This window comes from Bacillus sp. FSL K6-2971, assembly GCF_038006405.1.
Classification (GTDB): domain Bacteria; phylum Bacillota; class Bacilli; order Bacillales; family Bacillaceae; genus Bacillus; species Bacillus pumilus.
Genome location: NZ_JBBOVD010000001.1, coordinates 3903562 through 4018904, shown reverse-complemented (window position 1 = coordinate 4018904; position 115343 = coordinate 3903562). Strand labels below are relative to the sequence as shown.

General features: G+C 41.3%; 101 protein-coding genes, 5 pseudogenes and 3 riboswitches (1 of these 109 running past the window's edge). Of the genes and pseudogenes, 67 read left to right on the top strand and 39 right to left on the bottom strand.

Annotated features, from left to right (window positions below):
* Positions 1 to 201: 201 nt before the first annotated feature.
* Positions 202 to 429: pseudogene (locus MHI33_RS21300) on the top strand (LysR family transcriptional regulator); the annotation flags it as partial.
* A 49-nt stretch (positions 430 to 478) separates the two neighbouring features.
* On the opposite strand, the gene MHI33_RS21295 reads toward MHI33_RS21300, so the two are convergent.
* On the bottom strand, positions 479 to 1189 hold the full coding sequence (locus MHI33_RS21295; RefSeq protein WP_106038565.1) for a GntR family transcriptional regulator: 711 nt from the start codon (positions 1187 to 1189) through the stop codon (positions 479 to 481).
* A gap of 154 nt (positions 1190 to 1343) precedes the next feature.
* On the opposite strand from MHI33_RS21295, the pseudogene MHI33_RS21290 reads away from it, so the two are divergent.
* The 3 genes and pseudogenes from MHI33_RS21290 (at position 1344) to MHI33_RS21280 (ending at position 5824) form a co-directional block, all read left to right on the top strand.
* Positions 1344 to 3241 (top strand): annotated as a pseudogene (locus tag MHI33_RS21290) (beta-glucoside-specific PTS transporter subunit IIABC).
* Between the two features lie 12 nt (positions 3242 to 3253).
* The gene (bglA, locus tag MHI33_RS21285; RefSeq protein WP_445661784.1) at positions 3254 to 4690 is read left to right on the top strand and encodes a 6-phospho-beta-glucosidase BglA; all 1437 of its coding nucleotides are present in this window, start codon (positions 3254 to 3256) and stop codon (positions 4688 to 4690) included.
* Between the two features lie 153 nt (positions 4691 to 4843).
* Positions 4844 to 5824, top strand: a complete 981-nt coding sequence (locus MHI33_RS21280) for a restriction endonuclease (protein WP_066031490.1) — start codon at positions 4844 to 4846, stop codon at positions 5822 to 5824.
* Positions 5825 to 5828: 4 nt separating this feature from the next.
* On the opposite strand, the gene MHI33_RS21275 is transcribed toward MHI33_RS21280, so the two are convergent.
* The gene (locus MHI33_RS21275; RefSeq protein WP_223251416.1) at positions 5829 to 5990 is read right to left on the bottom strand and encodes a hypothetical protein; all 162 of its coding nucleotides are present in this window, start codon (positions 5988 to 5990) and stop codon (positions 5829 to 5831) included.
* A 160-nt stretch (positions 5991 to 6150) separates the two neighbouring features.
* Here MHI33_RS21275 and MHI33_RS21270 point away from each other — a divergent pair, with 160 nt between their 5' ends.
* The 6 genes and pseudogenes from MHI33_RS21270 (at position 6151) to MHI33_RS21245 (ending at position 12125) form a co-directional block, all read left to right on the top strand.
* Positions 6151 to 7386, top strand: a complete 1236-nt coding sequence (locus MHI33_RS21270; protein ID WP_340913656.1) for a TerD family protein — start codon at positions 6151 to 6153, stop codon at positions 7384 to 7386.
* A gap of 204 nt (positions 7387 to 7590) precedes the next feature.
* Complete coding sequence (locus MHI33_RS21265) at positions 7591 to 9273, top strand: T7SS effector LXG polymorphic toxin (RefSeq protein ID WP_445661783.1); 1683 nt, start codon at positions 7591 to 7593, stop codon at positions 9271 to 9273.
* Between the two features lie 19 nt (positions 9274 to 9292).
* Positions 9293 to 9619 (top strand): hypothetical protein, encoded by a 327-nt coding sequence (locus MHI33_RS21260; RefSeq protein ID WP_003215251.1) that lies wholly within the window; start codon positions 9293 to 9295, stop codon positions 9617 to 9619.
* 51 nt (positions 9620 to 9670) lie between these two features.
* A pseudogene (locus MHI33_RS21255) lies at positions 9671 to 10007 on the top strand (tRNA-Val4).
* Positions 10008 to 10139: 132 nt separating this feature from the next.
* Positions 10140 to 10616, top strand: coding sequence for a YxiF family protein (locus MHI33_RS21250; protein ID WP_340913653.1), 477 nt, complete (start codon positions 10140 to 10142; stop codon positions 10614 to 10616).
* Between the two features lie 315 nt (positions 10617 to 10931).
* A complete protein-coding gene (locus MHI33_RS21245; protein WP_113767946.1) occupies positions 10932 to 12125 on the top strand; it encodes an MFS transporter in 1194 nt (397 codons plus the stop codon).
* 41 nt (positions 12126 to 12166) lie between these two features.
* Here MHI33_RS21245 and MHI33_RS21240 read toward each other — a convergent pair whose 3' ends face one another.
* From MHI33_RS21240 to MHI33_RS21230, 3 genes are all read right to left on the bottom strand, one after another.
* Positions 12167 to 13069, bottom strand: coding sequence for a hypothetical protein (locus MHI33_RS21240; RefSeq protein ID WP_044139102.1), 903 nt, complete (start codon positions 13067 to 13069; stop codon positions 12167 to 12169).
* 18 nt (positions 13070 to 13087) lie between these two features.
* A complete protein-coding gene (locus MHI33_RS21235) occupies positions 13088 to 14269 on the bottom strand; it encodes an MFS transporter (RefSeq protein WP_044139103.1) in 1182 nt (393 codons plus the stop codon).
* A 435-nt stretch (positions 14270 to 14704) separates the two neighbouring features.
* Positions 14705 to 15727, bottom strand: coding sequence for a LacI family DNA-binding transcriptional regulator (locus tag MHI33_RS21230; protein WP_268507137.1), 1023 nt, complete (start codon positions 15725 to 15727; stop codon positions 14705 to 14707).
* Between the two features lie 263 nt (positions 15728 to 15990).
* Positions 15991 to 16070, top strand: a riboswitch (glycine riboswitch).
* A gap of 162 nt (positions 16071 to 16232) precedes the next feature.
* Here MHI33_RS21230 and MHI33_RS21225 point away from each other — a divergent pair.
* Positions 16233 to 17579 (top strand): amino acid permease, encoded by a 1347-nt coding sequence (locus MHI33_RS21225; RefSeq protein ID WP_217012593.1) that lies wholly within the window; start codon positions 16233 to 16235, stop codon positions 17577 to 17579.
* A gap of 46 nt (positions 17580 to 17625) precedes the next feature.
* Here the strand turns inward: MHI33_RS21225 and MHI33_RS21220 are convergent, their stop codons facing one another.
* Both MHI33_RS21220 and MHI33_RS21215 read right to left on the bottom strand, forming a co-directional pair.
* A complete protein-coding gene (locus tag MHI33_RS21220) occupies positions 17626 to 18306 on the bottom strand; it encodes a DUF3169 family protein (protein ID WP_065099186.1) in 681 nt (226 codons plus the stop codon).
* Positions 18303 to 18509 (bottom strand): helix-turn-helix transcriptional regulator, encoded by a 207-nt coding sequence (locus MHI33_RS21215; RefSeq protein ID WP_012011842.1) that lies wholly within the window; start codon positions 18507 to 18509, stop codon positions 18303 to 18305. Before MHI33_RS21215 ends, MHI33_RS21220 begins: the two co-directional genes overlap by 4 nt.
* 170 nt (positions 18510 to 18679) lie before the next feature.
* Here MHI33_RS21215 and MHI33_RS21210 point away from each other — a divergent pair, with 170 nt between their 5' ends.
* Complete coding sequence (locus tag MHI33_RS21210) at positions 18680 to 19303, top strand: NUDIX hydrolase (RefSeq protein ID WP_217012592.1); 624 nt, start codon at positions 18680 to 18682, stop codon at positions 19301 to 19303.
* A gap of 11 nt (positions 19304 to 19314) precedes the next feature.
* On the opposite strand, the gene MHI33_RS21205 is transcribed toward MHI33_RS21210, so the two are convergent.
* Together MHI33_RS21205 and MHI33_RS21200 are read right to left on the bottom strand one after the other, a co-directional pair.
* Positions 19315 to 19797, bottom strand: coding sequence for a DUF4188 domain-containing protein (locus MHI33_RS21205; RefSeq protein WP_106029400.1), 483 nt, complete (start codon positions 19795 to 19797; stop codon positions 19315 to 19317).
* 4 nt (positions 19798 to 19801) lie between these two features.
* Positions 19802 to 20353, bottom strand: coding sequence for a PadR family transcriptional regulator (locus MHI33_RS21200; protein WP_217012591.1), 552 nt, complete (start codon positions 20351 to 20353; stop codon positions 19802 to 19804).
* A 189-nt stretch (positions 20354 to 20542) separates the two neighbouring features.
* Here MHI33_RS21200 and MHI33_RS21195 point away from each other — a divergent pair, with 189 nt between their 5' ends.
* The 4 genes from MHI33_RS21195 (at position 20543) to MHI33_RS21180 (ending at position 25957) form a co-directional block, all read left to right on the top strand.
* Positions 20543 to 21439, top strand: a complete 897-nt coding sequence (locus MHI33_RS21195) for a hypothetical protein (protein ID WP_065099189.1) — start codon at positions 20543 to 20545, stop codon at positions 21437 to 21439.
* Positions 21440 to 21747: 308 nt separating this feature from the next.
* On the top strand, positions 21748 to 23607 hold the full coding sequence (locus tag MHI33_RS21190; RefSeq protein WP_065099190.1) for a beta-glucoside-specific PTS transporter subunit IIABC: 1860 nt from the start codon (positions 21748 to 21750) through the stop codon (positions 23605 to 23607).
* A gap of 4 nt (positions 23608 to 23611) precedes the next feature.
* A complete protein-coding gene (locus MHI33_RS21185; protein WP_065099191.1) occupies positions 23612 to 25078 on the top strand; it encodes a glycoside hydrolase family 1 protein in 1467 nt (488 codons plus the stop codon).
* A 30-nt stretch (positions 25079 to 25108) separates the two neighbouring features.
* Complete coding sequence (locus tag MHI33_RS21180; protein WP_044139114.1) at positions 25109 to 25957, top strand: PRD domain-containing protein; 849 nt, start codon at positions 25109 to 25111, stop codon at positions 25955 to 25957.
* A 100-nt stretch (positions 25958 to 26057) separates the two neighbouring features.
* Here the strand turns inward: MHI33_RS21180 and MHI33_RS21175 are convergent, their stop codons facing one another.
* The 5 genes from MHI33_RS21175 to MHI33_RS21155 form a co-directional block, all read right to left on the bottom strand.
* Complete coding sequence (locus MHI33_RS21175) at positions 26058 to 27236, bottom strand: Rap family tetratricopeptide repeat protein (protein ID WP_340913633.1); 1179 nt, start codon at positions 27234 to 27236, stop codon at positions 26058 to 26060.
* Positions 27237 to 27877: 641 nt separating this feature from the next.
* Positions 27878 to 28642 (bottom strand): ABC transporter ATP-binding protein, encoded by a 765-nt coding sequence (locus MHI33_RS21170; protein ID WP_065099194.1) that lies wholly within the window; start codon positions 28640 to 28642, stop codon positions 27878 to 27880.
* 13 nt (positions 28643 to 28655) lie between these two features.
* Entirely contained in the window at positions 28656 to 30983 is a 2328-nt protein-coding gene (locus MHI33_RS21165) for an ABC transporter permease (protein ID WP_268453317.1), read from the bottom strand.
* Positions 30980 to 32233: an MFS transporter gene (locus MHI33_RS21160; protein WP_003214677.1), complete on the bottom strand. Its 1254-nt coding sequence runs from the start codon at positions 32231 to 32233 to the stop codon at positions 30980 to 30982. The genes MHI33_RS21165 and MHI33_RS21160 overlap by 4 nt, the downstream gene beginning before the upstream one ends.
* Before the next feature lie 68 nt (positions 32234 to 32301).
* Positions 32302 to 32952, bottom strand: a complete 651-nt coding sequence (locus tag MHI33_RS21155; RefSeq protein WP_003215358.1) for a TetR/AcrR family transcriptional regulator — start codon at positions 32950 to 32952, stop codon at positions 32302 to 32304.
* Positions 32953 to 33113: 161 nt separating this feature from the next.
* On the opposite strand from MHI33_RS21155, the gene MHI33_RS21150 reads away from it, so the two are divergent.
* The 7 genes from MHI33_RS21150 (at position 33114) to MHI33_RS21120 (ending at position 39877) form a co-directional block, all read left to right on the top strand.
* Positions 33114 to 34226 carry a CdaR family transcriptional regulator gene (locus MHI33_RS21150; protein ID WP_065099196.1) on the top strand — a complete coding sequence of 371 codons (1113 nt, stop codon included), beginning with the start codon at positions 33114 to 33116 and terminating at the stop codon, positions 34224 to 34226.
* 117 nt (positions 34227 to 34343) lie between these two features.
* Positions 34344 to 35615, top strand: coding sequence for a GntP family permease (locus tag MHI33_RS21145; RefSeq protein ID WP_065099197.1), 1272 nt, complete (start codon positions 34344 to 34346; stop codon positions 35613 to 35615).
* Between the two features lie 31 nt (positions 35616 to 35646).
* Positions 35647 to 36786, top strand: a complete 1140-nt coding sequence (locus tag MHI33_RS21140; RefSeq protein ID WP_340913625.1) for a glycerate kinase — start codon at positions 35647 to 35649, stop codon at positions 36784 to 36786.
* A gap of 92 nt (positions 36787 to 36878) precedes the next feature.
* Positions 36879 to 37217, top strand: coding sequence for a zinc ribbon domain-containing protein YjdM (locus MHI33_RS21135; protein ID WP_106065925.1), 339 nt, complete (start codon positions 36879 to 36881; stop codon positions 37215 to 37217).
* A 327-nt stretch (positions 37218 to 37544) separates the two neighbouring features.
* On the top strand, positions 37545 to 38474 hold the full coding sequence (locus MHI33_RS21130) for an ABC transporter ATP-binding protein (protein ID WP_080772921.1): 930 nt from the start codon (positions 37545 to 37547) through the stop codon (positions 38472 to 38474).
* The gene (locus tag MHI33_RS21125) at positions 38471 to 39421 is read left to right on the top strand and encodes an ABC transporter permease (protein WP_268507126.1); all 951 of its coding nucleotides are present in this window, start codon (positions 38471 to 38473) and stop codon (positions 39419 to 39421) included. The genes MHI33_RS21130 and MHI33_RS21125 overlap by 4 nt, the downstream gene beginning before the upstream one ends.
* A 24-nt stretch (positions 39422 to 39445) precedes the next feature.
* Positions 39446 to 39877, top strand: a complete 432-nt coding sequence (locus tag MHI33_RS21120; RefSeq protein ID WP_126741018.1) for a DUF4064 domain-containing protein — start codon at positions 39446 to 39448, stop codon at positions 39875 to 39877.
* 45 nt (positions 39878 to 39922) lie between these two features.
* On the opposite strand, the gene MHI33_RS21115 is transcribed toward MHI33_RS21120, so the two are convergent.
* The 7 genes and pseudogenes from MHI33_RS21115 to MHI33_RS21085 form a co-directional block, all read right to left on the bottom strand.
* The gene (locus tag MHI33_RS21115; protein WP_044139130.1) at positions 39923 to 41251 is read right to left on the bottom strand and encodes a CitMHS family transporter; all 1329 of its coding nucleotides are present in this window, start codon (positions 41249 to 41251) and stop codon (positions 39923 to 39925) included.
* A gap of 294 nt (positions 41252 to 41545) precedes the next feature.
* A complete protein-coding gene (locus tag MHI33_RS21110; RefSeq protein WP_126741016.1) occupies positions 41546 to 43612 on the bottom strand; it encodes a beta-galactosidase in 2067 nt (688 codons plus the stop codon).
* Between the two features lie 23 nt (positions 43613 to 43635).
* Positions 43636 to 44831 (bottom strand): annotated as a pseudogene (locus MHI33_RS21105) (glycoside hydrolase family 53 protein).
* A gap of 11 nt (positions 44832 to 44842) precedes the next feature.
* Positions 44843 to 45685 (bottom strand): sugar ABC transporter permease, encoded by an 843-nt coding sequence (locus tag MHI33_RS21100; RefSeq protein WP_012011808.1) that lies wholly within the window; start codon positions 45683 to 45685, stop codon positions 44843 to 44845.
* A 1-nt stretch (position 45686) separates the two neighbouring features.
* Complete coding sequence (locus tag MHI33_RS21095; RefSeq protein WP_065099210.1) at positions 45687 to 46925, bottom strand: carbohydrate ABC transporter permease; 1239 nt, start codon at positions 46923 to 46925, stop codon at positions 45687 to 45689.
* Positions 46926 to 47063: 138 nt separating this feature from the next.
* Complete coding sequence (locus MHI33_RS21090) at positions 47064 to 48329, bottom strand: extracellular solute-binding protein (protein WP_126741013.1); 1266 nt, start codon at positions 48327 to 48329, stop codon at positions 47064 to 47066.
* 172 nt (positions 48330 to 48501) lie between these two features.
* A complete protein-coding gene (locus MHI33_RS21085) occupies positions 48502 to 49497 on the bottom strand; it encodes a LacI family DNA-binding transcriptional regulator (protein WP_340913608.1) in 996 nt (331 codons plus the stop codon).
* A gap of 172 nt (positions 49498 to 49669) precedes the next feature.
* Between MHI33_RS21085 and MHI33_RS21080 the strand changes: the two genes are divergently transcribed.
* The gene (locus MHI33_RS21080; RefSeq protein WP_113767925.1) at positions 49670 to 50569 is read left to right on the top strand and encodes a LysR family transcriptional regulator; all 900 of its coding nucleotides are present in this window, start codon (positions 49670 to 49672) and stop codon (positions 50567 to 50569) included.
* Positions 50570 to 50583: 14 nt separating this feature from the next.
* Here the strand turns inward: MHI33_RS21080 and MHI33_RS21075 are convergent, their stop codons facing one another.
* The 3 genes and pseudogenes from MHI33_RS21075 to MHI33_RS21065 form a co-directional block, all read right to left on the bottom strand.
* Positions 50584 to 52260 (bottom strand): hypothetical protein, encoded by a 1677-nt coding sequence (locus MHI33_RS21075; RefSeq protein ID WP_113767924.1) that lies wholly within the window; start codon positions 52258 to 52260, stop codon positions 50584 to 50586.
* An 82-nt stretch (positions 52261 to 52342) separates the two neighbouring features.
* A complete protein-coding gene (locus MHI33_RS21070; protein ID WP_340913603.1) occupies positions 52343 to 52753 on the bottom strand; it encodes a hypothetical protein in 411 nt (136 codons plus the stop codon).
* A 12-nt stretch (positions 52754 to 52765) separates the two neighbouring features.
* A pseudogene (locus MHI33_RS21065) lies at positions 52766 to 54249 on the bottom strand (lipase family protein).
* Positions 54250 to 54375: 126 nt separating this feature from the next.
* Between MHI33_RS21065 and MHI33_RS21060 the strand changes: the two are divergent.
* From MHI33_RS21060 to MHI33_RS21035, 6 genes are all read left to right on the top strand, one after another.
* Positions 54376 to 54876: a DUF1433 domain-containing protein gene (locus tag MHI33_RS21060; RefSeq protein WP_282059771.1), complete on the top strand. Its 501-nt coding sequence runs from the start codon at positions 54376 to 54378 to the stop codon at positions 54874 to 54876.
* 94 nt (positions 54877 to 54970) lie between these two features.
* On the top strand, positions 54971 to 55906 hold the full coding sequence (locus MHI33_RS21055; RefSeq protein WP_126741010.1) for a nucleoside hydrolase: 936 nt from the start codon (positions 54971 to 54973) through the stop codon (positions 55904 to 55906).
* A 92-nt stretch (positions 55907 to 55998) separates the two neighbouring features.
* Positions 55999 to 56856 carry a MurR/RpiR family transcriptional regulator gene (locus tag MHI33_RS21050; protein WP_106065941.1) on the top strand — a complete coding sequence of 286 codons (858 nt, stop codon included), beginning with the start codon at positions 55999 to 56001 and terminating at the stop codon, positions 56854 to 56856.
* A gap of 185 nt (positions 56857 to 57041) precedes the next feature.
* Positions 57042 to 58586, top strand: coding sequence for a gluconokinase (gntK, locus tag MHI33_RS21045; protein WP_340913594.1), 1545 nt, complete (start codon positions 57042 to 57044; stop codon positions 58584 to 58586).
* A gap of 24 nt (positions 58587 to 58610) precedes the next feature.
* A complete protein-coding gene (locus MHI33_RS21040; RefSeq protein WP_113767919.1) occupies positions 58611 to 59939 on the top strand; it encodes a GntP family permease in 1329 nt (442 codons plus the stop codon).
* Positions 59940 to 60020: 81 nt separating this feature from the next.
* The gene (locus MHI33_RS21035; protein WP_126741007.1) at positions 60021 to 61127 is read left to right on the top strand and encodes a DNA alkylation repair protein; all 1107 of its coding nucleotides are present in this window, start codon (positions 60021 to 60023) and stop codon (positions 61125 to 61127) included.
* 189 nt (positions 61128 to 61316) lie between these two features.
* Here MHI33_RS21035 and MHI33_RS21030 read toward each other — a convergent pair whose 3' ends face one another.
* On the bottom strand, positions 61317 to 62654 hold the full coding sequence (locus tag MHI33_RS21030; RefSeq protein ID WP_012011793.1) for an amino acid permease: 1338 nt from the start codon (positions 62652 to 62654) through the stop codon (positions 61317 to 61319).
* A gap of 319 nt (positions 62655 to 62973) precedes the next feature.
* Between MHI33_RS21030 and MHI33_RS21025 the strand changes: the two genes are divergently transcribed.
* A complete protein-coding gene (locus tag MHI33_RS21025) occupies positions 62974 to 64488 on the top strand; it encodes a methyl-accepting chemotaxis protein (protein ID WP_044140354.1) in 1515 nt (504 codons plus the stop codon).
* A 40-nt stretch (positions 64489 to 64528) separates the two neighbouring features.
* On the opposite strand, the gene MHI33_RS21020 is transcribed toward MHI33_RS21025, so the two are convergent.
* A complete protein-coding gene (locus MHI33_RS21020; protein WP_340913589.1) occupies positions 64529 to 65512 on the bottom strand; it encodes a Gfo/Idh/MocA family protein in 984 nt (327 codons plus the stop codon).
* A gap of 144 nt (positions 65513 to 65656) precedes the next feature.
* A complete protein-coding gene (locus MHI33_RS21015) occupies positions 65657 to 66016 on the bottom strand; it encodes a MerR family transcriptional regulator (RefSeq protein ID WP_044140352.1) in 360 nt (119 codons plus the stop codon).
* 308 nt (positions 66017 to 66324) lie between these two features.
* Between MHI33_RS21015 and yidA the strand changes: the two genes are divergently transcribed.
* Complete coding sequence (gene yidA / locus MHI33_RS21010) at positions 66325 to 67137, top strand: sugar-phosphatase (RefSeq protein ID WP_003215147.1); 813 nt, start codon at positions 66325 to 66327, stop codon at positions 67135 to 67137.
* Positions 67138 to 67173: 36 nt separating this feature from the next.
* Here the strand turns inward: yidA and MHI33_RS21005 are convergent, their stop codons facing one another.
* Positions 67174 to 68181, bottom strand: a complete 1008-nt coding sequence (locus MHI33_RS21005) for a helix-turn-helix transcriptional regulator (RefSeq protein ID WP_340913586.1) — start codon at positions 68179 to 68181, stop codon at positions 67174 to 67176.
* A 129-nt stretch (positions 68182 to 68310) separates the two neighbouring features.
* Here MHI33_RS21005 and MHI33_RS21000 point away from each other — a divergent pair, with 129 nt between their 5' ends.
* Positions 68311 to 69018 (top strand): class I SAM-dependent methyltransferase, encoded by a 708-nt coding sequence (locus MHI33_RS21000; RefSeq protein WP_340913583.1) that lies wholly within the window; start codon positions 68311 to 68313, stop codon positions 69016 to 69018.
* Complete coding sequence (locus tag MHI33_RS20995) at positions 69015 to 70112, top strand: saccharopine dehydrogenase family protein (protein ID WP_113767914.1); 1098 nt, start codon at positions 69015 to 69017, stop codon at positions 70110 to 70112. Before MHI33_RS21000 ends, MHI33_RS20995 begins: the two co-directional genes overlap by 4 nt.
* 80 nt (positions 70113 to 70192) lie before the next feature.
* Here the strand turns inward: MHI33_RS20995 and MHI33_RS20990 are convergent, their stop codons facing one another.
* A complete protein-coding gene (locus MHI33_RS20990; RefSeq protein WP_065099226.1) occupies positions 70193 to 72013 on the bottom strand; it encodes an acyltransferase family protein in 1821 nt (606 codons plus the stop codon).
* Positions 72014 to 72254: 241 nt separating this feature from the next.
* On the opposite strand from MHI33_RS20990, the gene MHI33_RS20985 reads away from it, so the two are divergent.
* The 8 genes from MHI33_RS20985 (at position 72255) to MHI33_RS20950 (ending at position 79163) form a co-directional block, all read left to right on the top strand.
* Positions 72255 to 73130 (top strand): aldose 1-epimerase family protein, encoded by an 876-nt coding sequence (locus tag MHI33_RS20985; RefSeq protein WP_340913578.1) that lies wholly within the window; start codon positions 72255 to 72257, stop codon positions 73128 to 73130.
* A 60-nt stretch (positions 73131 to 73190) separates the two neighbouring features.
* On the top strand, positions 73191 to 74135 hold the full coding sequence (locus tag MHI33_RS20980) for a sugar-binding transcriptional regulator (protein ID WP_113767912.1): 945 nt from the start codon (positions 73191 to 73193) through the stop codon (positions 74133 to 74135).
* Between the two features lie 84 nt (positions 74136 to 74219).
* Positions 74220 to 74891 carry a deoxyribose-phosphate aldolase gene (gene deoC / locus MHI33_RS20975; protein ID WP_044140345.1) on the top strand — a complete coding sequence of 224 codons (672 nt, stop codon included), beginning with the start codon at positions 74220 to 74222 and terminating at the stop codon, positions 74889 to 74891.
* Between the two features lie 166 nt (positions 74892 to 75057).
* Positions 75058 to 76239, top strand: a complete 1182-nt coding sequence (locus MHI33_RS20970) for a NupC/NupG family nucleoside CNT transporter (protein ID WP_340913571.1) — start codon at positions 75058 to 75060, stop codon at positions 76237 to 76239.
* A 25-nt stretch (positions 76240 to 76264) separates the two neighbouring features.
* Positions 76265 to 77566: a pyrimidine-nucleoside phosphorylase gene (locus MHI33_RS20965; protein WP_106065954.1), complete on the top strand. Its 1302-nt coding sequence runs from the start codon at positions 76265 to 76267 to the stop codon at positions 77564 to 77566.
* Positions 77567 to 77747: 181 nt separating this feature from the next.
* Positions 77748 to 78191, top strand: a complete 444-nt coding sequence (locus MHI33_RS20960) for a MarR family transcriptional regulator (RefSeq protein WP_044140342.1) — start codon at positions 77748 to 77750, stop codon at positions 78189 to 78191.
* A gap of 14 nt (positions 78192 to 78205) precedes the next feature.
* Positions 78206 to 78844, top strand: coding sequence for a nitroreductase family protein (locus MHI33_RS20955; protein ID WP_113767909.1), 639 nt, complete (start codon positions 78206 to 78208; stop codon positions 78842 to 78844).
* A 25-nt stretch (positions 78845 to 78869) separates the two neighbouring features.
* Entirely contained in the window at positions 78870 to 79163 is a 294-nt protein-coding gene (locus tag MHI33_RS20950) for a putative quinol monooxygenase (protein WP_044140340.1), read from the top strand.
* A 265-nt stretch (positions 79164 to 79428) separates the two neighbouring features.
* Here MHI33_RS20950 and MHI33_RS20945 read toward each other — a convergent pair whose 3' ends face one another.
* Positions 79429 to 80367, bottom strand: coding sequence for an MBL fold metallo-hydrolase (locus tag MHI33_RS20945; RefSeq protein WP_113767908.1), 939 nt, complete (start codon positions 80365 to 80367; stop codon positions 79429 to 79431).
* An 835-nt stretch (positions 80368 to 81202) separates the two neighbouring features.
* Here MHI33_RS20945 and MHI33_RS20940 point away from each other — a divergent pair.
* The 3 genes from MHI33_RS20940 to MHI33_RS20930 all read left to right on the top strand — a co-directional run bounded on the left by MHI33_RS20940 (position 81203) and on the right by MHI33_RS20930 (position 84423).
* Positions 81203 to 83584, top strand: coding sequence for an immune inhibitor A domain-containing protein (locus MHI33_RS20940; RefSeq protein ID WP_340913563.1), 2382 nt, complete (start codon positions 81203 to 81205; stop codon positions 83582 to 83584).
* 207 nt (positions 83585 to 83791) lie between these two features.
* Positions 83792 to 84046 (top strand): ORF6C domain-containing protein, encoded by a 255-nt coding sequence (locus tag MHI33_RS20935; RefSeq protein WP_034620285.1) that lies wholly within the window; start codon positions 83792 to 83794, stop codon positions 84044 to 84046.
* A 5-nt stretch (positions 84047 to 84051) separates the two neighbouring features.
* Entirely contained in the window at positions 84052 to 84423 is a 372-nt protein-coding gene (locus MHI33_RS20930) for a DUF1304 domain-containing protein (RefSeq protein WP_044140337.1), read from the top strand.
* Between the two features lie 34 nt (positions 84424 to 84457).
* Here the strand turns inward: MHI33_RS20930 and MHI33_RS20925 are convergent, their stop codons facing one another.
* Positions 84458 to 84622: a hypothetical protein gene (locus tag MHI33_RS20925; RefSeq protein WP_003214630.1), complete on the bottom strand. Its 165-nt coding sequence runs from the start codon at positions 84620 to 84622 to the stop codon at positions 84458 to 84460.
* A 254-nt stretch (positions 84623 to 84876) separates the two neighbouring features.
* Between MHI33_RS20925 and MHI33_RS20920 the strand changes: the two genes are divergently transcribed.
* The 11 genes from MHI33_RS20920 (at position 84877) to MHI33_RS20870 (ending at position 97283) form a co-directional block, all read left to right on the top strand.
* The gene (locus MHI33_RS20920) at positions 84877 to 85533 is read left to right on the top strand and encodes a type 1 glutamine amidotransferase domain-containing protein (protein WP_003215149.1); all 657 of its coding nucleotides are present in this window, start codon (positions 84877 to 84879) and stop codon (positions 85531 to 85533) included.
* Positions 85534 to 85674: 141 nt separating this feature from the next.
* Complete coding sequence (locus MHI33_RS20915) at positions 85675 to 86802, top strand: hypothetical protein (protein WP_113767906.1); 1128 nt, start codon at positions 85675 to 85677, stop codon at positions 86800 to 86802.
* Positions 86803 to 86858: 56 nt separating this feature from the next.
* Positions 86859 to 86962: riboswitch (TPP riboswitch) on the top strand.
* An 87-nt stretch (positions 86963 to 87049) separates the two neighbouring features.
* The gene (gene tenA, locus MHI33_RS20910) at positions 87050 to 87736 is read left to right on the top strand and encodes a thiaminase II (RefSeq protein ID WP_044140335.1); all 687 of its coding nucleotides are present in this window, start codon (positions 87050 to 87052) and stop codon (positions 87734 to 87736) included.
* Complete coding sequence (locus tag MHI33_RS20905; RefSeq protein WP_106065962.1) at positions 87733 to 88332, top strand: ECF transporter S component; 600 nt, start codon at positions 87733 to 87735, stop codon at positions 88330 to 88332. The genes tenA and MHI33_RS20905 overlap by 4 nt, the downstream gene beginning before the upstream one ends.
* Positions 88307 to 89905 carry an ABC transporter ATP-binding protein gene (locus MHI33_RS20900; protein ID WP_106066943.1) on the top strand — a complete coding sequence of 533 codons (1599 nt, stop codon included), beginning with the start codon at positions 88307 to 88309 and terminating at the stop codon, positions 89903 to 89905. The genes MHI33_RS20905 and MHI33_RS20900 overlap by 26 nt, the downstream gene beginning before the upstream one ends.
* Complete coding sequence (locus tag MHI33_RS20895; protein ID WP_044140332.1) at positions 89895 to 90629, top strand: energy-coupling factor transporter transmembrane component T family protein; 735 nt, start codon at positions 89895 to 89897, stop codon at positions 90627 to 90629. Before MHI33_RS20900 ends, MHI33_RS20895 begins: the two co-directional genes overlap by 11 nt.
* Before the next feature lie 149 nt (positions 90630 to 90778).
* On the top strand, positions 90779 to 91618 hold the full coding sequence (locus MHI33_RS20890) for a methyl-accepting chemotaxis protein (protein ID WP_106066944.1): 840 nt from the start codon (positions 90779 to 90781) through the stop codon (positions 91616 to 91618).
* A 171-nt stretch (positions 91619 to 91789) separates the two neighbouring features.
* Positions 91790 to 92605, top strand: a complete 816-nt coding sequence (locus MHI33_RS20885; protein ID WP_044140330.1) for a YwqG family protein — start codon at positions 91790 to 91792, stop codon at positions 92603 to 92605.
* A 220-nt stretch (positions 92606 to 92825) separates the two neighbouring features.
* Positions 92826 to 93659, top strand: coding sequence for a BglG family transcription antiterminator LicT (gene licT, locus MHI33_RS20880; RefSeq protein WP_065099232.1), 834 nt, complete (start codon positions 92826 to 92828; stop codon positions 93657 to 93659).
* A gap of 326 nt (positions 93660 to 93985) precedes the next feature.
* Positions 93986 to 95893 (top strand): beta-glucoside-specific PTS transporter subunit IIABC, encoded by a 1908-nt coding sequence (locus tag MHI33_RS20875; RefSeq protein WP_185108117.1) that lies wholly within the window; start codon positions 93986 to 93988, stop codon positions 95891 to 95893.
* Positions 95865 to 97283, top strand: coding sequence for a glycoside hydrolase family 1 protein (locus MHI33_RS20870; RefSeq protein WP_106066945.1), 1419 nt, complete (start codon positions 95865 to 95867; stop codon positions 97281 to 97283). Before MHI33_RS20875 ends, MHI33_RS20870 begins: the two co-directional genes overlap by 29 nt.
* A gap of 54 nt (positions 97284 to 97337) precedes the next feature.
* Here the strand turns inward: MHI33_RS20870 and MHI33_RS20865 are convergent, their stop codons facing one another.
* From MHI33_RS20865 to MHI33_RS20845, 5 genes are all read right to left on the bottom strand, one after another.
* Positions 97338 to 98462 carry a 5-methyltetrahydropteroyltriglutamate--homocysteine S-methyltransferase gene (locus tag MHI33_RS20865; protein ID WP_065099235.1) on the bottom strand — a complete coding sequence of 375 codons (1125 nt, stop codon included), beginning with the start codon at positions 98460 to 98462 and terminating at the stop codon, positions 97338 to 97340.
* Between the two features lie 87 nt (positions 98463 to 98549).
* Positions 98550 to 98662, bottom strand: a riboswitch (SAM riboswitch).
* 81 nt (positions 98663 to 98743) lie between these two features.
* Positions 98744 to 100063 (bottom strand): gluconate:H+ symporter, encoded by a 1320-nt coding sequence (locus MHI33_RS20860; RefSeq protein WP_065099236.1) that lies wholly within the window; start codon positions 100061 to 100063, stop codon positions 98744 to 98746.
* Between the two features lie 51 nt (positions 100064 to 100114).
* Complete coding sequence (locus MHI33_RS20855; RefSeq protein WP_340913538.1) at positions 100115 to 101536, bottom strand: four-carbon acid sugar kinase family protein; 1422 nt, start codon at positions 101534 to 101536, stop codon at positions 100115 to 100117.
* A gap of 7 nt (positions 101537 to 101543) precedes the next feature.
* Complete coding sequence (gene garR, locus MHI33_RS20850; RefSeq protein ID WP_340913535.1) at positions 101544 to 102437, bottom strand: 2-hydroxy-3-oxopropionate reductase; 894 nt, start codon at positions 102435 to 102437, stop codon at positions 101544 to 101546.
* A gap of 198 nt (positions 102438 to 102635) precedes the next feature.
* Positions 102636 to 103493: a MurR/RpiR family transcriptional regulator gene (locus tag MHI33_RS20845; protein WP_185108113.1), complete on the bottom strand. Its 858-nt coding sequence runs from the start codon at positions 103491 to 103493 to the stop codon at positions 102636 to 102638.
* A 161-nt stretch (positions 103494 to 103654) separates the two neighbouring features.
* On the opposite strand from MHI33_RS20845, the gene MHI33_RS20840 reads away from it, so the two are divergent.
* The gene (locus MHI33_RS20840) at positions 103655 to 104332 is read left to right on the top strand and encodes a DUF3298 and DUF4163 domain-containing protein (protein ID WP_340913532.1); all 678 of its coding nucleotides are present in this window, start codon (positions 103655 to 103657) and stop codon (positions 104330 to 104332) included.
* A gap of 281 nt (positions 104333 to 104613) precedes the next feature.
* Here MHI33_RS20840 and MHI33_RS20835 read toward each other — a convergent pair whose 3' ends face one another.
* A complete protein-coding gene (locus MHI33_RS20835; RefSeq protein ID WP_003215411.1) occupies positions 104614 to 104793 on the bottom strand; it encodes a hypothetical protein in 180 nt (59 codons plus the stop codon).
* Between the two features lie 288 nt (positions 104794 to 105081).
* The gene (gene pepT / locus MHI33_RS20830) at positions 105082 to 106314 is read right to left on the bottom strand and encodes a peptidase T (RefSeq protein ID WP_185108109.1); all 1233 of its coding nucleotides are present in this window, start codon (positions 106312 to 106314) and stop codon (positions 105082 to 105084) included.
* Between the two features lie 226 nt (positions 106315 to 106540).
* Here pepT and MHI33_RS20825 point away from each other — a divergent pair, with 226 nt between their 5' ends.
* The 5 genes from MHI33_RS20825 to MHI33_RS20805 all read left to right on the top strand — a co-directional run bounded on the left by MHI33_RS20825 (position 106541) and on the right by MHI33_RS20805 (position 109951).
* Positions 106541 to 106864: a WXG100 family type VII secretion target gene (locus MHI33_RS20825; protein ID WP_044140321.1), complete on the top strand. Its 324-nt coding sequence runs from the start codon at positions 106541 to 106543 to the stop codon at positions 106862 to 106864.
* 4 nt (positions 106865 to 106868) lie between these two features.
* The gene (locus MHI33_RS20820) at positions 106869 to 108065 is read left to right on the top strand and encodes a DUF6861 domain-containing protein (RefSeq protein ID WP_106066948.1); all 1197 of its coding nucleotides are present in this window, start codon (positions 106869 to 106871) and stop codon (positions 108063 to 108065) included.
* A 12-nt stretch (positions 108066 to 108077) separates the two neighbouring features.
* The gene (locus tag MHI33_RS20815; protein WP_106066949.1) at positions 108078 to 108836 is read left to right on the top strand and encodes a hypothetical protein; all 759 of its coding nucleotides are present in this window, start codon (positions 108078 to 108080) and stop codon (positions 108834 to 108836) included.
* 21 nt (positions 108837 to 108857) lie between these two features.
* The gene (locus MHI33_RS20810) at positions 108858 to 109385 is read left to right on the top strand and encodes a YfjD family protein (protein WP_065099242.1); all 528 of its coding nucleotides are present in this window, start codon (positions 108858 to 108860) and stop codon (positions 109383 to 109385) included.
* 98 nt (positions 109386 to 109483) lie between these two features.
* Positions 109484 to 109951: an XRE family transcriptional regulator gene (locus MHI33_RS20805; RefSeq protein WP_044140317.1), complete on the top strand. Its 468-nt coding sequence runs from the start codon at positions 109484 to 109486 to the stop codon at positions 109949 to 109951.
* A 57-nt stretch (positions 109952 to 110008) separates the two neighbouring features.
* Here the strand turns inward: MHI33_RS20805 and MHI33_RS20800 are convergent, their stop codons facing one another.
* Positions 110009 to 110356 (bottom strand): helix-turn-helix domain-containing protein, encoded by a 348-nt coding sequence (locus MHI33_RS20800; protein WP_044140316.1) that lies wholly within the window; start codon positions 110354 to 110356, stop codon positions 110009 to 110011.
* 207 nt (positions 110357 to 110563) lie between these two features.
* Between MHI33_RS20800 and MHI33_RS20795 the strand changes: the two genes are divergently transcribed.
* The 5 genes from MHI33_RS20795 to MHI33_RS20775 form a co-directional block, all read left to right on the top strand.
* Positions 110564 to 111553, top strand: coding sequence for an asparaginase (locus MHI33_RS20795; protein ID WP_003215391.1), 990 nt, complete (start codon positions 110564 to 110566; stop codon positions 111551 to 111553).
* A gap of 28 nt (positions 111554 to 111581) precedes the next feature.
* A complete protein-coding gene (aspA, locus tag MHI33_RS20790; protein ID WP_065099243.1) occupies positions 111582 to 113003 on the top strand; it encodes an aspartate ammonia-lyase in 1422 nt (473 codons plus the stop codon).
* A 143-nt stretch (positions 113004 to 113146) separates the two neighbouring features.
* Positions 113147 to 114553 (top strand): Na+/H+ antiporter NhaC, encoded by a 1407-nt coding sequence (gene nhaC / locus MHI33_RS20785; RefSeq protein ID WP_106032046.1) that lies wholly within the window; start codon positions 113147 to 113149, stop codon positions 114551 to 114553.
* Positions 114554 to 114850: 297 nt separating this feature from the next.
* Positions 114851 to 115276: a YwqH-like family protein gene (locus MHI33_RS20780; protein ID WP_003215112.1), complete on the top strand. Its 426-nt coding sequence runs from the start codon at positions 114851 to 114853 to the stop codon at positions 115274 to 115276.
* A gap of 27 nt (positions 115277 to 115303) precedes the next feature.
* Positions 115304 to 115343, top strand: partial view of a YwqI/YxiC family protein gene (locus MHI33_RS20775; RefSeq protein WP_106066953.1) — the beginning only. 224 nt of this gene lie beyond the right edge of the window; only the first 40 of its 264 coding nucleotides appear in the window; it begins with the start codon at positions 115304 to 115306; the stop codon falls past the right edge of the window.

Here is a 115343-nt window from a genome sequence, read left to right as displayed (position 1 = left end):
ATAAATTTAGCAAAATATCTCAGTGGTTATAGGTGAATATTGAATTCCTGACATGATGAGTTATTTTTCATTAAAGAGCAGCTCGAAATGGTTCAACAGTTATTGATTTAATTTCAATAGTGGAAAGCCACTAAAATCCAAAAAATATCTAGCAGTATATTTTCCGAGTTATAATATGGAACATACGAGGTGAGCAAACTGATCACATTCCAATACAAAATATTTCTAACAGTCGTCGAATCCGGCAGTTTTAAAAGCCGAGGAGAAACTTGGGCTGACACAGTCTGGCGTGAGTCATAACATTGTGAAGCTCGTATCCGAATTAGGGATTGTATTGCTGCGGCGGAATCGAAACGGTCTTTCATTAACTGATGAGGTGAGCGGGTGATGCCTCATATTCGGCAAAACATTCATCATGCGACATTTCTTCATACGACAAAAAAGCTTCCTGATTGTCCCAGTAAGCTTTTTCCATCCATCACCCATAATAATTATTCGCCTGAATAAAAAATTGGGACTGCATGTAGTTATAAGTGATTTTCGAGAAGTCGAAGGGCTGGCCGTTTGTGAGATGAAAGACGGTCTCGACGCGGAGAGCGGGATCATCTTGTTTAAGGCCGAGGTGCTTTGCTTCGGTTTCATTCAGTTTTCCTACTTGTAAGTACATATCGGAAAAGCCGACCTTGAGTCCAAGGCCTTCACTGATAAATTTAAAAACAGAATCGGCAGCAATTTCTGTGTTGAGATAGGGAATGATGGTTTTTCGGTAATAGGATTCTTCTAGACATAAGGTTTGTCCATTGATGTAACGGATGCGTTTGAGGTAAAAAACATCCTCATCTTCTTCAATATTCAAATTAAGCGCAGCTTCTTCGGACGGTTTGATGGTGTCTAGCATTAAAACCTCTGAAGTCAGTTGAAATTCCTCTAAATCTTTTTTAAACCCTTGGTTGGATAAAAGGCTGATGTAGCCTTTGCGCCTGTGTCTTCGAACAAAGATGCCGCTGCCCCTCACTTGATAGATAATTCCTTTTCTTTCGAGTAAGTCTAATGATTTGATAATGGTGCTTTTGCTCACAGCAAATTGGCTCATGAGGGTTTCGAGTACAGGAAGCTTGTCCCCTTGCTGCAGCTCATGGGTGACAATATATTTTTCAATATCGCTCGCAATTTGTTGATACTTTAACATAGCCATTCCTCTTTGTTTTCACGATTTATTGTCTTTGTATTATAGCACATACCGATTTTCCTTTGATATGCTAATCAAAATTATATATGTATTGATATATTGTACCGGTATAATTATAATATACATATACTAGTAGTGATAAAGGGGGGGTTATATGTCAAAAGTGAGGGATTATCAAAAGCTTGCAGAAGACATCTTAGAGGCAGTTGGCGGAGAAGAAAATGTGGTGAGTGCCGCAAGATGCGCCACGCGTCTGCGTTTGGTACTGAAACGTTCGAATCCAAAGGCCAAGGAAGCAGTCAACGCCATGCCTGGTGTTATTACCGTGGTGGAAAACGGTGGTCAATTTCAGGTCGTCATCGGCCAGCATGTTGGTGAAGTATACGAGCATTTTCCAACCTTGTTCAGCTCCAATCGTCGGATGATGACCAGCCTAATGAAAACAAGGGAACGGTACTGAACCGTGTCATTGCGACCATGTCCGCTGTGTTTGCGCCTTTTGTGTATATTTTGGCTGCAGCTGGTATTTTACAAGGTGCACTTATCCTCATTAATTTGTTATTTCCAAGCTTTTCGAAAACGGGAACATATGAAGTCTTTAGTTTCATTTCATGGGCACCGTTTACATTTTTGCCAATCTTTATTGCCATCACAGCAGCTAAGCATTTTAAAACGAATATGTATATCGCAGTAGCGTGTACAGCAGCGCTTGTCAGTCCAGCTTGGACAGAAATTGCTGGGCGTGTGGCTTCAGGTGAAGGCGTTACCTTTTTAGGCATTGCGTTATCTGAAACTGTTTATACGTCATCTGTTTTGCCTCCGCTGTTCTTGGTATGGATTCTTTCATATGTAGAGAGATTTTTAAATAAACGGATTCACGAGGTAGTAAAACCGTTATTTGTACCATTTATCTGTATGGTCGTTATGGTTCCGTTAACCATTCTATTAATTGGTCCTCTTTCAACAGCAGGTGCAAATGGGATTGCAAACGGATACAATATCTTAGCAGAAAATGTACCGGCTTTAGCAGGCGCCATTATCGGTGGATTCTGGCAAGTACTTGTCATATTCGGCGTTCACTGGGGCATTACGCCAATGGTGCTCGCCAACTTTGAACAATATGGACGTGACTCCTTCCAGGCATATCAAACCATCGCTTTTATCGCTCAGGTCGGCGCAGTGTTAGGAGTTATTTTAAAAGCAAGAAACCGCGAAACTCGGAAAGTCGGAGTCTCAGCCGGAATCACGGGACTCTTCGGAATTACGGAGCCTGCGATTTACGGTGTTACCTTACGTTTTAAAAAGCCGTTTATTTTCGGATGTATTTCTGGAGCAGCCGGTGCTATCGTTGCCAGCTTCTTCACACCTTATTACTTTGCGTATGCAGGTTTGCCTGGTCCGCTGACAATTGTGAACGGAATTAGTGCAGATTACCCAACATCGATCATCGGTATCTTAATTGGTGTCGCAATTGCGCTGATCTTACCAGTTGTGCTCATTCAAATGTTTGGTTATGGGGAAGATACAGTGGAGCAGACAGCCGGAACAACAACTGTCAAAGATCAAGATAAAGAAAAAAAGAATGCTTCGATGAACAATGAAGAAACAATCACTGCACCACTTGCAGGAAAAGTGCTCACATTATCTGAAGTACCGGATGCCGTATTTAGCTCCGGGGCGATGGGCAAAGGCTTTGCCATTGAACCGACAGACAGTAAGCTGTATGCACCGTTTGACGGCAGTGTTGTCATGCTTGCACCAACAAAGCATGCCATTGGACTTCGTTCAGAATTTGGTGTGGAGTTACTTGTTCACGTAGGAATTGATACGGTTTCTCTAGATGGCTCAGCATTTACACTCAAAATTCAAGAAGGCGACAAGGTGAAAAAGGGTGACTTGTTGATGACATTTGATCAAGAAGCCATTGAAAGCAAAGGATTAAAAACAGTCACACCAGTCATCATCACCAATACACAAGCGTATGAAGATGTGATGGTAGAAGCACAATCGACATGTCAGCCAACGGACGTCATGATTACAATTGTAAAATAGGAGGAATAAATAATGACATTACCAAAAGGTTTTCTATGGGGCGGAGCATTAGCTGCACATCAATTCGAAGGTGGATGGAATGAAGGAGGAAAAGGCCCAAGTGTTGTGGATGTAATGACAGCTGGTGCTCACGGAGTACCGAGACAAATTACTGAGACGATAGAAGACAACAAATTTTATCCGAACCATGAAGCGATCGATTTCTACCATCGTTACAAGGAAGATATCGCGATGTTTGCCGAAATGGGTTTGAAATGCCTGCGTACATCCATCGGCTGGAGCCGAATTTTCCCAAAGGGAGATGAAGCTGAACCGAATGAAGCTGGTTTACAATTCTATGATGATGTATTTGATGAACTGCTCAAGCATGGCATCGAGCCTGTGATTACACTGTCTCACTTTGAGATGCCGCTTCATTTGGCAAGAGAATACGGCGGGTTCCGAAGCCGAAAAGTCGCTGAGTATTTCGCGAAATTCGCAGAAGTGTGCTTCAATCGATACAAGGACAAAGTCACATACTGGATGACATTTAATGAAATCAATAACAAAATGGATGTCAACAACCCACTGTTCCTTTGGACAAATTCAGGGGTATCAGTCAAAGAAGGCGAAAATGCCAAAGAAATCATGTATCAAGCAGGACATCATGAATTACTTGCAAGTGCGTGGGCAGTAGCAAAAGGCAAAGAAATCAATCCTGCTTTTCAAATTGGAGCAATGGTTTCTCACGTACCAATCTATCCATATTCCTCAAATCCAGAGGATGTCATGCTTGCTGAAGAATATATGAGACAACGCTATTTCTTCCCAGATGTACAAGTTCGGGGCTACTATCCGAGCTATGCACTGAAAGAATTCGAACGCGAGGGCTATCATATTCCGTTTGAAGAAGGCGATGAAGAAAGCTTAAGAAAAGGCAAAGTAGATTATCTTGGCTTTAGCTACTACATGTCGACAACAGTTAAAAGTGATGCAGTGTCTGATAACGACGGAGACATTGTCAACGGAGCCCTTCCGCATGGTGTAGACAATCCTTATATCAAATCAAGTGACTGGGGCTGGTCCATTGACCCGACTGGCTTAAGATATACGTTGAATCGTTTTTACGATCGTTATCAAATCCCGCTCTTCATCGTTGAAAATGGGTTTGGTGCTATAGATCAAGTGGAGGAAGACGGTTCCATTCATGACCCAGAACGAATTCAATATCTCGCTTCTCATATCGAAGCACTGAAAAAAGCCATCGAATACGACGGTGTTGACCTTATTGGCTACACACCTTGGGGGATCATTGACATCGTGTCATTCACAACAGGTGAAATGAAAAAACGCTACGGCATGATCTACGTTGACCGCGACAACGAAGGCAACGGCTCGATGAAGAGACTCAAAAAAGATTCTTTTACTTGGTACCAAAACGTCATTGCCACGAACGGTGAAGAAATGTAACAAAGGAAAAGAGAAGCCCGGATGAGCGAAGTATGTGCTTGTTCGGGTTTTTACGTTCTTTCGGGAAAATTGGTTTGTATATCCTTTTGTTCACTAGATATAAGTCTTATAATTTAGTAAGAAAGAAGAAGATTGGAATGGGAGAGATCGTAAATGACAAAATGGTGGATGGTGCGTGCAGGCGACCAGAATGATTTAATTCCGATTTGGGAAGAGAAAGGATTAGCATCAATCGGGTGGCCTAAATTAGGTAATCCAAAACAATATCAAACAAAGCAAGAGATGAATGCTCGAGCTGATGTCATATACGCCGAGAACAAACCTTTTACGAGAAGAAGCTGGGTTAGTCAGGTATGGAGGTTTAGTAGAGAAATTCAAAAGGGAGATCGAATTATTACATACATAAAAGAAAGCCGTGAATATCGAGTTGGTACGGTGACTGCTCCACATTTTTTTGATGAAGCAGCAGGGGATAAAATGTATCCAAATCATATTCAAGTCAATTGGGAACCAATCGCAGTGAAACGAGATTCTCTCAGCCAATCAGCTAAGAACAGCCTCGGTTCTATATCAACTGTTTTTCGTGTAGATGATTGGGGGAAAGAAATTGAACACCTACTTAAAAACCCTACTTCTATACCAGCATTCGAAGATGAAACAGAAGAAGATGAAATTATTGAAGATTTAGTCAGCAAAGCAACTGTGATGATTGCAGATAAGGTGGATAAACTGGATCCGTGGCAGATGCAAGACTTAGTCGGGGGCTTACTGCAAGCTATGTCATACAATGTTCGTGTGAGTCCAAAAGGTCCTGACGGCGGTGTAGATATATTAGCTTATAAAGATGCATTTGGATTTGAAAAGCCCATTATTAAAGTACAAGTCAAGCATCGGAAAAATTCAGCCAGTGCGCCAGAAGTGCAGCAATTATTAGGAGCAAACCCCATGAATGCAAATAGTTTATTTGTTTCTACTGGTGGATTTACCTCTCATGCAAAAGCTGTTGCGAAGCATAATGAAGTTCATCTATTGGACTTAGAAGAACTCGTCAATCTTATTGTACATTGGTATGAGGATATGCCAACTGAGACAAGATCTTTATTACCTTTGAAAAAAGTGTATGTGCCTGAGTGAATTTTTATTGTCTAAATTTTATTAATGCCTGAATACAAAGAAAAAAGAGAGTAATGGCGACAAAATAGTTCATTGGATTGTGAAAGATCTTGATGTTCAAGGATATTTGAAGAAGAATCCAAAGGCCGAATATCACCATAATTGCAGGAATGATTCTTTTATACACATTGATTTTCCTTTCGGGAGTGTTTGTTTTTAGTTAGCATTGTCTCATATCATTGCAGAGGTTGAAAAGAGATAAAGATATTAATAGGTTCTATTACATGATTTGGTATAATTGATCTATAAAAACGATAAATGGTAGATAAAGTATAGGAGTTGTTGAAATGAATCAAACACTGCAAATGGGAGCCAATACCGTACTAAGTTCTCCAAAGGGGCATGTATCCATCAGCTATGAAGTGTCATCTGCAATTGATATTTCTTTAACGGCGTTTCTTTTAACAGATTCAGATCAGGTTGAAGGAGATCATGGCATTATTTTTTACAATCAACCAGAGAGTGCTTCGGGTGCAGCGTCACTTTTACCAGCAGAGGTATCAGGTCAGTTGAAAAGGCATCAATTGAATTTTGATATGAGCAAAGTGCCTGCTGGAATCACAAAGATGGCTATTACATTAACAGAAGATCAAGGAACGGGCTTTTCTCAAGTGAAGAATTTGCAAGCAGAAATTCGAACAGGTGACGAGGTGTTTTATCTAACACCAGTAAACTTTACAAATGAAAAGGGCATTGTCGTAGTAGAGCTATATATAAGAAATGGTGACACGAAAGCACGCTCAATTTGGCGTGGTTTCGATTCTGGACTGGAAGGTCTATGCAAGCTTTATGGTGTGGAGGTTGAACCTGATGAACAGGATATTTCTACACATCAAATGGCTCCTGAAAAACAACCAATTAAAGACCCTGCTCAAACGAAGACAACTGCTAAAGAGAAAGTCTCTGCACCTATCAGTTTAGAGAAAGTTCAGGGTAAAATTAGTCTAGACAAAGGTCATAAACCGATCATAATCGAGAAAACGCCTGAGATCACAGCTACAGTATCCTGGGAGTCCGGCACCGATTATGATATTTATGCATTGGTCTACACAAAGTCAGGAAAGCAAGTAGATGTGGCTATGTTTGGTGCGAAAGGAATTCCTGCTCTCAAAAGTTACGGCAGCGGAGCTGTTGAGCATATGGGAGATGTCGGCAGAGACCATGAATCAATGAAAACAGAAGTTATTAAACTACGGTTAAATGACGATATCCTTGCTGTCGTTCCGGTTGTTTATTCTGCCCAATCAAACGGAACAGGTTCCTTTTATAGATATAGAGTATCTATGAGTATAGATAATCACCAAGGAACGTCTGTGACGATTCATGCCAAACATGCCAATGACAATGATCGTATTTATTCTTGTGTGCCAGGTATACTTCAAAATACAAATGATGGTGTGATCATCCGCCCACTTGAGCTTTACAGCAAACCAAACTCTGAGCGGAGACCTAAATTAAAAATGAAGTCTTCTAATGAAATTGAGGTATTGATGGATAAAGGACCTGTCAATGATTATAAATAAAACGGATGTATGGCTAGACAGAGCAAAGTGCTTTGTTTAGCTTATTTTATTTAGCCCGTTAAATAGAGAGTCTATTCCGTTTTTTATGTCAATTAACCTATTTTTCCGTTTTGGTGGACACGATAAAATAGACTTTATGGTCAATAATGGAAGGAGTGAATTCTTCTGGGCAAAATACTTGATGCAAAAGAACTAACAAGTGCCATGGATGCAAGGGCAAAACACTACCAGGAACTCCGCGAACAATTGGTAGATTTAAAAAAAGCATTACAAGGTGTTTCTAATCTTGGTGATGATTTCACTGGAAAAGGTGCCGATAACATTAAAAGCTTTTATAAAGAACTGGCTGGAAATGTAGATATGTTTATCAGCTTCATTGATAAGCAAAAAGCCTTTCATGAAGGTGTTTCTGGGACACTAGATGATACAAACTTTGGCGGCGACACCTTTGTAGAAGAACACTTTTTAGACAACGCTGTACATATGGGCATCAAAAATGCCAAAAGCATTGTGAAGGATCAAAAAAAGGCGCTTAAAACGATTTTTCAAGACATCGACGACCTCATTTCTCTAGAAGTATTTGATAGTCAAACCTTTGATGAAAAAATTGCAGATACGGAAGACGAGCGAAAAAAGACAGTGAAAGACCTAAGAGAGCTTGATCAAAATTTAAAAGATGAATATGCTTTGTCAGAAACGGAGCAGCAAGCTACAATGGCATTGTACGCTGAAATGATCAATGCGACAAATGACGGAAAAGCAATTTCTCCGATGAATTTTGACAAGAAAGCGTATCAAAATAGCGAAATCTACAAGGCAAAAAGCGATATTGAGAAGCAAACTTCCGAATATCTCAACATTAAAAAAGAACAACAGGAAGCTAGGAAGATTGCGAAAGAACAAGAAGCCCTCGCCAACCGTCCTTGGCATGAAAAAGCACTTGATTACGGCGGGAATATCGTGAATGAACTGACTGGCGTGAACGATGCAAAACGTGCAGCTACAGGTGTTGACCCGATCACAGGTGAAGAACTTACCGCAGGACAGCGCGTCGCCGCAGGCGGCATGGCAGCGGCAGGCTACATCCCTATCGTCGGCTGGGCAGGTCGCATTTTCAAAGGCGGAAAAGCTGTTTATAAAACAACTCAAGCCACCTCAGCCGCAGTCAGAGCAGTCGACATCTACAAGACTTCGCAAAAATCCTTTGACGCCTTAAAAACATCTCAAAAAGGCTTATATGGCCTCACCGCCACAAACGGCTTCAGCGAAGCGATTACGGGGCGTGATATGTTTGGGAATAAGATCTCAAAAGAACAGCAGGAAGCGAGTATGAATGCGGCACTTGGAATGCTTTTGCCGTTTAGTAAAAAGAGCATCAATGGTAGTCTGAGGATCGGAGAACAAAAAGTTGCTGAGAAAATAATAGCAGAAAGAACCAAAGGATTAGATTTAAGGAAGCACCCTATACAAAGAAAGCAGTTAAGCACTAAGAAGATGAAAGAGCTGAAAGACAAATTTGAGAATAGGACGATTACGAAATTAGAATATGAAAATTATAAATGGAATAAAAAGTTTGCCAAACATAGAAACACTGGTGTGAATGAGTTTTGGTATCAGGAACGTCAAAGGATTTTGAATAAAGAGGATCCAACCAGAAACTGGGATAAGCAGCAATTAAATGATATTCTAAATGGTAAGAAGCCTAAAGTAGATGGAAAAACTGTGCAAGGTCACCATTCTTACAGTGCATCACAATATCCACATTTAGCGAACAAAGGCGAAATTATATATCCAGCTACACCAAATGAACATTTTAATGGTTGGCATGGAGGTAATTGGAAGAATAGTCTACCTGGAGAAAGAATTAAACCTATTGACGATTTCTAATCTATGGAGGAGAAACTAAATGCCTAAAATGAAAATGCGAATAGAGAAAGATGATGATCAAATCAAATATATCTCGATTCTAAGAAAACATACAGATAAAAGTATTTCTGAAATAAAAGAAGCAATAAATAAAAATGATTTTATTTTATCATATAATTTATTAGATATTGATGAATTGAAAGAGATGAAAAACATTATAAGTTTACTAGAAAAAGCTGGAGCTAAAATGCATATTTATGAAGATAGTCGAGAGGTTAGTGTTGAATTTTTAGATAATCTTATTGAATCTTATTTAGATACAGAAAGGTATCTAGAAGAAGTGGATGAGCAAATAAATGAAGATTAATTTTTGTGGCTTTGAAACAGATGACAAGTTGGACTGTATAAATTAGTCACTATAAACCCTTCATATGAATTTAAGGAAGATCAATTTGGTGACTGACTTAGCAATAATACTCCCAGAAGAAATAAGTATTTTCTCAGATTTTATCCAAGATATTTCAACAGAAGAAGTGGATGAGTATATAGGATATATTCAAAATGTTATAGATGGAGTTTATGAAAACTTTGAAATTACATTGAATGCTACCAGTGCAAGTATCAAAAGAGAAGAGACAATCGTTGAACATCATTATAGAATTGAAGAACCTCATGAAAATAAAATTGAAACAAAAGAATTCATAAGGCTGTTGTTAATTTGGAAAGAGAAAATACCAGAAATATCCGAAGATTAAATATCATATTGACGATTAGAATAATGATTCAGGCACTTGATTAGTCCTTTAGGCTACAAGTGCTTTTGTTTAATTAGAGATCTTAAGATGTTTGAATACAAAAAGTAAGGTAACCCTAAAATGGTGATCTCTATGAATAACAACAGAAACTCCAAAATCGAAACCTTAAAAAGAAAAAGCAGAAGAAAGCATTTAATAAACGAGTTAAGCTATATGACACTTCCAGAAAATGCATTTTTAGATATCGAAGAAAATCAATTGTTTTGTCAAAAGGTTTTTGCTTTCCTTCAATCAAGAGAAGAGAAAGTTCAAATACATGGAAACCACTACCGAGAGCATATTGAGAAGTCTGAACAAATGTTGAAGGAAATGGTTAAAAAGGTAAAAATAACACCTACACAAGGCAGATTGCTATTTTTTCGAGATCATGAAATTGAAGCCCTTTTAGTGAATGTGGATGAAGTGTTTAGTCATTTAAATCAGCTTCTTGAGCAGACCAAATTTTCAACTGGATATGGTGATTTTATTTTAGCCGCAGAGGATTTTCATTTTGGATTATGCATAGAGCGAACGGAATATTTTTATGAGCTAAGTATTTGGGGGTTATAATAATTAACGATGAATAGAGTTGACACATCTTTTAGGGAGTGGAATTAGCCACTCTTTTTTTCTAACGATGGAGTCATACGCTTGATCGATGATTTCCCTCAAATTTAAGCAATTCACTATCATTACCTTTCACATTCATATAAAATAAGAGCAGTGAAAAATTGAAGAAATGCTTGATACATGAAGGGCATGTAAGCGGTGAGCTGCATGACATGATGAGATGTATGAACGTGAAGGCTGCAAAGCTGTTCTTTCTCACATATGAGATCTTATAAGCGATCACTTCATTGCGATGGTGTTGAGGGGTGTGTCAGGATGAGGAATCCGTATGTGAGAACGGCTTCTAGTCTATATATTAATTACTTTTTATTAGGGATGGTCAATATAATTTTGGCTTCCAATATGCCATTTTTAATCAAACAGTTAGATACCAATAGTGCAGGAATTAGTTATATGATTTCGGCGCTTGGCATTGGCAGGGTGCTTACGTATGGTCTATCGGGCGTGCTGTCAGATCGTTTTGGGCGGAAGCCGGTCATTTTGGTTTCGGGTGTGCTGATGGCAGTGTTCCTGATCGGAATTCCGTTGTCTCCAAATTATCAAATCGCGTTTGCGTTTGCGATTTTGGCAGGGGTCGCAAATTCGGCAATGGATGCAGGAACGTATCCTGCATTAATGGAGGCTTTTCCGCAAAACTCGGGATCTGCGAATGTGATGGTGAAGGCCTTTATCTCGATTGGGGCAACCATTTTGCCACTGGCGATTTTCTTTTTAGCAGAGCATGATTTGTTTTATGGAATGGCATTTTTTGTTCCTGCTCTGATCTATCTTGTGAATGTCTTGATGCTGTGGACCTTGCCATTTCCGAATCATCGCAAGGTGGAGCAAGTCCAGGTAACGGAGCATGACGGACTTCCGCGCTTCTCGACAGAGCCTACATTTTGGAGAGAAGGGATCGCACTCATTGTAATCAGCTTTACGTCAAATGGGCTGTACGCCTTGCCGCAAATTTGGCTTCCGACGTATGGTGAGGCCATATTGGGGATGACATCGGGCAGTGCTGTGAAACTGCTCAGTTACTATAGCATGGGCGGGCTGCTGTCTGTCGTGATGCTCGCTTTTCTGTTGCGCCGTTTTGTCCGTCCGGTCACTGTGCTGCTGATCTATCCAATCATTACACTAGTTTCTATTTGTGTACTCTTGGTCGTGAAATCCCCAGTCATAGGAACCGTCAATGCTTTTGTATTGGGATTTTCAACAGCAGGAGTCTTTCAGCTGACGTTAACTGTGATGGCTGAATTCTTCTGGAAAAACAAAGGGACGATGACAGGAATTATTTCCACAGCGGGCGGCGTTTCGGCTATCGTCATCCCGGTCGTAACAGGCTTAATTCAGAGTCACTCGTCCATTTTACAAATCTTTATGTTCGATGCAGTGGTGGCTGTTGCGGCCATTATCGGCGCACTGTATATCCTGTATCGATACCGCCAAATCATGGTACATGATTAAAAAAAAGACGACCTCCGCTTAGGAAGTCGTCTTTCTTTTGTTTAGAAACGGTCATTTTCAAAAAGAATTTGTTTCACTTGATCAACTGGCATATCTTCACCAGTAAAGAGTTTGTAAGCAAGTGCACCTTGCCATAGCATCATGCCAAGACCGTTAATGGTTTTGGCGCCAGCTTCCTGTGCTTGTGCAAGGAGCTTTGTTTTTTGCGGGTTGTACACGACATCTGTTACGATCAAATCTTCACGCAGTACATCAAGTGTATCATCGATAATGCTGAGCTGATCTAGTGGTTTCATGCCAAGGCTTGTCCCATTTGCTAGGATCGCACTTTCTGCTACTTCACGGCGGAAAGCGTCTTTGTCTTCAAGTGGGAAAATGTTCGCTTTGACACCAAATGATTTCATTTCTTCGTTGATGTACGTCACATTTTCTTCAGCTTGAACAAAATATTGATCATTACGAGCAAAAATACTAATTTCACGAATGCCAGATTGTGCAAGCTGAATCGCAATCGGAGTCGCAGCGCCGCCAGAGCCAACGAGAGTGACCTTCTTACCGGCTAATTCAACGCCATGTTCAATCAAGTTTCTCACATACCCAAGACCATCTGTGTTGTAACCGATGAGCTTACCATCCTTGTTCACAACGGTGTTGCTTGCACGTGTGTATCTTGCAGAATCGTCTAGTTCATCTAAGTAATCCAATACTTTCATTTTGTTCGGCATAGAAACGTTAAACCCAGCTGCACCCATTGCTTTCATACCATTTACGGCTGCTTCTAGTTCTTCATTCCCTACTTCAAATGCGAGGTAAGCATAGTTGATCCCTGTTAGTGTATAGCCAAGGTTATGCATCCGTGGTGAAAGGCTGTGTCCGATTGGTGTAGCAAGAAGACCAACTAATTTTGTTTTCCCATCAATATTTCGTTCATGTATGTTTGTCATGATTGACATCTCCTTTAATTATCTAAATAATTTTTTCATGCGTCCAAGAACAAAGACCGCTAGCAATACGCTCATAACCGCAATGATCATATCGAAAAATAACGTCATTTTAATATCGTACGTGCTGACCAACCCACTTGTAATGAGCGGCACGAGGATAAACGCGGAGCTTGCCGCAATGTTGACGTAGGATGAAGCCGTTGCTTTGTTTGTCGGGAATAGTTTCATCATGATACTCATCGCCAGCTGGAAGATTCCCGCTGTAAATAGCCCTAAGAAAAAGGTGCTGACAATCACAATGCTGTATGTTTCGATTTGGAATAATGAAAGCATCGCAAGGAATGCTCCAATTGGATAAATAATTGCCACCATAATAGGTGAAATGAATTTATCTAAGACGATCGACAGCAAGAGAACAGACACCAGTGCACCGATACTAAAATAAGATAGAAGCTGTGTGGCTTGTTCTGTGCCAAGTCCGATTAATTTTAACCCGAGCTGCGGAAGCCATGTCTGCCATACGACAAACAATGCAGTCGACGTGAACCCCATGAGTACAACAGCTAAGCCTTCACCAAGCATTTTAGGTTCTTCCTTCATTTGTTCCTGTACTGGAAGGTCATCTTGTGAAGAGACTTGCTTATGGTTCGGGAACGGCATAAAGATTAAGTAAATCCCAACAAGTAAATAAAGAAGCCCTAGTCCAAAGAACGCCCAGCCCCAGAAGATGTCATGTGCAATAAGGAATGCCAGGATAAATGGAAGAACAGTCGCTCCAATTGAAACGGACGCCTTCACTAAAACAGAAGCTGAACTTGCCTTTTTAGGAAACGATTCTGTCAAAGCAGGATATGTTCCCGAATCAAGTAATGAGTTTGCAATCCCAGCAGAAATCGCAAAGATAAATGCCAATGTATAACTCGTTGTCGTTGGAATACCGATTAAGAATAATAAGTAAAGAAAGTTTCCTGTAATAATGACAGGCTTACGTCCCCAGCGGTCGGCTAACCGGCCTGAGAAAAAGAGAGCAACCAGTTTACCAATTCCGATCGCCGATACAAGCAAGCTGATTTTCGGAATATCCACATGGTAGCGTTCAGATAAGCTGTCCATGTTGGAAGCTACAATAATATTGATCATGCCGAGCATGAAGTAGTTTAAATACATGCCAACAGACGATTTAATATAAGGATTTTTCATGTTCCCACTCCTATATTTGAAACCCCTTTAGGGTCAAATTCTTTGTATAATCTTGATTATTTCCTTACATGTACATAAGTCCATCACAACACCCCTTGTGTGATTGATGAGTAAATTAATGAATATTCATCTCTTCTTCAATCAAGTACATCGTTCTACTAAAATGCAAAAAATTTTAACAGTCTTGATTAGAAAGTGAAACTTCATGATTTGATCAGAATCATAAAAAACCAATTTCAACTGTTTTTTGATAGAAATAACGATATGAAGAAATAGGTATAACGATATACTAAAAGAAGCAACGAGATAAATATACTCCTGTGTTTTAAATGTGTCAAGTTTATGACTTTGTGATTTAAAAAAAGAAAAATGAAACAAAGAAATAGTTGACTTGATCAATAAAAAAAGAGAATTGCTGTACGCAATTCTCCCTTTTCATGATGATGAAGAGGTTTCTCTAATATGAAGTTGAGGCTTTAAGATCAATCGTTGCAGCTCTTCATCCTGTTCGTTCATTTTATGATATAAAAGGTTCGCTGCTTTGACCCCGATGGATCGGGGGAAGGAGGAAACTGTGGTGAGCGGCGGATGGTACATCTCCGCTTCAGGAACATTATCGAATCCAACCACATCGATATCTTCACCAGGCTTAATGTCCCGTGCTGACAGTTCTTGAATGACCCCAAATGCGACTAGATCACTAAAACAAAAAATAGCAGTAGGAGGCTCAGGCTGATCAATCACTTGGGCAAGTGCTTCTTTCCCGCCTTCACGAGTAGGTACCATATCGATAATAAGAGATTCATCAATTGTCAGGTTTGCCTCATCATGGGCTCTTTTGAAACCTTTCATCCGCTCAATCCAAGTCGATGAGGTCTTGATGCCGCCTAAGAAGGCGATACGCCGATGCCCCTTTTGAAGAAGATGATGAACCGCCATCCAAGCACCTTGTTCATAATCAACACCGACATAGTCACATTGCACATCTGATAATTCACGATTTGCCAGTACTTTTGGGGTGCGAATTTGATTTAATTGTTTAACCGTTCGTGCAGAGCTTTTTGAAGCTGGGTTTAAAATAATCCCGCCCACTCGGTGCTCTACCATTGTGGAAATGAGCCGCTCCTGTTTATCGACACTGTCAAAGGTCGTACCAAGTAAAACAGTATAGCCTAGTGATTCAAGCGTGGTTTGCACGCCAATTAAAAACTCAGAAATAAAGGTGTTAGAAATATCCGTGACAATCACACCAACGATATTTGAGCTTTTTGACCGCATGTTGGCAGCAACGCGGTCGTATACGTATCCTAAGTCCTCCATGGATTGCAGTACTTTTTTTCGAGTGGCTTCAGAGATTCTAGGATTATTTCGAACAACAAGTGATGCCGTTGAAGTCGAAACACCGGCATGCTTGGCGACTTCCTGTAATGTGACACGCTGTTTGTTCATTTTTTTCATTTGTTTTCACCAACTTCCATGGATTGCCTAACTTTGTTCTTGATAAGAGGGATTTCTCCATCAAACGGGGCGAACATCTTTTGATTTATTATACATGAATCAAGGGGGATTGATGAAGTGAAGTTATATGACTGCCACCGTCAATCATAAAAGATTTCCATTGACAGCTTTCTTTTAGAGGCGTAAAATATGAAATTATTCAGAAATAGCAACATTTTAATTAAATAACGAAGGCTATGATTGCTGTGGGTCACACTATGGCAGGAGCAGCTTCTGGAGAGACCGCATGTATGTGCGGCGCCGAAGGGTTCACAATCTCAGGCAAAAGGACAGAAGAGTACGAAATATTGTATTTGTAATGCATGGATGATGCCGTGTATTGCTTTTCTCTATTTTGCTATTCTTTTATGACCGTGAGATTGGAGCGCATCCAATCTCTTTTTTTATGGAATTTTTGAGAGTTCATTATTTCAGTATAAGATCGTGTCGTAGGAGGGCGTTAGCATTGGAACAACAAGAATTGAAACGAGATTTATCAAACCGCCATGTTCAGTTGATTGCAATTGGCGGAACCATTGGAACTGGGCTGTTTTTAGGCTCTGGAAAGGCCATTCAATTGGCAGGTCCATCGATCATTTTTGCTTATTTAATTGTCGGAATGGCGATCTTTTTTGTCATGAGGGCACTTGGTGAATTGCTCTTATCGAAGACAGGCTATCAGTCATTAACCGATATTGCAGAGGATTACCTTGGTCCGTGGGCATCCTTTGTGACAGGGTGGACGTATTGGTTTTGCTGGATTATGACCGCGATGGCGGATGTTATTGCTGTCGGAGTGTATGTGCAGTATTGGTTTGACATCCCGCAATGGATTCCTGCTATCATTTGTTTGTTGATTTTACTAGGGTTTAATTTATTAACGGTGAAGCTTTTCGGAGAAATGGAATTCTGGTTTGCACTTATTAAAGTGATTACGATTCTATTATTGATCGGCGTTGGAATTGTCCTTTTAATCATTGGTTTTCAAACAGATGCAGGACCGGTGACGGTAACGAATCTTTGGTCACACGGCGGACTATTCCCGCATGGTGTCACAGGCTTCTTACTGTCATTCCAAATGGTCATCTTTGCGTATGTGGGAGTGGAACTGGTCGGTGTGTCCGCAGCAGAAACAGCCAATCCACAAAAAAACATCCCGTCTGCGATTAATAAAATTCCATTAAGAATTCTCTTTTTCTATGTGGGCGCCATTTTTGTCTTACTATGTATCAACCCATGGACTGAGCTCAGTGCATCAGAAAGTCCTTTTGTAAAAACCTTTGGGCTGATTGGAATTCCAATAGCAGCGGGACTCATTAATTTTGTTGTCTTGACGTCTGCGGCTTCGGCTTGTAATAGCGGTATGTTCTCGACGAGCCGAATTTTGTATAATCTCAGTCATCAAAAACAGGGCCCATCTTCCTTTGGACGTCTGAATAAGCACGCTGTTCCAAGTAATGCACTATTCGTTTCAACGATTGTGGTATCGGTCGGTGCTCTCTTAAGCAAGCTGATTCCGGAACAAGCCTTTGGTATTGTCACAACCATCAGTGCCATTTGTTTCATTTGGGTATGGAGTATTATTTTAATTTGCCATTTGAAATATAAAAAAACAAAGCCTGAACTGCATGCAGCATCTACCTTTAAAGCACCGTTCACACCTTTTGTAAACATTTGTGTTCTTGTCCTTTTTGCTGCCATTTTAGTGATCATGCTGTTTGCGGATGCAACACGTCCGGCGCTCTTGTTAACACCGGTTTGGTTTGGTTTCTTATTATTGATTTATGCCCGAAAGAAACGCCGTGCGTCATAATGGACGGAAAAGCACAGCCTTTGCATTGGGCTGCGCTTTTGTTCATTTAACGATTTCTAATCCTGAACATATAATTTGCATTCAAAATGATTAAAACAAGTCCAATCACTATGATTGAGAAGAGCTGAGAGTGATTGGCGCCAAGGGAATACACAATCAAAATAAACATGGCACCGATCAATAGGATATTCATCAATTGATACGTATGAAACAGTCCGTCAAGCATCACATGTTTTTCACCTTCGTCCGAAATAGCGAGCAGCTTTTTACCATAATCTTTGTCAGAAGGGCTTGGTAGGTTGCGATTAGGGTAGACAAGCTTTAGAACGGATATCGCTACATAAGAACTGATAATGGTGACGATAAATAAAGCAACATTGACGAGAATCAGCCAAATAGGCTGTTCGGTAACGATAGCCATACCGATGGCAATAATGGACAAAATGGTACTCACCGTATTGGCTAAAGTCAAATCAGTAAAGGTGCGATACTGTTTTGCTTCGAGTTCATCCTCTTCATCTCCAGATACCGAAAGTGATACTCTTTTCTTCATACGTGAAATCCCTGAAAAACAATAAACAATCAATACAATCGTCAAGCCACTGATGACAAGAGTCGCTTCAAATGCAATATCAAGAAGGGTCATTTCAAATTCGGCAGCCAGCAGACAGTAAGCGCCGAGAAAGCCAAGGAGAGCACCTAAAAGCATTTTGTATATAGTTTTCATGATAGTTCATCCTCCTCGAATAGAAAAATACGTTCAATGGGTTCCTGAAAAATTCGTGAAAGCTTAACAGCGAGCAAGAGAGACGGCATTAATTCATCGCGTTCCATTAAGCTGATGGTCTGACGAGAAACTTTTGCACGATTGGCAAGCTCAGTTTGGTTCAAACCATCACGCGCACGAAGTTCTTTTAATCGATTTTTCATTCTGTCACCTCAATTTTGATCTGAATCTTTCTTTGATTGTAAAGTATATTATTCAATTTGACAAATAAAGTTGTCGAATTGATAAAAATAATTGTCAGAAAGATCATCTTTCTTCAAAAGATGAACCATGATACGCTAAAAGAAAGAGAAACAGAAAATAGGTGATGCCCGTGTTCATTGACCAATTAAAAAATGACTTACATCAATCTCAACCGTTATTTATTGGAGAAGAAACAGCGTTCAAAGCTGCAGTCCTTGTCCCTTTGGTGCAAGTAAACGAAGAATGGCATATTTTATTTGAGGTGCGATCGCTCATCATGAGAAAACAGCCGGGTGATATTAGCTTCCCTGGTGGCAAACTCGACGGCAGCGAAACAGCACAGGAAGCTGCATTGCGAGAAACACATGAAGAGCTGGGGATTCCGCCAGAATCGGTGGAGATTCTTGGACAGCTTAGTCCTTACATTGCGTCTCCATCCTTCGTGGTCTATCCATATGTCGGGATCATTGATGAACAAAAAGTGAAACACTCCTTCAATCAAGAAGAAGTAGAAGAGACCTTTACCGTGCCTCTATCATGGCTAAGTCAATATGAGCCGTACTTACATCATGTATCCGTTCAGCCAACACCTGCTGAGGATTTCCCTTATGAAAAAATCATGAATGGTGAGAAGTACCGCTGGGGGAGTCGTTCGATAGAGGAATGGTTTTATGATTATGAAAACTACACCATTTGGGGATTAACAGCCCGCATATTAAAACATTTTGTGACCGTTGCAAAAAGAAATTCCTAGAGATTCGCTCTCTAGGAATTTGTTGTTTTCAGCCGTTCTTTCGCTGTTTGTTTTCCTTTACCAATTGGAATAGGCGCTCTCGCTTGGCTCAGTCCATAGGAAGGCATATTCACATAGACGGATTCATACGAGCCGGCTTGAATTTGATACGTTTCATGATAAATACCCACTGCGTCATTGTTCTGAGCCCTCTGATGGAAGTTCTTCCACGCAGCCAAATGTTTTTCCATCTTCGCATAAGCCAGAAGGTCATCTGTTGATTTCCAATATTGGATCATCGCTGTCGTACGTAAGCCAAAGTAATTCTCTGTCCCGAGGAAACCAAGCTCATCTTGATGGGTATACAGCTCTCTGATCATGCCAGGCATCGCCATGAACACAGGCATCCATTGATGAACCGCCCAGCGTTTGTTGATCCGCATGCCGATAATAAACACAACAATCGAGTCAGAATTCTCTGTTGTAAACCTGCCAGCACGTATGTCTTTTTTCATTCATTTACCCTTCCTTCTTCATCAATTGGGATGTTTCCACGCACCAATCAATTCCTGCTTGAGCCACTCTTTTTCCGTAATCTAAAGTAAACAGCCAATACTTCGCATCTGCTTCATCTGGATAAAGCTCTTGAATGTTTTCTTCAATCGAAACATAGGTCTCATAACGGATACGAAGCTGTCTTTCATAATCCTGTAGAAGCACCATTTTTTTCTCAATCGAAAGATATTGACCGAAGAATAACTTTAATAACACTTCATTTCGTTCTGTTGGTAACTGATCGAGAGGCTTTGCCAGCCACTCTCTTAATGTCTCCAGCCCTTTTTCAGTCAGATGATATTCCCGCTTGTCGGAGCGGCCTGACGAAGAAGCAGGTGAAACCTCAGCAAGCCCTTCCTCGACTATTAACTTTAAAGCTGGATAAATTTGTCCATAACTAATTTTCCAAAAATGATGCAAGCTCTTATCAATTAATTGCTTCACTTCGTAACCAGACTTACAATCTGTCGTTAAAATACCTAAAATCGCATACGTCGTATCATTGTATTTTTTCATATCAGCACACCTATCTAAAAGATATATCAATTAGATATATAATAAATTTGAAATGAATAAAAAGCAAGAAAATAATAATTGATAGATTTATATTTTTGAAATACAGGAGATAAATCATAAATATGGTAATATATACTTGATGTGTAACGTGCTTGCGCATCTATTCATAAAAGAATGGAGGGTGTACAAATGAAGTTGAGGAACATAGGAATATTGTTCATGATTGTTACACTATTGATTGGTGTTGGAAGTTTTGGAGGAAACAAAGCATCTGCTAAAAAAGAATCACTGAATCAATCTTATGCATATGCCTATAAAACAAAGGACAATGTCAGTTGGCTAAAGGTGACTGAAAAGAAAGGCAAGGTCACGGGTTACCTAAACGGTAAGGGTGTTAAGGTTGATCCAATTGAACCTTTTATGGTGAAAACAAAATACAAACTAACGGGGAAAACCACCAAAAAAGGATACAAACTTAAAGTCCAACAAAAGAAGAAAACAATCGTATATGACATCTATTTTTCTGGAAAAGATCTCATGGTCAAAAAGCAAGGAGCAAAGAAAAGTAAACGCTATCAAGCTGTTGATGAGAAGAAATTGAAGGAATACAACAAAGCCATTGATAAGCGCTATGATGAGTACGTGGATACAGCAGAAGACCGTTACTATGAGATCATAGGGAAATACACAGATAATTTAAATAAAGCCTACGGCTATCTGTATACAGCAAAAAACAATTCATATCAAATTTTCCTTGATATCGAAGAAGCCGTTTTTGAAGGGGATTTTTCAGGGGCTATTACAATCTCCAAAGCCACAGGGAAGAAAAGTAAGCCATTGAAAAAAGAAAAATATCAAGCAGTTGGAACCACAGGTTTTAAAAACTTTTGGGTATATCCCACACCAAAAATAAAGTGTGGCTTGTCTAAGATGATAGGGTCATCTGATGTAGAGGCTTCCTATATAGAGTTACCGATTTGGAAAAACAATGAAAAAATGAAACTGAAAGCTGTGAATAAGAAACAATATCAAAAGCAAGAAGAAGCATTTAAAAATGCCGCAAAGAAAAAAGCAAAGAAAAAATAAGATAATAATCAAGTCAGATAGGACATTGAGACTATCTGACTTTTTCGATTTAAATGTCCTCTAAAGTAAAATGAGACCGTTTTGATGACATTAGACTTGTAAAAAAATATTTTTTAAATTCAAAAATATATGTTGACGCTTACATTAACTCGATATATACTAAAATCAAATCCAATATTGATAAATTAGACATGTGACTGGTCATGCAGGCAGGATCTAAAAACGATGAATTTCTTTAAATTGTCGTTTTAGGTCCTTTTTTTATTGCCGAAATATAGGTCTCATGTATGAGAAAAGGGGGAGAAACAATGGATTACACACAAGTTGCCAAAGACGTTTTAAAGCATGTTGGTGGTAAAGAAAACATTGCGCATCTTGAGCACTGTTCCACAAGACTTCGCTTCACACTAATTGATCAGAAAAAAGCAGATGTACCAGCACTAGAAAAAACACCAGGTGTCATAGCTGTCAGAATGTCAGGGCAATGCCAAGTGGTCATTGGGAATGACGTCATTGAAGTGTATCAAAAGGTAACAAAATTAATGGGCGGCAGCTCGCCTGGACAAGACGTGCCATCCAATCAGCCAAAAGAAAAAAGAAAAATAGGCACAGTTCTGTTAGATTTCATTGTAGGTGTCTTCCAACCGCTTGTTCCAGCTATCGCAGGCGGAGGGATTTTAAAATCATTTCTTCTCCTTTTCTCTCTATTAGGCTGGATGGATGCAAAGGGTCAAACCTATCAAATATTGAACATGGTAGGGGACGCACCGCTTTACTTCCTGCCTTTACTAGTCGCTGTAACGACGGCGAATAAACTAAAGGTGAACCCACTGGTCGCATTATCAGCAGTCGGTGCGCTTCTTCTTCCGAACATGACGGCTATGCTTACTGAAGGTGCGCAATTGCTGTCATTCGACGTGAAAAATATAGCTTATGCGTATCAAGTGTTCCCAGCAATCCTTTCTGTATTGCTTTACGCTCAAATGGAAAAATTCTTCACACGATTTTCACCAAAACCAATTCGGATTTTCTTTGTTCCAATGATGTCATTAGTCATTACTGTACCAGTTACATTACTTCTATTAGGACCGATTGGTTTTACAGCAGGACAAGGTTTTTCATCCATCATTCTTGCAATGTTTAATACAGTAGGCTGGGTAGCTGTCGCGATTTTAGCAGCAGTCCTCCCATTCATGGTCGCATCAGGTATGCACAAAGCAATGGTCCCTTATGCAGTCACAACGATGGGTACCCTTGGGAAAGAAGCACTTTATTTGCCAGCATCACTTGCGCATAATATTGCGGAAAGTGGAGCATGTTTCGCAGTAGCACTACGCACAAAAGACAAGGTACTCAGATCAACAGCCATTTCGGCAGGGATTTCAGCATTTTTTGGTATCACAGAGCCTGCTTTGTATGGTGTGACACTTCAAAATAAGCGAGTCCTTGGAAGTGTCATGATTGGTTCGTTTGTTGGCGGGATCTTCATTGGATTAGTTGGTATACAAGCCTTTGTACTTGTTGGCCCTGGATTAGCAAGTATGTCGATGTTTATATCAGATGAGCTCCCACGAAATCTAATGTTTGCTGTCATTGGAGCAGTCATTTCCTTTATTGTCGCTTTCATTGCTGCTTTTGTGTTAGGTAAGGATAAAACAGTAGAAGAAAAGACAAATGATCAAGCTGCATTTGCTGAACAAATTGGAGCAGGTGAAACATTCAAAAGTCCTGTGATTGGTCAAATGATCTCTCTATCTGAAGTAAAAGATGATATTTTCTCTTCAAAGGTCATGGGAGACGGAATTGCGATTGTCCCTTCAGAAGGAGCGCTTTATGCACCAGTAGATGGTGAAGTGACCATGCTGTTCGAAACAAATCATGCACTTGGTATGAAAACGGACCAAGGCGTTGAAGTATTATTCCACATTGGCATTGATACCGTTCAACTGGAAGGACAGTATTTTCATCCAAAAGTGCAGGTAGGAGAACGTGTTCAAGCAGGAGATTTACTGATTGAATTTGATGTAGAAAAAATCATAGCTGCAGGTTATGATCCAGTTACACTTGCTGTAATCACAAATACAGATCAATATGATATAAAGGTACAGCCATTACAAGAGGTCAATCGTCAAGATACATTGATGGTTGTCACACAATTAGGAGGCTAAACATATGACAACAATTAAAGGTTTTCCAAAAGGGTTTTTATGGGGTGGCGCCATTGCCGCCAACCAGGCAGAAGGCGCTTGGAATATAGATGGAAAGGGACCATCAGTTGCAGATATTGCAATGTATCGTTCCAATTTAAGTGTAGAAGACTATGAAGGACATCTTGCTGTGACTTCTGAAAATATAGATCGTGCAATAAAAGATCCAGACGATAAAAAGTACCCTAAACGCAGAGGTGTTGATTTCTATCATCACTATAAAGAGGATTTGGCTCTATTTGCTGAAATGGGCTTTAAAACACTTCGCATTTCTATTGCGTGGAGTCGGATCTTCCCTACTGGAGAAGAAGCTGAACCAAATGAAAAAGGGCTGCAATTTTATGATCGTGTATTTGCCGAAATGAAAAAACTCAATATAGAACCGATTGTGACACTCTCTCATTATGAAATGCCTTTAGCCCTTAGTGTGAAATATAACGGCTGGGTGGAAAGAAAAGTAGTCGATCTCTTTGTGAAGTTCGCCAATGTTTGTTTCGAACGTTATCAACATGCTGTGAAATATTGGCTGACCTTTAATGAAATTGATAGTATTCACCGCCACTCATTTATTACAGCAGGAATTATTCCCGATCGTTGCCCAGAAGGTAAAGTAGAAGAGACCGTGTATCAAGCGCTTCATCATCAATTTGTTGCATCTGCTCTTGTAACAGCTGATTGCCATCGTATTATCCCAGGTAGCCAGGTTGGGTGTATGCTGACAAAATTGACAACGTATCCGCATACGTGTCATCCGAATGATGTGGAACAAGCCTTAAAACAAAACTTAGAAAACTATTTCTATGCAGATGTTCAGGTGTTTGGCGAATATCCACCACTGATTACACGGATGCTTGAGAGAAAAAATATTCATATTCAAATGGAAGCAGATGATCTCAACATTCTAAAAGAAAATACAGTCGATTTCATCTCATTTAGCTACTATATGTCTTTAACTGAATCCGCCCAAGAAGGGTTAGAACAGACAGAAGGGAATACGATTCGTGGAGTCAAAAACCCTTATCTGCCTTCAACTGACTGGGGCTGGCAAATTGATCCGGTTGGTCTGAAAATTTCTTTAATCGAACTGTATGATCGCTATCAAAAACCTCTTATCATTGTCGAAAATGGAATGGGTGCAAAGGATGTAGTTGAAAGTGATGGCTCTATCCATGACGACTATCGGATTAACTATTTTAAAGAGCATTTCCGTCAGATGAGAGAAGCGATTGAAGAAGGCGTCGATCTCTTTGGATATACGAGCTGGGGCTCAATTGATATTATTAGTGCAGGTACATCACAAATGTCAAAACGCTATGGCTTCATTCACGTAGATCAAGATGATGATGGGAACGGAACATTAAAACGATCTCGAAAAGACTCTTTTTATTGGTACCAAAAAGTCATTGAGACAAATGGTGAATCGCTTGATTGAACACCACAATCATGAAAACAGGTGATGACGATGTTTAAAATCAAAAAAGTTTTAAACTCGAGTGTGGTCCTGGCTGAAGATCAGAACCAACAGGAGATGGTTTTGTTTGGCCGTGGGATTGGCTATGGACAGAAACCGGGTCAAATGATAGAAGAGAAAAATGCGGATCAAGTCTTTATGTCAGTCGATAACATGAGAGCAAAAGAATTTCTTCAATTGTTAGATTCAATGCCTCAAGAGTTTATCGATTTAACTCAGCGCATCGTCCAATATGCAGAAAAACGGTTAAATTCAAATCTAAATACAGGTGTTTATTTTACCTTAATGGATCATTTGAATTTTGCTGTTGAACGACATAAAAAGAATATTAATATTACGAATCGCGTGTACTGGGAAATCAAAAATTACTATACTGAAGAATTTGAAGTAGGGAAGTACGCTCTTGAGTTAGTCAATGATACAATGGGCATACAATTACCAAAAGAAGAAGCTGCCAATATCGCCTTTCACTTAATCAATGCATTAGGTGAAGAATCCGATTCAAAAGATAGCATGAAATATGCCAAAATGATCGGGAGCATTGTCAATCTTGTGCGCTATACATTGAATAGGAAAATGGACCAAGAGAATATTCATTACAGTCGGTTCATTACACATGTGAAGTTCTTTGTAGAGAGGTTTTATGCAAATAAATTACTGTCGGATCAAGAAAATGAGTTGTTTGAACAAATTGCACACTTGTATCCTCAGGCGATGGATGTTGCTTTTAAAATCAAAGATTATATAAAACAGGTGCATAGTATCGTCATTCCTAATGATGAGCTTACTTATCTTGCGGTACATATACACCGCCTCATATCTTATCAGCAATTAAAATAATGGTGGAACCACTTGCCTTGTGATCAGGCAAGTGGTTCTTTGCTGTGATCAATTTTTATATTAAGTTCCGATAGGTCGTTCTGTTGTGCCAGGATTCGTCTCATTTAACGAATTGAAAGACACTGTTTGTCCGAAAACAACGATGGTTAAAGCGAGGATCAATAAACTCATTTTTTTCATTAGAATTCCTCCATTCAAATATAGGATGGTTCATGTGATAGGCTTCCTTCAAAAAGAGATAGGCTTTATGAATGGCACCTAAATCTTCAAAGTGTTTTGCAGCTAGTGCACTTAATTCACAGGCACCTTCAGCATCCTTTAATTCTTTTAGAATGCTGATTTCCTCGAAACAGGCTTGAGCTTTTTGAGACATATCCTCAGTAAAATATAGATGGTAAAGCAAATTCATTTTTGCTGTATAGATGGGGCATTTCTCTGATTCGTGTTTTTGGTTGACCAATTCGAAGTAATAGAGAGCTTGTGTTCTTTCATCAATAGAGAGCAGCTCTTTGACTAACATAAACATGGTGTGATGGAAATAGCACGATGAGAGGTAGTGTTCATCACTTAGAGCCTTTTCTAGGGCATCGATACATTTTTTCGATTCTCCAGCTTCGGCATACAGAATACTGATATTATGAAAAAGTTGTGAAGTTAGAAAATGATCATTTAGATTGTGAGCGATGTGTAATGCTTTTTTGTAGTAGTTTTCTGCTCTTGTGAAGTCGCCAATATCCATATAATTAGCAGCGGCGATGACAATGGCTGTCGCTAGTCTTCTTTCATATCCTTCATGACTTTTGAAAATATCTATAGCATTCTGAATATAGTGAAGAGAAATTAGGCTTTGACGAAGTAGCATATATAAGTTTGCGATTTTCGTATGGAATTCAGCTACTTCTATTTCATCCGGAATGTTTTGCAGTTTTTTCTCGGCAATTTTAAACAGTCCAATGGCTGATGCATAGTCTCTGTTATATGAAGCGTAAAGGGCTTTGTATAGGTAAAAATAGTATTCAATTAAGTCGTTTGTTTTAGAGGGGCAATCTAGCTCTGTCTGTTCATTCAGTTTTTTACCTCTTCGTTCATATATCATGAGTTTATACTTGCCTTCTAGCAATGAATAATAAGTCAATACCTCCTGATTCTCTTCCATTTCTTGAAGCAATTGCTTTAATTCTGTGTACATTGCGTTAGCATTTTGTACATCATGTTTGCGAATCGCAATTCGCCAATCATTTAAACGGTTCCCCACCTGTTCAGCAGAAATGATAGCCATGAAATTTCACCTCTTTAAGATCCTTTCACCTGTTTCACTAAAAAACGATATCACAATTTATGGAAGAATATAATCATTTCTGTGAGGTGATTGCCAAGAGGTAATAAAAAGGACCTATGGTCATGTGATGTACGAAATTGTAATGGTGATTGAATGTTTTTACAAATGATTAAAATCTTTTTTTAATCGTCTAAAAAAGGAATATATACAATGGGTTTTATGATTATGATCAAAAATACCACTGGTATATTACAAATAAAGAGATTTTAGTTAATCAGTGGGTAAGTTGGAAGGTCGATCTATTAAAGAAAATCAGTTATGATGATGCTAGACCAAATTTGGAATAGACACGGATAGAAGCAGACAAAAATTAGTCTGTTGGAAAGGATGTTGATATGAAAAAAAGATTTAAAATCTTAAATTGGCAAATCACAGTGATTATGGCGACGCTGTTACTTGTTTTAGTGACTCTGTATATGTCAAAGAGATACTTTTATAGCAAAGAAATCGAATTGCTGACAGAATCTTGTCAACAAGTAGGCGGCAAAATCATACTAGAGACTAATAGTTTGTCTATGGATTATTCATTTGAGTGCCAGGAAAAGTAAAACAGGCAGAAAGGCTGCCTGTTTTATTCCAACTTAAAAACCTAAATCTTGAAGCCATTGATTTAATCTGGTCTCCCGTTTCTCGGCAGTTGACTCATCATCATATCTCCCTAAATGTAAGCTAGCCGTTATTTCTCCGTCATTCATAAACATGATTCTTTCAGAACGAAGAGCAACCTTTGGGTCATGTGTGACAAGCAGTAGTGTCGCTCCTTCAGAATGGATTTTCGAAAATATATTCATCACTTCCTTCGTTGCATTGGAGTTAAGAGCACCTGTTGGTTCATCAGCGAAAAGAATGTCTGGTTCATTCATAAGCGCTCGACAGATAGAGACTCGTTGAAGCTGACCTCCTGATACTTCTGACAAATATCTATCTGCTAAATGATCAATATCAAGTTTCGCCATTAAATATCTAGCTCGCTCATTCACTTCTTTTCTTGGCTTTTTCTTTGTTAAGTAAGCTGCAACAATGATGTTATCAAATAGATTAAGATTTTTTAGTAAGTGGCTGTGTTGAAAGACAAATCCCATATCTGTTAAACGCAGAGCAGTTAACTGTTTATCTGTCATTTCTGATAATAAACTGCCTTTATATTTGATCTCTCCTGTTGAGGCTGATTCTATCCCGCTAAGCTGATAAAGCAAGGAGGTTTTCCCGCATCCGGAAGGTCCCATAATGGTCACAAATTCCCCAGGATTTATCGATAAATGGATATCTTTAAGAATGATTTGTTTCTGTCCTTTTAAAGAATCAATTTGCAAAGACAATCGCTTTGTTTCAATCAAGTGTTCCATGTGAAACATCTCCTTATGAAAGTGTATGACGTGTAGTTTGACTAGTAAATAACGTCTTCAATAACGAAGCAGTTAAAGCTAAGCTGACAATCAATAGTGTGATTGGGTACACAACTGACACCCATTGTGGTGCCAGCCACTGGAGGCTTGATGCCCCTAAGGATGCTCCACCTACACTCATTAAAGCTGGTCCAATCGAGTGGACAGCGATCGTGCCAATAAATGTGCCCAAAAAGATAACGACGATAAAACTTGTGATATATTGTACTGTTACATCTTTTTTAGAAAATCCAATCGTTCGTAATAAATGGTTTCGGCTTGAATCTTTTGCTTTTAACATGTGCAGAAACATGAATAACATCAAACTGGCGGTTCCAAAAGCAGCTAATGTAGACAAAAATGCAACGACTTTTACTAAAGATGCTGTGCTGCCGATTGTTTGATGAACGTATTCTTTCATATCTGTCACTTTTGCAGGAGATATCTCTTTTTCAAATACTGTCTTTTTCTCCGCAATTTCTACTCCTTGGTTTAGTTGGATTTGAATGGTTTTCCAAAGAGCTGTTTGAGGAAATGGCTGTGATATTGCTTTTGCTGTTTTCCCGCCGTTAGTGACATCCTGATAAATGCCAGTCACAGTTTTTTGAATTTCCTGCCCGTTTGTTACGAGAGTAATTTTTTCTCCAACCTTTTTTTGGAGTGAATCTGAGCTGAGCACTGATAAGGCAATTTCTTTCTTCTTTAAAGGCTGTCTCCCTTGTAAATAGGTGAGAGGAAATGCTGAGAGATTACCTGCTTCTAAATAGAGTGTTTCTAATGAATTCTCCTTTGATTTTGCCTGAAGAGAAGTTGTTTCATATATGGCTGATGCTTGAATGTCTCGATCATCACGAATCATTGATTCTATTTTATTAGTATTTTCCTTTAGATGATTTCCTTGTCGTATATCAATTCGAAGGTCACTTTGACCAGAGCCAAGATATGTGATGAAATCCGGCGATTGTAAGGTGTACCATAGCTGAATAGGCAGCAGCATCAAAAATGTACAAAGGGTCATAATACAAGTAATCGTTGTGTACAACTTCTTTCGTGATAACAGATCTTTTAAACCAAGCCAAATATTGACTGATATGAACCTGTTTTTCTTGAGATGCAAGGGTATTTGTTTTTTATCATTCGTTGAAATGACGCTGCCTTGAAGTGCTTGAGCAGCTGATACTCGACCAAACTTTCTTAGGACAGTATAGCTGAAAGAAATGATGATCATTGCCATCACAATAGAAACACAAAGCGGGATGAACCAAGAAGTGAAAGAAGGCTGATTCCCCATGTATCGCTGAATATTGGCTGTAAACATATCACCAAATATAAACGTTAACCCATATCCTGCTATACACCCTATACCAGCAAGCAAGGCATACTTTCCAACGTATAATTGCTTGATTCTTGATAAAGGAATCCCAAGCACCTTCAATATTCCAATTTCACGTTCGTCCTCTTCTATAGAAGCCGTCATAGCAAGGTGGAGAGAGAGAAGGGCTATACCGATGAGCAGCATGCAAGCAAGCAGCAGAATGGCGATCACCATTCCATCTGTCAATGCGTTCAGCATACGCAGCAAAGGTAATGTGACAGCAGGACCTTGTTGTGGAAGCTGTGATGACTGGTAGATTGCTTGAAAGGCATCTGCCTGCGCGGCATCATGCAATAAAAATTCAATTAAATATTCCTTTTTATGAAACACTTGATTCATTGCGTCCCAATCCTTGTGATGAAGAAGGAATCTTTTCGAACTAACAAGACTGGGGTTCATTTGTGCATCTCGCAAGAATGCTTTGATGCGGAAAGAGAATTGATTAGACCCTTTCCCAATCAGTAACGTTTCTCCTATTTTGAGATGATACTTTTGTTGAAAATAGATAGGGACAGCCACTTCACCTTTACTGACAGTGAGCTTTTCATTTTGTTCATTTAAAAGAAAATCAAAATAACGATTTTGTTTCACAAATAAATGATCCATCACACCTGCTTTGGCGGGTTCGTTTCCGAACTTGATATTTGCATGTTCAATTGGAATCATTGGGACGATTTGATGTGCTTTTACCATGGACTGCTTGCTTGAAAATGCCTCAATATCTTTTTCCTTTAGGCTGCCGTCATGCATTTGGACAAAGTCTGGTGCCTTGGCTGAATGGAGCAGATTAGAAATGGAACCATTCAGTTGTACTGTCATTTGAGCGGCGCTTGTTGCTAGAAATGATGTCATCATAATGCATATGGTTAAACCGGTGGAAATGAGACGGTGGCGGGTTAAGTCCTTCTTTATAAACGTCAGTCTCATGAGGCTGATTCTCCTTCATGTTGAAGCATATTTTTTGTTAAGTAGGCAAGGGCAAACATGAAAGTACTGACTATTAATACTGTCACATACATGTTTGCTGAAAACGTATTGAACAAGAACCCATACATCATTTGACCAAGCGGGGCAGCACATTGAGAAACCATTGTCAGATTTGCCATCACTTTTCCTAATTGACTATTTGGCGTTTTCTTTTGAACATGTGAAATCACAACGATTGAGATCATTGTAAGAAGCATAGCAATAGGAAGACATCCTGCTAGAAAGAGAAAATAAGCTGGATAAGTGCCAAATTGAAGAGCTGTGTTGGATGTAGAGAATGCGACAGGTAGCAAGATGATTGCGATGACGATCAGCCAGCGATATAAAGTAGGGATGCGCCAATGCTTTGCTACAAGTCCAACTAGCAGAGCTCCTGCGATGACGGCGAACTCAATCAAGCCCATGCCTACACCATACATGATGTCACTACTTTTCATTGTGACCCTTAAAATGATTGGACCACCTACGATAAAAAATGGCGTGAGGATGAAATTTAACATTGCAGCAAGCAACATGGCTCTTTTTAAAAATGGCTGACTGCCAATATAGGAAAATCCCTGTTTCATATCTTTTACGAGCACTTTGCCCATAGTTTCTGTAAGCGGGCTAGGTGAGAAGGATATGTTTAATCGTAAAAGCATGCATGCTGATAGAAAAAACACGATGGCACTTGCACCTATAATGGATTGACTTCCAATCAGTCCGTACAGAACCCCGCCGATAATAGGAGCGAGAACACCTGAAAGTGCCTGCACGCCATTGACGATCCCGTTTGCTTGTTCTAATTGTTCCTGTTTTACTAACTGTGGAATGCTGGACATCACAGCGGGAGCATAGAACGTACTCATCACACCAAGAAGCACCATGACCGCTCCGATCATAAAGAGTGAATCATTGCCTGAGAATAACCAAAAATAAAAAGCCAGAATCATGATGCCGGTGAGAACATCAAATAAAATCATTAAATTCCTTCTGTTAAACCGGTCAGCGATTGCGCCTGCTAAGGGGGAAAGAAGGAGCGGTACATTGGATAAAGCGAATAGTAAGGCATATAAGTCAACACGCTGAGTCATATCCAGCACGTGTAAAGATAGAACAAACCGAATTAAGGAAGACCCAAAAACAGAAATAATCTGTCCGAGCACGAGGTAAATAAAGTGGGATGAACCTCTTTTGGATAATAAAGACATGGTATCACTCTCCTTTTAGACCGACCGTCAGTCTATAATGTATGCAGGATTGGTATTGAAGTGACCAATCACTGATTATGTTCATCAAGTTCTCCAGTTAAACGTTTCAGAAGAAAGGAGAAGCTCCCCTTTTCTGCATGTAATGAGGATTCGAGGATATCGATAAAAGCTAGCGCGCGCTGCATACTCTCTTCGGCTGTCCATTGAAAAAGGCCCTCATCAAATATGACCTGTGCAGAAGCAAGAAGGAATTCCACCGTTTCTTGCGGGTACTTTGTTTTGAATGTCCCTTCTCCCACCCCTTGCTGAATGACATCAGCTAAAACGGGTGATAGTTCTTTAATCGCTTTGATTAAGCTTTTTTGGTGCATCTCCGCATTAGAAGGCTGATGAAATTGTTCAATCATGCCCTGTTTATTGCTTCCTTGCTGAGGCGATTGCGCCATGATAATACGAAATAGTTTGTCGACGACTGGAAGGTCTGGCTCAGCCGCAATACGTTTTGCCACGATGATATCTGCTTTGATGATCCTGTCAATAATGGCATCCATCACTTCTTCTTTGGATGAAAAGTAATAATAAAAAGTGCCTTTTGCAATGCCAACAGCTTTCAGAATGTCGATAATCGTTGTTTGCTGATAGCCTTTGGTAGAAAAAAGCTCTTCGGCTGCGTTTAAGATGTCATTTTTACGTTCTTCAGGATGTTTAACGGTTCTCATAAAGCCATCCTTTCTTTTGACTAGACTGTCGGTCGGTCTCTTGATTTGATTAAACACTTTTCAATGTACCTTTGTCAATGCCCCATTTTTAAACACTTTGCATTTATTGTGCAATGACACTATGATACATTGAATGAAAATACCTTCAGGAGAGATGCCTAATGCAATTTTTAACCACTGAATTGGCACAAGAAATGGTTGAACGTACGATGCGTATTTTAGATAAAAATATCAATGTGATGAATGCGGATGGTGTCATCATTGGTTCTGGTGAACGAAACAGGATTGGTCAGAAACATGATGGTGCACGACTTGTGCTAACAAGCGGGAACAGTATGGAAATTGACCACGATGCGTCCTTGCACTTAGAAGGAGTGAGACCAGGAATCAATTTGCCCATTTGCTTTCGTGAACAAGTAATTGGTGTGATTGGCATTACTGGTGAGCCAGAGGATATTCGGCATCATGCCGAGCTGGTGAAAATGGCGGCTGAGCTGGTGTTAGAGCAGTCTTTTCTGCTTGAACGAGTTCAGTGGCGGCAGCGAATAGAGAGTGAAATTGTCAATCAGTTAATTTCTGATTCGGACGTTGGTGATCATCAGCTAAAGAACCGAGCGGAATGGCTGGGAATGGATTTAGATAAGCACCGAATGGCCATCGTTTTTCAGCCAGTTCCATCCTCAGAAGACGCTGTGCATAAAATGATTCATGCGATTCAATACGATAAGAATGCGGATGATTTGCTTGGCATGACCTTTCGTCATGAATTGGTTCTTTTAAGGCAGCCGATTTCTGATCATTTTTTAAAGCATGCGGTTGGGCAGCTGCAAAGAACAATGGAAAAAGCAGTAGGAGGCCAGGTGCTGGTGGGGATAGGGACTGTCGCCGCCGACATAAGCCAGCTGTCATTGTCCTTTGAGCACGCAAGAGATTCCTTGAGGTTGGGGAAGGCTCTTGATCCTGAGGAAAGTATTTATTTTTTTGAATCTTATCAGCTGGAAAGGCTATTGATTACTGCAGGAGCTGTTGAAGAAAACAGTAGTTGGGTTGACTTTTACAAGCCATTAACACAAGAAGCTGAGCTTGCCCACACATTAAGAATTTACATTGAAGAGGGCGGTGATTTACAAAGAATTGTTGATCGGTTATTTATTCACCGGAATACATTGCGATATCGTTTAGATAAAATACAAGCTTTGACCGGAAAAGATCCCCGTCATGTGAAACAGTTGATGGAGCTTTATATGGTGCAGTTGATGAGTCAACTATCTTGATTGTGCATATGCACAATGAATTGAAGAGATAAATTAAAAAAGTTCATCTAGATTCACAACCTGATTCCCATTAGTAAACGCTTACAATTGAAGAAAGACATTTTGGGGGGATCGAGGATGAGTGGAGATGTGACAGTAAGTACACTAGGGGCCATGACGGCACTTGTGGTTGCGATTGTTCTTATTCTAAAAAAAGTATCACCTGCATATGGCATGCTGGCAGGTGCTTTCATAGGCGGCTTGGTAGGCGGTGTAGATATTGTTCAGACCGTCAACGTCATGATGGAAGGCGCTAAGGATATGATTCCAGCTGTCCTCAGAATTATGGCGGCAGGTGTACTGGCTGGCGTTTTAATTGAGTCGGGTGCAGCTTTATCTATCGCCGAGGCGATCGTGAAGAAGCTTGGAGAGGCGAGGGCGTTATTAGCACTTGCACTGGCAACCATGATTTTAACAACAGTGGGTGTTTTTGTAGATGTAGCCGTTATCACGGTAGCGCCTATCGCACTTGCCATTGCGAAACGGGCAAAGCTGTCAAAAACGGGGATTTTACTCGCCATGATTGGAGGCGGGAAGGCAGGGAATATCATGTCACCGAATCCAAATGCCATTGCCGCTTCTGATGCTTTTGGTGTACCGCTTACTTCGATGATGGCTGCGGGTGTCATTCCGGCTGTGTTTGGATTGGCTGTTACATATGTGTTAGCTAAAAAGCTTGCAAAAAAAGGGACACCTGTTCTTGAAGAGGAAACTGCGTTAAGCAAAGTTGAAGTGCCAGCTTTTTTTCAAGCACTTGCGGGTCCGCTTGTTACCATTTTATTGTTGGCTTTAAGACCGCTTTTTCAAATCAATATAGACCCAATGATCGCCTTACCGATCGGAGGCATTATAGGCGCTCTTTTCATGAAAAAAGGGAAGTTTCTCAATGATTATGCGATGTCGGGGCTTCATAAAATGTCGGGTGTGGCAATTATGTTATTAGGGACAGGCACACTAGCAGGAATTGTATCGAATTCTTCCTTAAAAGATGTGTTTATCCAAGCGCTCGATGCTTCGGAATTACCTCCGTATTTACTTGCACCAGCTTCAGGGATATTTATGTCAGCCGCCACTGCTTCGACAACAGCAGGAACGGCGGTAGCGAGTGGTGTATTTAGCGGTACACTCATTGGGCTTGGTGTATCAGCTCTTTCAGGAGCAGCCATGATTCATGCTGGTGCAACTGTGCTTGATCATATGCCGCACGGGAGCTTTTTCCATGCAACAGCAGGAAGTGTTCAAATGGACATCAAAGAGCGGTTGAAACTCATGCCTTTTGAATCGTTAATTGGTTTGACATTAACCGTCGTATCGACCATTATTTTCGGCGTTTTCCAGTTGTTTGGCTGATGACATTTGATAAGAAACGAGGGGCTTTAGGATGAAAATTGTGATTGCACCAGATTCATTTAAAGAAAGTTTATCTGCATATGAGACAGCATGTGCCATCGAACGAGGATTTCATGCGATTTTGCCAGACGCTGAATATATTAAACTTCCCATGGCAGATGGAGGAGAGGGAACTGTTCAATCACTCGTTGATGCGACGGGCGGGTACATGATCAATCAAGTAGTCACAGGCCCGCTTGGTGAACCCGTCGATGCCTTTTTTGGCATGTTAGGAGACGGTGAGACGGCCGTTATAGAGATGGCCGCAGCCTCTGGGTTACACCTTGTTCCGCAAGAAAAACGCAATCCGTTACTCACGACATCCAGAGGAACCGGGGAATTAATGCTTGCGGCACTGGATCAAGGAGCGAAGCATGTCATCATTGGGCTTGGCGGAAGTGCAACAAATGATGGTGGGGTTGGGATGATGCAAGGATTAGGTGCGGCTTTTCTTGATCAAGCAGGACAGGAGCTGTCGCCAGGCGGTGGAACCCTTCATCAATTAGCTTCTATTGATCTATCTGGACTTGACCCAAGACTGCAATCCGTTCGGCTGGAGGCAGCCTGTGATGTGGATAATCCTTTAACGGGTGAGAGAGGAGCGTCTGCTATATTTGGTCCTCAAAAAGGTGCAAATGGAGAAATGGTTCAAGTGTTAGACAAGAATTTAGCTCATTTTGCTCACATAGCAGAAAAGCAGTTCAATGTTTCCTTTGAAGATGCAGCGGGGGCAGGAGCGGCAGGAGGACTTGGTGCGAGTTTATTAGGCTTTTTACACGCCGATTTGCAGCGAGGAATTGATATTGTGCTGAAAGCTGTTCAGTTTGATGATGTCATCAAGGAGGCAGACCTAGTCATTACTGGGGAAGGCCGAATTGACCAGCAGACCATTTATGGAAAAACCCCAATCGGTGTAGCCAAAGCAGCAAAGCAGTATCATCTGCCTGTGATTGCTATCGCGGGCTCCCTCTCAAAAGACAGTGCTGTCGTACATGAGCATGGCATTGATGCACTTTTTAGTATCGTTCCAGGTGTAACTTCTCTTTCTGAGGCGATGAGAGATGGGGCTATTCATGTAGAGAGAACCGCTCGAAATATTGCGGCTGCTATATCAATTGGAAGAAATGAGTAAACGATGAAAAATGTTTCCTTTTCTATCACATTCTTTCTATAGAAATGTGGTAAAATTGTATGAAATGAAATAGAAAGTTGGAGGAAACACAAATGTCTAATCTACCAAATTGTCCTTCATGCAGTTCAACGTATACTTATGAGGATGGCAGTCTGCTCATTTGTCCTGAATGTGCGCATGAATGGTCACTTGAACAAGAACAAGCCGCAGAGGAGCAGCTTGTTGTCAAAGATGCGAATGGAAATCTATTAAGTGATGGGGATACGGTCTCTGTCATTAAAGATTTAAAAGTAAAAGGTTCTTCTTCCGTCTTAAAAATAGGGACGAAGGTCAAAGGCATTCGTTTAGTGGAAGGCGATCATAACATTGATTGTAAAATTCCTAGCTTTGGTGCAATGAAGTTAAAATCAGAGTTTGTGAAAAAGGTATAATAATGAAAGGAGGCTGTCAGTAAGAGGCCTCTTTTTCATTTCTTTATTTATAGGTGAAAGGAATAATCTTAAACAAAATTCCATACATATATACCTGTTGAAAAAAGGTTCATTTTTAAAAAATCAAGCCTCTTTTCACATAAAAAATTGTTGTTTTCTTAACCCTACCTTAAAAAAGGCAGATGATTCACTAAATTTTGGCTCATCCCCTTCACAACTTTTGGGCATTGCTGTACCATATGGAAGTGTTCTTCTATTTTTAACGGATCATGGTGTTTATCAGGAAATAGATGATAGATGATACTTAGACAAAGAAGGAGAGGTAACGTGACGAACGTTTTAGAACTGCATAATGTATCTAGGCATATTCACGGGAAAAAGATCGTTCAAGACTTGAGCTTTTCTGTCCAAGCGGGCGAAGTCTTTGGCTTCTTAGGACCAAATGGCGCAGGGAAAACAACAACCATTCGTATGATGGTCGGTCTTTCTCCTATTACATCTGGCGACATTCTGATTAATGGTCATAGTATTCAATCCTCATATCAGCATGCTATCCAAGATGTTGGTGCCATTATTGAAAACCCAGAAATGTATAATCACTTAACAGCAAGACAAAATCTTGTTCACTTTGCCAGAATGAATGGGAAAGTGGATGAAGGGCGAATTGATGAGCTGCTAGAGTTGGTCAGCTTACAGCACGTGAAACATAAGCGTGTTCGAACGTTTTCATTAGGAATGAAGCAGCGTTTAGGTATTGCGCAAGCACTTATACATAGACCGAAACTGCTGATATTAGATGAGCCGACCAATGGACTTGATCCAGAGGGAATTCGCATGATACGAGATTACTTGAGAAGGCTTGCAAAGGAAGAAGGGCTAGCTGTCATTGTTTCAAGTCACCTCATGTCAGAAATGGAATTGATGTGTGATCGTTTTGCGATTATCCAAAAAGGCAAGCTGATTGCGATTGAGGATCAGCGTGCAGAGACGAATCAAGACGAATTGGTCAATTATCGAATGAAGGTCGCATCTGGTGAGCTGGAAGAAGCGCAGAAGCTCATTGGTATATTTGAGGAAGGCACGACTGTAAGAGAAGAGGAGCAGTATTTATTCTTCTCCTTGGCAGAAGAGAAAATGCCGGAATTGATTCGTCATTTGAGCGGCGCGTCCATTCATTTGTACGAAATCAAAATAGAAAAACAAACCTTAGAAGATAAGTTCTTAAGCTTAACAGGTAAAAAGGAGGCAGACGTATGATTCGCCTCATTCAAAACGAGTGGATGAAGATCAGTTATCGTATTGGAACTTGGATTATGGTTGGACTTCTTATTTTAGGTATGATTGCTACACTGATATTTGTAGTGAAAACAAATGACAAAGATCAAGCTTCAGGTGATTGGCAAACCCAGCTAGAAATGATGAATACGGAGAACAAGAAAGAGCTCAAAGAGACAGAGAATGGTTTTTTTAAAAGAAACCTTGAAAAAGAGATCACTATCAATGATTATCGAATCAAGCATAACTTGCCGCCAGCTGATCAGTTTAGCCACAGTGTATGGGATTATGTGAAAACAAACGCCAATTTACTTCAGCTAGTAGGTGTGTTTGTGATCATTATTGCTTCCACTATTGTGTCGGCTGAATACAAGCATGGTACAATAAAATTATTATTGATTCGTCCACCATCAAGGCTAAAGATCCTAATATCTAAATATATTACAGTACAGCTGTATGCTCTTTTACTTGTTGTGGTGCTATTTATCTTGTCCTTCATATTGGGTGCTATTTTCTTTGGACTTAACACTGATTATGTGAATTTGGTGTATCACAATGGTGAAGTGATTGAACGTTCGCAGTTTGCAAATATGGTCTATTATTATCTTGCTCATAGTGCAATGTTTGTCGTTTTAGGAACCCTTTCGTTCGCCATTTCTACAGTATTTAGAAGTGAAGCTATCTCCATTGCCATTAGTGTGTTAGCTTATATTGTGGGTGGATCAGTTACAGGTATTTTAATGCTCTTCTTTGATTGGTCAAAATATTTGTTATTTGCAAACGATCCATCCCAATACTTTATGGAACAGGTTACTCTTATCGAAGGTATGTCTCTAGGATTCTCACTAATAGTCCTAGTCATCTATTGGGCTATTTTCTTAGCCATTGCCTTAATTGTCTTCCAAAAACGAGAAGTAAAGACAGGTTAATTTAAATTTTTAGGAGGTTTACACATGATTAGTCGTAAAGGTGAAAAAATTATGGGGATTATTAGTATTGTCCTCAATGCCATTGGTGTTGGATTTGGAGCATTAATCCTCTCGGTAGGTCCATCATTTTATAATGAAATTAATGAAGTACTACAAGAGGAAGGCGAAACATTACCGATTGAAACGCTTCAAGCTTCAGTCAATGCATTTGGTACGCAGTTTATGGTTGTTTCCGCAATTGCGGCTGTGCTATCGATTGTCGGTGTGGTTCTTTTGAAAACAGACCGCCGTGCCGTGATTTCAGGTATTCTTTTCTTGGTTTCTGCTGTGACTCTTTTGATTGGAACAGTTGGCCTTGCATTTGCTCCAATGGTTCTATTGTTTATCATTGGATTGATGTCTCTTATTAGAAAGCCGAAAACAGAAGACATTCACACAAATGAATATCCTTCATAATACAAAGAAAAAGACATGCGTCGTTGTACGCATGTCTTTCTTTTTTTAAATGATACCTATCAGCATCGCCACGAACAGAAGGATAATACTGAATCCCCACATCCAAAAGAATGAGTAGCGGATATGTTTCCCCATATCGACCCCTGCTAGGCCTACAGCGAGCCAAACAGCAGGTGCAAGCGGACTGACAAATGTTCCGATAATATTCCCAATCATCATTGCATAAGCCGCTGAAGTACCAGGTACACCAACCTCAGATGTAATGGATTCAACAATTGGCAAAAGGGCGTAATAATAAGCGTCTGTACTAGTCAGCATATCGAGCGGCACCCCAAGCATTCCGACAATAATATGTAAAAATGGCAGTAAGAAAGCTGGTAAAATATGAATACTGTCGACCGCAATGGCTTTCAGCATCCCTGTACCTTCAAGAATTCCTAAAAATGAACCTGCGGAGAAAATAACAGCCGCCATCATCAGTGCACTAGGTGCGTGCGCCTTGATTCTTTCCATCTGTAAATTCACATTCGGAAAGTTAATCAACAGTGCTAGTGACAGGCCAATCATAAACATATAACTAGCAGGAATCACGTTTAACACGAGAAGTACCACAACACAGACAAATAGAATAAGGTTTACCCAGATGAGATGATAACGCTTTAAAGAAGCGTCTCCTGTTTCGCTAATAGACTGAATGGCACGATCCCAATCGGCGCCTTCTAGTTGAACAGCAGCTACTTCGTTTGCAGCAATTTTCACCCGAATTCGTTTTTCTTCCCTCTTTCCTAAAAAGAACGCCATTCCTAACACGAGCACCACCCCAATGAGCTGGATAGGAATAAGCGGCACCCAGAGTTCAGATGGATCCATATTCAAGACGCTTGCTGCCCGTCCAGTCGGACCAGCCCAAGGAATCATATTGGTTAATCCGGCACTCGTCCCAATTAATAACAGCAGCAAGTAAGGACTCATATGTAATTTTTTATAAAGCGGCAGCAGTGCAGGTACAGTTAATAAAAAGGTTGTAGCCCCTGCTCCATCTAAGTGAGCAATGATCCCAATTAAAGCAGTTCCCATTGCAACTGTGACAACATTTCCTTTTGTCAGCTTGATTAATGCTTTAATTACAGGTTCAAAGAACCCTGTATCTTGTAAAATGCCGAAAAATAAAATGGCGAAGATAAACATGGTCGCCACCGGCAATACTTTGATAATTCCTTCTTCAAAAAAGGTTTGAATGTCATTTATCCCAAATCCCGCAATCAGTGCTCCTATTAAAGGCACCATGACCATAGCGACAATTGGACTTGCTTTCCCCCAAATCAGCAATACAACAATCGTTAAAATAATCAACAATCCAACAAGCGTTAACATAAGACCCTCCCCCTACAATAAACCGTTTACATTTGTTAGCTCTTTTTATCACAATGCAGTCCCACAGCTGCATTGAAAAAAAGAGTATCAAAAATATGAGCATTAGGCAACCGCTTTCATACCTATACAATGGTAAAAAAGGATGGTGAATCCATTCACGGCGCGGTATCAAACATGTCAAAAAATTTAGATAAAATATAACGCTTCAAATACATTTCTACTAATAAATATATTTATATAGGTATTTAAGATCATTAAAAAAGAAGTGTCCATTGAATGAACACTTCTTTTAAATTATTTTTTCAAGATGACGTACTCGTAAGGGTCAAGCTGAAACTTCTCTGGCACCTGCTCGTCAGTCAGCATATTTTCATAGCTTTCCGCTGAATCTAGTGATATGTTCTGCTGCTCTTCTGTAAAATTCATCATAAACACATATTCCTGAGTGCCATCTGTTCGTTTTTGTACACTGACTCCCTCTGGAATCACCGCTGATAGGACGGGCTGTATATCCATTTCTGCGATGAGTTCCTCGTAAAACTCATCATAAAAAATCTGCTCATTTTCGGAAGCCATATAGTATGCTTTTCCATCTCCAAAAGGATGGACAGTCAGGGCTGGCTGTCCTTCGTAGCAGCCGTTCTCAAAATGTCCTAACACAGAGGCCGTTTCAGGATGTATGGATTCGCAATATTGCCCGACATGGTAGGTGCGTCCATTTCCTGTGGTCATTAATACATGTTCATCTGGCATCAATGTGTTGATTTCCTCAGCCCAAATGCCAAGTACATGGCGGAGAGGACCGGGGAAACCGCCGAGGAAACAGAGGTCGTTTTCATCGACCATGCCGCTCCAGTACGTTGCCACAAAAATGCCGCCCTCTTTGACAAATGCTTCGATCTTTTCTGCCACGCCTGGTTTGATCATGTAGAGCATTGGACCAACGAGCACACGATAGGATGAGAAATCCTTTTCCATGCCTACAATGTCAACAGGAATGCCTTTTTTCCAAAAGCTTCGATAGTGAGTTTGACAAGCTTCTACATAGCGTTTGTTTGTATTATTTAGGCCTTGTGCATCATCAATGGCCCAGTGGTTTTCCCAATCGTATATGATGGCGACTTCTGGTTGAACGGATGTGCCCGCAACCGGCTGCAGCTGCTTTAGTTGTTTCCCTAGATCAGCCACTTCTTGAAATACACGTGTATGTTCATGTCCTGAATGATCCACAACTGCGCCGTGGAATTTCTCAGAGGCACCTCGACCCTGTCTCCACTGGAAATACAGCACTGAGTCTGATCCGTGGGCAATCGCCTGCATAGCAGACAGATGAGCCATTCCTTGATGTTTGACTTTATTCACATCATGCCAATTCACGAGGCTAGGCGTGCTTTCCATCACGAGAAATGGCTGACCGTCCTTTAATGAACGATATAAGTCGTGAACGAAGGCAACGTTTGACGCTAATTCAGCGGTTGTTTCCCTGCCGCTATGCCATGCTGGATAGCTATCCCATGAAATCACGTCGACTTCTTTTGCAAATTGATGATAATCCAGTCCAAGGAATGGACGCATATGCGGGTAGTCGCCCATAAAGTTGGTGGTCACTGGAATATGAGGTGTCAATTCTCGCAGCGGTTCAATTTCATTTTGATAAAAATTGATCGTTTGCGCGGTGACAAAGCGCTTCCAGTCTAGGTTCATTCCGTGGATCATGTGCTCCCCGTGCGGTGCAGGTGACTCGATTTGTGACCAATCACTATACGTGTGGCTCCAAAACCCCGTCCACCATGCTTGATTCAAAGCTTCAAGGTCATGATTGTACTTGTCTTTCAAATAGCCTTGAAATGCTTCCTGGCAGAGATCACAATGACATTCGCCGCCGTACTCATTCGAAATGTGCCACATGATCAGTGCTGGGTGATCCTTGTAGCGTTCAGCGAGCAAACGATTGAGTGTATTCGTTTTTTCTCGATAAACTGGTGAGGTGAAGCAATGATTATGGCGCAGTCCATGTAAATTACGCTGACGGTTCGCTTCGACGCGCAATACCTCAGGATATGTTTGCGAGAGCCATGCAGGCCTTGCCCCGCTTGGCGTTGCAAGAATGGCGTGTGCCCCCTGCGCTGCCAAACGGTCCATGATGTCATCTAGCCATGTAAAATCATACTGACCTTCTTTTGGCTCTAGCTTACTCCATGCGAAAATGTTGATGGAGAATGTTTGACAGTGTGCAAGCTTCATTAATCGAAAATCTTCGTCAATGATCTCCGGCATATGAAGCCATTGATCTGGATTATAATCGCCACCATGCAAAAAGCCTTTCACATTGGGGTGAACGAGTGGGTAACGCTTTCCCATTTTGTCACGTCCTATCCTTTTAATTACGGTGTCATTTGTTTAAATACATCAAGAGAAGGCAGTGCTTTTCCGTTGAAATCAAACATCGCTTGATTTTCCCAAGCATTTCCGACTGTACCGGTTGTTTGGATATAAGCCAGCCCATATTGACTTGACCACGGGGCGCCTTTCGCTGGGATCCAAAGCGGCTCCCAATAAAAGAAACCTTTCCCGCGATTGTTTTTCACTTGTGAAATTTTTTCTGATAGATCTCGTATAAAAGATGCCTGACCTTGAGGTGAAGCTGGGTAGCCGGCAGTATTGACTGAATCTTGGTTAAATGAGTTTTCTAGGTTGTCGCCATTTGCTGTTGTAAAACCGTAGGCGGTTTCTACCACGATGACGTCTTTGTGATAGCGAGCGCTAATGTCATTCATATTGTTAGTAAGACCGCTAAATCCGCCGTCCCAATACGGATAATAAGATAGACCGATCGTATCGAATGAGACGCCTCTTTTGGTGATTTCATCAAACCACCAGCGGGAGGCCCCGTTGTCCCCGCCATGGGCAAGGTGAAGCATGATGTTGATATTTGAATCGACAGAGCGGACAGCATTTGTGCCAGCCTTTAGCAAAGCGGCAAGCCGGTCAAATTCACCGCCGCCTTCACCCCAGCTTTTGCCGTTCGGCCACAGCATGCCTGAGTTCAATTCGTTTCCGACCTGTACCATGTTCGGCAAAGCATTTTGGGCTCTCATCGCTTTGAGTACATCCCCTGTGTAAGTGCCAACCGCTTTTACTAAATCGTTTTGTGAAAGAGATGCCCAAGCTTTCGGTTTGAACTGTTTACCAGGATCGGTCCAGAAATCACTGTAGTGAAAATCAAGCAGCACTTTCATATTTTGTGCTTTTGCGCGTTTCGATAAAGCGATGGCTGTATTGAGATCGTTTGTCCCGCCATTATAGGCACGACCTTGGTTGTCGTATGGGTGGTTCCACAGTCTAATGCGCACATAGTTGACGCCTTTTTCCTTTAATAGCTTGAGCGGGTCCACCTGTTTTCCATTTTGGTCGAAGTATCTGCCGCCGCTTCTCTCCACTTCCGCAAGCATGGAGATATCGGCTCCTTTAATGAAATCACCTTGCAGTCCATTGATCGCGCATCCGCTTTTGCTTCAGGTAAAATCCCTAATCCCATCAAAAAGAAAACGACAACCGTGACGAGCATCCATTTCTTCATCAAATCTCCCCTTATCCTTTTGTCCCGCCTTGTGTGAGGCCGGACACAAATTGTTTTTGTAACACAAGAAACAATAAAGCGACTGGAATCGCAATGAGTAAAGCCCCGGCTGCAAAGGTCGTGTAGCTGGCCCCCATTTTGTCTGACACAAGATTGTACAGACCGATCGGGAGTGTATACATTTCGGGTGAGCGGACAATGACACTGGAGATGATGAAATCACCCAGTGGTCCTGTAAATGAGTTGATGGCGACAACCGCCAAAATGGGCTTAGCAAGCGGCATAATAATTTGAATGAAAATTCGGAAATGCCCTGCGCCGTCCATTCTGGCTGATTCATCAAGATCCTTCGGAATCGCATCAAGATAGCCTTTCATTAAATACGTATTCATCGGAATTTGTCCGCCTGCATAAATCAAAATCAGTGCAAGATGGCTGTTAATCAGTCCAAGCATTTGAGCCAAAACGAAAATCGCAATCAGCGCTGAAAATTGAGGAATCATTTGCAGCAGTAAAAAGAGCATCAGCCCATTTTTCCGTCCTTTGAAACGGAATCTAGAAAAGGCATAGCCTGTAAAACTAACAAGAATCAGCGTTAACAACATTGTGGCAATACTGATCTTCATGGAGTTCCAATACCATTTTGCATAAAGTGCTCCTTGACCGAAGAAGAGCTCGGTAAAGTGACTGAACGTTGGATTTTTCGGAAACATACTTGTACTCATGAGGCTGTTTCCAGGATTAAAGGAAGCACCGATCGTCCAAAGCAGTGGATATAGAATACAAATGGAGGCTATGAAAAGGATAAAATAAGTAATGCTCAGGCGAATGAGCTTGTTTTGTTTTGATCCCATATCACATCATGTCCTCCTCTTTGAATGAATTCGTTCTCTTAAACTGCCAGAGTGCAATGGCGATGACAAAGATTGAAAGTAAAATCGTGACAGCCGCAGCGAGTGCATATTGAGAGGACTGCATCGTGAGTTTATAAATCCAAGACACCAAGATGTCCGTTCCCCCAGCGGTTGACCCCGCAACAGGCGGTCCCCCGCCATTAAATAAGTAGATAATATTAAAGTTGTTAAAGTTAAACGTATATTGTGTGATGAGGATGGGTGCAATGGAATAGAGAACAAGCGGTAACGTGATGGACCGGAATTTCTGAAAAAAATTGGCTCCATCAATGGTCGCAGCCTCATATAAATCCTCGGGAATCGCCTGCAAAACGCCTGTTGTCATAATGAAAACGAAAGGAAATCCAAGCCAAGTCTGCATCGCAATGAGGGCAATTTTGCTCCAAAATGGATCTGTTAGCCATGGTTTTGGATCAATCCCTATCGATGCAAAAAGTGTATTGTTAATGGCCCCAAATGTATCATTGAACAGTCCAGCAAACACCAAAATGGTCACAAAGCCCGGAACAGCCCAAGGGAGAATCAAAATGGTTCTAAAAAACCGTTTTCCCTTTAAATCCTTCTGATTGAGCAGAACCGCTAAAAAGATGCCGAGTGCACATTGAAGAGTCGACGCAACCAAAGTCCATACGACGGTCCAGCCAAGTACATCAATGAAGGTATCTCTCCAAATATCAATGGAAAAGATATTTTGAAAGTTCTTGATTCCTACCCAGTCGATCAGATTGGCAGGAGGCGAGTGATATAAATCATAGTTCGTAAAGGCAAGCGCAAAGCTGAACATAATAGGAAAGACAACAGAAAATAGAAGTAAAAAGAAAGCAGGAGTGCTCATTAAGTAAGGGAAGCCTTGATCGATGAGCTGATGATATTGAGCACGGATGGAATGAAGTGGAACCCCTTGATCCCGTTTCTTTCCATTCATAAAAGCATCACGCATCATGAGTACATAAAAGCCGATACCAAAACCAGCTGTTAACAGCGCAATAATCCCCTTTGCTAAAAGAAAAACAGAGTTGTCACGAGGCAGCATCGTCCCAAGTGTGAACAGTCCCCAGAAGCCAATATTGAATAAATCATAAAATACAATCAAAAAAGAGACGCCGAACAGGAAAAAAAGTGCCCCTTTGCCGTACTGTTTGTTGTATATCTGCCCCATCCCGGGTATAAAGGAGAACATTAGCGCCCGTCTCCGGTGTGTCTTTGATTCCACTGTGTGTGTGCGGTCTAGTTCAAGGTTACCCGTCACGTCTAACACCTACTTCATATAAAATTAGATCAACTACAGGCAGTTTGATAGACTACCCGCATTTGATGGTTATTTGGAGTGATTTGCTTTAATTTGAGAGTCGATTTGATTGACCGCATCATCAAATGCCTTTTTCACATCTGTACGACCAGTTGCAATCAGTCCTAATGCACTATCAATCGGCTTCCACACCTCTTCCATTTCAGGATTGTTCGGTGTCAGTGTGGCGTATTTCGTTTGTTTAGAAACAGCATCCGCATTTGCGTTTTCCGTAATGATTGGATCTTTCATCAGTTTTTTCACTGGTGGAATTTCCTCTGTTAATTCAAAGCGCTTCTTTGAATTTTTTTCGTTCGTGATAAATTCAACAAATTTCTCAGCAAGTTCTTTATTTTTAGAATAAGAGGAGACGTTGTAGCCTTTTACACCTAAGAATGAGCTCATATGTTTTCCGTTAGGGAGTGTTGGCAACTCGGCCACACCATAGTCAATACCCGCCTCTTTATATGGACCAAATGACCAAGGACCAGAAATGACAGCTGCTGCTTTTTTCTCTGTAAATAAGGAGTTGAGGACATTGATTCCTTGTTCACCAATGATGCCTTTCGGGAAAAGACCTTCGCTAAAGAATTTTTGAATGTATTCTCCGCCTTGGATGGCGCCATCGTTGTTCAAACCAATGTCATTAACATCATAAGAGCCATCGCTTTTCTGCTTGAAAATATAGCCCCCAGATCCGCCTAAAACACTTTGCGCATAGTAAATTTCATCCCATTTCGCAACAAAACCGTACTTTCCGTCTTTTGTCAGCTTTTTCGAAAGATCATACCAGCCATCAAGTGTCGTTGGTGCCTTTTTGACAAGATCTTTGTTATAAAAAAGGACAGTGGTTTCAACGGATTTTGGCAGACCATACAGCTTGCCATCTACCGTTTGTGATTGAATCGATTCGTCTGTGAAGGAGTCGATCACTTTTTGATCTGGCTTGATTTCTTGTAATAGCCCCTCAGTGACAGCTGATCCAATTTGATTGTGAGGCATCGTGATGACATCTGGACCTGTCCCAGCTGCTCCATCTAGACGGAGAGCTTCGATTTGGTCGGCATAAGCTTTTTCGACCACTTTGATTTTCACATCATGTTGTTTTTCGAATTCTTTTACAGCATCTTGAATCCCCTCAGTTTTTTTGACATCCTCCCACACTAGTAAGGTCTTTGTACCTGTAGATGCTGGCTGTGTTCCGCTTGAATTGTCATCTCCCGGTCCGCAAGCTGAAAGCAGAAGCACAGCAGTCCCAACGACTGCTGATAATGTCGCCCATTTTCCCTTTTTCATTAGTAATCCCCTCTCGTTCTTTTTTTACAGATGATAAGAAAACGCTTTCTTAATGTGAGAATATCAACTTGAGTAAAAAAAGTAAACATATTTTATTAAATTTATTAAGTAAAATTTTTTACTGATGTAGAGAGAAAAGAAGCCCTCCACATTGGACGGGGCTTCTGGTTGTTTATATCGTACTTTTTCGAAAGACAGGTTCTGAGGCAATCAGCACAGTTTTCGGTAATGTTCTGCCGTCCACAAGTCTTTCTAACAGTAAATCAACTGCTGTTTCACAAAGTAAAGACGTGTGGATATGATACGTGGTGAGCGGTGGTGACACATATTGAGACACATGAATATCGTTGATACTAAAGACGCTCACGCGGTTCGGCAGAGAAAATCCGCGCTCATTTAATGCTTGTAAACAGCCGATGGCAAGAGGATCACTAGCGACACAAAAAGCGGTGGGCAGGTCATCACCAAGCTCATCAATCGCCTTCATCATCAGCGCATAACCATCATCTACTGAGAAATGGTGACCGACATAGACCAATTGCTCATCAAGGACATTGCGAGCCATCATATATTCACGGAAAGTCGTTTCGCGAATATCTGGAATATGCACATTCGTATTCAGATCAATGTCTGTGCCGCCAACGAATCCAATGGATGTGTGTTCTTTTTCAATAAAAGAATCGATGATCCTTTCAACAATTCGTTTCAGGTTTGGCTTTACTGAATCAAAACGGTCTTCATCTGGTGACGTATCAATAAAAACGATATGTTGGGTGATCGCATATAATTGGTCAAGCTCTGACGTTTTAAATCGGCCGATGGCGATGATCCCTTCTGTAGAAGGATCAATGGAGTGAAGCCCATCAGATGGATTGTAAGCGGTGACATTTAAACTCCGAGTATTCGTAAGTTCCTCAATGCCTAGACGAATGGATTTAAAATAAATATCTTCAAGCTCTTCCTTTTCGGTCATCCAATAGAGAAAGGCGATTTTTTTTAATGAATGTTTGAAAGTTTTCTTTTGATAGGACAAAGCTTCAGCGGCGGCGTATACTTTTTCACGTGTTTGATCCGTGACAGATAGGTTGGGATCTTGGTTCAGTACGCGAGATACAGTCGCAATGGATAATCCAGCTTTTTCAGCAATGTCCTTTATTTTAGCTGCCAAATCAGCACCTCCTATAGAAAATATCTCCTTCTAGTATAGAGTCTTTAAAAAAATTAGTAAATATTTTTATTAAATTGTTTTCAGTTAAGCGCTTCTTTACGCACTGGGAAGGAATTAGTAAGATATATATATGAAAGGTTTTGGATTAAGATTTCTGATAGGAGAGGGACCGATGTATTACGATGCACTGAAGACATTTGTGACAGTTGTGGAAGAGAAAAACTTTACAAAGGCAGCCCAAAAGCTGCGGATTTCTCAGCCAAGTGTCAGTCTTCATATTAAGAACTTGGAGCAGGAATTCCAGACCGTTCTGCTGAATCGTTCGCCAAAGCAACTAACTGTTACACCAACTGGGGATATGCTGTACCATCGATCAAAACAAATCATTCGTTTATATGAACAGGCGAAGCAGGATATTTATGAGCATCATCATCTGGCAAGAGGGAAGCTGACAATCGGGGCGAGTTTTACCATTGGAGAGTACGTGCTGCCGCAAATATTGGCAGAGTTTCATCAGCTCTATCCGCATGTGGACATTGAGGTGGTCATTGATAACACAGAGGCGATCGCCAGTCATGTCCGCTTATTCCATGTCGACATCGGTTTGATCGAAGGACAGACGAATGACAAAGAACTGACTGTAGAAACTTTTCTAGAAGACGAGCTCTATATCGTCGCGCCATTAGATCACCCCTTTGCTAAGAAAAAGGATGTCACGATTGATCAACTGCAAAACGAAACATGGATCACAAGAGAAGAGGGATCAGGTACCGGGGAATACTTACAGCACGTCCTGAAATCAAATGGACTGAAAGCACGGACATTTGTGACGTTTAGCAGCAATCAAGCGATTAAAGAGGCTGTGATTCATGGAATGGGGCTTTCTGTTTTATCTAAATATGTCCTCCAACGAGGCAGCATTGGCGGTGAATTGGCTGTCATTTCTGTGAGAGGAATGGATTTTAAACGAAAATTTTCCTATGTCGAGTCACCGATGACAGGGGGAAATAAAAATAAAGAATTGCTCGTTGAATTGTTAAGGAAAGAGAGAAAAGACGCTTCTCCTGGGTAGGAGAAGCATCTTTTTTATAACCCTTTAATGTGGATTTCATCAACTGGAAGGAAGATTTCACCCGTATCTGTGTATTTCATGGTGACCTGATCGCCTTCTTTTAAATAAATGACGAGAGGTTCTTTTTCAGATGACATGGTGTAGCTTTTCCCATCGTCTAGCAGGAAGGTGACGGTTGTATAATCACCGGTCTTTTCTTTATAGACTCGTTTGACTTTCCCTGTAGTTTCTTTCTTTTCCTGCTTAGAGGAACTGTTAACGGTACCGCCGCCTTTTTGCAGAGCTGTCTTATAGGCTCTCAGTGCTTCGTTTGGTGTTGAAGCGTACGCAGCGATTTCAGGATTGGCTGCCGAAACGATAAAGTAGTTTTGCAGGAAGCCATTTGAATCGAGAACTGGTGTGAGCCAGCTGGCTTCTCCATAGAAATTATAGAGAATCGGCATGCGGCCTTTCCATTTCTTTTCGATGAAACGTTTCTCAATAATTTGCAGAGCGCCTTGAGAATCCATGTAGGACGCTTCAAGATTTCCGGTATAATAAGTCGCTTTTCCTGTCCGGGCATTTGTCAGGGCATACCCAAGCATCGAATCAACGCCCTCTTTCGGACTTGTGAAATCTGTGAAGTAGTACATATCTCCTTTTGCATCAAACACCGGACTCACATTGGCTTCTGTTCCTTCATCTGAAGGCAGCTTTACATCTGACTTTCCAAACATACTATTCCAGAACCCGTGAATATAGTTTCCGAAATAACTGTTTTGCAGACTGACCGCTTCTGGTGAAACAGCACCATCAATAAAAGCAGGTACTTGATCTAGAGCATATTTCTTCGTTGCACCTGTTTTGGCATCAACAACGACCACGCCTGATGCTTTAAAGCCGTTTCGCGCTGAGATAAAATCGCCATACGTGCGAATGTAATAAGGCTTTCCGTCATCATTGATTTCCAGCTGTGTGTCGCCGTAGAAAATCAAATCAGGGTATTGAAGGCGAATATGCCGCTCAATTTCTTTGTTGAAATAAGAGGAAGGCGTGTAGACCATCTCTGTTTTCACAAACTTTGGATTGGCAGATGAGTCGGTCGCACTTAAAGTAAAGTAACCCGGCGTACTCCCCGAACGAATCCATTTAAAGAAATCCGAGAATTCCACTGGTGCGATGTACACATACTCACCGTTGACCTTCTGGATTTGCAGGCTGCCAAGCTCATAGTAGCTTGTGTTTGGAACCTGTCCGAACGATTTCTTCATTTTGTTCCGAGCAAATTGAGGCGGTACACTTGCAGGTGTTTCCGTCTCATCAAACGCTTTGATTTCCACTTTTTGTTCCATTTTGGAGACATCAAATTTCTCATTCGCATTGAATAGAAAAGCTGTCGCCATATAAACACCGAGCAGTAATAAAATAAGAAACAGCACGCCTTTGATCTTACGCTCCAGCCCAACTGATAAAAAGGCGCCTGCTGCTGTCACAACAAGTCCAATCAACCAGAGGGATGAAGGGTTACGATCCAAATTGGTCATATAATAGAAAACAAAAATACCGACCATGAACAGTAAAGCAAGGCCTGCAATCCACATAAGCGGAACCTGCTGTTCTGTTCCTTTCTTTCTAACGATCAACTTGAGTGGTGTGAGCAAGAGGGTCAAGACAAGACCGATCACAACCGAAAATAACAAAATATATCCCACAAACAGATCTCCTTTCAAATCAATCACTCTTTTAGTATATACGAGTGAGATGGGGAAAAGATTCATAAGACGGAAGGTTCATCTAAATGCCAATCGAGTCGATGGCGGATTGAACATCTTCTTTCAGTTCGTAAAACTTGAGTCTTTGCTCGATTTTCTCTGTTAAGGCGTCAATGGCTTGTCCTGACATATGCGTATGGATGCGCTTTTGATGTTTATACACTTTGTTCTGAAGTTCATCAATTAGATCTAAAATTTTTCCCGCTTCTTGGCGGTCTTCTGCAAATTCATGTTGAAGCTGATGCCGGATGGCTCTGATTAGCGCTATTTTCTGCTCTTCTTTGATCTTTGCTTTCAAAGCAGCCAGCTCTGCTGGTGTCATGTCTTCAGTGTGAAAGTTTGTTTGAGAAAAGACGGAGCTTGATGTATGCGTATCTGTCATTCGTTGCAAAAAACGGTCTGCATCTGTTGGTTGTTTCTTTGAAAATTCCATTCCTCGTACTCCTTAAGAAATGCCCATATTCTTTGCCAGGGCTGTATCTGCATCATGGTATTCTTTCCCTAGCTGGCTCATATCATCTGATATTGAGTCCAGCCACCTTTTTATATTCATCGCGCTATCAATCGCTGTATCATACTCTTTGACGGAATAGAACTCATTCTCAAGTCCCTCTGTTTTTAAGTGGCGAATTACAGCATCCACATCTGATGCCGTCAGCTGGTCATACGAACCAAAACCGACAATTTGTTTGTATCTCGAACGAACTCGTTCTACCGATTGATCCACTTTGTCATCGAGTTTCTCGATTTTGCGAATGATTTGCTGTATATGGTGCTCGGCATATGTCGAGAATTTACGACCTGTGTTCATGAGAACATGCGACTTGATTAAAATCGCCACCACACTTTGCGGGTGAACATTCGACTGACTCAATTGATGTAACATGGCGGCAGTGAGAGAAGGGTTTTTTCTCAACATATCATCAATGGTTTCAACGGAGCCATCTGATGAAAAGGCATACCGATCTAAGCCATGGCTGCCGGCGAGGGCTTCAAGGAATAAATTCGCATCCAGTGAAGGATTCACACTCATTGCCCGATTGAGGAGATCTTTCATGAATTGGACGGCTTTGGAGGAGTCCTCGGAGTAATCGACGCCTTCAGGTAAAGCGGCATCATACATCACTTTCACACGACCGATTTCTGTCGTATGTCGATTTAAAAGAGAAAGCCCGTCATTGAGATTGATATATTCTGTTAATCTACTGCGGTAATCACCTTTTAATGCTTTGGCTTGGAGGCCATCCGATAGATTGGGGTAAATATTCGGATTCTCAAAGGTGACCCCGCCTTTAATAAAATCATTTTTGACAAGAACATAGGACGCATTCGACCCGCCGAGTGAATGACCTGTCACATACATCTTGGCATTCGGCATTTTCTTATGTATTTCTTTCGCATAACGATCCGCTTGAACCATTTGATTCTCTGCACCATTTTCAAAGGGAATATTTTTAATCAGATACTTTGTATCTGATATCAGCCAATCTTGCACAATCTCATTTGTATAGGTCGTTGTCCCTGTCGCCACCTTCGTCGTGACTTGCTTTGACGTCTGTGACTGACGAAAAGGAGGCAGCTTTGTCAAAATGGTAGAAAGAAGATCATCTGACTCTTTTTTCCATGTTTTTTAATGGTATCTTTATATTGGCCAGCGGCAATCGGTTCGGACCCGCGGTAGGCGATGACGGCGTTTTTGATTTTGGTGAGGTCTTTGCCCTTAGCTGAACGGATATAGTCATCTTTTGATACAAGAGTTAGTGCATTTAGGCCTTTTTTTGTTTCTTGATAATTAATGACATACATGATTCTACCATTACTGAGTTTTATTAATTTAGAATTCTCGTAATTTAAAATGTTATAGGATTTTGAAGAAATTTCTTTATAATCTTTATCATGTAGTTGATTTTGATATGATTTTTTGGTCAAAATTAACACTCCTGCTATATTTATCTTAATTATTATAGTATATAGTGCTATAAATATCTATTATAAATACAGGTCTAATATATAAAAATTTACTATTAAAAGATCAAAAGGTGGATAGTATTTCTAATGAAAAAAATAATTAAAATTTTGGTTGTTTTAATTATCATAATTGTCATCGCAGTGATTTCACTTGTTATTCAACAGGATAAACAAAAAAAATCAAATGATATAGGAGGAGAAAATTTCGTGCAAGAAAAAAGCGATCAAGAAAAAGCTGAAGAGTTCGCAGAAAAGATGAAGCCAAAAATCGAAGAAGATCTACATAAAATGGATATTCATAATTTTATTAAAACTATAACGTTTGAAAAAAAGGTGACCATCAATCCTATGGGGGATATTGTTATAAATGGATACGTGAATGATGAACCAGAGAGATTTAATTTTTCTGCTTCATTACAGTTTAGATCTAAAAAAGTAGGTCCGATGAGTTATTCAGAGGATTTATCAGATCGCTTTATAGACTGGGATGAATATAAAGATGAACCTAAAGTTAAAGAGGATTATCTTAAAAGCTTCACCGAAAAAGAACGCGAACAATATCTGAAAGACATTGGAGAAAAAGAGTAATAAGATCAACCTGCTAATATTCACTAAATAGTTGACACAGGCATATGCTATCATTCCCCTAACAACACTTTCAAATAAGGGAGAGATTTCAATCATGGCAAATAAAAAGAAATTGATCTTGGACGTAGATACTGGAATTGATGATGCGATTGGGATTTTGCTGGCGGTGAAAAGTCAGCAGTTTGATATTTTGGGCATTACAACTGTATGTGGGAATGTGTCTGTCGATGCGGCTACATTGAATACGTGTAAAGTGCTTGAGCTGGTTGAGGCAGATAATATTCCTGTCATCAAAGGTTCAGCAACTCCTCTTTTAAGAGCGCCCCATTATGAACATCGGGTGCACGGCGAGGATGGGATTGGCGGTGCTTTAAAGGATGCTCAGCCTAAGAAGAAAGCAGATGCTGGTTTTGCGCCTGATTTTATTATCGACCAAGTGATACAGTATTCGAAGCAGGTTACGCTTGTGTTGACAGGGCCTTTAACGAATTTAGCCCTTGCAGTGAAAAAGTGTCCTGAGCTGATTCATCATGTGAAAGAAGTCATTTTTATGGGTGGTGTCGTGCAGGGTCAGGGGAATGTCACGCCGGTAGCGGAATTTAATACATATGCAGACCCAGAAGCGGCGAAGTTAGTGCTGGATGCAGGGTTCCCTTCATTGACTCAAGTAGGATTAGATGTCACGAGACAGGTCTTGCTTACGGATGAAAGAATTGATGTAATTCAGAATGAAACGTTGGCCCATTATATTAGAGAGAGTACAAGTATTTACCGTCAGCGCTATTTTGAGCGAAATGGTGTGTGGGCGTGTGCCATGCATGATCCGCTTGCTGTAAGTCTTGCCATTGACAAGCAGCTCGTGAGCACACAGGCTTTTCATGTGGACGTCGAGACGAAGAGTGAGTTTTGTGATGGACAGATGATCTGTGATTTTCAGCATCAATGGGAGAAAGAGCGCAATGTTCAAGTGTGTATGGATGTAGATGCTGACGCTTTCTTTGATTTATTGATCAAAACAATGAATGCTTAAAAAAGAAGTCTGTGCAAACAGGCTTCTTTTTTATAAGATGGGAACATGAGGAAATGTATGCGTTCACATGAATAAGGGAGGAGTGAAGTCAATTGGCTTCTGTTAGTTTAAGTAGTATTGAAAAAATACGTGCAGCAAGCAGAGGATTGCCGCCAAAGCTGAAAGGAATTGCAGAGCATATTACGAGTGAGCCCCGCGACATCATCCATTTATCTATTGTCGAGCTTGCGAAAAAAACTGCAAGCTCAGAGGCAACGATTTTTCGTCTTTGTAAAAGGCTTGGATTTGAGGGTTTTCAAGATTTGAAGATTGCTATTGCCCAGGAAATAGACCAAACAAAGCCTAATTATGTAGATGAAGAAATGAGTCTTGATGATGATATGGCTATTTTTATGCAAAAGGTTTTTCAGACGAATATATCCGCTTTAAAGGATAGCTTTCAATTGTTGAATCCAGAGGATGTAGAAAAGGCCATACAAATCATTCATGAAGCAAAACGCTTAGAGTTTTATGGAAGTGGTGGGTCTGGCCTCATTGCGACTGACGCTTTTCATAAATTTATGAGGACAGGCATCAACTGTATTGTTCACACAGATTCTCACTTTCAAGCGATGTCTGCTGGTCTTCTTGATCAGCACAGTACAGTGATCGGTATCTCTCATTCTGGACGAAATAAAGATTTGCTCGATGCGATGAAAACAGCAAAGGGAAAAGGGGCAAAAACCATCGGTATTACAAGCTATCAGCGCTCACCATTGAGTCAGCTTGCAGATGTCACGTTGTATACTGCGACACAAGAAACGGCTTTTAGAACAGAAGCGATGTCCGCAAGACTTGCTCAGCTGACGGTCATTGACGTTCTATATTTTGCACTTGCTCACTTAAGGCAGCAGGAAACAATAACAAATTTAAAGCAAATGCGAGAAACCATTTCACAAAAAAGGGTGTGATGATTCCGAAAATAAATTTTTCTGATAATGAAAAATGCTGATGTGGTAACGTTTGTGAGCTTTTTAGTGAAAATTATTTTCTTTTCGGTCGTTGAATGTCGAAAAAATTATTTTTATAATGGGATTTAACAGGCAATTCAAAAACTACATATGTGACTTCAAATCAATGATTGGGCGTGATACAGATGAAGGGAAACCAGGCGGTAATTGGTTTGGATATTGGAACAACAAGTACAAAGACGGTTCTGTTTGGACCTAAGGGGAAGGTATTAGCGAAGCATTCAGTTCCTTATGAGCTCATTCAGCCCCAGCCAGCATGGGTTGAGCAGGATCCTGAAAAGATATTAGAAGCCGTCATTGCGAGTGTAAGAGGTGCATTGACGAAAGCAGCATTTGATGAAGAAAATCTTATAGGCATCGGGATAAGTACAGCGATGCATTCCTTAATTGTGATGGATCAGGATGGAAAGGCGCTAACGAACAGTATCATTTGGGCAGATAACAGAAGTGCAGAACAAGCGAAACGAATCAAATCAAATATGGATGGCTTCCACATTTATAAAAGGACAGGTACACCGATCCATCCAATGTCACCGCTTTCAAAAATACGTTGGATGAAAGAAATGGCACCGGATGTCTTCAAGAAGGCAGCAAAATATATTTCGATCAAAGAATATATTCTTTATCATTTCTTCGGTCAGTATGTCGTCGATTATTCAATCGCTTCAGCAACGGGGCTGTTCCATTTGGAAACGCTTCAATGGGATGAGAAGGCGCTTCGTATTGCTGGAATAGAAGCCAGTCAACTATCTGAACTTGTCCCAACGACGTATCAACTGAGAGGACTTCAGCCAGAGATTGCATTGCGCATGGGCATTAAAGAAGACACACCATTTGTCATTGGTGCGAATGATGGCGTTCTAGCGAATTTAGGTGTGGGCGCGATTGGTCAAGGAGAGGTGGCTGTTACGATTGGGACAAGCGGTGCGGTCCGTACGGTTGTAGACAAACCAATTACAGATGAGCAATCAAGAACGTTCTGCTATGCCCTGACAGATAAGCATTGGGTTGTAGGAGGACCGACCAATAATGGCGGGATCATGCTGAGATGGCTGAAGGATGAATTCGGGTCGTCTGAGGTGGAGGTAGCAAAGCGTCTAGGGGTGGACCCTTACGATCTGATGATGGATATCGCGGAAAAGGTTCCAGCTGGTTCTGAGGGTTTGCTGTTTCTGCCATTTTTATCAGGTGAGCGGGCACCTTATTGGAATCCAAATGCGAGAGGCACCTTCTTTGGCATCGGTCTTCAGCATAAGCGGGAGCATTTTATTAGAGCGGTGTTAGAAGGCGTCATTATGAGTGTTTTCTCGATCGGTGTTGCCTTAAGGGATTTAACCGGTTCAGCAAAGGATGTCAGAGCTTCGGGCGGATTTGCACGATCTCCGCTGTGGCGGCAAATTTTAGCGGATACGATGGGTAGAGAAGTGCTTGTTCCAGAAAGCTACGAGGCGTCAGCACTTGGGGCGGCTGTCCTTGCACTTTATAGTTTAGGTCATATGGAAGAGATAGAAGAGGTTCAAGAGTGGATTCGGATCTCTGCTCGTCATGAACCTAATATGAAGAACAATGAAACTTACATAGAGCTGTTTTATTTATATGAGCGCCTCTATGACAAACTGAAGGATGAATTTGATGTCATTAGTGCGCTGCAATTAAAACAAAATCGTTAAACATCAGGGAAAAGGTGGGAGAACATGCTTTTATTCATCGTGATTGCGGCGATTGTCCTTTTACTCATTCTCATTACAGTCGCTAAGTTGAATCCATTTGTGAGCTTAATTATTACTTCGATGCTAGTGGGCTTTGCGACGGGGATGGATTTGCAGGAAATCATTCAATCGATTAAAACGGGATTAGGCAATACGTTATCATTGCTGGCCATTGTTCTAGCGCTTGGTACCATGCTTGGGAAAATGATGGCTGAATCAGGGGGAGCAGAGCGGATAGCTCAAACTTTAATCGGCCGGTTTGGGACGAAGAATGTGCATTGGGCAATGATGTTTGTTGCTTTTATCGTGGGGATACCTGTCTTTTTCCAGGTCGGTTTCGTTCTTCTCATTCCTTTACTTTTTACAATTGCCATTGAAACAGGCATCTCGCTCGTAACCATTGGGCTCTCGTTAATCGCTGGCCTGTCTGTCGTGCATGGGCTAGTCCCGCCTCATCCAGCGGCAATGGCAGCCGTTGGCATCTATCATGCCAACGTGGGGAAAACCATTTTCTTCTCTATTATTGTGGGATTGCCAACAGCGATTATTGCTGGACCGTTGTATGGAAAGTGGATTGGAAAACGGATACATAAACCAGTTCCGGAGATGCTGAGAAAGCAATTCACTGAACGAAATGAAGATCGAAGGCTACCCGGCTTTGCGAATACGATGTTTACCATATTGGTGCCGGTGATTCTGATGCTTCTTGCCACACTGGCGGACATTATCTTACCAGAGGACAATATGTGGTTCCAGGTATTCAAGTACATCGGAGATCCAATTACAGCACTGCTGATTGCAACGGTTTATTCTTTCTTCAGCCTTGGCTTTATGCAAGGGATGAGCCGTGACCGGGTGCTTTCATTTAGCAACGAGTGCTTAGGTCCAATCGCTTCCATCTTGCTAGTCATTGGAGCAGGCGGAGCTTTCAATAATGTGCTCATTGATTCGGGTGTTGGTGATTATATTGCAGATGTAGCCAAACACTCGCCGATTTCACCGATTTTGCTTAGCTGGCTGATTGCTGCGGTGATTCGTGTGGCAACAGGATCTGCGACGGTATCCATGATGACGGCAGCAGGTATTGTAGCCCCAATTGCTGCAACAATGCCGGATGTGAGCAGGGAGCTGCTTGTGTTAGCAACAGGAGCGGGTTCATTAATTTTATCTCACGTCAATGACTCTGGTTTTTGGCTGATCAAGGAGTATTTTGGTATGACCATTAAAGAGACGTTTTTGACATGGACGGCTATGGAGACGATCATTTCCGTTAGTGCGATTGCATTTATTATGATCATTAATATGTTTATATAGCGAACAAGCAGTCTGATTCTTTTGAGTCGGGCTGTTTTTAATACCACTTTTTTCAGATTGGGGTAAAATAATGATATTGAAATGTGGGAGGTGGACACGATCGAACCATTAAAACATGTGTACAATGAATTATTTATAAAAGAATTAGCAGAGAAACTTGCACAGTCTTCAACTGTATTTGATGTTGAGCCATTCAAGCGGCTCGTATTTCAAGAGGATTGGCAGCAGCTTGAGTTAAAAGGGCGGATGAGACGAGTCACTGAATCGATGCATGCCTGTCTACCAGAGGATTATGAGCAGGCAATTGAGGTACTGCGTCAGGCAGCCCCGCATTTTTCAGGGCTTAGTGCGCTCGTATTTCCAGACTACGTCGAGACGTACGGCCTTGCACACTGGGACCTCTCGATCAAGGCGCTCGAATTCTTCACATCCTTTTCCACTTCAGAATTTGCCGTTCGGCCATTTCTGATTCAAGATCAAGACAAAATGCTGGCGCGAATGCTCGTATGGTCTCAGGATCAAAATGAGCACATACGGAGGCTGGCTAGTGAAGGCTGTAGACCGCGTCTGCCATGGGGCTTATCTGTTCCTTCACTTAAAAAGAATCCTTCGGTCACGCTGCCCATTTTGGAAAACTTGAAGGCAGACCCGTCGCGGTATGTGCAAAAAAGTGTAGCGAATCATCTAAATGATATCTCTGCAATACAGCCAGACCTGATGAAGCAGACGGTTCAAAACTGGTATGGAACCAACAAACATACGAACTGGATTGTCAAACATGCATCCCGTACTTTACTCAAAAAAGGAGATCCAGATATTATGGCGTTGTTTGGTTATGGTGACGATCCATCCGTTCAAATAACGGATTTGAAGATCGTACAAGACCCTATTCGGATCGGTGAGAAAATGACTTTTCATTTTACTCTTCAAGCCGATAAGCCGCTAAAGCTGCGTGTAGAGTATGCCATAGACTACGTCAAAGCTCGGGGGACCCGCAATCAAAAGGTATTTAAAATCACAGAGTTTGAAACAGGCTCAGCGTTACATAGAGAATTCGTCAGGACGCAGTCTTTTCAAAATATGACGACAAGAAAACACTATGAAGGAATCCATACATTAACAATCATCATCAACGGCATCCCGAAAGCGTCGATTGATTTTGAAGTGACAGAAGACAGCAGCTCATGAAAAAACCCCGCCTCAATGGCGGGTTTTACAGCGTGTAGACAAACCCTCGCATTCGGTGTCAGTCCTGCGTGCTGGTGCTCACGAATGTCAAATTCGCTCCGCGCCAGTACTCGCCCTTCCTAGGGCTGCAAAGGTTTTCTATCACGCTGAAAAGAAGAAAAAGGGCTAAAATAAAGAACATTTTAGCGTTTAAGCCTTCTTTTTCATTAAGAATGAAGCAATGATGGCTGCGATTAAGAAACCAATGCTGATAATTGAGCTAGGCAAGTTTTCTTGTCTGAATAGAAACATCACAAAACTCACACTTAGTACAAGACCTGCAAATAAAGTCAAATACGGAAACAGCCACACCTTGAAATACGGCTCCTGTGGATATTTCGGGCGAAGTTTCAGATGTGCCATGCAAATGCTAATCCAAATGAGTGAAACAGCAAAACCAGGAATAGCCAGCATATAACTGAAGATTTGCTCTGGATATAAGTAAGCAAAGAATGTTCCGATGAGGAGAAACAGAACGGTCACCCATAAACTCAAAATGGGTACGCCTCTTTTATTGACCTGTGCCAGTTTTTTCGGACCGCCATCTGATTTAGAGAGAGAATGCATCATTCTCGTCGTTCCATAAATGCCAGAATTGGCCGCCGATAGAACGGCTGTAATCAATACGAAATTAATGAAGTGAGAGGCGCCTTGCATACCGGCTGCTGAAAAGACTTGAACAAATGGGCTGTTATTTGGATCAATTTGATTCCAAGGAATGAGTCCACAGATGATCAAAATCGGCAAAGTGTAAAATAAGATAATACGCCACATCATACTTTTAACAACACCAGGCAAGACCTTTTCGGCATCCTTTGTTTCTGTAATGGTCAGCCCGATCAATTCAGAGCCCCCGTAAGAGAAAATAACAACTAATAAAGAGGCAAAGATCGCACCCCATCCGTTCGGGACGAAGTTTTGATAGTTGGTGAGTGCAGATGTGCTTTGTTCGTTCGGAATGATCCCAAATAATAGGGCTGCACCAAGAATAATAAACACAATAATAACGAAAATCTTCATTCCAGCGAACCAAAACTCAATTTCACCAAAGTATTTTACATTATTTAAGTTAATTCCGATGACTAAGAGTGAGCAGAGTAAACATAGTGACCATAGCGGCACGTTCGGTAACCAGTATTGAAGCAGGCTGCCTGCCGCAATAATCTCGATGACACACACAGTGAGCCACATGAAACAGTAAACCCAGCCGACAACAAATGAAAAACGTTGACCAAGCGCAATCTGTATCAGGTCGCGAAGGTTATTTCCCGGATAGACAATCGCCATTTCAGCTAAGGCTGCCATCACGATGAGCAATAATAATCCGGCAAATACATAGGAAAAGATGACCCCAGGACCTGCTAAACCGATTGTATCGGCACTTCCTTTAAAGATTCCTGTACCAATGACCCCGCCCAATGCAATCATGCGAATGTGACGCGGTGATAAAAGCTTTTTTAATTCTTGTTGTTCCTGATTCGCGCTCATGACGTTCTCCTTTTTTAAAAATGCTTATGTTCCATTTTCTTTTTTCGGGACGTCAGTGTCAATATAAAAAAAGAGATTTTTCAGACAAAAACGGCGGTTGATTCTATCAAATGAGCCGTTTTCTTCCATAAATCCTTTCCATGACCCATCCCCAAAATCTGAAATTTCGTGAAAAAATGAACATTTGCCTTCATTCTGACATAAACAATTTTCAGTTTTTGTCGATATATCTTTTGTATTACTAAAGTCCTAATAAAGAATTGTTTATAACTGTAAAATATTTCAAAAAAGCATGAAGGAATGAAAGGAGTTATGAAAGATGTTTATGAGAAAAGCAAATGATTCGTCAGCGGGAACCCTTTTAAAGGAAAGCAGTCGATTAGTAGAACGAATTGACAAGGGAGACCTTTCAGCACGAATAGATACTGCTGCATTCTCTTCAAGTCAAACGATTGAAGCAGTAGCCCAAATAAATGAAGCTTTGCAAAAGATGCAGGAAGTAAATGAAGATATTCAAATGCGGATGAATTTGGTGACAAAAGCCATTCAAGTTGGTTTATGGGATATGGTCGTTATCGCTGGAGATCCGGTCAATCCAAAAAATGAATTCACATGGACGGATGATTTCCGCAAAATGCTCGGCTTTCAAAATGAGCACGATTTTCCAAATGTTTTAGACAGCTGGGCATCTCGAATCCATCCAGATGAACAAGAATATACCTTAAATGCATTCTCTTCGCATTTATTGGATCATTCGGGACGTACTCCATATGATATCGAATATCGCTTGAAGTTGAAAAACGGAGATTATCGCTGGTTCAAAGCAACTGGCACGACCATTCGTGATCGAAATGGTGTCCCTCTTCGTGTGGCGGGAGCTCTTTTTGATATTCATGATCAGAAATTAAAAGAAGAAGAACTGCAAGCATTCGTGACGAGATATGATTTGATCAACCGTGCGCTTGTGGAAGCTCCTTGGGATATGGTCGTAGAGGCTGGCGATTCAGTTAATCCACACAACGAATTCTGGTGGTCTCCACAGTTTAGAAAAACGCTTGGCTTCACAGATGAAAAAGATTTCCCGAACGTTTTGAGCAGCTGGAGCGATCGTTTGCATCCTGAGGATCAAGAAATGGCTTTGCAAGCCTTTGCGGATCATTTAAATGACCACTCTGGGCGCACGCCATTTGACATTGATTATAGATTGCAGAGTAAAAATGGCGATTATCGTTGGTATCATGCCGGTGGTGAAACCATTCGTGATGAGAAGGGTGTACCTCTTCGTGTTGCAGGAACCATTCGTGATATCACGTTAGAAAAAAATAAAGAGAAAACAGCCAATGAAATGGCTTCTCAGGTAGAACAGCTTTCAAGTTCTATTAGTGAGATGGTATCGGGCATTAGCTCTGTTACAAACCAAGCACAGGAACTTGCTGTAGCTCAAGAGAAGTCAACGTCTGCCGCAAATCTAGCGAAAAACAGTGCAGATGAGACGAAAAACATTTCTGACTTGATCAAAGAAGTGGCGAACCAAACGAACCTACTTGGTTTGAATGCTGCGATCGAAGCAGCTAGAGCTGGTGAGCAAGGACGCGGATTCTCAGTCGTCGCAGATGAAGTGCGTAAGCTGGCGCTTCATAGTGCCAATGCAACGGAGAATATCGAATCTAGTTTAACGGAAATGAAAACGCAAATTGATGAAATTCTTGAAAATATTTCGAACATGACAGCTCTTACGCAAACACAGGCTGCTTTAACAGAGCAAGTAAATGCTGCAGTCGATGAAGTGAACCACATGTCTCAGCGCCTTGTTGCCTATTCAAAGAGTATTTAATCGTCAAAACCGCCCTCTCATAAGAAGGCGGTTTTTTTCATTAAAATTGATCTGCTGGGAAAACAATACCGGCATCTTTTCTTGCAGCATCAAGGACTTTCATGACGGAGAGACTTTCATCGAGCCATGCATAGCACTGTTCATGATTATTTGTTTCAATGATGTGTTGAAAAGCCTCTGCTTCATAAAATAGGCGGTTTGAATTTGTTTGTGTATTGAGTGATATCACCTGGTCATTCACGTGAAGCAGCACTTCCTCACAGCCATTCGCTCCATTTTTCACATGAATGAAGCCCTTTTCTCCTTGAATCAATGCAAAATTCATGCTGCTTGTATCTTTACTGCCGACACTTGTCGCAATGAAATCATTGTAGGTGAAAGTCAAAACACCAGATGTATCGATGCCATTTAGGTGACGGTTTGCCTGGTAGCGAACCTGCTCCGGTGATCCGAAGAGATTCATGATGAAATGGACATTATAAATATTAATATCCATCAATGCTCCTCCTGAAAATTCAGGGTTAAAGACATTTGGCGTTTCGCCGGCTAGCAGCTGATTATATTTGCTTGAATATTGACTATAGTTGCATTGAACCAGTTTGATTTTACCTAATTGATGAAGGTGCTTTTTGATTAAATGATAGTTTGGCATATGAACGGTCGTAATGGCTTCAAAGAGGAGAAGCTGCTTTTCCTTTGCGAGAGCGATTAAGGCTTCCAGCTCTTTGACATTAGAGGTGAAAGGCTTTTCGCAAATCACATGTTTTCCGTTTCTTAATGCAGCCGTCGCATGCTCGCTATGTAATCGATTCGGTGATGCAATATAAACAGCTTCAATGTTTGGATCTTCTAGCATAGCCGTTAAATCTGTATAAGTTGTTTTTACATCAAATTGGTCTGCGAGCTTCTTTGCCGTTGCTTCCTTTCTTGAATAGACGGCATGACAAGAAGCGCCGTCAAGCTGTTCAATCGCTTGCAAGAAGCTTTCCACAATCACACCTGTTCCAATGGTTGCAATGTTCATTCTATTCAAAACCCCTTCCACTCGTTTGATATCAAGTAAAGCTGTCTCTAGTATAACTGATGTTTGAATCGCACGCGCACTTGAGACCTGGGCGTAGAGGGGCGCCAGTGGCAAACACTGGCACATCTTTGGCAACCCTTACAATTAGCTGATGTTTGCTATTGTTTGTTTTGTTAACAATTGAATGGCAGCTTTCCTCTTCTTTAACTCTTGAATGGAGTGTTGAATATCCTCAACTTTTTGTTCAAGCAGCTGTTCAGCTTCTGTCTTTGATTGTTTTTCAAATAGCGATTTAATAATTTCACGAATTTCTTTGAGTGAGAAATCTAGCTTTCTTGCTTCTGTGATAAAGGATAGCATGAGTACATATTTTTTATCATATAAACGATAGCCGTTATGTGCTCTCTTTGGTTCGGGGAGCACACCCTCATTTTCATAAAAACGAATGGTTTCAATATGCACACCAGACATTTTTGACAATTTACCTCTAGTAAACGTAAGCATTTCCTGCACCTCCTTTCTTTGCTATCCATCATACAATTAGATTTGCTAGTTTTAAAATATTCAGTGGTGAACATTTGTTATCATTTCCCCGTTGGAAAAGGGCAGAAACTCTATTTAAAGCAGGATAAATAGAATACGATATAATAGAGAAGGCATATGACAATTTTGTTACAGTGAGAACAAGTAGACAGCGTGATGAAAAAACGATAGGCTAAAATAGGTAAATAGTAATGATATAACCTGTCATCATATAGATGATGGCCTAAAATAGTGCAGCACGTTTTTTGCTGAGAAAAGGGGACCAGTGAATGTATAAATTAGTTGCAATTGATATGGATGGTACGTTATTAAATGATCAACATATGGTGCCGGATGAGGTGTTTGAAGCCATTCAACAGGCGAAAGCAGAGGGTGTTAAAATCGTATTATGTACAGGACGGCCTATTGGCGGAGTGAATCGCTATTTAGATGATCTTCAGCTCAATCAAGAGGGAGATTATGTGATTGCCTACAATGGGGCACTCGTCCAAAACAGTCACACAAATGAAGTAGTGTCAGAACTGACGTTATCCTATGAGGATTTAACTTCTTTATATAAGCTGAGCCGTGAGCTCGATACACCGATGCATTATTTCGATTCCGCTCATTTGTACACACCGAATCGTGATATTAGTGAGTACACAGTACTTGAATCTTATTTAACAAAGCTGCCGCTTAAATATTTACCTGTTGAAGAGGCAGATCCTTCAATGAGACTTCCGAAGATGATGTATATTGATCAGCCAGAACGGTTGGAAAAGACGATACAAGCCATTCCATCTGAAGTAAAAGACAAGTACATGATGGTGAAAAGTACAGATTTCTTCCTTGAAATTCTGCATCCTGAAGTCAGCAAAGGGAATGCCGTGAAGCTTCTAGCGAAAGAGCTGGGGATTGCTCGTGAAGAGGTCATGGCCATTGGTGACAATGGGAACGACGTATCGATGCTGGAATTTGCGGGCTGCGGCGTTGCCATGGGAAATGCCATTGATGATGTCAAAGCAGTAGCGGATGTTGTGACAAAATCCAATAATGAAGCCGGAGTAGCACATGTCCTGCATGAGTTAGTTTTAGGAAAATAAACAAAAAGCGGTCTACCACTGAGGTAGCCGCTTTTTTTATATGTGAGAGAAAAAGTAAACAAGCATCCGTCTGCTGCTCAAATTTGTCTTTTGCAGCATCGCCTTCACATGATCATGGACGGTATGGGTTGAAATAAATAAAGTACTGGCAATTTCCTTTGTAGACTGTCCTTTTAATAGGCAGTCGAGGACGTTCATCTCTCTTTCTGTCAGCTTGTATGTTTTTGCCGCATAAGGAAGAATATCATTGGTTTGGGCTCTCTTGATGTGAATCATGACAGCCTCTTCCTGACCGGCTGCCTGCGTTAATCGAAATGCTTGAAGAGAGAGGAACAGCCCCGTAGGCAATCTCGTCATGCTTGCCGCTGTTTGGTCGATGCCGCCGTATAAAAGTTTTGCCCCTAATGCTCTAAACGGGCGCGGCATAATCGCCCTGTCATGGATTTGTTCAAAGGCTTGAAACGTCTGAAGCCAATGAAGACCCGTCTCATTTCCATAAAGAAGGTTGTAATCGTGCGAGAGAATGAGGAAGCCTTGCTGCTCCGCCGCCGCGTCCTCTCCAGTATCTCTTTTCTTGAAAAGTTCATCTCTCAGCTTGGCTGCGAGTCTAGGCGTTTGTTCGATGACTGCTCTGATATCTTTTTCTTGAAAAGGTTCCTTGTTCTTTAGACGATAGAGGCTGGCAATACCCCAGCATTCTCCTTGAATCACAAGGGCTGCCCGCAATTCATCAGACCATCCTTTACGTAACAAAATGTCTTTGTAGCGCTCACTGTTGAGATATTCTCCGCTTTGGACTAGGCTTGCAGCATGAACAGGACCTTTGGCTAGAGACTCATGCTGATGCACGTCCTTTTTTAAGAACTCATTTTGAAACAGCTGGTCATGAATTTCTTCAATCGGTTCATCTGTGAAGGAACCTGTCGAGAGGAGAGTGGCTGGATCAATGGTCGTGATACAGGCGGCATCAAAATCAAGGACGGCAGCAAGCTCGTCCCGAATGTGTTGTCTCAGCTGCTGAAAATGAGTGGCTGGATTGGTCACATGATCTCCTCCTCAAAAATCCCCACTTTTAGGGATCGTGTTTTCTGGTGTCTCTTTTTACAATAAAGATGTCATACCGTTAGTGTACAGGAAACGATGTAAAGCGGAAAGGAACTGGAGGAGAAGGACATGAAAGGAAACCAGCATTGGCACGATCCCGTTGCTGAGTCATATGCAGCGACGATTGCCTATAAAGTACCCGGCTATCAGCTATTGCATGAGTTGACAATAGACGTATTAGAAACTGAATTAATGGGAACGGCTCCCCGCATTCTGACTGTTGGAGCGGGCGGGGGCGAAGAGATCATCAACATGCTTCAAAGAAAAGAAGACTGGCTCATCACAGGGATCGATCCGTCACCTTCTATGCTGGACATGGCGAAACGGCGAGTTACACAGCTTGAGATGGAGTCGCGTGTCACATGGCATGAGACCTCATTAGATAAGGTTTCTGCTGAACCTGTTTACGATGCAGGGGTGAGCTTGCTTGTCATTCATTTTATAGAAAAGCGCCAGCTCTTTTTAGAAGAGATTGCCCGCAGGCTTCAACCAGATGCGCCGTTTATGTTGGCATTTATACATGGAGAGATGAAGTCCCAAGCATTTCAACAGGAGCTTCACATGCTTTCTCTTTTCATGCAACGGCAAGGTCTAGAAAAAGAAGTGTTTACGTCCTTTAAAAACAGGCTGGGGAGCGCGACACACCCTGTTCCCGAGGAAGAGATAAAAGAGCATTTAATCAAAGCAGGATTTGAAGACATCAGACCTTATTTTCAGGCAGGAATGATTAAGGGGCTTGTTTGCAAGCGAGGTCGTAGAGAGGCGGATGAGAAATGAGATCACAGGTGATGGTGATAGGCGGCTATGGACATGTTGGACAACAAATATGTCTTCAGCTAAGCGAAGTGTATCCAGGGCAAATTGTAGCGGCAGGCAGAAGCTATGAGAAGGCAGAGAAATTTTCACGCCAGACAAAAGGGAAAGTTCTTCCCTATCAATTAGATGTTAGTGAGCCGTTATTTTCGGACTGGATGGATCAAACAAAGCTGGTGATCATGTGCCTTGATCAAGAAGACCCGTCATTTGCTGAAACAGTTCTGCGGTCAGGTATTGATTATATCGATATCTCTGCGAAAGGGGCGTACATGGAACAGATGGCAAAGCTGGATCAGCAGTTCATCGGTGCAACGGCTTTACTCAGCGTTGGGCTTGCGCCTGGCCTTACGAATTTATTGGCAGCGAAAACAGTATCTATGCTCTCATCAGTGAATCAAATAGATATAGGGATTATGCTTGGATTGGGTGATCAGCATGGAAAAGCCGCCATTGAATGGACGCTTGACAATGTCCATACTGACTATGTGGTTACTGAGCATCATCAGCGTAAAAGAGTCAAAAGCTTTACTGGAGGCAAGCGTATAGATTTTGGTGTGCAACTTGGAAAGCGGCAAGCCTATCAGTTCCCCTTCTCTGATCAGCAGACATTGCCTTCGACGCTCAGCGTGCCTTCTGTGACAACAAGGCTTTGTTTTGATTCTCGCGCGGCAACGCGGGCGTTTGCCTTCACAAGGAGCCTTGGAATGACGTCCCTTCTCACTGTGCCGAAAATCAAGGAACGAGCCATTTCTATGATTCAATCTGCTCAAATGGGAACAGATCAATATGCAGTGAAAGTGGAGGCGACAGGAATGGAAGGGAACAAGATTCATCAAGCAGCGCTTGGAATAAAAGGGCATGATGAGTCTCAAGCAACAGCTCAAGTCGCCTCTGCTGCGGCACTGCTTTTATTGGGCAGGCGGTTTCAGACAGGTATGTTTCATATCGAACAATTATTTTCATTAGCATATGAGAATGGTGATTTTGCGTTGGTGGATCAAACAACGAAGGAAAAGCGTGTGTTAGCGCTGAAAGCCAGCCTTTTAACGGCATAAAAGAAGACTAGCAGGATGCTAGTCTTAGATTGTTGACAAAGTGCTAAAATGATGTTTATTTTAGCACTTTGTCTTCTTTTTTATGACGATGACACATCTCCTTTTTTCTTGATACTTGCTGTAATGAGCTGTGTCAATGTATCAGAGCCTTTTGTTGAAAGGTGAACACCATCAGGCTGAAAATAAGATGGCTGTCCGGTAGCGGCTGAATGCCAATCGACCAGGGTCACATTGGAATGTTGATCGGCCACTCGCTGAATGACTGCATTCACATCGCTTTCCCAAGACCTTGGGACTCTCGTGTTCACAAGGAAAATGTGCGCCTTTGAAAATTGCTGAATGAATGCTGTCAATGTGCCCTCAGTAAAATAGCCATTCGTGCCAAGTTCAATGATAACAGCGGCATCAGATTGATTAAATGAAGCATACTGAGGAGCGATGCTGACGGCTTCGTTCATTTGTCTGCCAACCTTTGCATCGATGGTGATTTGTGCATATGCCTTTTCAAGATTCGGTGCTATGTCCAGCATGACGGAATCACCAATAGCAAGAATTTGGTGGAACTGCTTCTGATCTGCTGCTTTCTTCTCGTGTTTTTCTTTCTTTTTTTTCGTTTTCGATTCCGTAGAGTCTCCTGCTTTTTTCGGTGCCGTCTTAATTTGTGTCACTTCCTTGGCATGTGGAGACGTATGGGACGAACTGGACATGCCAATGGTAAATAAGATTAAAAGAGCTGCAGTGATTCCAAGGAACACTTTATGAGACGTAGACCATTGTTTGAATCCCTTTTTCCAAATAGACCAAGAGGCAAAATATTGTGTGAAGCCAAGCCGGCGAATAGGCTGTTCGATGAAGCGGTAAGAGGCCTCTGCGATAAGTAAAATGGCAATGATCTGCAATGCGACACGCCCCATAGAAGGCTGTCCAATTTCAATGACAGGGGTGGTCAGCACGATGATGGGATAATGCCACAGGTAAATACCATAAGAACGCTTTCCAATCCAGACGAGCGGCTGATAGGAGAGCCATTTTCCCAATAGGCTTGCAGGGTGGCAGATGCATGCAATTAAAATCGCTGCATTAAGACAGAATAAAAGCATGCCGCCTTGATAGAGAAAGCCGTCAAATTCGTCCACTGCATAAACACATAGAAGAAAAACCGCAAAGGAACCAAAACCAGCGATATGTAAAATACGTCTGCCAACAGGAAGTAGTTTTTTGCTGGACAGTCTTTGCATGGGCCATACAAATGCTAGGCTGCACCCAATCAGAAGCGCAAATGCACGAGTATCTGTTCCATAATAAACCCTGCTTGGGTCCGTATCTGGTGAATAAAGAATTGCCATCCATAAGGCGGAGACAAGTGCAAGGCCAAAGGTGATCATTGGCAGATGGGATCTATTTTTCACCCATTTTAGCCCAGCAATCAATAGTACCGGCCAAATGATATAAAATTGCTCTTCTATCGCCAAAGACCACAAATTTTTCAGTGGAGATACAGCATTGAAGCTATCAAAATAAGAAAGCTGATGGAAAATGTACCACCAGTTACTGACATAAAAAAAGGACGATAAGGCATCGCCGCGAATGGACAATAGTGCATTCGAACCCGCAATCGCACACCAGCTGACGGTTAAGAAAATCATCACGTAAGCAGCTGGAAGAAGCCTTCTGATCCGGCCCATCCAAAATGGTAAAAGCTCTTGATAACCCAAATCCTGCTTATGTAACAAGATCGTCGTAATCAAGTAACCAGAGATCACAAAAAACAAATCAACGCCAAGAAACCCGCCGCTCGCAGGTCCAATATGTAAGTGATAAGCAATGACCGCCAATACAGCAACGGCTCTTAGCCCATCTAATCCTAATATATAACGTAAACGATTCTCCTTGCTGTTCATGAAAATGAATCCCCCATTTATGTCAAAACGCTTCTTTTTTGTTGTCACTCCAAAAGAACAACGATTCTTTTATTTTATATAAGATTAGACGAATCAGCATCACATTTTGTTGGCGAATTTCTGTCTTTTTTTAAAATTTTTATATAAAGAAAGAATTGATGGTCAGGAGGGCTGCCTTATTTTTATACTCAAAACCAAAATCCCTGTCATAATAAAAGAAGATGGAAAGGGGATGTGTGAAATGAGAACGATTGAAAATGATCAGTTATTGATTCAGATCAATGAGAGAGGTGCCGAGGTCAGAGAGGTGCTTCACAAGGAAAGTGGACGTCAATATATGTGGTCTGGCGATCCTGCATACTGGGGCAGGGTGTCGCCTGTCTTATTCCCGATTGTTGGACGATTAAAGAATGACCAATACAAGATAGATGATCAAACCTATGAGCTCACGCAGCATGGATTCTTGCGTGATGTTGATTTTGATTTACATGAAGAAACGAAACATACAGTGACCTTTCAATATGAATCAAAAGGCCGCCACATCGAGCAGTATCCCTATGAATTTACCGCCCGTATTCGATACGAGCTGTCGGAAAATGGTCTGACGATTTCCTGGGAAATTGATTATGCCGGAGATGACACGATGTATTTCTCCATCGGAGGTCACCCCGCATTTCAAGTTCCGCTTGTTGAAGGAGAGCGTACAGCGGATTATACCCTGACATTGGCGCCGTCTACTGAGCATCTTCCTGTCCAATATGAACTAAAAAATTCACTTATCAGGGAGAAAGAAAAAGGGATTCAGCTTGAAACGATTCAGCTTCGTCCAGAGCTTTTTCAGCATGATGCGATGATCTTTAGTCATATCAATCGAGTGTCATTGACGTCTCAGGCAGGTCACGGGGTTGAGGTTGATCTCACTGGTTTTCCGTTCGTTGGCATTTGGTCACCTTATCATCAAGAAAAAGGCACAATGGCCCCTTTTGTTTGTATTGAGCCTTGGTACGGTATTGCTGATGTTGAAGGGACGAATGGGCAGTACAAGGAAAAGTTCGGTATTCAAACTTTAGAGAAGAATGAGACCTTTCAAGCCGCCTATACGATTTTTTTCAAATGAACATTTGTGCATGATAAGTTGAACAATTTGTTATGATAGAAGAAAAAAGGAGGCGTACGAATGGATCGGGAGAAACAACAACTGAGTATTGAAGCGGCAAGGCTGTATTATTTATCGGATTACAGCCAGCAGGAAATTGCCAAACAGCTCGACCTGTCGAGACCAACTGTATCTAGGCTGCTTCAATATGCGAAAGAGAAGGGGTACGTCCAGATAACGGTAATGGACCCGTTTGAAGACTTGAATGAGCTGTCTTCATTGCTCAAAGAAAAATATGACCTGCTCGAAGCCCATGTGGTGTTTTCACCCAAAGATGATTATCCAACGATCACCGAATACTTGAGCCAATTTGGTGCCGAGTACTTGCAAGACACAGTGAAAGACGGTGATATTGTTGGTGTGAGCTGGGGAACCACCATGTATCAAATTGCTCAAAAGATGCAACCTAAACAGGTCAAAGGTGTAGAGGTTGTCCAGCTGAAGGGTGGGATTAGCCACTCCCATGTGAATACGTATTCTGCGGAAACCATCCAGCTGTTTGCTGAGGCCTTTCAAACCGCACCACGCTATTTGCCGCTTCCTGTTGTGTTTGATAGTGCAGCTGTTAAAGAGATGGTCGAACAGGACAGACATATTCAGCGCATCATTGAAATGGGCAAACAGGCGAATATTGCTGTGTTCACTGTTGGAACGGTAAGAGATGAAGCCCTTTTGTTTAGACTTGGTTACTTCCGAGAAGAAGAAAAAGCACTGCTTAAGGCATCCAGTGTCGGAGACATCTGTTCGCGCTTTTATGATCAAGAAGGACGCATTTGCAGTGAAGCGATTAACAATCGTACAATCGGTGTGGAGCTTGATGATTTAAGAACAAAAGAACGCTCTATTCTTGTTGCTGGCGGACATCGCAAGGTTGCTTCTATCCACGGGGCACTTAGAGGGAAATATGCGAACGTATTGATCATTGATCAGCACACAGCAAGAGTTCTTTTAAATGTCACAAAATAAATGAACAAAATTTCATAACCGTGTTTACAAATGTTCATCGGTCATATATGATGAAAGTATCATAATTAAAAGGAAGTGTGAAGCATGACGATAGCAAACCTTATTGATCATACAGCACTAAAACCAGATACAACTAAAGCTGCGATTTTGCAGTTACTTGAAGAAGCGAAGACTCATCAATTTGCATCCGTTTGTGTCAATCCAACATGGGTGTCACTTGCAGCGAAAGAACTAGCAGGAACAGGCGTTGATGTATGTACTGTTATCGGTTTCCCGTTAGGCGCAAATACAACGGCGGTCAAGGCATTCGAAACAAAGAATGCGATTGAAAACGGAGCAACAGAAGTGGATACGGTCATCAATATTGCGGCACTGAAAGACGGCGAATATGATGCAGTTGAGCAAGATATTCGTGCAGTTGTAGACGAAGCAAAAGGGAAGGCACTTGTGAAAGTCATTATTGAAGCGTGCTTACTCACAGATGAAGAGAAAGTCAAAGCTTGTGAGCTTTCAGTGAAAGCTGGCGCTGATTTTGTGAAAACATCGACTGGATTTAGCACAGGCGGTGCAACTGCTGAGGACATCGCATTAATGCGTAAAACAGTAGGACCTGACATCGGTGTGAAAGCATCAGGCGGAGTGAGAACAAAAGAAGATGTTGAGGCAATGCTAGCTGCAGGCGCTACCCGTATTGGTGCGAGTGCAGGGGTGTCTATTATCAAAGGGGATCAATCAGCTCCTTCGAAAGACTATTAATTCATACGATCCTATGGTAGGATAACATTCGTGACTCATAAATGGTGAAAAAGTCATATGCGGAAGGATCTCACTTTTGGGAATTTCTTCCGCACTTTGTTTACGAAATAGGGTTTGTTCCATACAATCGCATTAATGTAAACGAATTCATTCGAGGAGGAAAAACATGAAATACGTGATTGGTATCATCGGTTTGCTGGTGATTCTCGCCATTGCATGGCTGGCTAGTAACGGGAAAAAACGAGTAAAATTCCGTCCAGTAATTGTCATGATTGTACTGCAATTTATTTTAGGTTATATTCTGCTCAATACAGGTGTTGGGAACTTCCTAGTCGGAGGTTTTGCAAAAGGATTCCAAATGCTTCTAGGCTATGCCGGTGAAGGAATCAACTTCGTATTTGGCGGGTTAATGAATGATAAGGCGTCAACTTTCTTCATCAACGTTTTACTGCCGATCGTTTTTATTTCGGCATTGATCGGTATCTTGCAGCATTGGCGTATCCTCCCGCTTATCGTACGCGGAATCGGGTATTTGCTTAGTAAAGTAAATGGAATGGGGAAACTAGAATCCTACAACGCAGTAGCGTCTGCGATTTTAGGTCAATCAGAAGTCTTTATTTCCATTAAGAAACAGCTCGGATTACTACCTAAGCAACGTCTTTATACATTGTGTGCATCTGCGATGTCAACTGTATCGATGTCCATTGTCGGTGCATACATGCAAATGATTAAACCAGAGTATGTTGTAACAGCACTCGTGTTGAACCTATTTGGTGGGTTTATTATTGCGTCTATCATCAATCCTTATGAAGTGGCTGAGGACGAAGACATGATTGAAATTGTAGAAGAAGAAAAGCAATCCTTCTTTGAAATGCTTGGCGAATATATTATGGATGGTTTCAAAGTAGCGATTGTTGTCGCTGCGATGTTGATTGGTTTCGTTGCATTAATTGCGATGATTAATGGAATCTTTACAGCTGTCATCGGTGTTTCTTTCCAAGATGTACTTGGATATGTGTTTGCTCCATTTGCTTTCATTGTTGGTGTACCTTGGAGCGAAGCTGTACAAGCAGGAAGCATTATGGCAACGAAAATGGTATCCAACGAATTTGTGGCAATGCAAATCCTGTCCGGTGATGCTTTCCATTTCAGTGCTCGTACAGAAGCGATCATTTCTGTATTCCTTGTATCATTTGCGAACTTCTCTTCTATCGGTATCATTGCTGGAGCAGTCAAAGGCTTAAACGAAAAACAAGGGAACGTTGTCGCACGCTTTGGATTAAAGCTTCTATTTGGTGCAACACTTGTCAGCTTCTTAACAGCAGGCATTGTCGGTTTGATTTACTAATTTAAAAAAAGGAATGGTGAAAACAATGAGAATGGTAGATATCATTGCAAAAAAACGTGACGGAAAAGAATTATCTTCAGAGGAAATTTCTTTCTTTGTCAAAGAATATACGGACGGAACAATTCCTGACTACCAAGCAAGTGCCTTGGCTATGGCGATTTTCTTCCAAGATATGACGGATCAAGAACGTGCAGACTTAACGCTCGCTATGGCGAACTCAGGAGACACGATTGACCTCTCTGCCATTGAGGGTATTAAAGTAGACAAGCACTCAACAGGCGGTGTAGGCGATACAACAACGCTTGTACTCGCTCCTCTTGTGGCTGCACTTGATGTACCTGTTGCGAAAATGTCTGGCCGCGGCCTTGGACATACAGGCGGTACAGTGGACAAGCTTGAAGCGGTAAAAGGCTTCCACGTAGAAATTACAAAAGACGAATTCATCGAGCTTGTGAACCGTCATAAAGTAGCGGTCATTGGTCAATCAGGCAACCTGACACCAGCGGATAAAAAGCTTTATGCCCTACGTGATGTGACAGGAACCGTTAACTCCATCCCGCTCATTGCAAGCTCTATTATGAGTAAGAAAATTGCTGCTGGCGCAGATGCGATCGTATTAGATGTGAAAACAGGTGCAGGTGCTTTCATGAAAACACCTGAAGACTCTGAGAAGCTTGCAAAAGCCATGGTCCGCATCGGAAACAACGTTGGCAGACAAACGATGGCTGTCATCTCTGATATGTCTCAGCCGCTAGGATTAGCGATTGGAAATTCTCTTGAAGTGAAAGAAGCGATTGATACGCTTAAAGGCGAAGGCCCTGAAGACTTAAACGAGCTTGTGCTCACTTTAGGAAGTCAAATGGTCGTTCTTGCGAAAAAAGCAGAAACGCTTGATGAAGCAAGAGAAAAGCTAATTGAAGTCATGAAAAACGGCAAAGCACTTGAGAAATTCAAAGAATTCTTAGAAAATCAAGGTGGAGACGGCTCGATTGTAGATCAACCAGAAAAACTGCCGCAAGCCCCTTACCAAATCGACGTTCCTGCAAAAGAAGCAGGTGTGGTTGCTGAAATCGTCGCAGACGAGATCGGTGTTGCAGCGATGATTCTTGGAGCAGGACGTGCGACAAAAGAGGACGAGATCGACCTATCTGTCGGCATCATGCTGAACAAAAAAGTCGGCGATCGTGTTGAAAAAGGAGATTCACTCGTGACACTTCATGCAAATCGTGAAGACGTTGCAAATGTCGTGGAGAAAATTTATGACAACATCCGCATCGCAGATCATGCCGATGCACCAACTCTCATTCACACTGTGATCACAGAATAAAGAAAAAAGGACAAAAGTGCTTCGCCGCTTTTGTCCTTTTTTTGTTCATTTCTTTTTCTATTGAGATAAAAAATTTCACTTTATGAAACAAACCTCTTGCAATCATTAAATAATGGGTGTATATTAGTTGACGAGTCAATGATTGATATATCAACTAATTGATCTGAATAGAAAAGAGGGGATGGCATTGACTGCATTTTGCTCTGAAGAAGCAGAGGTATTATACCGTTTGCAGTGTGTGAACCGTATGATGGGCGTGAAGTTCGAAGCATGCACGGGCATCAGCCAATCAAGACTAGAGTTGCTATCACTGTTATTCCAAGCAGACGAAATCAGCCAGTCAGATTTGCAGAAAAAAGTAAATATTGATAGTGCGGCTGTGACGCGTCACTTAAAACAGTTAGAAACAAAAGGAATGGTCACGCGCAGAAGAAAGCCAGAAGATAATCGAGTCACACTTGTTCGTCTGACAGAAGAAGGCAGAATAAGAATCGAAGCTTCTAAAAAAGAAAAAGAACGATTTATCTCAGAAATGCTTGAAAACGTAAGTGACGAAGAACGAAAGCTTCTCACTGATGTGCTCAACCGAATACAACAAAACATCGAAAAGATTCAAACAACCTAAAGGAGTGTTTCAACATGGCTACAACATTAAAAACAAACGATTTTATGGAAATTATGAAAGGACGCCGCTCCATTCGTAACTATGACCCAGCTGTGAAAATCAGCAAAGAAGAAATGGCAGAGATTTTAGAAGAAGCAACAACTGCACCATCATCAGTGAATGCACAACCTTGGCGCTTCATGGTCATTGACAGCCCAGAAGGAAAAGAAAAGCTTGCACCACTTGCAAAATTCAACCAAACTCAAGTGTCAACATCAGCAGCTGTCATTGCTGTATTTGCAGATATGAAAAGCAATGAATACTTAGATGAAATTTATTCAAAAGCAGTGGAGCATGGCTACATGCCACAAGAAGTGAAAGAAAGACAAATTGCTGCACTAACTGCACACTTTGAGGTACTTCCAGAGCATGTCAACCGCGAAACAATCTTAATTGACGGTGGAATTGTGTCTATGCAGCTTATGCTTGCAGCACGTGCACACGGCTATGATACAAATCCAATTGGCGGATTTGATAAAGAAGTCATCGCTGAAACATTTGGCTGGGATAAAGAACGTTATGTACCAGTGATGCTGTTATCAATTGGGAAAGCTACTGACGAAGGTTATGCTTCTTACCGCTTACCGATTGAACGCATTACAGAGTGGAAATAATATCTTTTAAAAAGGAGACGATTAGATGATTATTATTCATGCAGGGATGACCATTCATCCAGAAAAAGAAATCGTATTTCTAGAAGAAATCAAAGCATTAATGAAAGCTTCACAAGCGGAAGAAGGCAATGTATCCTACAAGCTGTTCAAGGATACAGATAAGGAAAATACCTTCTTAATGGTAGAAGTGTGGAAAGATGACGCTGCGGTTCAGAGCCATAATGCGAGTGCACATTTCCAAGCTTTCGTAGCGAAGGCAAAAGAATTCTTAGCCGCTCCACTTGACGTTGTTGCCTTTCAAGGCCAGCAACTTTCATAGTAAAACAACAAACACCCTAGGCGTTCAGGACTGGACCCTATAAAGGGAGACAAATAAAAACACCTTTAAGTTGAAAATCGGGTATAGAATACCTGAAATCAATTTGGAGGTGTTTTTCTATGGGTTCAAGAGTTAGTTATTCGCTTGAAGTGAAGATGAAATCAATTAAGGAGGTAAAATAATCAAGTCAAAATATTTCATCTAATCATTCAGGTGCTCCCATCTAAAATGAGAACACACTGAATGGTCAATCATATTTATGACATCACGGCCACTGTTGTTCGCCTTTCATGACTTTAGCACTCAATTCTAAGTCTCCAGTGTTCGTAAAGTTCGGATACTCTTTCTTCATTTCAGCAATCAATTGAGCTGAATTGTCTGCCCTCTTAGCTGCTGCTTCAAATTTTGTAATATAGTCACGGGTAAACACAACTGCTGATGTATCTTCAGCACTCTTACCTAGATAATGACCTGGAATCACACGTTCCGGCTTCAGATCAAGAATATGATTTAGAATTTCACGCCATTGATCACGACTTTTTTGAGATTGATTGTCTGCTGTCCAAACATATTCATTCTCATAAACAGGTACTCCACCTAGAACTGTTTTTTTCGATGGAACCCAAAGAAAAGTGTGAGATGGGTCTGGTCCGTCAAGTCCAATGATGTTGATGTTTTTTCCATCAACGGTCAGTTTATCTCCCTTTAAAACATCTGGAATAATCTGTGCTGTTGGTGCATTTTTCTTCAATATTGGATTCCAGTAATCATTTTTGGCCTGAATCGTTTTTTTAATTCCCTTAACAGTTTCAGGCGTTGCCACAATTTTCACATCAGGGAATGCTTCACGAATGGCAGAGAGACCAAAGTAATAATCTGGGTCTTTATGACTGACATAAACAGTTGTCAGTTTCTTTCCTGTATCGCGAATCATTTTTACTAACTTCTCTGCATTATCCTTTTCAAACTGGGCATCGACAAGAATGACTTCTTTCGGTCCTTCAATCAAGCTAGAAGTGACAGCAAAAACTCCTTTATCACCAGGGTTGAATGTTGTGATTTTAAGATTTACAGCTTGTTTGTCCGCTGTGTTTTTGTTATCGGTTGCTGTATTTTTTGTATCTTCATTGCTAGCACATGCGCTTAGCAATAACACGAAACAAAGACCTAAAGTAAATCCTATGACTGATTTTAATTTAAACATTAGATGATTCTCCTTTTTCATTTTTTACGAAGACCCTATATGTTATTAATGACTAAAAACACAGGTCTTATGTATGAGTGTAGCCAACACATAAATAAATATTTCTTTAGCGAATTAATTGGATATTGTTCAATCATTAACCTCCCCGAAACAAAGTGAATATTTGATTCATGCTGGATAGCCTTAGAAAAAAGATGTAACGAACTCAGTTACACCCAGATGAGATGTAACCATTATAGTTACACCTTTTGGTTGATGTCAATAGAAAAAAATTTGAGAGTTTCAACAAAATTCACCCTAATCTGCCTTTTTAACGATCTGTTTTACATGTAGAAAATCAATTGAAACGGGATTCTTCTACGACAAATCCATAAAAAAGAGTGACCGATATTACGTATTTGCCATTTGGTCAAAAAATGTTTTATCTACCCACCATAAAAGATTTAGTCACTTATACGATTGGTTAATCAAGGAGCAGTCTCACTTCATATGCTGAACAAAACGACATTAAGGAAAAAGGCATTGTCATGAGCGTGTCCCATAAGTGTATGCCCGATCGAATTCTTCCACTCCAGTTTGAAATTAGAAAGTCACCGAAAAAGTTTCGGCAACTGGCTGTTTCATTAAGGTGTTTTGATCCATGTATCAAAAACGGGTGTCAGTCCCCCGTTCATCACCCAGGGTTCTTTTATTTTCGACACCTTGTTCCGTCCATTTTATTCCCGTATTGTGCATTTTCCACAAAGTTTCTGAAAATAAAATATTTTTCGACTTAAGTATATTGGAATATGCTAGAATGAGATATTATTTATTACCAAATTAGGGAGGAACCAAAATGAAAAAAGGGAAATGGACGAGCATAGCACTAACAGCTGTCCTCGGTTTAGGCACATTGACAGCTTTCAGCACCCCTCTATCTGCCCACACTACAGAAAAGTCAACATCCTCAGACGGCGGTCATTATTCAGGTATTCCATTCGATGCAAGTGTTGTGAATGAAGACCGTCTCATCAAAGCCTTGAAAAAACAAGGAAAGATCAAAAAGAATGCCAATGAAGCAGAAACCCAAAAAGCATTAAAGAAATATCTAAAGAAAAAAGAAGAATTTGCTATGAAACAAAGTGCAAGCACCTTAACAGAAGAGCCTGAATTTCTGAAAGAATACAAACAAGAGGTACATAACAAATTAGCCAAAAAGAAAAAGTTAAAGAAGCATAAAGGAAAAGAAGGCAATCATGTAAAACCGGTCAAAAAGGAAAAGTATAAAGGCGATGTTCGCAATGATAAGGTATTGGTTTTATTAGTAGATTTTAAAGATTATAAGCATAATAGTATTAAAAAAGAAGAGACTGATATGTACTATGACAAGTACGATCAGCAGCACTATCAAGACATGCTTTTCGGAAAAAATGGCTACATCGGTCCAGATGGGAAACGAAAAGTATCCATGAAGCAATATTATGAGAAACAGTCTGGCGGCAGTTACACGATCAGTGGAACGGTTGCTGGCTGGTATACAGCGAAGCATGAAGCAGCCTATTATGGCGGGAACGTACCTGATGAATCAGGCAGTGACGGCAGACCGCGTGAATTGGTGAAAGAAGCACTCGAAGCAGCAGCAAAGGACCCGAACATTGATCTTGGTGAATATGATCAATGGGACCGCTATGATATGGATGGGGACGGCGTTTATAACGAACCAGACGGCATCATTGACCATCTGATGGTCGTTCATGCTGGCGTAGGTGAAGAAGCTGGCGGCGGACAGCTTGGCTCTAATGCAATTTGGTCGCACCGCTGGTCACTTGGTGATGTATTTGAAATTCCAAACACTGAATCTGAAGTCGGACAAGGCGGAAAATTAGGCGCGTTAGATTACACGATTGAGCCTGAAGATGGCGCGGCAGGCGTATTCACGCATGAATTCGGACATGATCTCGGTCTTCCTGATGAGTACGATACACAGTACACAGGTGGAGGCGAGCCCGTATCCTACTGGTCGATCATGTCAAGCGGAAGCTGGGCAGGTAAAGTCCCTGGAACGGAACCAACAGGCTTTAGTCCATATGCGAAAGAAATGCTTCAAAACTTACATGGCGGTAACTGGCTTACTGGACAAACTATTGATGGTAAAACATTAAAGAAAAGCAAAACAGTGCTGATTGATGAAGCAGCAACAAAAGGAACGAACCATGATGCGGTTCGAGTGGATTTACCAGATAAAGAGATTGTGGTCACAAAACCTGCTCAAGGACAAAATGCGTACTTTAGCGGAACGGGTGACAATTTAAATGCGACCATGACGACAACAGGTATCGATTTGTCGAAAGGAAGCAAAGCAGAGCTGACATTTAAAGCATGGTACGGTATCGAAGAGGATTATGATTATGCGTATGTAGAAGTTCGTGAAACAGGAACCGATCAGTGGAAGACCATTGCTGGTAACATCACGAACGATCGAAATGAAGCTGGAGCGAACGAAGGCAATGGAATTGACGGAAAATCAGACGGATGGGTAGATGCAGCCTTTGATCTTTCTGCTTATGCAGGGAAGAAAATTGACCTGCAATTCCGCTATACAACCGATGCAGGCTATTCACTGCCAGGCTTATTTGTAGATGATTTAAACGTCACTGCAGATGGAACGAAAGTATGGTCAGATGATGCCGAGGGAACGTCCACTTTTACCTTCAATGGATTCTCTCAATCTAACGGAAAACAATATGCAGCACAATACTATTTACTAGAGTGGCGCTCATATGCTGACGTCGATAAAGGGTTAAAGCATATCAAACGCGGGGCAAGCCTCATGAGCTATAATAACGGTTTGGTCGTGTGGTATGTCGATCAATCCTACGGTGATAACTGGGTAGGAAAACACCCAGGGAACGGTTTCCTTGGGGTAGTAGATGCGGATCAGCAAGTATTGAAGTGGAGTGACGGCTCCATTGCAGCCACAGGTTTCCAAGTACATGATGCAGCATTTTCTTTGAATCCAAGTACGAAGCTCAATATTGATTATACAGCGACAACTGGCTTAACGTTGGTAGATCGCTATATTCGCCCGACTCGTACATTTAGTGATAAAAAGAATTATGTGAATCCAAATAATCCAGATGCAGGGCGTGATGTCCCAACATACGGTCTATCCTTTAAAGTTGTTGGACAAAGTAAGGATCGTTCTGTTGGAAAGGTATTAATTTCTAAAAGTAACTAAACAGAAAGCCGGATTCTACCATTGAATCCGGCTTTTTGATATGGTAATAAACTGTTTTTGATGAAAAGGACGGCTTTTTGGTCGAATGTCTGTTCTTTTTTATTTTGATATCCGAATGAAATCATTATATAATAGAGATTGGAAGGTTTTTCTTTCATACATGGTTCTTTTTAGCTGTTAAAACAAAGGAAAGGATGAGCGTTACCAATGAGTTGTGTCACTGCTAAGCAATTAAAGGTGATAAGAGGGACGATGCAGACTTTTTGCAGCCATTTCGAGTATGATGGTCACGGTAAGCTTCATATCAATACCATCATGGCTTTTATTAAAAAGGAGTTTGGTGTGAGAAAAATGAAAGACATTCCACAAAGCCGCTTTACTGAAGCGCTTGAATTAATACAAGACTTTGATTTATACACGGATAAAATAGAGATTCGTGATCGTCTATCAGAAAGGAATTAACTAAATTGAATATTTTGGCAATAATACTAGTAGGAATTGTCGCATTAGAACACCTTGTCATTATGTTATTAGAAATGTTTTTTATGGAATCAAAGATGGCAAAGAGATCCTTTAAGCTGCCAGAACACTTGCAAAAGGATCCAAATGTAAAAGTGATGTTTGCCAATCAAGGGCTTTATAACGGGTTTTTAGCTGCAGGACTGATTTGGGGGCTCATTCTTGGATCGAATACTGTTGGATATATGATTCAGCTATTTTTCATTCTTTGCGTGATCATCGCTGCGGTATTTGGCGGTGTGACCTCTAATAAATCAATCATCGTCAAGCAAGGAGTACCAGCGCTTCTTGCATTAATTGCGCTTATCCTGACAATTTAATCGTAAATAAAGTCGCCCGAGTAAAGGGCGGCTTTTATCTTTTTCGAAGACCCATTAGACGAATAATGGATGTCAGACATAGTGCAACGGCAACAGCCAAAATAATTTTTCCATACATGACCCCTGTTAAGTTCATCAAAAAGACGGCCAATATGATACAGAGCGTGATGATGATCATCACAATCGAATAGGTTTTCATCTCTTTTCCACTCCTTTAAAAGTCCCCTCACATCCGTGAGGTCTATCCATCTTACCTCATATGATATCACTCAATGACAATTTTACATGAAATTCCCTACCAATAGAATGTCACATATTGATTAGATTTGATGACATGCCATATTTTTTAGAAAATCGGGTATACCATAAAGAGTTGCATCGAAGTTCAATTGCTTGATATTTAATTGCGCAAAATATAAAATGGAAACATGTTAAATCGAAAGGATGATCAAGATGAGTAAGAAAGTGTTATTAGTATCGACAAGCAGTTCAGAAATGAACGGACATCCAACAGGCTTATGGCTAGAAGAGTTGGCAGAGCCATTTCATATTTTTAAAGAAAATGAACTAGACGTTCAAATTGTCTCTATTCAAGGTGGAACTGTCCCTATTGATAAAAATTCAATTCCAGAAGGTGTTCCAGCGCAATATGAAGATGTATATGAATTACTTCAAGACACAAAGGCGCTTACAGATGTGAACCCAGCTGATTATGATGGCATCTTCTTTGCGGGAGGACACGGCCCAATGATCGATTTTGCGTCTAATCAACTGGTAGCCGATGCAATCTTAGCTATTTCAAACAAAAATGGTGCAGTCGGAGCTGTTTGTCACGGCGTTTCAGCATTCATTGATGTGAAGGATCAAGATGGCAAATCATTTATCGAAGGTAAAAAAATCACAGGCTTCACAAACGAAGAAGAGGAAGCTGTTCAGCTGACATCAAAAGTTCCATTTTTATTGGAAACAAAACTTCGTGAGCAAGGGGCAGCGTTTGAAAAAGGAGATGCCTTTGCACCATACGCTGTAGTTGACGGACAAATCATTACTGGACAAAACCCAGGTTCTAGTGCAGAAACAGCACGCCTGTTTGTTAAAACCATTTCATAAAGTGATCAAAAAACCAGCCGTAGCAAATACGGCTGGTTTTTTGTCATAAAGATTTCCTAAAAAAGACCATAACAACGAATGAAATAATGGTAAAATATTCACAGGGTATAAAACCCAATTGAGGAAAAAGGGGATGTTCCTGTGAGAGCATTTTATGGAAAAATCACTGCAGCGTTATTATCCATTCTACTCGTCACAACAGGTTTATTTTCACCAGTATTAAAAGCAGAAGAAGCACCGAAATCAGATGGGAAATTGTCACCACTGACGGAAAAAGCCATTCAGCAAGTGCAAGACTCGATTTTGAAACAGGATGAAGGAACCGCTATCCAAAAGAAGCAACTGAAAAAATCTTTTAAAGTAGATAAGAAAAATGGAATCAGTATCAAACGAAAAGCCGCTAAAGATGGTAAGATGCGTACATCTTCCGTTCGCTCCATTGATGGACTAGCCATCAACCAATCGGTTGTCTTATCAGAGGACGACCCAGTCGATTTATGGTTGTTAAGTACGACTTCACCTCAGGCACTCATCAGCCGAATTACCTCTTCAAATCCCGATTATTTCTTACAATTATTTGTTGTTGATTATGAAACTGGACAAGCTTATCCGACGGACTTGATTCAGCCAGCAGGCAGTCTCCTTGGTTTGACCAATTTACCAGCAGGTGACTACGCATTCGGTATCACAAGCGGTGGAAATTTCGGAGACTCTTACACGTTACAAGTGAATGCAAAAAACCCACCCAATTTCACAGGGGCTGTTTCCCTCTCTTCTACCCTGCAATACTTTGTAGCTGAGTATGCGAATGGGGATGTTTTCGCTAATGGTACAAAAGTGTATAACAAACAATCTAAGACCGCCGATTATAAATGGGAGCGTGTATTTTATTTCTCCTATGACGGAAAATATGATCAGAGAACCCATTCTGTTGAAAGTGTGAAAGTGAAAAGTATTTCGGCACCAGTATCGTACTCTTCTCCTTATGCGAGTTCATCTGAGGCCATTCTCGTCTACTTAGATGTGGAGACGTTATTTATGTATCATGAATCATCGTTTGCTAGCGGACAATACTACCATAGTAGCTTTGTTGATACACTTGGAAAGACAACGCCAAGGCGTTTAGATATTGATGATATGACAAATTACGGCGATCATATTTTAGCTGTTGATTTGAAAACAGGAAAACCAATTGATTTCTTCAGTGTCCTTAATTTTTACTATGCTGCAGGGATCGAAAAGCTGCCTACGATCAGAACGTTGAATTAAGAAAGGCGGTTGACAGCAAATCTACACATGTGTAGAGTAAAGATAATTAAATGACAAAAGTCCACTAGGGGAGTCATATATGACTGAGACAAGAGAAAATCTTGGACCCTTTGAACCTGATCTAGTTTGTACTAGCGGAGGGAAGTGGAGCTGGACCTCGTCTTATTCATGATTGAATCGATAAGAAGGCCGCTCCATTTGGGGTGGCTTTTTCATTTATTCTACTGAAGAAGAGGAGGCTTTTTTTATGACGTTTTCAGCGCAATTAAGAGAAGAAACAGAACCATTATTTGAAGCCATTTATCAGCATCCGTTTGTTAGAGGACTGGCAACAGGAAAGCTGGAAAAGGAACAGATCATTCATTACGTCAAACAAGATGCAGAATATTTACAAGCTTTTATTAAAATTTATGCAGCGGCTCTTAGCAGATGTACAGACAAAGAAGATATTGCCTTTTTCCATCAGCAGATTGCGTTTGTACTAGATAGTGAGACACACCCTCATCAAAATCTTTGCCGAGTGGCAGGTGTATCATATGATGAGCTCCAAGGTGCCCCGCTTGCTCCGAGTGCTCATCACTATATTCATCACATGCTACAAGTCGCCAAGGAAGGTACGCTTGGAGAAATCATCGCTGTCCTGCTTCCATGCCCTTGGACATATTGGGAAATTGGGAAACGAATGCTCACAGATGTGCAGCCTGACCCGTCACATCCGTTTTATGAGTGGATCACATTTTATGGAGGGTTAACCGACTCTATTACAGTGGAGCTTTGCAAGCGGCTCGATCAGCTGGCGGAAGCAGCAAGTGAGAAGGAAAAGGAAAAAATGAAACAGCACTTTATCTTAAGCTGTCAGCTTGAGTACAAGTTTTGGGATATGGCGTTTACGGTGGAAGAGTGGCCAGTTCCATTGGAGGTGCATTCATCATGACATGGAAGATGAAAGAAGTTGTCCTTGCTGTCATTTTATCCGTTGCATGTGGTGTCATCTATTTAGGATGGTCCACACTTTACTTACCCATTACAGCACTTGTTGGCCCAGCAGGAGGCAACATCATGTTTGGTATTTGGGTGATTGCCAGTCCAATCGTCGCGTATATCATTCAAAAGCCGGGAGCTGCCCTGATTGCAGAAACAGCCGCTGCCGCTGTGGAATTACTGACAGGCAGCCACTTCGGTCTTTCAGCCCTGCTGATTGGTGTATGCCAAGGGCTTGGGGCAGAAATCGCCTTTGCTCTTTTTGGTTATAAACGGTATCGCATGTGGACACTGATGCTGTCAGGTGCCTTTGCAGCTGTTGGAGCAATGGCATACAGCCTCGTTGCGAATGGCTTTGGTTATTACACACCTCAAGTTTTACTCATCACACTGATGACTCAAATCATCAGCGGAATGATACTGGGCGGATGTTTAGCGAAAGTAGTGGTGGACGCATTATCTAAAACCGGTGTACTGAATCAATATGCCATCATGAAAGAAAAACGAAACAAAGGTGAACAGCATGAATTCATTTCTCGCGTGCAATAATCTCACTGTCCGTTTTTATGAACAGCCTCAGCCCGTTTTGCATCAAATCTCTCTTTCCATTCAAAAAGGAGAAAAGGTGCTTATTTTAGGACCAAGCGGTAGCGGTAAATCCACGCTCATCTCCGTTCTGGCTGGCATCATTCCAGAACATTTAGAAGCGGACATGCAGGGCGAAGTGATATTGCAAAGACATACAGGCGTCATGTTTCAGGACCCTGATTCCCAGTTTTGTATGCATCGCGTCAATGAAGAAATTGCCTTTAGCTTAGAGAACCGTTCTGTCCCTCGTGACGAGATGGATCGCATCATTCAGCAGCTCATGCAAAAAGTTCAACTTGATGTCGATCCGAATACAGACATCCACACATTATCTGGCGGCATGAAGCAGCGATTGGCGCTTGCTTGTTTACTAGCGTTAGAGCCAGATGTGCTGTTCTTTGATGAACCGACCGCACAGCTTGATCCAGCAGGAAGAATGGAGATATTTCAGCTTCTACAGCAGCTTGCAGCTGATCAGCGACAAACCATGATTTTTGTAGAGCATGTGCTAGATGGTGTCATTGAATGGATGGACCGGGTGATTTTATTAAATGATCAAGGCAGCATCTTAGCAGATGGGTCTCCAAAAGATGTGCTCGCGACTTATGAAATAGAAATGAAAGAGGCAGGAATTTGGAGGCCGAAATTATTTCCCGAGAAATGGTCTACGATCCTTCAAGATCCATTTCATCCAATGAGTCACAAGCTTATGCAAACCTTTGAAGCAAGAAAGAAGCAGAATGAAAAAGTGCCGTCGACTAAGCGGGAGACCATCATTCGTTCAGAAGATCTTCAATTAAGCTACGGGAAAAAGAGGATTATGAGTGATCTTCAGCTTGATATCAAAGCAGGGGATTGGGTGGCGATCATTGGGGAAAATGGAAGCGGGAAAAGCACATGTCTCAAACATTTGGTTCGTTTAGAGCCAACGAAAAAAGGCCACATTTTTTTAAAAGAGACACTCCTTAAAAAGTGGTCAGACCGAGAACTATATGAAAAGGCAGGCTTTGTGTTTCAAAATCCGGAGCTTCAATTCATACAAGATACAGTGTTTGATGAAATTGCATTTGGTGGAAGGCAGCGTAATTGGCCAGAATCCGTTGTGCAAGAAAAAACAGTTCAGCTATTGAAAGAGTTCGGTTTAGAAAAGCATGCAAAAGCTCATCCTTTCACTTTAAGCCTAGGTCAAAAAAGAAGATTGAGTGTGGCTACAATGCTCCTTTTTGATCAGGATGTCCTATTGTTAGACGAGCCGACTTTCGGGCAGGATGAAAGAACAGCGAAGGAATTAATCAGGCGCTTGAAAGAGCGTCAACGCCAAGGCACCACAATTTTGATGGTCACACATGATATGGACCTTGTCGATGAATGTGCCGATCAAGTGCTTCTTTTTCATCAAGGAAAGCATGTGTATGGTGGCACTCCTTATGATTTGTTTTCAAATCAGGACCTTGTCGATGCTTATCAACTGAGAGCCCCGTTGCATTATCGCTATGTGGCTGAAAGAAAGGACGTGCTGACGATTGCAAAGTAATCATTCCTTTCTTTCCACTGTGAATCCAGTCATCAAATTACTCACTCATCTACTTGCGATGTGTTGTCTCATGGCGATATCTGATCCTAAAACAACCTTCATCATCTGGCTGTTTGCGCTTGGTATTGGACTTGTTTTAGGCGGATGGAATTTGAAGTATCTTTTCACAAGACTTGTCCCTTATCTGCTCTTTTTTATTCTCGTGTTTTGGATGATGGCGGCCTTTGGCAAGGGGGATCATACTGTTTGGAAATGGGCATGGTTCCATATGACAGAGGAGAGTTTAAGAAATGGACTCACCATCGCTCTCAGAATGCTTGGCTTTGTGACATTCGGTCTCCTGTTTACGTCCACAACAGATTTGACAGCATTTATGATGAGTCTCATTCATCAGTGCAAAATGTCGCCAAAATGGGCGTATGGGATGCTTGCTGGCTTCCGGTTTATTCCGTTATTTCAAAGTGAATTAAAGCAAATGAAGGCGGCGCATAAAATTAGAGGCTATAAGCAAAAAAACAGCTGGAAAGCCTTTATGCGTTATGCACTTCCTCTTTTTACACAGGGCGTACGAAAATCAGAACGGTTGGCCATTGCGATGGAAGCAAGAGGCTTCACGGGTGAGAGAGAGCGGACGTATTATCATGTCATCAGCACTTCGTGGATCGACTATATGTATCTTTTGCTCATCGTTATCAGTGTCTTGATATGCATGTCCTTTTTTTAAAAATACCCACATTCTCTTGATAGAATGTGGGCTTTTTATATGTCTTAGGTCATTTGATTGATATTAGTGCACATTACAGGCTGTAATAGACCTTATAACGAACCGATAAAGAGGATGTACTGAGAAAAAGAGAGGATGAACGTGAGCGAATGTCACAGAGAATTGATAACATAATAGACGCTTTACCAATCATTGGACTAGCTATGAGAGAGCAACTAACCTTTTCTGTTTTAGGGAAAGAGAAGGTTCTTTATTATCAGCAACATGGGGACATTGACTTAGGATTTAAAGCTGGTGATACAGTGGCTGATGGATTTCAAAACTTTTCGATGTTGAAAAATGGGAGAGAGCCATCGTTTATCCAAATTCCGAAAGAAGTATACGGAATTCCAATGGATATTGTATCCGTTCCAATTAAAGATGAGACGGGTCAGGTAGTCGCTGCTTTCTGCGTGGCCTATGATCAGACCAATCAACAACGATTAGATGACATTATGACGGAGAGCAACGAAGCTTCCGAAAAACTAGTCGCAATGGTACAGCAAGTTGCTGCGCATTCAGAGGAACTACAAGCGACAAGTGAACAAATTCTACAAAATACGAAAACCACTGTAGAAAATTCCTCTAAAATCAATCAAGTGTCCAATCTTATCAAAGGTATCTCTGATCAAACGAACTTACTTGGACTCAACGCATCAATTGAGGCTGCAAGAGTAGGTGAAGCAGGAGCAGGCTTCGGAGTAGTCGCAACGGAAGTGAGAAAGCTGTCAACTCACGCCAAACAAGCGACGACTGATATTGAAACAGCGCTAAAAGATGTGCAGGGATCGATTAAAGGAATGGAAGAAGAAATAGCACAAATTGTCGCTTCTTCTGAGCATCAAGCAGAGCTTGTAGGCACGTTTACAAAAATTATTGAAGGTCTTCATGAAACAAATGAAACGATGAAATCACTCGCAGAAGACTTAGTGAATTATCAAGTGAAATAAAAAATAGATCGACCAAAACCTCCAGATTAATCGGAGGTTTTTTTCGTTTTAAGGTGAGGAACTTGTTAGGATATTGACCGATTGATCGCTGACAGGCAGTGTACACTTCTGTATGATAGAAAAGAGATACTACCCTGGTCAGTAGACCTATTCATAAGGAGGAAGACCATCGTGACACAATCAGCGAGGCTGCAAGAAATCATAGCACCTTACCGTAAAATGTTAGATCAAACTGAACAACCAATGATTCAACTAAATATGAAACAAGGAAAAACAGGACCATACGACAGCAAAATTGCAGGTGATCCTTACTTCCCTAAAAACGACGAATATCCAGTTGATGGCGCAGGACACCCTATGAAGCTTTTGGCACAAATGAATTTTGGCCAGCTACCGAAGCTGAAGGATTATCCAGAAACAGGACTTCTGCAAATTTTTATTTCTGTGCATGATGATCTTTATGGGATGAATATTGACCATAAAACAGAGCAAAAAGATTTTCGGATTAAATTCATTGAAGAACCTTTTTTAGCAGAAGAAGAGTTATTAACTGATTTTTCTTTTGTAAAAATTCCAGATGATTTTTATTTTCCTGTTATGAAAGAAGGCGCGATTACAGGTGAATTATCAAGCGAAACGATCAGTGTAGGAGATTTCCGATTTGAAAAAGTCACAGGCAAACAAAGCTGGGACCTATTCGAAGGTGTAGAAGGTATTGATGGAGATGAAGCGGATGCCTTGCTAGATGAATTTTATGAGACAGAGAGTGGTTTTGGTCACAAATTGGGTGGATATCCAGGCTTTACACAAGAGGATCCGCGTACCTATGAAGACCAAGAGCATACCGTTCTACTATTACAAATCGACTCAGATGATGAAGTGGATATGTTGTGGGGAGACTGCGGAATCGCCAACTTTTTTATCAAACCAGAAGACCTCAAACGAAAAAATTTCGAGAATGTCGTCTATAATTGGGATTGCTCCTGATTTTGTAAAAAACACTCTTTATAGAGTGTTTTTGTGTATGTTTTTAGACTTTTTTGCCCCTATTTCGTCATGTTTGAGAGGTAATATGTCATTCTTTCTAGTTGACCGTATCAAAAAAAAATGTAAAATCATCTTAAAGTCCTCTTTTTTGATAATAATAAAATGACATATCAATCAACAATAAATGCTCGAAAAAGCGGAATGTACTGGGGGGTATCAATTGATCATTTCGAAAGTAATCAATAATAATGTGGTCAGTGCGTATGATGACGAGCAGCATGAGCTGGTCATTATGGGCAGAGGGATCGCGTTTCAAAAGAAAAGCGGAGACCCGATTGACGAAGAACGTATTGAAAAAGTATTTTCCATTCAAAATAAAGATATATCAGAAAAATTCAAAACCCTGCTTTATGATATTCCAATCGAGTATATGCAAGTGTGTGAGGCGATTATTGATCATGCGAGAACAACCCTTAATAAAAATTTGAATGACAGCATCTATGTGACACTGACAGATCATATCACCTTTGCTATTGAACGTCATCAAAAAGGAATGGACATCAAAAATGCATTGCTCTGGGAAATCAAGCGGTTGTACAAAGAGGAGTTTATGTGTGGTGTAGAAGCGATTCGGATTATTCAGGAAAAGCTCAACATTCATCTTCCTGAGGATGAAGCCGGTTTTATTGCGATGCACATTGTCAATGCAGAGCTCAATGAAGAAATGCCGAACGTGATTCAAATTACCAAACTCATTCAAGATATTTTAAATATCGTCAAGTATCACTTTCAAATTGATTTAGACGAGGAATCATTAAACTATTTCCGTTTTGTCACTCATTTAAAGTTTTTTGGGCAGCGTCTGTTTAACGAAACACAAATGGAAAATCAAAATGAATTTCTGTATGAAGTGGTAAAAGAAAAAAACACAGCAGCTTTCCAATGCGCCGAAAAAATTAATGATTATGTTCAAAAAGAATACAACCGAAGTCTCATAGAAGATGAGATGTTATACTTAACTTTGCATATCGACAGAGTGATAAAAAGAAAATAAATTTAAAAAGAAAGCGTTGACATCACTAAATTAACATGATAATTTATAACTATAAACTAAATAACCCACAATCTTTTAGGATTGTTACTGGTCAAGCAGGCAAAACCTAAATCATTGTCCCTATCTTTGATAAGGCATGATTTAGGTTTTTTTATATCTAAAGACATATAAAATTAAATAAAGATCAATCGCTATGAAGGATTGTTACTGGTTAAGCAGGCAAAACCTAAATATCGATTAATGTCTGAATCGCTATTTTTCGGGCATTAATGGATGTTTAGGTTTTTTCTATATCAAGATGTAATCAACGATTGGAGGGTAATACAATGAACCACAAACAAACAGCAAAAGAAGTTTTAGAGCTTGTCGGCGGTGAAAAGAATGTTAAGCAAGTCACGCATTGTATGACAAGACTTCGCTTCAACTTATACGATGAAGGCAAAGCGGATAAAGAGAAGCTGCAATCAACAGACGGGGTCATGGGTGTGAATCAAAGCGGGGGGCAATATCATGTCATTATTGGCAATGATGTTTCAAATGTCTATCAAGCGATGATTGCTGACTCAGGCCTGTCAACAGATGTAAAGTCAGGCGGTACAGAAGAGGCTTCAAAACAAAATGTGATTTCAAAGCTTTTCGATTTTATCTCTGGTGTCTTCACACCGATTCTTCCAGCCATCGCTGGAGCCGGTATGATCAAAGGGATATTGGCACTCATGCTTACGTTCCAGTGGATATCGGATAAAAGCAGCACATATGCAATTTTAACAGCTATTGGAGACGGAGCCTTTTACTTCTTACCGATTCTGCTTGCTGTAAGCGTCGCCAAAAAAATTGGCACAAATCAGTATATCGCCGCTGCCATTGCAGCCGCCGCACTGCACCCGCAGTTAACGGCTTTACTAGGCGCAGGAAATACAGAATTTCTAGGGCTACCAGTGGTTGCCGTTGTGTACTCTTCATCGGTCATTCCGATTCTACTCACCATCTGGCTCGGCTCATATGTTGAAAGATTCGCGGAAAAATATAGCCCAAAATCATTGAAGATCATCCTTGTTCCAACGGTCACACTTCTTGTCGTAGTACCAATTATGCTTATCGCAGTAGGACCGCTTGGTGGGATTATCGGAAATGGCCTTTCAGGTGGAATTGATTTATTGTTCAAACATGCAGGTATTTTGGCCGGACTCTTGATCGGCGGCTTCATGTCACCATTGATCATTACGGGCATGCACTATGCACTACTTCCAATTATGATCAACAACATTACGTTAAACGGCTTTGACTTCATTCTTCCAATGATGTTTGTAGCAAATATGGCACAAGCAGGCGCAGCATTCGGTGTCTTCTTAAGATCAAAAAACAAAACATTCAAATCATTGGCGATGTCTACAAGTATCACTGCATTAATGGGTATTACTGAACCTGCTATGTATGGTGTGAACATGCGATTGAAAAAACCGTTCCTTGCAGCCCTCATTGGTGCAGCAGCAGGCGGCGTGTTCATGTCGATCTTTAAAGTAAAATCATATGTGATATCTGGATCAGCAGGTCTCCCGGGTCTCCCGACATTCATTGGCCCAACATTTGTCTACTCTATCATCGGCTTAGTAATCGCCTTTGTCGCAGCAACGATCATGACACTTGTTCTAGGATTCAAAGATGTACCAGTGAAAGATGATACAAAAGCAGACAAACCAGAAGAAAAGAAAGACACAGTAACACTTCAAAATGAAGTGGTACAAAGCCCGCTTGAAGGTGAACTAAAGCCGCTAAATCAAGTAAATGATGCAACATTCTCTAATGAAATCATGGGTAAAGGTGCAGCCATTGTTCCAACAGTTGGGCGTGTTGTAGCACCGTTCAACGGCAAGGTTGAAACCATTTTCCACACAAAACATGCTATTGGCTTGAAGAGTGAACAAGGTACAGAACTTCTCATTCATGTCGGGATTGACACGGTAAAACTTGACGGAAAGTATTTCACAAGTCATGTGCAGTCTGGTGATCTTGTTCAAGCAGGAGATGTGCTCGTTGAATTTGATATCGAGGGCATTCAGCAAGAAGGCTATGATGTCACCACACCAATTATTGTGACCAACACAAACGATTTTGCACAAGTTGATGCGAAAACAGAAGGCGCGATTTCAGTACAAGAGACACTGCTCACAGTCAGTGTAGAAGAAAACGAGGAGGGCATTCAACATGAACAAGTTAGAAAAAACATTTCCTAAAGGTTTCTTATGGGGCGGCGCTGTTGCGGGCAACCAAATTGAAGGTGCTTATAATAAAGATGGAAAAGGCTTATCGACAGCTGATGTATCACCGCACGGTATTATGCATCCATTCGATGAATCAATGAAAGACTTGAACTTATATCATGATGCGATTGACTTCTATCATCGCTATAAAGAAGATATTGCACTCTTTGCAGAAATGGGATTCAAATGCTTCAGACTCTCTATTTCTTGGCCGCGTATTTTCCCAAATGGCGACGATGCGAAACCAAATGAAGCAGGCCTTGCTTTTTATGACAAAGTATTCGATGAACTGCATAAGCATGGAATTGAACCAGTTGTCACAATTTCTCATTATGAAATGCCGCTTGCACTTGTGAAAAACTACGGCGGTTGGAGAAACCGTAAGCTTGTCGATCTTTATGAAACATATGCGAAAACGTTGTTTACTCGCTATAAAGACAAAGTGAAATATTGGATGACCTTTAATGAAATCAACGTCGTGTTACATGCGCCTTTCACTGGCGGCGGACTTGTATTTGAAGAGGGTGATGACGAGAAAAGCATTCAATATCAAGCAGCGCATCACCAATTTGTTGCAAGTGCTTTAGCTGTCAAAGCAGGACACGAAATCATTCCTGATGCGAAAATCGGCTGTATGATCGCAGCGATGACAACTTATCCGTACAGCTCAAGACCAGAAGATATGTTTGCTGCAATGGATCAGGACCGTAAAACATTGTTCTTCTCAGATGTACAGGCAAGAGGCTACTACCCAGGTTACATGAAACGATACTTCCGCGAAAATGGTATTCATATTGAGATCCAAGATGGTGATGAAGACATCCTAAGAAACCATACAGTGGACTATATTGGCTTCAGCTATTACATGAGCTTTGTGACAAGTACAGATCCAGAGGTTCTTGGACAAGTGACTGGTGGTAACCTATTTGAAGGCGTGAAAAACCCTTATCTAGAAGCAAGTGATTGGGGATGGCAAATTGATCCAAAAGGACTTCGTACAACACTAAACCAACTATATGACCGCTACCAAAAACCATTGTTTATCGTAGAAAATGGATTGGGTGCTGTCGATCAAGTAGAAGAAGACGGATCTATTCAAGACGATTACCGAATTGATTACCTCAGAAGCCATTTGCTAGAGGCGAGAGAAGCCATTGCAGACGGAGTAGACTTGATGGGTTATACAAGCTGGGGCCCAATTGACCTTGTCAGCGCATCAACAGCTGAAATGAAAAAACGATACGGCTTCATTTATGTCGACCGTGATAACGAAGGAAAAGGAACATTAGATAGAAAGAAAAAGAAAAGCTTCGATTGGTATAAACAAGTGATTGCGACAAATGGTGATCATTTAGATGCATAAAAGAAAAAAGACAAACCGTTCATACTGCGGTTTGTCTTTTTTTCGTCAAGGGGACTATGAAGTCCACACTTGATCTGCAATCTCAATCACATGACGAAGCTTTTCCCATTGCTGTTCTTCTGTTAACAGATTGCCTTCCTCCGTTGAGGCGAACCCGCATTGCGGACTCAAGCAAATCTGGTTAATGTCGACGTATTGAGCAGCTTCCTCGATTCGTTTTTTAATCTGTTCAGCCGGCTCAAGCTCACCATACTTTGAAGTGACAAGGCCTAGTACGATTTGGAGATTTGGGTTCTTCACATAGCGAAGGGGCTCAAATCCGCCAGAACGATCATCGTCGAATTCTAAAAAGAGACCATCCAGATCTAAGCCGGCAAAAATCGTTTCTGCCGCTGCTTCATAACCGCCTTCAGCTGCCCACGTCGATTTAAAGTTACCACGGCAAATGTGCATAGTGATCACCAAATCCTCTGGACGATCGGCAACGGCTTCATTGATTGTTTTTGCAAACGACTCACGAAGTTCATCTTCCTCGCGGCCAAAGGCTTTGATTTGTTCCTGACCTTTTTCAGAAAAGAACACTGCCCATGCGGTATCATCCAGCTGTAAGTAGCGACAGCCTGCATCATAAAAAGCTCGGATGGCTTTCTTATACGCCTGTGCCACATCATGGTGGAAATCATCTAAGCTGTCATACACACCTTCATCAAGCTTTCCACGGAAAAAGAGCATATTCGGACTTGGAATCGTCATTTTAGCCGTATGATCACCAGCGATGCTGTGAAGGAATCGATAATCCTCCAGCATTGGATGATCTGTAAAATCAATCTTGCCCGTTACCTTGATGCCCCGTGCTTTTGTCGTCGTATTGTGGAATTGAATACCTTGATCTGCTTCAAATCCTTCGACCCCATCTAATCCCTCAAGAAAGTCAAAATGCCACCAAGCACGTCTGAACTCTCCATCTGTGACAACCTCTAATCCAATTTCCTTTTGCTTCTCCACAATACGAGTGATTTCTTCATTCTCAATTTGTCGGAGCTGCTCTGCGGTCAGTGTGCCGTCTGCTTTTTGCTTGCGTGCTTCCTTGATACGTTCTGAACGAAGTAAACTGCCTACTTGATCTGCGCGAAATGGCGGTTTCGTTGTTTTCTTTCCAATGGTTTGTACTTGTGTCATGCTGAATCCCTTCTTTCTACAGGTTAAAAATCAAATAAAAAAGCTCTTCCTTGGATAAGGAAGAGCATCATATACTGAGAGAACTCTGCCTTATCTTCAAACAAGCATCTGCTTGCTTAAGGAATTAGCACCATTCTGTTCCGAGGAACAGCGGTTGCCGGGTTTCACAGGGCCAGTCCCTCCACCACTCTTAATAAGGTTACCTTTTGATTCAATTTTCTTAATAAACATAATTATTAAACTTTTCCGAGAGAAAGTCAATGGTTTTTACAGTTAATTTTCTACATGAACAAATCAGCGACGAGAACACCCGCTAGTCCGACAAGTGAAAGAACGGTCACCATCAATGTCCACGTTTTAAAGGTTTGGGCCATGGACAGGTTAAAGTATTCTTTGTAAATCCAGAAACCCGCATCATTCACGTGAGAGAACGTAATACTGCCGGCACCTGTTGCGATCACCATTAATTCTGGGCTCACACCTGTCAATCCAATCAAAGGAGCAGAAATACCAGCCGCTGTGAGACCGGCGACGGTGGCTGATCCTAAAGATACACGAAGGACCGCAGCAATCAACCAAGTGAGAAGCAGTGGAGAAAGTGTGCTTCCTTGCATGATTCCTGCAATGTATTGATCAACCCCGCTATCAATGAGCACCTGTTTAAAGGCGCCGCCACCTGCAATAATTAATAAAATCATTGCAATAGAACCGATAGAATCTGTGATTGATTTCATCACATCCTGCATGCTCTTGCCTCTGCCAAGTCCAAACGTGTAGATAGCAAGAAGCACGGAGATTAACAGTGCAATCGCCGGTTCGCCTAAAAACTCAGCGGTTGGCAGTAATGGGGAGGACGGGAAGAAAATTTCTAAAACTGCTCTGAATGTCATGAGCAATACAGGCAAAACAGCGGTGAAAATGCTAATGCCGAAGCTTGGCATTTCCTCTTCTGTAAATTCCTTTGGATTAAATAAGTTCTTTGGAATATGTGCGTGTAACTGATCTTTTTTAAATAGTTTCGTAAAGAGAAGTCCACCTACTAAAACTGCAGGAATCGCTAAAATAATCCCAACTAATAAGGTTTGTCCCATGTTTGCTTGAAAGACATTTGCAATGGCAGTCGGCCCTGGGTGAGGAGGGAGGAAGCCATGTGTGGTGATAAGTGCAGCGACGAGCGGCATACCCACATAAAGCACAGGAAGTCTTGCAGCTTGTGCGATCGTAAAAACTAGTGGAATCAAGATAATGAATCCGGTTTCATAAAATAGAGCAATTCCGATCACAAATCCAGTCAGCATCGTTGCCCATTGAATTTTTCCAATACCGAATCGGTCAATGAGTGTCATCGCAATACGCTGAGCTCCGCCAGAATCAGCCATCAATTTACCAAGCATCGCCCCAAAACCGAGAACGAGTGCGAGGTGACCGAGCGTACTGCCGAGTCCTTTTTCGACGGAAGCAATCGCTTCAAGTGGTGACATTCCTTCTAAAACAGCAACAATTAAAGAAACAATAATCAAAGATATGAAAGCGTTTAACTTAAAGACAACCATGAGTAAAAGCAATAATAAAACGCCAAGTCCGATAAACACTAACGACATGATCTTTCCTCCTTTGTGGTGCATAAGGGAGTGCAAAACACCCCCTATGCTTTATCCTTCAAGTATGTCTACAGCTTCTTTTAACGTATCCCTTGAACCAACATTTCCCGGGAAAATCACATAAGACATGAAAGGGAATTTACTATCTTCACCTGTTTGCCAAACGGGAATGCCTGGTCTGATCTGCCCTGCCACAGTTGCGCGTTTCACGTGAAGTCCTCTAGTTCCAATATCGCTGGAGGTAATGCCACCTTTGGCAATGAGATACTTAGGGCGAATTGTGAGACGCTGGACAATGCTTGTCACAGCATCACTAATTTTTACAGAGAGCTTTAATTCTTCCTCCTGACGATCATCCCCAAGGTCAAGCCGTTCTCTTCTTGTATAAACAGCCACAGATTGACCAGATGCTAATAATGCCTCAGTTTGCTGAATCACGCGGTCAATTTCTTGTTGAAATGCTTCAGGCGCCAGCACGAGATGTGTATTAAACTCAATAAAAGCTACCTCTTTATTCTGTTGAAGCGCTTTTAATTGATCTGTTGTCTTCTTCACATGAGAACCAATCATAATGAGACCACCGTGCGGGCTTTGTTCTTGTATCAAGTCATGTCTTGTTAATAAGGCACGATCCCCTATACCGCCAAGAACTTTTGTAAGTGCCGCCGCACTTCTGAACATGAGTTGCTTTCCTGCTTGAATGGCCTCAATGAGAGCGGTGACAAAAACTTTGACATCGTCATAGTCCATAGCGTTTACAACCACCTTTTTAAAATCGGTCACACTCATGAGCTGTTTTTTTATTTGATCAATCCGTAAAGCCCGTAGATCATCTAACGAAATGTAGGTGGTGTTCTCTTTCGTGAACGATCCGTTTGACTTTTCTTCAATCCATTCTCCGAGATGAGATGACTGAAAGCCGAATGTGCGATCTCGTGCAAATTCTGTGTCACCAGCAGGAATTAATTCGTGTCCATCTTGGACGTAATGAATATTGTTGATCGTCAAGCGTCCACCTTCTTGGAAAAAAGGAAGAAGGATTTCTCCATTGAATTGGCGGGAGCTTTGCTGTTCAATTGTGGTTCTGAGTACTTCAGTTTCCAGCGGAAAGTGTCCACGAAGAGTGGAATCTCCTCGACTGACAATAATGAAATCCTGATCAACCCGTTCCGCTACCTTCACAATTGTTGAAGCGATTGTTTCATGCACAGCAGCCGTTTCCTTCTCTGTCATACTGCGAGAATTGGTCAAAATAAAGAACATTCGGCTGTCTTCAAGAAAACCGGCTTCAATGCTTTCTTCTGACCAATCGGTGAAAACAGAGACGCCATGTACGGTTTGAATCCCTGTTGGATCATCATCTAATACAATGACTTTATGATGAAAGCTGTTCAGTGCTTGTTCGTATGCTGATTGAATGATCTTTGAATCCGCTTTCGGAAGGGCATTCAGTATGTCAGTGCTTTTCTTCATGACCATCTCATCCTTTCTTCACTTCGACATGAGCCATTTTTTCGTAATATTGAACGATGCCGCCATGGTCAAGCCCAGATTTTCCGTCCGCTTTGAGAGCGTGGAAGATTTCGAGCAGTTGGCTAGAGAGCGGGAGAGGAACGCCGATATCATGAGCAGTTTCCATCACATTGGTTAAATCTTTTAAGTTGATGTCGATACGTCCGCCTGGTTCAAAGTTTCGTTCTAAGATGAGAGGGACCTTTGCATCGAGAACAGCACTTCCTGCCAGCCCGCCGCGAATGGCTTCATACATTTTGTCAATGGCAATGCCTGATTTAGCGGCAAGAACGAGCGCCTCGGACATAGCGGCAATATTTAAGTTGACGATGATTTGATTGGCGAGCTTCGCTGTTGTTCCGCTTCCATTTGTCCCAACTAATACAACCTCTGTGCCCATCGCAAGCAGGACATCCCTCACTTGCTCAAAGATAACTTCTTCGCCGCCAGCCATGATGGCAAGTGTTCCGTCTATTGCCTTCGGTTCTCCGCCGCTGACAGGTGCGTCGATAAATTCCACCTGATGCTGTTTTGTAAGAGCAGCTAAAGCTCTAGAAGTAACAGGGGAAATTGAGCTCATATCTACGACAACAGTGCCAGGTTTAGCTGTAGTTAAAATGCCATGATCACCTGAAACAACTGCCTCTACATGCTCTCCTTTAGGAAGCATTGTGATGATGATATCGCTTTCAGAAGCGGCATCAGCTGCTGAAACAGCACCTTTTGCTCCGGCTTCTTGTAACGCTCGAATCGCTTCCTCATTTAGATCGAAAACACTCACAGTATGACCGGCTTTTAATAGATTGAGTGCCATAGGCTTTCCCATAATACCTAATCCAATGAATCCAATTTTCTTTGTCACATTGAACGCCTCCTATATAGAAAACCCTTACAAAAAGCGCTTTCTTTTTCTTTTGTTAGTATATATACTATCCCTTTGTTTTAATAGTAGTAAATAAACTATTGTTCATTTAATGTACATGACGTGATAGGAACGTGTCAACGGAAAATATGAGAAAAGTCACAAAAAAAGACCGGAATCAGCTCCGGCCTTTTGCGTTCATGTTTTATTTTTAGCTACGGCTAATCGAGATCGTTTCACGTTTTCAATGGCATTTGATCCTAGTTCTAAAACAGCGGCGACGTATAGTACATCAATGATCACAAGCTGGTTAATACGGGAGATCATGGAGTCAGATCGATAGGTTGTCTCCCTGGAAGAACTGAGCAGATGAAAGTCAGATCGCTTTGCGAGCTCTGATTTCGGATAGCTGGTGATAGAGGCAACCTTTGCTCCCTTTTCTTTAGCAAATTGCACGGCATCAAGAATTTCTCTACTCTCTCCTGAATGGGAGATCGCAACGATAAAATCGTGTTCCGTGGCGTGAGTAGCAATCATGTTCATCATATGCGGATCACTGCATAGACTCACTTCAAAACCAAGCTGGAGGAACTTATGATAAGCATCTCCTGCAATAAAACTGGACGCACCTGCTCCAAAGAAGACGGTTTTATGTGCCTGTTTCATTTGTTCGATAAATTGTGTCACGGCTTGATCTTCTAAAATATGCTTCATATCCTGAATCGAGTTTGTTGTTAACTCTATGACCTTATGTTTAATGTCAGCTACACTATCGGATGCCTCGATCTCACCGTAAATGGATTGAGGCGTATTGGTCGCAATATCCTGTGCGACATGGACACGAAACACTTGGTACGATTCATAGCCAATTTTTCGTAAAAACCGAAAGATCGTCGTTTCACTAGTATTGCATTCAGCAGCAAGTGCACTAATGGAATGAAGCACAACTTTCTGAGGATTTTCTAAAATGTAATTGGCAATCTTTTTTTGGGTCGGAGACAAACTATGAAACGTTGTCCGAATGTGACTAAAAATATTCTCTTCTATGATAAACACCACACTTCATCTAGCATTCTACATTAAGCATACAGGAACTTATGAAAACGGTAAACAAACCCGATGTGGAAAAAGGAAGAATAATATGGAAATAATGCTTTTTTTGGTTCTTTTGTCATGGTATACTCAATTGGTAATAGACAAAAATGGGGGTTTTTACTATGACAATGAAAAAAGGCCTAACAATCAGCCTGCTCATTTTCTCACTGATTGTTTCGTTGTTTGCGCCAGTTGGATCTGCGGATGCCAAACAAGCAAAAAAAGCAAAAGTAAGCACACACAATTATAAAAAGAAAAAAACGTTCAAATATGCACAGGTGAAAAACCTAAGCAAGACGCATATGAAAACCATCAATCGTGATTTAAAAGAAGACATCGCCTTCTCTTATTCTACTTACTTATTCTTAAAGGACGAAGCGAAAAAGGAAGGCTACGGGAAGATCACGTACGAAAGATCGTTTAAAACGAAATTTAACAATGGGAAGAAGCTCAGTATCTTAAACTATGATTACATCAATGATGGTGGAATGCATGGGGATACGATGGTTTCCAGCATGAACTATGTGTTAACGAAGAAAAAGACAAAGCAGCTGTTCTTGACAGACGTTGTGAAAACAAAGAAAAAGCGTACGAAAGTAAGAGATTATATTTATAACTACACAAAGAAACATAAAAGCAAATTCTATGCGAACCTGAAAAAAAGAGACATTGAAATCAACTACAACACGCAGTATTACTTCACGAAAAAGGGAATTGCTGTTGTTTTTCAGCCATATGAGATTTCACCTTACTATGTAGGAATTCCGATGATTCAAGTTCCTGCGAAGGTATATAAATAAAAAGAAAAACGACCACTGAGTCTGGTCGTTTCAGCATGTAGACAAACCCTCGCATTCGGTGTCAGTCCTGCGTGCTGGTGCTCACGAATGTCAAATTCGCTCCGCGCCAGTACTCGTCCTTTCTAGACTGCAAAGGTTTTCTATCACGCTGAAAAGAAGACAAAGGGCTAAAATAAAAGTCATTTTAGCCCTTTGTCAACAATCTGAAACGACCACTGAGTCTGGTCGTTTTTTGTTATGTACTCACACAAAAGAGCCCCATATGAGGCTCTTTTTCAGATTTATACTTGTTTAGGTGCATCGTTTAGTGGATGACGGCGTTTTCCGTTGTAGTGGCGGCGCATACGAAAGATTTCAAACTCCGAAAGCTCTGCGCTTTTTCGTTTTGGTGTGCGGTTATCTTTTTTGAAAGAGAATAGTAAGTAGCAGCAAAGTGAAGCGATAATCAATAAAATCATCATATGACATTCCTCCAATTCATCCTATTCTTTAAGTGTAGACAGGGTGAGTGATGTTTATAACTGAAAATAAGCAGCAGAATCGGTTTAGTTCTTAATGTCTAGATGATCTGCTAATTTAGGTCTAAAATACTGGTTGTTTGTAACTATTATATTTCCAGTTATTGCACTCGTCAAGAAGAATTTTTCTGGGGTTGTCTCTATTAGTACGAATAAGTGTCATAAAAGTTTCAGAAAATTGTAAACTTTTATTAAAAAACCGTTCCCGAACAGGAACGGTTGTAAACATATCTATGCTTTTTCTTCAAATAAACGGGCGATTTCAACGATGACTTCTGTTGCTTTCACCATGTTCTCGGCAGAAATAAATTCATATTTACCGTGGAAGTTTTCCCCGCCAGTAAAGATGTTTGGTGTTGGAAGACCTTTATATGAAAGCTGGGAGCCATCTGTACCGCCGCGGATCGGTTCAATCACAGGTGTCACTGAGCGGTTTTCCATTGCTTCATGGGCAATATCCACAATATGTTTCACCGGCTCAATTTTTTCTCTCATATTATAATATTGATCTTGAATTTTGAGATTGATGCTGTTTTCTCCGTAAATGGCTTTTAAGTCATTTGCTATTTTTTCAAATAGTGCTTTGCGTTCGTTAAATTTGTCTTTATCAAAATCACGAATAATATATTGCAGCTCTGCTTCTTCGACTTCTCCTACAAACTTCGTGAGATGGAAAAATCCTTCGTAGCCTTCTGTGTATTCCGGAGATTCATCAGAAGGAAGCTTGTTGTGGAAGAGCATCCCAATCTTCGCAGCGCTGACCATTTTGTCCTTTGCTGTCCCAGGGTGGACGTTGTTTCCTTTAATGGATACTTTCGCACCTGCTGCGTTGAAGCTTTCATATTGCAGCTCCCCGAGCGGTCCTCCGTCAATTGTATACGCATAGGAAGCGCCAAAGGCATCAACATCAAATTTGTGCGGCCCTCTGCCAATCTCTTCATCTGGTGTAAAGGCGACGCGAATTTTTCCATGCTTGATTTCTGGATTTTCAATTAAGTAATGCATAGCGGTCATAATTTCTGCGATACCTGCTTTGTTATCTGCACCAAGCAAGGTTGTGCCATCTGTTGTGATCAGCGTATGTCCTTGATATTTTTGTAAATTTGGAAACTGTGATGGAGATAAAACGATATGTAGATCTTCATTTAAGGTGATGTCGCCGCCTTGATAGTCTTCATGAAGCTTCGGTTTCACATTCTTGCCGGTGAAGTCAGTAGCTGTGTCGATGTGAGCCAGGAAGCCAATGGTCGGGACGTCTTTGTCTGTGTTAGATGGGATCGTTCCCATGACATAGCCGTTTTCATCCATTGTTACTTCTTGAATCCCGATGGATTTCATTTCTTCAACTAGCTGTCTCGCTAAGTTCAACTGTCCTTCAGTCGATGGGCAGCTTTCCTTATCTGCATCCGACTGCGTATCTACCTTCACATAACTTGTGAATCGCTGAATCATTTCTTCTTTCATGTATACGTCACTCCTTTTGTAGAATACGTTCATTTTATCACGTCTTGAATGCGCTTCATAACAAGAAAGGTTTTCTCTGGTAATTAGAGAGGAAAAAGACCTACTTTCATTTGGTGATGTGTTGAATGGTTCTTTAGGGTGATTTTTTCGGGTGTCTTTTTATTTATAATGAGGACATATAAAATCATCCATTTGTACGTTAAATTGGGAGAAAGGGGTGCGAAAGTTGGATTCTAGTCAAACGCTGGCACTCGCTCAAAAGTTTCAGGAAGCAGCTGTTGAGATTCGGCAGTCAAAGCAGCTGCTGGAGAATCGACTCAAGGCAGTAGGATCAGGCTGGCAGGGAGAAGCAAGGAATAAATTTGATCAAAGCTTTGAGGAAACAACGGCACGCTATGATCAATTCGAAAAGGACTTGCTTGAAACAAGTCAGGAACTGCGCGATGCAGCGGTCAAAATCGAGGAACGGAAAGCTGAAATAGCCAGAATGGAAGAGCTTGAGCGAAAGAGACGAGAAGAACGGAGAGAAAGAAACCGAGAAGGGAGATGATGTGATGGCACGTGACATAGTGGTTGATCCAGATCAGCTGACAGGGCTTGCGAATGATGTTGTAGGCGAACTTTCTGTCATTGAAACGAAGCACCGCGATTTACATAGTGAACTGGATGGTCTCATTTTAGGCTGTGATCCTCGGTATAGAAGCTGTTTTTCAGGCGTTGGGGATGCATGGGGAGCAGGACAAGCATTGATCAGTAAATTGAGCAGTGATGATATTGCGATTCGTCATGCAACAGATAAAATGGTCGAAGCAGACGATATTTTACGGAAAATGTACAGCATTTATGATCAATATGGGACGCTCACGAGCTTAGCTGGTATTGTGATGATGCAGGCGAAATACTACGGGCTTGGGATGACGACCTTCATTAAAGACAATGGCCGGTATGCCGCACAGCATTCAAAGCTTCTGCTTGATCTGACCAGCCGGGTAGAAGGAACGAGATTTGACCGGCTAGCAAGGATTTGGCTGAGTAAAAAAGAATTATTAAAACGATCGAACTGGTCGATGGCTGATCTGGTCCATAAGAAATTCACAAAATTTTATCCTGATGATACGGTTGCATTCACGAACAGTGTCCGTGATTTTACAAAAGGAAGTATCAATTGGAAGGACACGGCTGGAATCAAGTCTGTTCTGAAAAATGGGGCAAGATTTGCTAAAGGAAATGCCATCATTGCAACGGTAGTCACTGGTGCAACGGAAACAGTCGGCTGTGGATTGAAAATTGCCGAGAACTATGCAGAATTCGGTGATCAGCCAGAAGTCCTTAAGCGTGAAAATGCTAAGGCTGTTGGAAATGCAGTGAACAATACGGTCTTTATCGCTGGCGGGTCTGTCGCAGGTGCCGTTGTCGGAGGAGCTCTTGGAAGCTTTGCAGGACCGATTGGAACCGTCGTTGGAGGAGCCATTGGTTCCGCAGTCGGTGGATTTATAGGAGAAAAAGTCGCCAAGCTGACATCAGGCTTTGCTGAGCAGGTTGCAGTGAAATTAAAGGACCCAATTCATGCGGTTGTGGATAAAGGGAAACAAGCATTCGAGCTGGCGGGTCAAGGTGTGAAAGCAGTTAATGACACCATTGATCAGGCAAATCAGGTGATACATAAAGGGATAGAAAAAACAAAAGAAACCGCAGATTCGCTCATAAAAGGTGCAGGCGATTTCTTTAAGGGTGCATTTTCTTTTGGATAAGGAGAGATCAAGTTGGATCAGCTAAGTCTAAGTATTGAGGAACTCATCTTTAGTTTTTACAGTGAAGGCTATTTTGAACAAGGTATGTCCTTAAAGGAAGCCTATTATCCTGATGTAGAGGACGAGCGTCTAGGGTTTTTATTTGAAATTGCATGCCGCTCTTTGCTCGCAAAAGGAGTACTTGAATTTCGAAACAGACAATATCGATATAAAGCGGAATACCGTCATTTCATCCAGGCGATGAATGATGCATCTCACACCGTCAAGGCATCTCGATTTGGGGATGAAGATGAAGAAGTCAGTACCTCCTTTCACACGACACAGATGGGCGTATATGCGCACCATACGCTGTATGATCAACAAGTCCATCAGATTCAAAAACTGAAAGATGACCAGCAGGCAGAGGAGCAAGTGACTGCCTTTTTCAATATACAGATGAGTGATCACCCTGCACCTGTCGTCACCCTGCAAGCAGAGGAATTTGAAAAGCTATTAGAGCAAGCAAGTGAGGCGAAGAATGAGTGGCCTTCCTTCCTTCATCGAGCAGAGAACGAAGAACTCGTGCAGGCATTTGTTTCTGATGTACAGACGAGAAAAGGAAAGATGGACTCCCTGATGAAGGTCGTCTACGATAAAAATAATACGCCTGATGTGGAATCCATGTTATTTATTATTCCGGGTGAGAAACAGTCGTGGCTTGTGTCGGGAATAAAAGAAAATGAATTTCGCGTGGAGACGGCTCATAGAGACGGATTACGTTCTATATTCTAATGGAGAAAAGGAGAATGACGCTTGAATCCAAGTGAAGTAATAGAAGTGAGAAGCAGGACCTTTTTAAGGGTATGGGCATTCTTAGCAACGGGCGGCTTCGGTATCATCGGTATTTGGTTGTTTTCAGAAGCTCTTACATTTGAATCGAATTATACATTGTTTTTATTTTTAGGCGGACTATTAGGCATTGTCTATGGCTTGATCTCTTTTTTGATGATTCTGCCGGCTTTTACGAAGAGGGGAAATGTGATTTTTTGCATTCAGCGCGGGGAGAATGGTGCTGTGCTGTATCGAGAGCGGACGATCCCTTTTCAAGACATTCAATCCATTGATATGCGCAGGCATCGGTACGGTGTAAGGGGATTTCTCTTCATGGATGTGCTTATTCGGAAAATGGATGGGAAATTGTTCAAGATTCCAGCGTACAGTATTTTAGATGAAGAAGTATTCGAGCAAACCGTCAAACAAGAGATCTATCCATATTTAAATCAAGCAGCCCAAGAGAACTGGAGACAGCAGCATGGTCAGGTCGAAGAGCAGATCGACTAGGAGACATTGTCCATAATTCCGAAGGATGAGGCGCCACTTTTTCGAAAAAATCGTGTATGATGTCAGTAAAGACTGAACACTCGGAGAGGTGATGAGAGATGGATAAAGAGATGGTAATCGACCTCGTCACAGAACAAATGGCACGAATTCGAAAAGAAAAGAATTATACGCAGGACCGCATGACTGAGGTACTTGGTCTATCGAAACGGCATTTGCAGCAGGTTGAAAAAAATAGGCTGCGCCTCAACTGGACGCAAACTGCGGCCGTATGTGCATTATTCAGGGATAGTGACATTTTAAAAGGGACACTTGGGGATGATCCGCTTGAGATTCTGGAAGTCGTGGCACATGATGAATTGCATCTATCGGTGGAACGTACGATCGGCGGAAAGGTTTGGTGGCGGACGTCTATCAAAAAAGGCACATTTCGTCTTCAGCAAAATGTGCTCAGTCAGCATTACCGCATCTTAGATGATGAGAATTATCGCTATTATAGTTCGTTTAATAAAGAAGAAGCGAAGCGGCGCTTAGAGGAATTAAGTCAGCTGTCTTCTCCTTATTCATAAGCAGCTGAAAAAGAAAAGAGAGGCACCCAATTGATAGGGGCCTCTCTTTTCTTTGTTTTATACTTTTAGGGTGTTTTTCGCCCGAATAAAGGCAACAAGCTGTTTGATTTCTTCATCATTTAGGGGAACACCGTCTACAAGAATGGTTCCTACTTTTGCTTCCGTCAGTTCAATTTTGATATCAGAGATTTTACGTTGTATCTCTGGCTCGTCCGTTCTACCAAGTAAAAAATCAATGGACGTATCATACAAATCAGCCAGGCGCTTCACTGCTTCAAGCGAAGGTCGTCGGTACCCAGATTCGTAACCGGCATAGGTGCTTTTGGCGATACCTAGGCGATCTGCCGTATGCTGGAGAGACCATTTTTTCTTTTTTCTAAGAGTGGTTAAACGATCGAGTATCATTACATGAACGCTCCTTTATATACAACAACAGTATATCATATTTTGTGATGGAATGTACGCGTTATGCGTAATAATTTCTTGATTAATTCGCGTTATGTGACTATAATGGCAATGAAGGTACGCGTAAAGCGTATATTATAGAATAGCACAAGCTGGCTTATAATATGTGTGACAAACGAAGTAATTTTACTGAAAGAGGTGGACCTGTTGAAGAAATTATTGCTTTTAACCACTGGTGGGACGATTGCATCTGTAGAGAGTGAAAATGGTTTGGCTCCAGGTGTTAAAGCTGAGGACCTTTTAAGCTATTTAAACGAAATTAATGCAGAGTACACAATGGACACAAAGTCCCTAATGAGTATAGATAGTACAAATATGCAGCCTGAATACTGGGTGGATATCGCAACAGCCATTTATGAAAATTATGATCAATATGACGGCTTTGTCGTCACGCATGGAACCGATACAATGGCCTATACATCAGCAGCTCTGTCTTATATGCTGCAAAATCCGGATAAGCCGATCGTGATTACAGGTTCACAAATTCCGATTACGTTTAAGAAAACAGATGCGAAGAAAAACATCACCGATGCCATTCGCTTTGCATGTGACGGCGTAGGCGGCGTGTATGTTGTCTTTGATGGCAGAGTCATTCAAGGAACACGTGCAATCAAACTAAGAACGAAAAGCTACGATGCATTTGAAAGTATTAACTATCCATATATTGCATCGATTGAAAACCATCAAATTGAATACAATAGCAAAGTAAAAAGATCGTCAATGAAACCGCTTAAATTAGATGCATCCTTAAACACTGACGTTTGTCTCTTGAAATTGCACCCAGGTCTAAAGCCTGAATTCTTAGATGCAATCAAAGGTGTATACAAAGGAGTCGTCATCGAAAGCTACGGCAGCGGCGGAATTCCTTTTGAAGGAAGAAACCTATTAGAGAAAATCAACGAATTGCTCGAAGAAGGCATTTCAGTTGTCATCACAACTCAGTGTCTTGAAGAAGGAGAAGACATGAGCGTGTATGAAGTAGGACGCAAAATCAATCAAGAACTAGTGGCACGTTCACGAAACATGAACACAGAGGCCATCGTGCCGAAACTCATGTGGGCACTAGGTAAAACAACAGACCCAAGAGAAGTGAAAAAGATTATGGAAACGCCAATCGCAGAAGATTTAGTGATTTAACTATTCTATAGAAAGCAGGTCATATCAGATGGTTCAAGCAACTTATCGCTATGAGAAGGATTTTCTTGGAGAAAAAGAAATTCCGGCAGACGTGTATTATGGGGTGCAAACCCTTCGTGCAAAAGAAAACTTCCCGATTACTGGATATCGCATGCACGAGGAACTGATTAGAGCCTTTGCCATCGTGAAAAAAGCAGCAGCTCAAGCCAATATGGAAGTTGGACGTTTATATGAAGGAATTGGAAATGCCATCGTACAAGCCTCTGATGAAGTCATTGAAGGCAAGCTGCATGAGTACTTTATTGTAGACCCAATTCAAGGCGGCGCAGGAACGTCGATGAATATGAATGCCAATGAAGTGATTGGAAACAGAGCGCTAGAAATCATGGGACATCAAAAGGGTGAATACATCCATTTAAGCCCAAACACACATGTAAACATGTCACAATCAACGAATGACTCGTTTCCAACAGCTATCCATATTGCTGTATTGAAGCAGTTAGACATTCTGCTTGAGACAATGCAAACGATGCAGGACGTATTCAAAAAGAAAGCGAAAGAATTTGATCATGTGATCAAAATGGGACGTACGCACCTACAGGATGCGGTTCCAATTCGTTTAGGACAGGAATTTGAGGCTTACAGCCGCGTGCTCAGCCGTGATATTAAGCGGATCAACCAATCAAAGCAGCATTTATATGAAGTCAATATGGGTGCAACAGCTGTTGGGACAGGCCTAAACGCAGATCCTCGTTATATTGAGATCGTCGTGAAGAAGCTAGCCGATATTTCAGGTCTTCCGCTTGTAGGCGCAGAGCATCTTGTGGATGCAACGCAAAATACAGATGCTTACACAGAAGTGTCTGCTGCATTAAAAGTATGCATGATGAACATGTCTAAGATTGCCAATGACCTTCGCCTAATGGCTTCTGGTCCGCGTGCAGGTCTTGCTGAAATTGCATTGCCAGCTCGTCAGCCAGGATCATCCATTATGCCTGGGAAAGTCAATCCAGTCATGGCAGAGCTCATTAACCAAATCGCATTCCAGGTCATTGGGAATGACCACACCATCTGTCTTGCCTCTGAAGCAGGTCAGCTTGAGTTAAATGTGATGGAGCCTGTTTTGGTCTTTAACTTGCTTCAATCTATTAGTATAATGAATAACGGATTCCGTTCATTCACAGATCATTGCTTAGTGGACATTGAAGCAAATGAAATACGTTTGAAAGAATATGTCGAAAAAAGTGCAGGCGTGATCACTGCTGTGAACCCTCACTTAGGCTATGAAGCCGCGGCTAGAATCGCAAGGGAAGCCATTTTAACAGGACAATCGATCAGAGATCTTTGCTTGCAAAATGATGTGTTAACAGAAGAAGAACTTGATATTATTTTGAATCCTTTCGAGATGACAAAGCCTGGCATTGCGGGTGCAGAGCTCCTAGAGCGATAATAATATCAAAAATTTTATTTTATTAATATGTAGAATTGCCTGTGAAATAGAGAAAAACAGGCAATTCACTTTCTTTCGAATTGACACACTTTTTTCACAATATTTTGAAAACGCTTAACGCACGCACAAAGGGAGGAAACACAATGAAATCACCACGTCTGCCGTCTATTTTAGAAGTCGTGTTTGTACTTGGCTTGTTTTTAGCAATTGTTTTATCTTTTACTCTTTATTTCAAATTGGATATTCAACTGGCATTGTTTATCTCATGGTTTATGGTTATCGCATTAGGTATTCGATTAGGACATTCATACAAAGACCTTCAAAACGCCATTACAAAAGGGATATCGAATGGTTTAGAGGCTGTTTTGATTTTAATTGCAGTAGGTGCACTTGTTGGAACATGGATTGCCGGCGGAGTGGTACCAACATTAATTTATTACGGACTGGAATTTATTCATCCTAATATTTTCTTACTAGCTACGCTGATCATCTGTTCCATTATGTCTGTTGCTACAGGTACATCATGGGGTACAGTTGGAACTGCAGGTATTGCCATGATTGCAATTGGTGAAGGATTGGGAATTCCATTACCTATCGTGGCTGGAGCCGTTTTATCTGGAGCCTATTTTGGTGATAAATTATCTCCTTTATCTGATAGTACGGTGCTCGCTTCCTCACTTTCAAAAGTGGACGTGCTCGCACATGTTAGAGCGATGATGGTCTTATCCATTCCTGCCTTTGTTATTACAGCCATTATGTTTACAATCACCGGATTTATGTATGGCGGAAAAAATATTGATCAAGGCAAAGTAGAGTTTTTGAAACAAGCACTGCAGGACACATTCACCATTAATATTTGGATGATTATTCCGGCGCTGATTGTTGTACTATTACTTGTCTTGAAAAAACCTTCAATGCCTGTTATTGCTATTGGCGCACTTCTTGGTGCTGTCTGGGCAATGGCATTCCAGGGAATGAATCCAGCCGATGCACTTGGTACAGCTTATAATGGTTTCTCTATTAATTCAGATGTTGATTTCTTAAATACGCTGTTAAATCGTGGCGGTATTGTCAATATGTTAGGATCTCTAGTGGTGATTATTCTCGGACTTGGTTTCGGTGGAGTACTTGAATACTTGGGCGTATTAAAAGTCATCGTCGCTACATTCGAGAAGAAATTGCATAATGCAGGAAATGTGACTCTATCAACACTTGTTGTTGCATTCTTCGCTAATATCTTTGGCTGTGCGATGTATGTATCATTAATTCTTACACCGAAAATTATGGAAAAGAGCTATGATAAATTAAAGTTAGACAGACGAGTTTTATCCAGAAACTCAGAGGTCGGTGGTACGCTGACGTCAGGAATGGTTCCTTGGTCAGATAACGGGATTTACATGGCGGGAATTCTAGGCGTATCGACATTCTCTTATTTACCATTTATGTGGTTGAGCTTTGTTGCCATTGCTCTTGCTATTATTTACGGATACACAGGGAAATTCATCTGGTATGTGAAAGATCAACAGCAAAGTGAAGAATCAGCTTCATAAGCCGTTTACAAAAGCCGCTCCTCAACCGGGCGGCTTTTGTTTGTCCTAGGTCTGTATGACTATATGTGACATATAGCCAAGAATCATGAATTAAGACCCCTTATAAAAGAGGTCTTAAGGGGTAATGTGAAGCAGAGTGAAAGCATATTTATCCCATAAAAAGGGCACAAATCCCTATTCAAACATGAGTCTTTGAACCTTATAATAACAATATTGGAAAAAGTGCTATTCACCTTACGCTCGTTTAGAGGAACTCTAAGCAGCGTTTTTATTTTTTGTCAGGAGGAGGAGCCCATAATGAGCTTATCAAATATGCTGTCTGCCCTAAACGGTGGCATTACAAGTAAAAAAGCAGAAATCGAAGAGAAAATCGCTCGACTGAAAAAGGCGAAAAGTAAGGTCGAACGTGAACAAGATGCGGCAGAGACAGACCTGAAGCAAATCAAGCAGCCAAAGCTTGGGACCTCTTGGAAAGGTGAGCGAAGCCAGGATTTCAAATCAGAGCGGAATGAAGCACATGATGCGCTGCAAACGATTGTGAACGACAAGTACCCACGCTACGTGAGCCGCATCGAATTCAAAATCAGTACGTTAGAAGCCGAACAAGCTGCGTTATCCTTTGCCAGTTCCTTAGCTGGAGACGCCGCACGTCTGGCTGAAAAAGGAGAAGACGCAGTAGAGGATGCCAAACGCTTGATCTCAAAAGCATGGAGCAGCTTATAAGCTTGAACAAATCTGGAGGATATCACGATGGGACAAATTAAGTTAAACTACCAAACAGTTATGGATC

Coding starts and splice junctions, on each gene's coding strand:
- MHI33_RS21295 (WP_106038565.1), bottom strand. CDS start 1,189: ATGTTAAAGTATCAACAAATTGCGAGCGATATTGAAAAATATATTGTC.
- bglA (WP_445661784.1), top strand. CDS start 3,254: ATGACATTACCAAAAGGTTTTCTATGGGGCGGAGCATTAGCTGCACAT.
- MHI33_RS21280 (WP_066031490.1), top strand. CDS start 4,844: ATGACAAAATGGTGGATGGTGCGTGCAGGCGACCAGAATGATTTAATT.
- MHI33_RS21270 (WP_340913656.1), top strand. CDS start 6,151: ATGAATCAAACACTGCAAATGGGAGCCAATACCGTACTAAGTTCTCCA.
- MHI33_RS21265 (WP_445661783.1), top strand. CDS start 7,591: ATGGATGCAAGGGCAAAACACTACCAGGAACTCCGCGAACAATTGGTA.
- MHI33_RS21260 (WP_003215251.1), top strand. CDS start 9,293: ATGCCTAAAATGAAAATGCGAATAGAGAAAGATGATGATCAAATCAAA.
- MHI33_RS21250 (WP_340913653.1), top strand. CDS start 10,140: ATGAATAACAACAGAAACTCCAAAATCGAAACCTTAAAAAGAAAAAGC.
- MHI33_RS21245 (WP_113767946.1), top strand. CDS start 10,932: ATGAGGAATCCGTATGTGAGAACGGCTTCTAGTCTATATATTAATTAC.
- MHI33_RS21240 (WP_044139102.1), bottom strand. CDS start 13,069: ATGACAAACATACATGAACGAAATATTGATGGGAAAACAAAATTAGTT.
- MHI33_RS21235 (WP_044139103.1), bottom strand. CDS start 14,269: ATGAAAAATCCTTATATTAAATCGTCTGTTGGCATGTATTTAAACTAC.
- MHI33_RS21230 (WP_268507137.1), bottom strand. CDS start 15,727: ATGAAAAAAATGAACAAACAGCGTGTCACATTACAGGAAGTCGCCAAG.
- MHI33_RS21220 (WP_065099186.1), bottom strand. CDS start 18,306: ATGAAAACTATATACAAAATGCTTTTAGGTGCTCTCCTTGGCTTTCTC.
- MHI33_RS21215 (WP_012011842.1), bottom strand. CDS start 18,509: ATGAAAAATCGATTAAAAGAACTTCGTGCGCGTGATGGTTTGAACCAA.
- MHI33_RS21205 (WP_106029400.1), bottom strand. CDS start 19,797: ATGAAAAAAGACATACGTGCTGGCAGGTTTACAACAGAGAATTCTGAC.
- MHI33_RS21200 (WP_217012591.1), bottom strand. CDS start 20,353: ATGAAAAAATACAATGATACGACGTATGCGATTTTAGGTATTTTAACG.
- MHI33_RS21195 (WP_065099189.1), top strand. CDS start 20,543: ATGAAGTTGAGGAACATAGGAATATTGTTCATGATTGTTACACTATTG.
- MHI33_RS21190 (WP_065099190.1), top strand. CDS start 21,748: ATGGATTACACACAAGTTGCCAAAGACGTTTTAAAGCATGTTGGTGGT.
- MHI33_RS21185 (WP_065099191.1), top strand. CDS start 23,612: ATGACAACAATTAAAGGTTTTCCAAAAGGGTTTTTATGGGGTGGCGCC.
- MHI33_RS21180 (WP_044139114.1), top strand. CDS start 25,109: ATGTTTAAAATCAAAAAAGTTTTAAACTCGAGTGTGGTCCTGGCTGAA.
- MHI33_RS21175 (WP_340913633.1), bottom strand. CDS start 27,236: ATGGCTATCATTTCTGCTGAACAGGTGGGGAACCGTTTAAATGATTGG.
- MHI33_RS21170 (WP_065099194.1), bottom strand. CDS start 28,642: ATGGAACACTTGATTGAAACAAAGCGATTGTCTTTGCAAATTGATTCT.
- MHI33_RS21165 (WP_268453317.1), bottom strand. CDS start 30,983: ATGAGACTGACGTTTATAAAGAAGGACTTAACCCGCCACCGTCTCATT.
- MHI33_RS21160 (WP_003214677.1), bottom strand. CDS start 32,233: ATGTCTTTATTATCCAAAAGAGGTTCATCCCACTTTATTTACCTCGTG.
- MHI33_RS21155 (WP_003215358.1), bottom strand. CDS start 32,952: ATGAGAACCGTTAAACATCCTGAAGAACGTAAAAATGACATCTTAAAC.
- MHI33_RS21150 (WP_065099196.1), top strand. CDS start 33,114: ATGCAATTTTTAACCACTGAATTGGCACAAGAAATGGTTGAACGTACG.
- MHI33_RS21145 (WP_065099197.1), top strand. CDS start 34,344: ATGAGTGGAGATGTGACAGTAAGTACACTAGGGGCCATGACGGCACTT.
- MHI33_RS21140 (WP_340913625.1), top strand. CDS start 35,647: ATGAAAATTGTGATTGCACCAGATTCATTTAAAGAAAGTTTATCTGCA.
- MHI33_RS21135 (WP_106065925.1), top strand. CDS start 36,879: ATGTCTAATCTACCAAATTGTCCTTCATGCAGTTCAACGTATACTTAT.
- MHI33_RS21125 (WP_268507126.1), top strand. CDS start 38,471: ATGATTCGCCTCATTCAAAACGAGTGGATGAAGATCAGTTATCGTATT.
- MHI33_RS21120 (WP_126741018.1), top strand. CDS start 39,446: ATGATTAGTCGTAAAGGTGAAAAAATTATGGGGATTATTAGTATTGTC.
- MHI33_RS21115 (WP_044139130.1), bottom strand. CDS start 41,251: ATGTTAACGCTTGTTGGATTGTTGATTATTTTAACGATTGTTGTATTG.
- MHI33_RS21110 (WP_126741016.1), bottom strand. CDS start 43,612: ATGGGAAAGCGTTACCCACTCGTTCACCCCAATGTGAAAGGCTTTTTG.
- MHI33_RS21100 (WP_012011808.1), bottom strand. CDS start 45,685: ATGGGATCAAAACAAAACAAGCTCATTCGCCTGAGCATTACTTATTTT.
- MHI33_RS21095 (WP_065099210.1), bottom strand. CDS start 46,925: ATGTTCTCCTTTATACCCGGGATGGGGCAGATATACAACAAACAGTAC.
- MHI33_RS21090 (WP_126741013.1), bottom strand. CDS start 48,329: ATGAAAAAGGGAAAATGGGCGACATTATCAGCAGTCGTTGGGACTGCT.
- MHI33_RS21080 (WP_113767925.1), top strand. CDS start 49,670: ATGTATTACGATGCACTGAAGACATTTGTGACAGTTGTGGAAGAGAAA.
- MHI33_RS21070 (WP_340913603.1), bottom strand. CDS start 52,753: ATGGAATTTTCAAAGAAACAACCAACAGATGCAGACCGTTTTTTGCAA.
- MHI33_RS21060 (WP_282059771.1), top strand. CDS start 54,376: ATGAAAAAAATAATTAAAATTTTGGTTGTTTTAATTATCATAATTGTC.
- MHI33_RS21055 (WP_126741010.1), top strand. CDS start 54,971: ATGGCAAATAAAAAGAAATTGATCTTGGACGTAGATACTGGAATTGAT.
- gntK (WP_340913594.1), top strand. CDS start 57,042: ATGAAGGGAAACCAGGCGGTAATTGGTTTGGATATTGGAACAACAAGT.
- MHI33_RS21040 (WP_113767919.1), top strand. CDS start 58,611: ATGCTTTTATTCATCGTGATTGCGGCGATTGTCCTTTTACTCATTCTC.
- MHI33_RS21035 (WP_126741007.1), top strand. CDS start 60,021: ATGTGGGAGGTGGACACGATCGAACCATTAAAACATGTGTACAATGAA.
- MHI33_RS21030 (WP_012011793.1), bottom strand. CDS start 62,654: ATGAGCGCGAATCAGGAACAACAAGAATTAAAAAAGCTTTTATCACCG.
- MHI33_RS21025 (WP_044140354.1), top strand. CDS start 62,974: ATGTTTATGAGAAAAGCAAATGATTCGTCAGCGGGAACCCTTTTAAAG.
- MHI33_RS21020 (WP_340913589.1), bottom strand. CDS start 65,512: ATGAACATTGCAACCATTGGAACAGGTGTGATTGTGGAAAGCTTCTTG.
- MHI33_RS21015 (WP_044140352.1), bottom strand. CDS start 66,016: ATGCTTACGTTTACTAGAGGTAAATTGTCAAAAATGTCTGGTGTGCAT.
- yidA (WP_003215147.1), top strand. CDS start 66,325: ATGTATAAATTAGTTGCAATTGATATGGATGGTACGTTATTAAATGAT.
- MHI33_RS21000 (WP_340913583.1), top strand. CDS start 68,311: ATGAAAGGAAACCAGCATTGGCACGATCCCGTTGCTGAGTCATATGCA.
- MHI33_RS20995 (WP_113767914.1), top strand. CDS start 69,015: ATGAGATCACAGGTGATGGTGATAGGCGGCTATGGACATGTTGGACAA.
- MHI33_RS20990 (WP_065099226.1), bottom strand. CDS start 72,013: ATGAACAGCAAGGAGAATCGTTTACGTTATATATTAGGATTAGATGGG.
- MHI33_RS20985 (WP_340913578.1), top strand. CDS start 72,255: ATGAGAACGATTGAAAATGATCAGTTATTGATTCAGATCAATGAGAGA.
- MHI33_RS20980 (WP_113767912.1), top strand. CDS start 73,191: ATGGATCGGGAGAAACAACAACTGAGTATTGAAGCGGCAAGGCTGTAT.
- deoC (WP_044140345.1), top strand. CDS start 74,220: ATGACGATAGCAAACCTTATTGATCATACAGCACTAAAACCAGATACA.
- MHI33_RS20970 (WP_340913571.1), top strand. CDS start 75,058: ATGAAATACGTGATTGGTATCATCGGTTTGCTGGTGATTCTCGCCATT.
- MHI33_RS20965 (WP_106065954.1), top strand. CDS start 76,265: ATGAGAATGGTAGATATCATTGCAAAAAAACGTGACGGAAAAGAATTA.
- MHI33_RS20960 (WP_044140342.1), top strand. CDS start 77,748: ATGGCATTGACTGCATTTTGCTCTGAAGAAGCAGAGGTATTATACCGT.
- MHI33_RS20955 (WP_113767909.1), top strand. CDS start 78,206: ATGGCTACAACATTAAAAACAAACGATTTTATGGAAATTATGAAAGGA.
- MHI33_RS20950 (WP_044140340.1), top strand. CDS start 78,870: ATGATTATTATTCATGCAGGGATGACCATTCATCCAGAAAAAGAAATC.
- MHI33_RS20945 (WP_113767908.1), bottom strand. CDS start 80,367: ATGTTTAAATTAAAATCAGTCATAGGATTTACTTTAGGTCTTTGTTTC.
- MHI33_RS20940 (WP_340913563.1), top strand. CDS start 81,203: ATGAAAAAAGGGAAATGGACGAGCATAGCACTAACAGCTGTCCTCGGT.
- MHI33_RS20935 (WP_034620285.1), top strand. CDS start 83,792: ATGAGTTGTGTCACTGCTAAGCAATTAAAGGTGATAAGAGGGACGATG.
- MHI33_RS20925 (WP_003214630.1), bottom strand. CDS start 84,622: ATGAAAACCTATTCGATTGTGATGATCATCATCACGCTCTGTATCATA.
- MHI33_RS20920 (WP_003215149.1), top strand. CDS start 84,877: ATGAGTAAGAAAGTGTTATTAGTATCGACAAGCAGTTCAGAAATGAAC.
- tenA (WP_044140335.1), top strand. CDS start 87,050: ATGACGTTTTCAGCGCAATTAAGAGAAGAAACAGAACCATTATTTGAA.
- MHI33_RS20905 (WP_106065962.1), top strand. CDS start 87,733: ATGACATGGAAGATGAAAGAAGTTGTCCTTGCTGTCATTTTATCCGTT.
- MHI33_RS20900 (WP_106066943.1), top strand. CDS start 88,307: ATGAATTCATTTCTCGCGTGCAATAATCTCACTGTCCGTTTTTATGAA.
- MHI33_RS20890 (WP_106066944.1), top strand. CDS start 90,779: ATGTCACAGAGAATTGATAACATAATAGACGCTTTACCAATCATTGGA.
- MHI33_RS20875 (WP_185108117.1), top strand. CDS start 93,986: ATGAACCACAAACAAACAGCAAAAGAAGTTTTAGAGCTTGTCGGCGGT.
- MHI33_RS20870 (WP_106066945.1), top strand. CDS start 95,865: ATGAACAAGTTAGAAAAAACATTTCCTAAAGGTTTCTTATGGGGCGGC.
- MHI33_RS20865 (WP_065099235.1), bottom strand. CDS start 98,462: ATGACACAAGTACAAACCATTGGAAAGAAAACAACGAAACCGCCATTT.
- MHI33_RS20860 (WP_065099236.1), bottom strand. CDS start 100,063: ATGTCGTTAGTGTTTATCGGACTTGGCGTTTTATTATTGCTTTTACTC.
- MHI33_RS20855 (WP_340913538.1), bottom strand. CDS start 101,536: ATGAAGAAAAGCACTGACATACTGAATGCCCTTCCGAAAGCGGATTCA.
- MHI33_RS20840 (WP_340913532.1), top strand. CDS start 103,655: ATGACAATGAAAAAAGGCCTAACAATCAGCCTGCTCATTTTCTCACTG.
- MHI33_RS20835 (WP_003215411.1), bottom strand. CDS start 104,793: ATGATGATTTTATTGATTATCGCTTCACTTTGCTGCTACTTACTATTC.
- pepT (WP_185108109.1), bottom strand. CDS start 106,314: ATGAAAGAAGAAATGATTCAGCGATTCACAAGTTATGTGAAGGTAGAT.
- MHI33_RS20820 (WP_106066948.1), top strand. CDS start 106,869: ATGGCACGTGACATAGTGGTTGATCCAGATCAGCTGACAGGGCTTGCG.
- MHI33_RS20805 (WP_044140317.1), top strand. CDS start 109,484: ATGGATAAAGAGATGGTAATCGACCTCGTCACAGAACAAATGGCACGA.
- MHI33_RS20800 (WP_044140316.1), bottom strand. CDS start 110,356: ATGATACTCGATCGTTTAACCACTCTTAGAAAAAAGAAAAAATGGTCT.
- aspA (WP_065099243.1), top strand. CDS start 111,582: ATGGTTCAAGCAACTTATCGCTATGAGAAGGATTTTCTTGGAGAAAAA.
- nhaC (WP_106032046.1), top strand. CDS start 113,147: ATGAAATCACCACGTCTGCCGTCTATTTTAGAAGTCGTGTTTGTACTT.
- MHI33_RS20780 (WP_003215112.1), top strand. CDS start 114,851: ATGAGCTTATCAAATATGCTGTCTGCCCTAAACGGTGGCATTACAAGT.